The sequence below is a fragment of the Lysinibacillus sp. NPDC095746 genome, from assembly GCF_044763535.1.
Lineage (GTDB): Bacteria > Bacillota > Bacilli > Bacillales_A > Planococcaceae > Lysinibacillus.
In genome coordinates this window covers 57,672-146,287 of sequence record NZ_JBIWGL010000006.1, presented here as the reverse complement: position 1 = coordinate 146,287, position 88,616 = coordinate 57,672, and the positions used below count along the sequence as shown (strand labels likewise).

Below are 88,616 nucleotides of genomic sequence, written 5' to 3'. Positions count from 1 at the left end.
TTTTAATCTGTGCGAAAGCGTAGCGACAGCAACAAATGTTTTAATCTGTGCGAAAGCGTAGCGACAGCAACAAATGTTTTAATCTGTGCGAAAGCGTAGCGACAGCAACAAATGTTTTAATCTGTGCGAAAGCGCAGTGTAACGAAGCGGCAGCAACAACAATCCGGAGTCGGAACGGAAAACACCCCACGTTATGTTGAAAGGTCATAAACTACCCAAAAATAGAAAATTACACCAACATTCTATTAGCAAAAGAACTACTATTCATCTATACTAAATTTACAGTTAATGGCTAAATATTTTGCATCGTAGGTTATAGAAACGAATTACTTACAATAAAGCCTAAAAATAAAGGTGTGTAAAGATGAATACGATTATGGAAATACAGAACATCTCTAAACAGTATAAAGGTAAGAAAATCTTAGAGAACGCTACATTTTCTATTTGTGCCAATCAAATTATAGCCCTAGTAGGAAAGAATGGGTCTGGTAAGAGTACCCTTCTAAAAATTATTGCGGAATTAGTCGATGCTGATAGCGGTTCTATCGTGAAACATCGACAATCTTTAAAAATTGGCTATGTGCCTGAAGTGACCCCTTCACATATTTTGTTTACGCCAGAAGAATATCTTTATCATATGGGCCGTATTCGAGGCATGGCAAGAAAACAACTACAACTAAAAATAAATGAGTTACTTAAATTATTTAATTTACAGGATGCTCGTAACATTCGAATTGTTAATTTTTCTAAGGGAATGAAGCAAAAGGTTATGATAATGCAGGCAATGCTTGAAGACACAGATCTACTAATCTTAGATGAACCGTTATCAGGACTTGATCCTAAAGCCCAAAGTGACCTAGAAGAAACCCTCTCTATTTTAAAGGACAAAGGATTAAGTATCGTTTTAACATGCCACGAAACAAAATTACTGCAGCATCTTGTTGATACAGTACTTGTTATTCAAAATAATAAGATCATTCAAGCTGATTCATTCAATAAAAAAGATATACAGAAAAATAAATTAATTTTTGAAATATCAAATGATAAATTATTGGACAACCTATTACCTTTTCTTGAAATTCAACGTCAAAGTCTATTAAATAATGGTTGTCATGAGGTCATTACCGTTATTAAGACAGAAGATACAGATTTAGTATTACTGGATCTTCTACAGAAAAAAGCCTCTATAAAAAAATTAATCCCAATTAATCAGAAGGAGGAGCAATTTTATACTCATTTTTAAGGAGGAAAAGACGCTGGCATGACAAGTTTATTGCGCTATCAATTTATCAATTATGTAAGAACCTATAAATATGTTCCACCCTTTTCAATTTTTATTTTATGTCTCGTTGTCAACTATACCTTTACCCCAAATCCAATATTGAACAGTTATTCGTTTACAGCTATTATTCTCTTTTTTCTAATGGGCTGGTTTACAGTAACACTATTTCACGCAGAAGATGAAGGACAAAAAGTAATAACTACACTTCACGCCAAAAGTCGCACACAATATAATTTAGGAAATTTTGTAATTTGTGTACTCATTGGTGTATTTTTAAGCTGTGTATCAGTGGTCTACCCTACTCTAATTGGTGCCTTTGGTGAAAAACCAAGATTTATACATCAATTTCTAGGATTCCTCTCTCATTTTAGTTTATCTGTACTAGCTAGCGCACTTTCAGCTATTTTTACGAGAGAACTAGTTAAAAACAAGCAAAATACTTGGTGGGGTGTACTTGCCATTTTAATTGTATCTGTCGTTATCGCTACTTTAAAAGAGACAATTCTACAAATCAAGGGACTCATTTGGCTACTTCCACCTGTCCGTCTTTCATTGGAAATGATGAGTTCAAAAGACTCTATACCGTCAATACCGACCATTTTTTATTGGCAATTTGCTTGGATTTTCATTTATTCGGCCATCGTTATCATATTGTTCTTCCTCCTTTCGAATCGAAAAAGGAGATAAAGTGAAATGATAATTTGTGGGAGCATTCTACATATAGTCGAAGTTTAAAGAAGCGATAAACAATACTAGTTCGATAATTTTTCGCAAATAGGAGAAATTCAAACTTGAAAGTAATACGTTCTTAGCACGTCCAAAAATCGTACGGTGATTGTTGGATTGTCGCTACTAAATTCTCCTTATCCATAAAGGGTGGTCCTTCATATTTAGATCGATCAAAGAGTTGAACAACAGTTGCGTGATCCAACTTTGAAACATTTATTCATAGGAGGAAGTGAAGCTATTGATTGATTACATGACTTTTGACGTGATGTGGATGGATGACATTATTGCACATGTTGAGTTAAAACCGGCTAATGGTGGCACACCATATGTCATTAATTATATTGAGGATTTTAATAAGCAATTTTCACCAACGATGAAGGGGCATATAACCTTAGAAGAATTGGAACGTTGGCTAAAGTGGCGAACCTTCCCCCGTACTCGAGTCAACGCAAGAGAGTTACTGGCTTCACTAGATATGCAAGCCTATAATCGCTGGGGCATCGTACGGAAAACACATGGTGTCATGGCAGATGATGAAATTTGGACTCGATTTAAAGGCGAAACCCTCACACATCGGGATGTCTGCTTACGCAAGGATCTATACTATCCTGAGGAACCAAACTTTATAGAATTTCAATAAGTTACTAAAATGACAAATCTCTTTAACATTTTTTAAGTAAACCCCTAAACAATTAAACGAGCCCTCAGACGTATCGAGTTGATGGGTGATTCCCATTTCTCGACTCGGCTGGGAGCTCTTTAAAAAACTAGGATAAACAGAGCGAAAATTTTTAGCGATAGAACAAACGATTTTAATAGAAAAGTGTATACCATCGCGGAAATCAATTAGTGTCATTCATCAAGCTGTTCCTTTAATTTATTTATCTCATCTAATGTTAATTCAGTAAATTCGGCAATGCTTTCTAGATCCATGTTTTTCTGTAACATTTTTAAGGCAATTTCTTGCTGCTTCTTTTTCTCTCCTTGCTCTATTCCTTGCTCTATCCCCTTAGCTACCCCTTCTTTCTCCGCAAAATATTTTGCATCTTCTAGCTTCGCTTCCTCATCTAATATATATTTTAAACGAGATTCATAGGCATAATATTCTTCTGGAGATTGACTTAATTCTTGCCAAATAGTTAAAGCATCTTTTATTCTTTTGTCATTCATAGCAAGTTCCTCCAATGCCAAATAAAATTCTTTATAGACTTTTTTCTTTCTTACATCAACCGCCCCTAGTAACAATAACCAGATCGCAAGTTCATTATCTAATGGGTTTAATTTATTAGTAAACCATTGCCTAATAAATTTATTCATTTCTATAAAGTGGATTTTTAAAACATCATCAATTCTAAATTTTCCATCATCTTCATAGAGATGATGGAATGAAGTATGATAAGCATCCGTTTGCTTAAACAAACTAAAATTACAAATATTAATAGTAATTGTTGGTTTTAATTTATGATAACCAAAACCTTTTTTAAGCTCTGAAGTGTAAATTTTTGACCAATAATATAGTGTTCGCTTAATCATATCATGTTGATTGCTTAATTGAATCTAAATATTTATCGCTATATTCTCCTGTGTTTTCACTAGAATATCTAAGCGTGATTGCTTATCCTCTTTATGTTCACCACTTAATTCTTGGCTCATAAAGGAAACTTCCTTAATAGCATTACGACCTGTACGGTTTAAAATTGCATTTAGAAGGAAAATCGTTAAATCTTTATTTTTTTCAATTCCGAATAATTGCTTAAAGGCGTAATCGACTTTGAGATCTACAAATTTTTCAAGTGGAATTCTACGCAATGTCTTTTCACTCATACCCATCACTCCAAATGATTTACCTTAATTATATCATTTGAAAGTAAAGTTAAAAGTCAATAATACTTTTATCACCCTTTTAGCTATATAAATATAGTTAATATTATTCAGCGCAATATTGTAAGGTAAAATATTTCTATCAAATTTCCGCTAATAAATTCGAAACATCCTCTTCAGAAAAAACAACAATATTATTTCTTCTTAACAATGCAGTAGTTACGCCTGCGCCAACTAATTTTGTGCCATCGAAATCCCCATTGTAAATCATTGCACTGCCACATGAAGGACTATACTCTTTTAATACGACCATAGTCGCACCTAGTTCGAGTGCTTTCTGTAATGTTGCATATGCGCCCTTTATATAAAGCTCCGTTACATCACGGCCAGACTTTTCCACCACTATCGCTTTCCCATCCAAAACATCTTCACCATCTCCGCCGATTATCTCCGCTGGCTCACGAGGGGTCGAAAAACCTCCCATAAGTTCAGGGCATACAGTTACGGCCTTATTTTCTAATACAAGTTTTTGAATTCTTTCATCTAAACTATCTGTTCCGTTATATCGAACCTTTAATCCTGTTAAGCAAGCACTTATTAAAATCATATATGCACCTCATTTTTTAGTCATGTCGTATATGTAAAACTTTAGCTCATTAAAAGAGTTTGTCAACCGCTCTTACAATGACTAAGTTTCTTCATTGACCCTACTCTTTTCTCTTTTCGTAATATCAATATTTTAAAACAGTTTTTTATGAAGAGGACCATTTCACTTGTTTGTGCTACTATTTTAGTATCTATATTTCTTGTATGAACTCATTCTATCTTTTAACAAGGAGGTACGAGGCTTGGTTGAATTTACAATTTGTTTTCTTAAGAAGGGTGACCAAATATTATTACTAAATAGAGATTTTCCAGAATGGATGGGGGCTTGGAACGGTGTAGGTGGAAAAATTGAAAGAAATGAAACACCACTGGCTGGTGCATTACGAGAAATTAAGGAAGAAACGGGCATTGCACTGCAAGATATTACATATAAAGGAAAAATAACGTGGACTGATGGAACGACCGACTATGGATGTATGTATGCTTTTATTGCTGAATTGCCAGAATCCTATCATTATGTCACACCGATTAAAGTTGCAGAAGGCATTTTAGATTGGAAAGATCTAGCATGGATTTTCCATCCTAAAAATGTAGGAATAGCAGATTTAACCTATTACTTACCGAAAATGTTGGATGAAACAACCAACTATGAATATATATTTACATATAAAGATAATACATTGATTGACGTTACTACTACCCCATTAGCACAAACATTTAGATGACACAAAAACTCGTAAACGCGGCAGAGGCGTTTACGAGGCATTAATTATTTTCTTGCCTGTGCAAATCTCATTTTGCACAGCGACACTTGCATACTACATCCACGGAACAACAAAAACCGCTTTGGCTAGCATCTATCATTTTTGAACTATAGTAAAAAACGTACAGGTTCCTCTAAATAGTCTGCCACACTACGCATAAATGCATTTACTGGCTCGCCATCAATAACACGATGATCAAATGTGCAAGACAGTGTCATTGTATGGCCAATTTGTATTGTATCTTCTACTACGATTGGCTCTTTCACAATTTTATGAGTGCCCAGGATTGCTACTTCAGGATAGTTCGTAATTGGCGTCGCAAATGTTGCCCCGTCCTTTCCTGTACTAGAAATTGTAAAAGTACTACCTGTTAAATCTTCTACCGTTGCTTTTTTAGAAAGAACCTTTGTCAATAAGCTATCTAGCTCTTCTGCAATTTCAAAAATACTTTTTTTATTTGCATGCTTGATCACTGGCACAAGTAGACCGTCTGAAGTTGCAACTGCAACACCAATATGAATATAAGGGAAAATCACCAGTGCTTTTTGATCTTCATCTACCTTGGCATTAAACTGCTCATGTTCCTGTAAAGCTGTCGCAACTGCCTTGATAAAAAAAGGCAAGTAAGTTATTTTTTTGTCCTTCATTTCCGGCAGCTGTTGAGTACTTTTCCTAAAAGCCACTAATTTCGTTACATTTATTTTTTCCATTCCTGTGCATAATACTGCTTTAGAAACGGCTTTTTGCATATTTTCAAAGATTGCTTTGCGCAAGCCGCGAATAGGGATGATTTTATTTTCAATCACTTCATTTTCAATACGTTTTGACTTATTATGCACTAGTGCTATCGTAGACGATGATTGTTTAGCATATCTATTTAAATCACCTCGCAACACCCGTCCGTTTGGTCCACTGCCCTGTACTTCTTCAATATTAATGCCCATGGTGCGCGCTGCTTTTCTAACTGAAGGCGCTGCCATCACCCTTCCTAATACTGAAAATTCAATCTTCTCTTTCAGCAAAGTCTCCTCTTTTTTCTCTCCAAGTGGCTGAGTTCGCTGGGGTGGTGACGAATCTGAGGTTTTACTAAATTGACAAAGCAGACTACCTACCGTAATGGTATTCCCCTCCTCGCCGCCAAGCTTCTCAATCACCCCTGTAATTGGCGCTGTAATTTCTACAACAGCTTTATCAGTTTGAACCTCTACTAACGGCTCATTAATTTCTACTTTTTGCCCTTGCTTTACAAACCAGCCAACAATTTCTGCTTCATGTAAACCTTCCCCTATATCAGGGAGTAAAAAATCATACATTACTATCCCTCCCTATTCTTTCATGACATTTTGTACTGCACTTACAACGCGCGCTACGGTTGGCATCCATTCTGCCTCAATGCTCGATACTGGGAAAGGTGTATCATAGCCTGTGACACGTAAAATCGGTGCATGCATAGCATACATACAGTTTTCGGCAATAACTGCTGCGATCTCCGCCCCTACACCGCCTGTTTTTGCCGCTTCATGAACAACGACTAGTCTGCCAGTTTTATCTACCGACTGAATGATCGTTTCATAGTCAATCGGTGCAATTGTACGTAAATCAATAATTTCCACAGACACACCCTGCTCTTGTAATTGCGCTACTGCCTGTTTAACCGTTACGACACACGGACCATATGTAACGATAGTCACATGCTCCCCTTCTTGAACAATTGCCGCCTTACCAATAGGCAATTCATAGTATTCTTCTTGTACTTCCTCTTTTATCGTTCGATATAGCTTCAATGGCTCTAAGAACAATACTGGGTCTGGATCTTTAATCGCCGCTGCGAGTAACCCTTTAGCATCGGAAGGCGTACTTGGCATAACCACTTTTAAACCTGGTGAGTGTAAAAACAATGCTTCTAAACTATCTGAATGTAATTCAGGTGCATGAATGCCTCCTCCATACGGTGCTCTAACAACTAGCGGCACGGTAACTGTACTTTCCGTTCGAGAACGAAGGCGTGCAGCTTGCCCTACCATTTGATCCATCGCCTCATAAATAAACCCTAAAAACTGTATTTCTGCTATAGGTTTAAGTCCTCTAGTAGCTAAACCTACCGCAGCTCCGATAATTGCAGACTCAGCAATCGGTGTATCAACTACACGCCTTTCTCCAAAACGATCTAAGAGCCCGTCCGTCACACGGAAAACCCCACCATTCTTTCCGATATCCTCACCGAGACAGAGGATTGTTTCATCATTTTCCATTGCTTGAATTAAGCATGTATTGATTGCCTGTACGATTGTCATCTCCATTATTACACCCCTCCTCTTTGTTGCATTTGTCTTACTAAGTTTTGAGGCATTGTTTCATACGTTGCTCTTAGTACTTTTGGGATGGTTGTCTTTTCGATTGTAAGTGCCTTTTCATAGGCTTTTAAAACGATTTCTTCACATTCTTTTAACAGCTCCTCCTCTTGCCTCTCATCCCATAGCCCAGTAGAAACAATAAATTTTTTCATTCTTTCTATAGGGTCATTTGTCAGCCATTGCTCAACTTCAGCTTGGTCTCTATATTTCGTTGGATCGTCTGCAGTTGTATGAGGTCCTTGGCGAAATGTAACAGCTTCAATCAGCACAGGCTCTCCATTTTTAGCTTTTTCTATAGCAAGCTTCGTTGCCTCATAAACTGCTAATACGTCATTGCCGTCTACTCTAATTCCTGTAATCCCATAAGCCAAAGCCTTTTGTGCGATTGTTTGGCTAGCGGTTTGTTTATGAATTGGATTACTAATTGCCCATTGATTGTTTTGAATAAAGAAAACCACTGGTAATTTATATACACCTGCAAAATTTAATGCTTCATGGAAATCGCCCTCAGAGGTACCTCCATCACCCATATAAGCAACCGAAACACTATCTTCCCCTTTATATTGACTAGCCCATGCCCCACCTACTGCATGTAAAAATTGCGCTCCAATAACGATTTGAATAGGAAAAATTGATAAATCAGTTAAATGCTGCCCAGCCACCTTACCCATTGTGTAACAAAAGAACTTATCCATAGGCATCCCGTGAACAAATGAAGCCGCAATATCTCGGTAACTAGGATAAATCCAATCATTCGAAGTCAATGCGTAAGCGCTTCCAACCTGTGCTGCTTCTTGCCCTCTAATTGGTGGATATGTTTTTATTTTACCTTGGCGCTGAAATTTCAATGCAATCCCATCAAAGATTCTTCCTTGTACCATATGTTTGTACATTTCGATACATTGCTCATCTGTGGCAGTTCTTTTAAAGAAAGTTTCCGAAAGCGAACAATCTTCCTCCAAAACTGACGCGGTGTCAATTTTTAAACATGACTGAGTTAACCACATTTCAATTTCTCCCTCTAAACATGACTGGTTTAACCACATTTCAATTCCTCCCTTTATAACGTTATTTCTATTATAAATAAGAAACCGAAGCCGCGTCATTAGCTAATTTTGTTTTTATTTAGCTTTTTTTCACTTTAAGCAGAATTATTTAAACAAACCGAAAGTGTACATTGTTGTCATATCACGTGCAATTTCCTCAATCGGAATGTCTGTTTTGTCCAAAATAATTTTCCATAAATACCGCTCTCCAATGTAATACAATGAACCCGCAATAACCTCCGCATGATAATTTTCATTACGAATAAGCCCCAGCTGTCGAACAATTTCTACGTTGGTAGACACCCTTTTAATAAATTGATCCGTGATTGATTCCCATTTCTCCTCAATTAACGGGGACATCCCCTTTGCCTCATGAATCAATCTAAATATTTCCTTGTTTTCAACTGCCAAGGATAAGTAATTATATGTATTTTTATACGTAAATTTAAAAGCCTCTTGCTTATTTTTAGGCGTATAATTTAGTTCTACAATTTTATAGAATGGGCCCATGACATCCTCAACTAAAGTTGCCAAAACTTCCTCTTTTCCTAAGTTAAAATGAGAATAAATCGTCCCGTAACCTAGTCCTGCTTCCTTGGCAATTAACTTGATCGTCGTTTCCTTATATCCATTTGCTAAAAAAACGTTTTTTGCCGCTACTAATATTTGTGCTCTTGTTCGCTCACGCTTATCCACCAAATATAACCCTCCAAATTTTGTCAATTTCTTTTATAGTCCACTTTTACGTTTAAGAGGCTTTAAATCAGACCGATCAGGTAATCGTGGATGAAATACTGTACTTCGATATATGCGTACAATTCGTTGCTGTTCTTATTATACTATTCACTCATTGCTGTATAGAATCGAAGCATGCCATCTATAAGTAAAAATACAAGCCAGAAATCCCCGATCGAATTTCTGGCTTTTCTAGTTTAAGAACTAGATTGAGTTTTGATGGACAATACATTGTCTACAGTGGCCTGTCGTTTAACAGTAATCCATCTTCCACATAACATAATAATCAATGCAAAAAATACAATGACTCCTGCAAAGACAAGCGCTGCTTTATAGCTACTAAAAACTGCTACAAGCTGTCCCGCGATGATCGGTCCGATAATTTGTCCAAAAGCATAAAATGTTGTTAATAATGATACGACTGGACCACTTTGCGTCGGGAATAGCTGACGTGCATAAGAGGTCGTTAACGTCACAATGCCTACAAATGTTAAGCCGAATAAAAATGACGATAATAATACACTCCATACTGTTTGTGAGAATACTGGTAACAATATACCTAATACTTGCAATACATAGGCGACAACTAAAATTTTGATGGCAGAGAATTTTTCTAATAAAACAGTCCAAACAGGTGCTGACGGGATAGCCGCTACCCCAACAATGACCCAGCTATACGAAGAGTATGCTTGTAGTGAAGGAATATTGTGAATGATATCCACTAAAAATGTACCCGTGATAATATAGCCTAATCCTTCAAAGCCATAGGCGACGATCAACCATGGCATAAAGCCCTTTGTCATTTTTGCATCAGCGGATTTTACGGTTTTCACACTATCTTGTACATGCAGATCTCTCCAAAGTATAAATGTTGTCACTAAAAAAACTGCAGATAAAACCCCTAAACCGATCCATGTACCTTGCCAAGCAAAACGTGCTTCAATAGCAGGGACTAATAAACCTGAAATAGCAATTCCTAATCCGATACCACCAAATAAATAGCCTGACCATCGTGTAAGTGAATGCTTTGCTAAATAATCCATAACTATACTACATGTTAATACAAAAATAAGCCCCCCTGTAATGCCTGCAATCAGACGAAGCACAAGCCATACACTATATATTTCAATGATTCCCATAAGAACAACAGAAAGGACATTTAAGACAACACTTAACAATAAAAAGTTCTTCTTTTGGCGATTGATAAACCCTGCCCACAAAGCGCCAATGAAATAGCCAATATAATTACTCGATGCTAAAAATCCTGCAACCTCAAACGAAAACCCGACATCCTGACGCATAAATGGCAAAATTGGTGTGAATGCAAACCGGCTAATCCCCATAGCCACTACAAGTAATAGCACCCCACCAAATAAAATTCCGATGTGCTGTCGATTCATCATGTCCCCCACCCCCTAAAACTTTTTGTAATTAAAAGGATACAGAGTGAAAATTAATAAATCTAATATATAATTTATATAAAAGAATAAAAATTTTTTATAAGAGGTGGGATACATAATGAATTTACATGCTCTTAGATTATTCACAAAAGTAGCTGAGCTCAAAAGTGTTTCTAAGGCAGCGCAAGCTCTAATGATTAGTCAACCTGCCGTTACTATTCAAATTAGAAATTTGGAAAAAGAACTAGGCTTAACGCTGTTAGAATCAAAAGGTCGAGGAATTACCTTAACACAAAATGGGGAATTTTTATTTAAACAGGCTCAGCGACTATTTGATTTAGAATTGGATATTGAAAACAAACTAGAGCAATTAAAAAACACAGGTAATGAAGAATTACAAATTGCTTCTACCCATGTCCCATCCCATTTTTTATTACCAAAATGGCTTGCAAAATATAAACAAGCCTATCCGACAACGCATATCCATATAAAAACGGCTAACTCCCAGCAGGTTATTGAAGAATTGCTTCACTATAAGGTTGATATGGCTTTTATCGTAAAAGAAGATGGGCATCATCCAGATATTAATTATCAATTTCTCATGAATCTTGATTATTGGTTTATCGTCCCATTTGGTCATCCGCTAGCAGAACAGAAAGTGACATTAGCGGAATTAATGCAGCAGCCATTTGTTTCACGTGAAGATGGTAGTTCTACGAAAGAATATTTAAATGCCTTATGTAAAGTTCATAAAATCCCACCACCAAGAGTAGGGCTTCAATTGGACGGAATCAATGAATCCATTTACGCCATTGCAGCTGGGTATGGGACGATGCTAGCTCCATCCATAGCGGCTTCTAGCTTTATTCAACGCCAGCAAGTAGCGCGAGTTTTTATAAAAGACATCGATATCCAACGTCCTATTTATCTTTGCACAAGGAAAAATGAACAAAATACCTCTTCAACCTTTATTACTTTTAGTAACATCATTAATAATTCCATTTCATAACAATCACTTTTCAAAAGTTTGAACTACACAAAATTTGTGTAATAACGAATTGATGTGTAGTTTTTTATATTTGAAATTTGTCATCTACTCTATTCCATTATCCCATCACCTACAGCTATAGTAGCCATCCTATTAAATAAAATATTACCTAGTGTGAAATAGCTTTTAAACGCAATGCACAATACTCCCGTTAGGAGGTTGTGCATTTTCTTATCTGAAAAATTTTCTGAAATTTCTGTCCTAGTCTCTTTTGTTTTGTTATACTAGAGTAAAAAAGTAGGGATTAAAATGATATACGACGTGATTGTAATTGGTGCAGGGTCGATGGGGATGGCTGCAGGCTATAATTTAACGAAAGCAGGCAAAAATGTCTTGATGCTTGATGCCTTTAATCCACCTCACGATGAAGGTAGTCATCATGGTGAGACAAGAATTATTCGCTTTGCATATGGTGAAGGAGCAAGCTATGTACCTTTCGTCAAAAGGGCAGGTGAATTATGGAGAGAGCTTGAAGCGTTAACAGGTGAAGCATTATTTTTACAAACAGGTGTAATAAATGTCGGTGAAGAGACCCATCCTTTTATTCAAAATGTGAAAACAAGTGCTAGGCTCTATGATTTAGCATTAGAGCAGTATTCTGCGGCTGAGGCAATGAAGAAATGGCCTGGATTATCCTTACCCGAAAACTTCGTTGTTTGCTTTGAGCCTACTGCTGGTGTCCTTCGTGTTGAAGCCTGCATTAACGCTTATAAAAAATTAGCCCTTGAGGCAGGAGCAACCTTACATACAAATGAAAAAGTGCAGAACATCAAAGCTGGTGACATTGTACGTGTTCAAACAGCAAATAATATATACGAGGCTAAACATTTAATTGTGACAGCTGGTGCTTGGGCAACTGAGTTACTACAAACAATGGACACCGCCATCCCTGTAACACCGACCCGAAAAACATTTGCATGGTTTGAGGCGGATGAGCAGCTTTATCGTGATGATATTTTCCCGGCCTATTGTTTTGAATTTGCTGATTCTATGTACTATGGTTTTCCTAGTATTGATGGAGCAGGCTTAAAGCTTGGCAGACATGATGGCGGTGAGGTTATCTATCCAAATGATCCGCTACGCCCATTCGACGAACAGGATACAATAGACTTACAAAACTTTATCAATCGTTTTATGCCTCAGCATGATGCATTGAAATTCGGAAAAACATGCAAATATTCAATGACACCAGATGAAGATTTCATAATTGATTTTTTACCTGAGCATCGAAATATTGTCATTGCAGCGGGCTTCTCAGGACATGGTTTTAAATTTAGTAGTGCTGTTGGTGAAGTACTAGCGGATTTAACGCTTAACGGAAAAAGTAAGCAGGATTTATCACGCTTTAAACTTAGTCGATTTAATACAAACTGATGCTCTTACTTCTGTGTTAGATTACTAGTTAAAGTTGTTAATTTTGATAAATAAAAGAGCTTTGCTACAATTTAGTGTGCAGTAAGGCTCTTTTATGTTTTTAAAGGCATTTTGCATTCAAAAACCTTCAATAAAGTTGTTTAATTCTTATTGGACTAAAGTCTCCATTCGCATTAACTAGCGCTAGAGTAAAAGTATCTTCAACAAAAGTTCCCGATTATTGAAAACTAATTAGACTTCAACAATTTTTGGTATTTCTCCCCGTGTATCCAGATAAAAATCTTCTTCATTATATTAGCTCTGTGTGGTCGACGGTTATGTAAGTATTGCTATAAAGAAGCATATTAATATTTTTTATATTCCACAATTTCCTAAATTCATTAATAGGAACTTTTCGATTATAGCTATTGTTATTATCATTACAATTCACCAGATGCCTTAATGATTCTGAAAGGTAGAAATACTCCTTGTCATATCCTACGACAGGGACAAAATGCAAATTATTACGATCCTTATGTACTTTAACAAAAACAATTACGGGAGTTCCTTTACTAACCTCGTACTTTAATGTATTTATATTTCCTTTATAATAGTTTGTTTTAAATCCCTTTTTTCTTAACACTGTAAGGATTCCCTTTGGATATACATTACCTGACCTCATTTTACTAGGGAAATTAATATATAACTCTTCACCATCAGCCTCCATTCCAAAATGACGCAACACATATGCTGTTGAAAATGCTGCACATTCCCTTTTGCTTTGTATATCTATCCTATTATTTCGTTTAATTAGATAATTAGCCGGATAATCTCTTTTTCGTAAAACAGGTATGGGTAATGTCATTAAATATGCATTAATGATAGTTGATATAATAATCCATAAAATAGCTGTTCTAACTATAAACATACTACTTCCTCCATTGCTTTGCGTCCATATCGCAAAAATTTTCTAAGTCCTTCTCTCACTAACTTGCTCAGTTAGCCATCCATGAAAAGCAAAATTCATCTCTTCACCACAAAAAATGGAAGATTATTAGTAAAATGACATTATCTCTTTTTAGTTCTTTGCTTTCTTGCGGATATTCTTCTTTTTAAAGAATCAATCAACTTGTCTCTCGAACTCTCGCTAAACGTCTGTTTTTTCGTGATAACCTTTAGCTTTTGATTTTGCGTTTTTTCGCTTCATCGATTGGCTGTATATGCTCTTCTTAAGATAGGAGGGTTTATAGGGCAACAAGGAGAGTTAACTCCTTTAAAATGTCTAAAACAGCCTGTTTCTTCATTTTCTTTGTTTTTACGTGCCGTCCTCGCACGCATCTATCCTACATCCTCTTCTAACGATTAAAATATATGTTCTGAAATTTCTGCTCTTAACTTATCATATTTTACCTATTTTTCCCATACGTATGACAAAAAAAAGATAGTAGTGGTAATCTACCTTTACTATCTTTACTCCTAATATTTATATGTCTTTAACATAAAGGTGTCTGCTTCGTACACTTATCATTTCATTATCTTTTTTACGAAATAGACGAAGACATCCAACAAAATACCGTATAATAACCCAAGCCCAATGCGCACGATATAGTGAAAGAACATAAAATCATTAACAACCATATACTCTCGTACTGGGTCGTTATGGAGCAACCACATATAGACAAAATCGATCGTGAAAAGCGACATTAAAAGTTCCTTATCATCTTGACCTATCCAATGTAAGATGCAAAGACCAATCATAATGATAACAATCCACGTAGTGAAATTATTAAATGGCGCTGGAGCATAGCGTCTTCCTGCTAAAATCATCGTAATTGGAAATACAATAATAGCAAGTATACCGAGTACTCCTAATTGATACAGATCAAATAGATTGATGCCAATTACCGCCACTATAAACGCCACAATACATACCATCATTATTTTGACATGCAAAGAACGTAAAAATGTCATTTCATTCCCTCCCGAAGCATAACTCAATCAAGTATGCTTTTTTCGATACCCTTCAAATTTGCCTACGTAACCAAAATAACATCATCAGTGTAATTTTACACTAATGATGTTATAATCCAATCCGTATTCGTTATCCATGCCGATCGTTTTAAATAAGATATGCCTGCTAATTATTTTTGGTTGGGCAGTAGCCATCATCATTAGTTATTTCCCCTCTTGCATCCTTCGAGTTTATTAAACATTAACCCTTTAACTTTTAATTTTTAAGTTATGTAGTAGTATTTTTCATCATATACGCATTACTTAATATTAAAAATTGATATACCCCCAATTCCCAGAGAGAGTAGTGTGAACTACTCTCTATTTTATCATTAAAGTTAGTTGATACTTACCCCAATACGCTAGAACGTTATGTCTATCACCAATATGCTAAAGAACGTTTTTTCATTGCTTCTCGGTATTGCTCTGTGGAAATTGGCAATGCTGTATTTGTTTGATAATCCATAATGACACCATATTTACGAACAACGTCCATTTGATTAATTTCACCTTTGTTATACATCTGCCCAACCTCTATTGGATCTGTTTCCAGCCATCTATGACGATTTTTTCGTATATAATCGCGTTCTTTTAATGTTGCAGTCATATCAATTTCGAAGGCATCTATATCACGGTCAATTTCATGGATGACTACACCATAATCAAGTTTTGCGCGCTCAAGCGAAACATATTCATCTATTACGTCCTCTAAAACAGCGTTTACATCTCGTGTTAATGGGTCACCTAAACCACCGCCTCCTGCTGAGGGACGTGTAAAGGAATCTCCATTCTTTAACTCGACATTGGAGAAAATCGTGCCTAAAAATTCTTCATCCTCTTTGTTTGGATTTAAAATGGCCCCCTGCGCGATAGAGGGTAGGCCGCCCATAATCCCCCATGTAATGGAGCGAGAGCGATCACAACAATAGGACATCACTGTTTGGTTTACATCCGTTAAAACGCCTCCCTTTTCTACACCACAGCCACCACGGTATTTACCTGGACCAGCTGAATTGATTATTATTTTATGCTTCGTTGTAACAACCGGAGACAAACGCTCTTGCCCCTCGCATGGTTGAACACTCAAACCTACCCCGAAAACCGGCGAAGTAGTATTTGCACCATCACGGTCAATACGTCCACCATGGCCACCAGCCATCCAGTCATACCACATAAAATATTCACTGCTATCTCTTCGCTGATCATACCCACCTATTAATAAATACTCTAAATTAAATGAACATGCGATAGCGCGTTCAGGCATAATATTCGACCATAATTCGAAGCAGGCATTCATAATTTTTTCAAACGCACCTGAACAATAGCCAGAAACAGCTACTGGGCTAGGTGCGTTAACGACTGAGTTTTCGGGTAGGAATATTTTCACAACACGATAAAATCCTGAATTCAGTGGAATCTCTGGGAAAAATGTTTTGGTCCCTGCATAAGTACCAGAGAGTGCTGAGCCAAAGCCTGCATTTAAAAAACAGCTAATATAAGGATGTGAATCGCTTAAATCATAAGCTATTTCATTCTCCGTAATGGTCATTTTCACACGAATTGGAATGAGACCATCTCCTAATTGCGGATCCATATCAATATAGTCCACCGTTTCCCACTGTCCTTTTGGTAAAGCTTTAATTTTTGCTCGCATTAATCGCTCTACATAATTTTGAACTTCTTCAAAGGCTACTAGCACCGTGTGAATACCATACTTTTCAATCATTTCTTGGAGCTGCTTCTCTCCAACTTTTGCCGCTTCCACTTGAGACCTTAAATCTCCTAAACGTTCTTCCGGAATGCGCATATTCATGACAATAATCTTCACAACATCTGTTAAATATTGACCTTTACTATAAATACGGACAGGTGGGATACGTAGCCCTTCTCCGTAATGTTCCTTTGCTGTAATATCAAAGGAACCTGGGTTAGAACCACCAACATCTGCCCAGTGTCCATTTGTTTGCATAAGTGCAATCAGTTTATCATTATGGAACACTGGTAAAATTACACGCACATCACTGAAATGTGTTCCACCACGATAAGGATCATTTACTAAAAATACATCACCTGGATGAATATCATCGGCGAAATCCTCTAAAACAGCTTTTGCAGTTAAATGTAATGTCCCTACATGTACGGAAATATCTTGTGTTCCCTGCATAACGGTATTCCCCTGTGCATCGCATAATGCACAACTAAAGTCTCGATTATAAATGACAAACGAGTAACATGTACGTAACATTTGTTCAGCCATTTGATCGACTAAATTCACAAAGCCGTTTTTTAACACTTCAAATGTTACTGGGTCTAGATTTTGGACCTTATGATGTGCCACCATTTTCGTTGTACTCATAGCCAATTCCTCCTTATCGCGTATTAGTTCACCGTAATAATAATATTTTTATAGGCATCTACTTCCGCAGTAAACCCTGGTGGAATAACAGTTGTCGTATCTAGCTGATCGATAATGGCCGGACCAGCAAATTGTGTATAAACGGGTATTTTATCGCGATTATATACGTTTGTTTCAGTAAATTTACCCTCAAAATAAACAGGACGTGTTTCTTTAAAAGCAGCTTCCAACGAGCCTTCAGGAACATATTGTGGAAAATTAGGCTTTGGTACTGTTCCTATAGCCGTTACACGTAAGCCAAATATTTCTACAGCTTGCTCCATATCCGAAAATGCAAATTCTCGTTCATGTTCTTGATGGAACGCTTCCAAAATAGCATCTAGGGAAGTGATTTGATCGGATACGAGAACAGCTAGAGATCTCCATTGTCCTTTATAACGAAGATCTATATAATTCGTTAATGACATTGTGTTTTCTGCTATTCCTTCCTCTTCTAATAATTCTCTTGCCTCTTCTCGCAATTCACTAAATTGATTTGTCAGTTCCTCTACACTTACTTCATCTAGTTTTTTGACATATGTTTTAGAAATATCATGGCGTACATCTACAAGGAGGCACCCCATTGCCGCTGCTACACCTGGATGCGGTGGAATAATGACTTTTGGAATGTTTAAATCTTTTGCCAAATAGGCACCGTGTAATGGACCTGCACCACCAAAAGCTACAAGCGCAAAATCACGGGGATCATATCCTCTCCGTACTGATATTAAGCGAACTGCATCACCCATATTGGCATTTGCAACTTCAATAATGGCACTTGCCGCTTCTTCAACCGTTTGATCGAATGCATTCGCAATCTTTTCCACAGCCTCTCTAGCTGCCTCTTTATTTAACTGCATAGTGCCATCTAACAAATCGACACCAAGACGTCCTAACACTAAATTTGCATCTGAGTTAGTGGGCTCAATGCCTCCTAGGCCATAGCAAGCAGGACCTGGTACTGCCCCTGCACTTTGTGGTCCATTTCGTAAAGAACCGCCTTCATCTTTCCAGGCGAGACTACCCCCACCGGCTCCTATTGTTACTATTTCAATGCTCGGGAAACCGATTGGGTAGCCATATTCAATCGACCAATCCTTTGTAATTCGTATATCTCCCTTATACATCAGTGAAATATCGGTACTTGTACCACCCATATCTAAGCCGATTGCATTGTCAAATCCACATAACTTCGCGATATGCTTACTGGCAATTGCCCCAGCAGCTATCCCAGAACTTGCTAATCTAGCAGCATAGCGGGGCACTGTACTTGAAGTCATAACACCGCCACCAGAATGTAAAACTAATATTTCATCGTCATAGCCCTTTTTCTGCATTTCAGTGCTTAACTTACTAATGTAATTACTCATAATAGGTCCAAGAACAGCATTGATAATAGTTGTACTCATACGCTCATGCTCAAAAATTTCTGGAAGCACCTCGCTGGAAATACAAACATAGACATCCGGTAATTCCTCTTTTAAAATTCCTTTGACTTTCGCCTCATTTTCCCCGTTCACATAGGCATTGATGAAACAGACAGCAATGGATTCTGTTCCTCGGCGTTTTAATTTTTTTGCTAATAAACGAACTTCCTCTTCATCAATGGCTTGAAGAATATTTCCTTCATAATCTATTCGTTCTGTCACTTCAAACCGATCACGCCGTTGAATATAAGGCTTCGCAGTATCTTTGTACGTATCCCAAATATCTTCTTTCGTCCCGCGGCGGATTTCGATGACATCTCTAAAGCCCTTTGTCGTAATAAGTGCTGTTTTTGGTAGCTTGCGTTCAATTAACGCATTTGTTCCAACTGTTGTACCATGAGAAAAAATTTTAATATCCTTCCCATTTAGTTCTGCTTTTGCTACTCCATTAAGTATTCCTTGTTCCGGGTTTGAAGGTGTTGACGACGTTTTTGTGACAAATACTTCTCCCGTCTCTTCATTAAAAACAAATACATCCGTAAACGTTCCACCGACATCAATTGCTAAACGACTTTGTGCCATTGCTCTACCTTCTTTCGTTTATAAATTTAAAAAAGGCTGACACGCCTTTGCGGTTGTTCACATCGCGTTACTTTGCTTTCACCAAAACATATTTTTGAGGATAAAGTTAATGCCTCAAGAGGATGCCCAAGATTTTTTTAATGATATCGCGTTCAATTCAAGAAAAATCTGGGTCATTACACCGAGGCATATGTGACAACTATTTTTTTGTTTGCAATCCTAAATTTTTTTCAACATTAACTTTTTACTCACTTTTTGTGCCAATCGTGATTGTTTTATACGTTGTAAAGAACTCTTTCGCTGCCTGCCCCTGCTCACGAGCACCAGTACTAGAGTTTTTCATTCCTCCAAACGGCGCTTGTGGCTCAGCTCCACCCGTTTCATCGTTAACCTGTACAAGTCCAACCTCACTACGGTTAATAAAATCAAATGCTTTCGGAATGTTATTTGTATAAATAGAAGCACTCAATCCAAAATTAGAATCATTCGATAATCGAATCGCTTCTTCATAATCTTTTACTTTGATGACAGCTAAAACTGGTCCAAAAATCTCTTCATGGGCAATCGACATCTCGTGGGTTACATTTGTAAAGATGGTTGGATCAATATAGTATCCTTCTGCCATACCTTTTGTAGGGCCTCCGCCAAACACTAACTCTGCTCCCTCAGCTTTTGCTTTCTCGATGGCGGATAATATAGAATCATATTGTCCTTTAGATGACACAGGCCCCATCGTGGTACCAACTTTAATTTTTTTAGCTTCTTCAATGAACTGCTCTACAACCTTGTCATAAACCGCTTCCTCAATATAAACGCGACTAGTTGCTGTACAACGCTGTCCAGTCTGTTTCATCGCACCTTCAATCGTTAATTTTGCAGCTTGCTTAATATTGGCATCAGCTAAAATAATTGCTGCATTTTTCCCGCCAAGTTCAAGCTGAATTTTTTTATTAGTCGATCCAGCAGTATCTAAAATACTTTGCCCCACACTATTTGAACCTGTAAATGTAATCGCTTTTACTTCAGATGCCTCCAATAATACTTGCCCAACCTTTGAACCACGGCCTTGCACGATATTTAACACGTTTTTTGGTAAACCTGCTTGTTGAAATAATTCTCCTATTAATTCACCAGTTAAAGCGCTTTCAATAGAAGGCTTCCAAACAACCGTATTGCCGTACACTAATGCCGGTGCAATTTTCCATAGAGGAATAGCGACAGGGAAATTCCAAGGCGTTATGGCAGCAACGACACCAAGTGGTACTCGCATTGTGTACAATAATTTCGCTTCATTGGCAGAAGGTAACACTTCCCCTGTTGCCCGCATCCCTTCCTGTGCAAAATAACGTAAAATGGAAGCGCCACGCTTCACTTCACCAAGCATTTCATGTTTCGTTTTACCCATTTCACTCGAAGCTATTTCAGCTACTCTATTAATATTTTTCTCAAGTAAGTCTGCTGTCACGCGTAAAATTTCTCCACGCGCAACAGAAGACGTATTTTTCCAACCTTCAAATGCTTCCTGAGCTGCAATGACTACATCTTTCGTTTCATCTATTGTCAAAAGTTCAACTTGGCCTATACATTGAGATGGTTTCGCTGGATTAAACTGTTTTCGTATTTCCCTAACGATAGTTGTCATAAAACCCCTCCTTAAAATAATGATCGCTTCATTGACTTAATCTTTTTCAACAATTGTTTTACGTATATGCTCAAATGTCTCGTCTAAAATACGTAACATTTCATCAAGCTCTACTTTTGATAGAATGAGAGGTGGAGAAAAGACAACTGTATCTTGATCATACGTAACTGTTCGTAAAATCAATCCTCGTTTCATCGTTTCTTGTACAAAAATGGGACTAAGAGGAGACTCAAACAATTCACCCGTCTCACGGCTCTTTACTAATTCAATGGCTCCAAGTAATCCAAGCGTTCGCACGCGTCCGATAAAGCTATATTTTTCTTGCAGTGCTCGGAATCCTTTTAACATGGCATCGCCCATGTTTGCAGCATTTTCAACGAGATTTTCGCGCTCAAGAATTTCTATATTTTTTAATCCAACTTGACAAGCGAGTGCATGGCCGCTGTAAGTATATCCGTGCATTAATGTTCCTTTAGAAAGCTCACATAAATCTTGATGAATTGTTTCGGATATTGCCACACCACCAAGTTGAACATAACCACTCGATACTCCTTTAGCGAATGACATCATATCTGGCACTACCCCGTAATGTTCCATACCGAAAAATTTCCCTGTACGACCAAACCCGGTAATAACTTCATCTGCAATGAATAAAATACCGTACTCATCACAAATTTTTCGCACTTCTTTAAAATAATCTTTTTGTGGAATATTAACCCCACCTGCACCTTGTACTGGTTCAGAAATAAATGCTGCCACAGTCTCAGGGCCTAACGCTTCAATCGTTTCACGTAAATTACGTACGGACTCGCTATATACATAGTGGAAATCAGGTGCGTGCGAATTCGTAAAGTCACGAAATGCCTGTAAGCCTGTCGCATTTGTAGCACCCATTGCGACACCATGGTATGAATGGGTACGTGAAATAATTTTTTGACGCTCTGGCTGTCCCTTTAGTAACCAGTAATGACGTGCTAATTTAATCGCTGTATCGTTCGACTCTGAGCCGCCAGAAGTGAAAAATACAGTGTTTAAGTCTCCAGGAGTTAAAGAAGCAATTTTCGTCGCTAACCGAATAGCCGGTTCATTGCTAAAAGAAGCGAAGCAGGAACTAAATGCTAATGTAGATATTTGCTCCTTCGCCACTTCGGCAATCTCTTTACGACCATGCCCAATATTTACATTCCATAAAGAAGACATCCCATCAATGAAGATATTTCCTTCTATATCTTTTAAATAAATGCCATTGCCCTCTGTAAAAATGACTGCTGGCCCTTGTGTTTGTTGTTGCTCAATCGACGTTGTTGGGTGTAGAAAATGTTTTTGATCTAACGTTTTTAACTCTTCTTTTAGTTGAATTGTCATAAATGCCAACCTCTTTTCGTTTAAAATTTCATACACAATTTTAATAGCAATTCTCATGCCAACTGAAAAAAAATTCCTTAAGGCATTGTAATTTTTTTGACTCATTTCTAAAAGAAAAGGAATTGATTTTTATATAAGTCGATTGGAGTGAAATTTGGGCGACTCCTTGGGGATCAGCAATGGAGGAACGCGAGTGAAGCCGCTCATCGGACGCCCCCAGGAAGCTTTGCTCTGTGCGAAAGCGTAGTGTAACGTAGCGACAGCAACAACAAAGCGCCCAATCAGAACGGAAATCAACCCCACGCCATGAAAAAGCAGCATTTTTTTCTATTAGTTACTTCACAACAAATACAACAAATGAAAAAGAGGCGTTTTCTGTTATGAAAATGCCCCTTTTCAATCTATTAAAATATTAATGATGCCTTTCATCATTTTCTTTATATGAATCAGTGCGTATTGCAATATTACAGTTTTTTTGCATGAATGAAATTTTGATGCAAAAATACATCACTAATCTTCATATGAAATTTGTTTCGTTAATTGGAACTTTTGTATTTTACGTACTAATGTTGACTGATCACATCCAAGTGATTTAGCAGCTTGCCTAATACTTGGATAGTTAGATAGAGCTTCTTTAATAATCTGCTTTTCAAACCCAGCTACTTGCTCCTTTAAAGTACCACTAAACCTCGGAGTTACAACCTGTTCCTGAATGCTTTGTATTTCTAGTGGATTTTCTAAATCACGTGTAATAGGTAGGTTACTATCTAGCTCTTGTTGCACAATAAACGCGGTTATTTCTGGCTGCGTTGCTAGTAAGCAAATACGCTCCACCATGTTTTTAAGTTGACGTACATTGCCTGGCCAATCATAAGATTCTAATATTTTCATTGCCGATGACTCAATTGTCCGATGGATCCCATATCTATCTTCAATAATAGCCAAAAAGTGGTTGACTAATGGAATGATATCTTGGCGACGTTGTCTTAAAGGAGGAATTTCAATAGGTATAATATTTAAACGATAATATAAATCCTCACGAAAATCACCTTGCCTCACCATCTCCGCTAGATTGCGATTTGTCGCAGCAATAATGCGTACATCGATCGGAATAGGCTTTCCGCTTCCTAGACGCTGTACCTCTGATTCTTGGAGCACACGTAATAATTTCGCCTGTAGTAGCAAGGGCATCTCTCCAATTTCATCTAAAAACACTGTGCCACTTGACGCAATCTCAAATAACCCTGCCTTACCACCTCTTGACGCTCCCGTAAAGGCTCCAGCTTCATAGCCGAAAAGTTCAGATTCTAATAAATTCTCTGGGATTGCACTACAGTTAATCGTTAAAATTTGCTTATTATGACGGCGGCTATTTGCGTGAATAAGCTTTGTTATCTCTTCTTTACCTACGCCCGATTCACCACCAATTAATACAGTAGAATCTACCTCTGCAACTCTCATAACACGTTCTACAACCTGCATCATTGCTGAAGATACAGCGATTAAACTACTTTTTGTGTTTTCTTTATTATGTAAGGCATGTAGTTTATTTTTAAAGTTCTCGTTTTGAACTTCTAATTTTTTTACTTCTTTCTCTAACAGCTTTAATTGTGTCATATCACGAGTAATTGCAACTACATATTGTAATTCACCGTATTCATCAAATATCGGCTTTCCAGAAACTAAAAAGCATTTGCCATTAATGAACGTCTGCAAAATCGTTACTTTTTCTTTTGATTCAATGACTTTCATCGAAATGGAATCACTCATTAATCCTTCAGCAATGACGTCTTTTGCATATCTCCCCATTAAATCAATGCCCACAATTTCAATATCTATATCATTTTGAAATATAATTTTACCATCGCTATCACAGACTGTAACGCCATCGGATATGGAGTTTAAAACTTTAATTGACAATGGGTTCATAAAGTCTATATAGCTATACTGCATGGATGGTTTGACATGGAATAAGCTACCTTGTGAAGTCTCTATTACATGAATACAATAACCTTCTACATCAAAGGTTTCTATTCCTTTACTATATTTTTTTATTATTTTTTCAAGAAGCTCTATTTGGATATCACTTTTAATCATTACCTCATCATTTTTTACAATAAAAAAATGCTCCTCTTTATGTAATTGAGTTATCGACATCTAGATCACTCCCTCTTGAACGTTAAAGGCTTTTCATACAAAAAAATTCGCTCTTTCTACGGGGCATCTGGAAGCCTAAAAGGTATAAAAGTTTCCTTTGGCTTGATATCTCGCAGGAATAGCGCGAATTTTTTGTATTTTATAGTATTCTACTCTGAGGCTAGCTTTTCCTCTATTTGCTCCGCTGGCCTTGTCGTCAGCTTTCGCATAATCATGAACAACACCACTGAGCCAATTAATACAAATGTACTCAAATAGAATTGTGAACGTAAAGATTCGATGAGCGCTTGGCATAAATAGACGACTGTTAAAATACCAATTGTCACATACGACAAATATGGAAATAACCACATTCTAATCGCTAATGGCTCATCAGAAACTTTATCGTAATAACGTCGGAAACGAATTTGTGAAATCGCAATAAAAATATAAACTGCAATCATTAATCCTCCAACACAATTACCTAAAAAGTAGAAAATAACTTCTGGTGAAATGAAGTATAGCATCGCACAAATATAGGCTACTACTGTACTACCAATAACAGCTGGTACAGGCACACCTCGACGATTTTTAATTTGCGAGAATATTTTTGGTGCATCCCCTTGACGCGACATTTCAAGTAGCATACGTGAGCTTGTATAAAGAGCTGAATTTAACACAGAGATTAGTGAAATAAAAATGACGATTTGAATAAGTTGAGCAGCAATTGGAAGACCTGCCATCGTTAATATATTTGCATAAGGCGCTGCTAATACTTTCGAATCGTTCCAAGGGATGATTAAAACCATAATAGCTACTGAGCCTACAAAAAATAACCCTAATCGAAAGACAACGTTGCGAATGGCGCGGACAATATTTCTCGCTGGATTTTCAGACTCTGCTGCCGCAATGGCTGCAACCTCAGCACCACAAATTGAAAATATAACAAAGACAATGGCCGTAAAAATCGGGACAATACCATTCGGAGCAAATCCACCGAATTCCGTTAATATTCCTAACCCCTTCGGTTCATAATTTGGCCAAATTCCTAAAATCATAGCTATACCAACAACTAAAAATACAATAATTGCAGTAACTTTAACGAAGGATAGCCAATATTCAAATTCACCAAATGATTTTACTGAATAAATATTAACAATTGTCATCAATAATGTTATGCCTACGCTTCCGAGCCATGTTGGTATCATCGGGAACCAATTATGCAGCATTCCCCCTATGAGTGCCGCTTCTAACCCCACAATAAATACCCAGCTTGCCCAATAAAGCCACCCTACTGTAAACCCTGCCCATGGACCAATATACTTCCCTGCATAAGAAGCAAATGAGCCTAGCTCTGCCGAACCACCTGATTTCTTTCCTAATACTATTTCTCCTGATGCCATTTCCCCAACCATTTGCATGATCAGAACTATAAGCATGCATGCAATCGCATAGGAAATCACCGCCGCAGGACCAGTACTTAAAATATTTTTTCCTGTCCCTACGAAGAGCCCTGTACCAATAACCCCTCCAATGGAGATCATTGTAATATGTCGTGTTTTCAATGATTTTTGCAAAGCCCCCATTAAACCACCCCTTTGTGTTATGTAGACATTTACTAGCCTCTTTTCTATACTTCAATGTCTATCGTTTAATGAGCAATTTTGATGCCAAATCCATTAAATTATTAAAAATTTCGAATTTTTTAATCTGTACAGCTATTATTGCTAATATTTTTCTAACTCAGCGATTTTAGCATAGCGTGAAGTTGATTTCCGTTCCGGCTGGGCTTTTTTTGCTGTCGCTTCGCTTTTGCACAAAGCAAAGGTTCCTAGGGGCGTCCGATGAGCCGTTTGGGCCAACAAGATGTTGGTCCGAAGGCGTTATCACAGGACGTGATGGTTTTAGCCTTTGTTCTCCTATGTGCTCGCTCCAGGGTCTTCTGTGACGCTGATCCCCAAGGAGTCGCCCAGCCTTCACTCCATTCAACCCATACAAGATATACGTTTTAACTTTCTTTTTCAGCGACCCTTAATTTGAGTGATAAGGCTTTTTTTAGCGCCAAGTGTTTTCATATGCTATATTACAAATTCGATGCAAAAATACATCATTAACAGTTCATTTACATCATTTAACCATATACACGATTAAATGAACTCATAATATTCATCTCTTCCCTGTACTTCGCTACTGTCCGTCTGGATATTTGGATACCTTCAGCACTTAAAGTATTTGTAAGCTGTTGATCCGTTAATGGCTGTTGTTTATCCTCTGTTTCAATCAACTGCTTGAGCCGCTTTTTAATATACATAATAGAATCCATCTTTCCAGAAATATTCATTACTCCTTTTGTAAATAACGATTGTAAAGCATATACGCCATGGGCAGTTTTTATATATTTTCCACGTACTGCCCGACTAATCGTTGATACATGTAAACTTAAAGTGTCAGCTACATCTTTTAACCGCATAGGCTTTAATGCCTCAATGCCTTTATGAAAAAAATCTTCTTGCAATTCCACTAGCAATCTAGCTAATTCGTACAGTGTTTTATCACGTTGTTCGATCCCTTGTAATAATAAAAGTGCATCTTTCATTGTGGTTTTAAAATAGGTTTTACAGTTAGGATCATTCTTTAGCATTTCAACATAATGTTTATCGATAGTGACGCTTGGTAAATATCCGCGATTTAATTTTATCATCCATTCCTCTCCGAATTTTTCTACTTCGATTTCTGGAATGACATATGGAATCGCTTCAAATTTATCTCCTGTCATCACTGGTTTTAAATTTTTTATATAGTTAACAGTTTTCTTCACGTCATAAAGAGACGTCTTATACTTTTTACTTAATTGTTTAATAGCATGGGCGGCCACTAGCTCTAAATCCTCTTCGATCAAGCGAGAGGCTAATTTCGGTGCTAGCGCATCACTGTCTACCTGAATGAGTAAATACTCCTTATAATTACGTGCCCCTACTCCTATTGGCTCGAAAGTTTGAAGTAAGTCCAATAGCGCCTCTACATGCAAAACATTTGTATTACACTTATTTGCGACGATTTCTACATCAACATCTAAAAATAGACGTTCATCTAATGATTGAATTAAAAACGTTAAGATTTTTAAATCTACAGTAGATAGATTTTTATGCATAGGTACTTGTTCCAATAAAAACTGCTCATAGCTCTCTTTTGCTGCAAACTTCATCTCAATGGGATTAAATAAATGATGTTGCGGTGCATAATATTGCGCAGAATAACTCTTATCAGAATAACTTGCATATTGCATAATTTCCTCATATTGCATTTTCACCGTCGCATCAGTGACAACTAACAGTGGATTTTCGTAAGCCTTATTATAAATATACTGTTCTAATTCATTTGTTGAATATTGCAGTATTTCTAAATGCTGTACTAGCTGAGGTGATAACACTTGCATTATTTTTTGGGAAGTTTTGATAGCTATTTGCATACCCCATACCTCCATCGCGTAATTTTCTACATAGTAACATGTTTATTCTCTCTTTTTCCATTTTTTCTTCAAACATTTTTCTGGATTAAAGCGTAGCCAACATCCTTTTTTGCCGAAGTAACTCATCGGATGCACCTAGGAAGCTTTGCTCTGTGCGAAAGCGAAGCGACATCTCAAAGCGCTCAGGCGTAACGAATATCACCCCCACGTTTTGGTGATAAACTACGAGCCTCCTTACTCTACACATTAAATTTTCTAATAATTCCAAAAAAGTAATTGACTGCAGTTATAAGTCACCTTAAAATACACATATACAATAACAGTTACCACATTACGGTAAAAAATAAGGAGTGATCAAATGTTTCATGTACCAACTGTGCAATTTACACAAGAGCAGGAGCAATTCCGCTTAGATGTGCGAACGTTTCTACAGGATGAATTAGCAAAAGGAACTTTCACGCCTAAATGTGACTCTTGGCTTAGTGGAGATAATCCTGAATTCTCTAAATTAATTGGTCAAAAAGGTTGGATTGGCTTAACTTGGCCTAAAAAATATGGTGGCCAAGAGAGGAGTACTATTGATCGATACATTTTAACGGAAGAATTTTTAGCTGTTGGTGCTCCAGTTGCTGCACATTGGTTTGCTGATCGCCAAACAGGCCCACTTCTTTTACGGTATGGAACAGAAGAGCAGCGAGAATATTTCTTACCGAAAATTGTGAAAGGCGAATGCTACTTCGGCATAGGTTTAAGTGAACCAAATAGTGGATCCGACCTCGCTTCGGTTAGCACACGTGCTGAAAAAGTAGAGGGTGGATGGATTGTCAACGGTCAAAAAATATGGACGAGTAATGCACACCTTTGCCACTATATGGTGACTTTAGTACGGACTAGTCCTTTTGATGGAAAAAGCAAACATGCAGGGCTTAGTCAATTGATTGTTGATTTACATGCGGAAGGTGTAACGGTTGTTCCAATTAAATTTTTAACCGGAGAGCATCATTACAACGAAGTATTCTTTGACAATGTTTTTGTACCTGACAATATGGTTGTAGGGGAAATCGGTAACGGCTGGGCTCAAGGATTAGCAGAGCTTGCCTTTGAGCGCAGTGGTCCAGAACGAATTTTAAGCACTTTCCCATTAATCGATGAACTTATTCAAGAGTTAAAGCGCCAAAAAAATTTAGAAGGGTTACAGCAAGCGTCTAAAATAATAGCTCGTCTTTGGGGCCTCCGTAATTTGTCAATTGGCGTAGCCCAGCTTTTAGAATCTGGTAATGGTGAAGACGTATCTATTCCTGCAGCACTTGTGAAAGCACTCGGTACAAAATTTGAGCAAAGTATTCCTGAAATTACACGCTTAATCGTACAGACTTATCCTACTCTTGACGCACATCGTAAAATTGATCGCTTTATGGCTGAATCCATTTTACATGCACCAGGTTTCACAATCCGAGGAGGAACTTCAGAGGTGCTGTATGGCGTTGTAGCGAAAGGGGTTGTAGCACAATGAGTGAAATGAAAGATATGATTCTTAATGTTGTAGAGCGCATGTTAAAAGAAAAAGTCGATAAAGAGTTAGTCGATACGGTGGAACAAGGTCATTGGGCACCAGAACTATGGGATTTGTTTAAAGAAAACGGTATGACAGCAGTAGCCATTACAGAAGAAAATGGCGGTGCAGGTGGCGATATAGAGGATTTATTGAATATTGTTCGTTTAACTGGAAAATACGCCGCACCAATCCCATTTGCAGAAACAACTTTTGCAAATTATTTATTAGAGTTTACTAGTTTACAAGTAATTGAAGACTTGGCGACGTATATGCTCAACCCTAACCAAGCCTTTACGTTAGAGAATGGCAAATTAACGGGAGAGGCGATCCAAATCCCTTGGGCACGTCATACAAAACGTCTAGTGACACTTGCCTATAGCACGGAAGGTACTCATCTTGTAGAAATCGATTTAAGCCAAGCTGAAATTAAACTAGGATCAAATTTAGCAGGCGAACCACGTGATACCGTGAAATTCCATCATGCTAAAGTTTCACAAGTATCTGCTGTGTTATCTCCTGATCAGATACACGCTATAACAACACTCAATACTGCTTTTCAATTAGCACTGATGACTGGTGCCGTCGATAAAATAAATGATTTAACTGTTCAATATACGAAAGAACGTGAGCAATTCGGTCGACCGATTCATCGCTTCCAGCTCGTTCAGCAGCATATTGTACATTTAGCAGGTGAAACAGCGATTGCTCTAGCTGCATTTAATAATGTAACGGAAGCACTTCTGAAGAACAATCAAAGTAGTGAGGTTGCTTACGCCTGCATTCGTTTCGAAGAAATTATCCAAGCAGTGACAACAATTGCGCATCAAGTACACGCTGCAATTGGTACGACACACGAGCATAGTTTGCATCAATTTACACGCAGACTTTGGTCATGGCGCGACGAAGGGGCTAGCACCTCTTATTGGACTAATTTAGTAGCAACACAGCTACTAAATAGCGGAGATAGTCTATGGGGATATTTAACTTCAAGTAGCGCAAGCTCCCCACTGCTCAAAGTAGAAGGTTAAGGCCAATGACCAACATTAATTTGTGACAAACTACTAATGACATGATAAGGAGTGTTATCAATGACTGATTTACTTTTTGAAGTGCAAGACCATGTTGCTACAATTACATTAAATAGACCTGAGGCGTACAATGCTTTTAGTGAAGAGATGATCGCTAAATGGATTGAAGCCCTTGAAACTGTTCGTGATTCAGCGGATATTCGTGTTGTCATCGTCAAGGGTAATGGAAAATCATTCTGCGCTGGAGGGGATATTAAGGCGATGCAAGCTGGGGAAGGATTTTTCCAAAGCGAGGACGATATCTCTTCTACAGGATTAGCACGAAAAAATTCGCTGTGGAAAAAGATTCAGCGTATTCCCCTTCTTCTTGAAGAAATTGATAAGCCCGTTATTGCACAGGTACATGGATTTGCAATGGGGGCAGGACTTGATATGGCCTTAATGTGCGATATACGGATTGCCGCAAAATCTACGAAGATTTCCGAAAGCTACATTAATGTTGCGATCGTGCCAGGCGACGGTGGTGCTTATTACTTACCAAAATTAATCGGCATCGATCAAGCCTTGGACATGTTCTGGACAGCTCGTGTATTAACTGCTGATGAAGCAAGAGACAAAGGTGTTGTGACATTTGTTGTAGAAGACCATGAGCTTGACGAATACACATTGAATTATGCAAAGGAATTAGCTAGTCGTCCAACTACGACATTGCAATTTATAAAGCGTGCTGTATATCAAAGTCAACGAATGGATTTACGTAGTGCCCTTGATTACATTTCATCCCAAATGGCTATTGTTACAGAGCTAGATGATTTTAAAGAGGGTGTGAACGCAGTTGTAGAAAAACGTAAGCCTATTTATAAATGACGTGTTTAGGAGGACGAACAATGCAACCTCTTGAAAATATTCGAGTATTAGATTTATCTCGCATTTATGCTGCCCCTGCTGGCTCTATGATGTTGGCAGATTTAGGGGCAGAAGTAATTCGTATAGAACATCCAAATGGTTCTGATAGTATGCGGGATTGGGGACCATTTGTAAATGGCCAAAGTACGTATTATTTATGTGCCAATCGCAATAAAAAATCGATCACATTAGATTTAAAGACGATGAAGGACAGAGAAAAATTTAAAGAACTTGTCAAAGATGCTGATGTCGTCCTCGAAAATTTTAAAACGGGTGACATGGAGCGAATGGGTCTCAGCTATGAGGAATTAAGCAAAGTGAATCCTAGAATCATCTATTGTGCAGTTACAGGATTCGGTCAAACGGGTCCTCTCGCACACGAACCAGGCTTCGATCCAGTAATTCAAGCGATGAGTGGTTTAATGCATGTTACAGGCTCACCTGATGGAGAAGCGACAAAAGTTGGTGTTCCTATTGCAGATATTTTAACCTCTAACTATGTCGTCATTAGTATTTTAGCCGCTTTACGAATGCGTGATCAAACAAATAGAGGGCAATTTATTGACTTAGCATTATTAGACGTTCAGATGAGTAGCTTAGCGAATGTAGCGAGTGCTTATTTAAATACAGGTTTTATTTCAGAACGTCTCGGTAATCGTCATAATAATGTTGCGCCCTATCAAGTATTTAACTGTGCGGATGGCCCCTTAATGATTTGCGTTGGCACAGATGGACAATTTAAAAAGTTTTGCACGCTGTTGCAACGTGAGGAATGGGCCAATGATCCACGCTTTTTAACGAATACGATGCGCAAGCAACATGAAGCGGAGCTTGTTCGGAAGATTACTGACATTACTATGACAAAAACACGGGATGAATGGATTACCTTATTACAACAATACAAAATTCCAGGTGGACGTGTGAACACAATTGCTGAGGCACTAGCACAACCGCAATTTATGGCACGAGACATGATAGGTGAAATAGAGCACGAACAATATGGGACAATTAGATTCATCAAAAGCCCGTTAAAGTTCTCTGATTTAGATATTCAATATAAATTAGCACCACCAATACTTGGAGAACACACAAACCAATTCCAAAAGTCCTCTCTACAAAAATAAAATTGCGCTATAATATAGGTAACATATATTTAAGAAGATAAATCCTCCGGCAGATGTCGAAGAAAATTTTATTACGTAGGTGACGGGATGAATCAGGAGATTTTCGAAAAAAACTATACAATGTCATCGCTGCACAAAGCTATTAAAGTGTTAAAAGCTTTCTCAAAAGATGAACCAAGCCTTTCCCTAACTGAGCTAAGTAAAAAAACAGGGATCAGCATTTCGAGTTTACAGCGCTTCGTTTCTACCTTTGTGTACGAAGGCTTTCTTCACAAAGATGAACGTACAAAGCGCTATCAATTAGGTCATTCACTTCTGTATTTAGGCAATTTAGTAAAAGAAGAATCAAGTCTTATTATTGTCGCAGAACCTATTTTAAAAAAGCTAAACGAAGAAATCGGCGAAAGTGTTTCCATGAATATTATTGATGGATTGGAAAGACGATGTATTTTAAACTTTGATTCAACATATCCGCTTTCAACGAAAATGTTTGTAGGTGACACCTCTCCCCTTTATGCAGGTGCATCATCTAAAATATTGCTCGCATTTATGCCGAATGTTGAAGAATATGTAGAGAATATAAGTCTTGAATGTATCACTGATAATACTATACTTTCAAAAGAGCAGCTGTTAACGGAATTAAAGCAGATCCGTTTACAACGGTTTGCGAAAAGTAATAGCGAACGTGTGCGCGGAGCATGCTCTGTATCTGCACCGATTTTAAATGCTTCCAACCAAATCATTGCATCCGTGTCACTTGTTATACCAGAAGTACGCTATAGTGACTATGATGAAAATTTATTAATTGACACTATTCAAGCTGTTGCATTAGAAATCGAAAAACAATTGTATTAATCGAAACAAAGAATAAAGTGATGGTAATATGCATTTGAGCGACTCAAAAAGGAGAGCAGCGTTTATTAACGCACTCTCCTTTTTAACATTTTATCGACTTAGCACCAAAGTCACCGATACTATTTTTTCAAGTAAATATTAGTTGATTGGAGTGGAGACTGGGCGACTCCTTGGGGATCAGCAATAGAGGAACGAAGGCTAAAAGCATCACATCCTGTGATAACGCCTTCGTGACCAACATCGTGTTGGCCCGAGACCCTGCAGCGAAGCGAAGCGGCTCATCGAACGCCCCTAGGAAGCTTTGCTCTGTGCGAAAGCGAAGCGTCAGCACAAAGCGCCCAGTCGGAACGGAAATCAACTACACGTTATGGTGATAAGTTAATTATTTACTAATCCCAAGAAATCCTCCCAATGACTTAAGCGTGGTAGTTCAACATGCTTGTTATAGGATTGATTTTTTAAAATTACTTTTGTCTTCACATCTTGCAGTGTTTCTAATACAGCTGGTTTATCATCTACATAAACATCTAAAGCTAGCTCTTTGATGATCGCCACTTTCTCAGTATCTTGCATTCCGCAGAAAAAATGACCTTCTGTCATTGGAAATCCTTGTGCTTTCATCCATGCTTGTGTTTGCTCACAATATTGCTTAGGACGGGAAGTAATATAATAAATGTCATGCCCCTGCTGTGCCAAAGCTTGAAGCGTTTCTAGTGCTCCCTCGAAAGAAGGACAATCCGTAAAATAAATTTCCTCTAATGAGCTATTCCACATCGCCGCTCCTTCAGCATCTGTTAATCCAAAAGGTTCGTGAATTTCAACTCTTTGCAAAGCTTGAAATACTTCTAGTGCAACATTTTTATCAAGTTTTTTATTATAGAGCTTAAAGGCATGTGCTCGTAAATCTATGAGTGTGTCATCTATATCAAAGCCAAATTTCATGTTGTTTTTCTTCCCTTCAAGAAGCCTTGTTGATGAAGTTAGTCGCGAATGTTTGCTCTTTTTCAATTTGCATCGCTAATACTTCTTCAATGGCTCGCTCGCGCATTTGTTGAAAATCGTGTACGTTAAAATGAACAAGCGTATTTTTATTTAATAATGACGCAAGACAATCTGCATCCTTGAGTGCACTATTGAGCCCGAATGCTCCAGTTGGTGTCATTGTGTGAACAGCATCGCCTAATAGTGCAAGCCCCTCTGTTCCCCAGCAGTCACAATGACTACTGAATACATCAAGCAAGACAAAATCTTGCCAAGATCTAATATGTTCGTTTACAATATCAGATAGTTCTGGGAATTGTTCTAAAAGCTGTTGGATAAATGGAGTAAATGCCTTTTTTCTGAGCTGAGGAAAACTCCCTTGTTCAATATTCCAGCCAATTTGAATGAACCCACCTACCTGCGTAAATAAGGATAGCTGTTTCCCACCTATTAATGCCATTTTAATCGATGGTTCCCATCCATGAGGGGCAGGAATTTTTGCCCACAATAAATCAAAGCCATGCTTATGCTTTTGAATCTCAATGTGCGCTTGCTTTCGAATAGTAGAGTAACGGCCGTCAGCACCGATAATTAACTGACTACTAATTTCAATCTTTTCCCCATTTCTTGATGCAACGACACCGGTATATCTGCCCAAAGAATCAACTAAGAGCTTCATTACCTTCGTATTCAAGAAACAAGAAAAGTGAGGAAAACGCTGTGTTTCTTGTAAAATTCCCTTTAATAGATTTGCTTGCGGTACATGAATTCCTAAATGTCCAACAGCTTCAACAGTGAAAATAGTTTTGATTGCTCTACCGTCTGCGTAATATTCAAGTTTTTCCATACGTAATAAACCGAGCGCTTCGACTGCTTCAAAAAGCTGATGACTTTTTAAAACAGCCTCACCCTCCTCATTTAAATGCTCACCGCGAAATGCCTGCCCAAGTGCTGCGTTTTGTTCCAGTAGAATTACGGAAAGACCTTTTTTCGCTAGTAAGTGCGAAAGAAGTGCTCCACCTGGCCCAGCCCCTACGATACAAACATCTGCTTGATAATTCACTTTCCTTCACCTATCTTTGGATAGGCAATAATACGTAAATCTTGCCCAACCTGCTCAAACGAAGCAAACTCTACATCCCATGCTTCATCCATAGTAGATGGATTTGGACCGGCAATCGGTGTCAATGATAAGCGACCACCGAGAATTTTTGGCGCTATATAAATCACATATTTGTTAATAGCACCTTGCTGTAAAAAGGAAGAGTTGATCGTACTTCCACCCTCTACTAAAATATCCGTAATGCCATATTGATATAGTTTTTCAAGCATATCGTCAACAACAAGGCCCTCAGAGTCATGTCGAACTGGCAATACAGTCACGCCTTTGTCCTCAAATGCTGTTATTTTTTCTTGATCGACATTCTCACTACATACAATAATTGTTTTCGCTTCTTCTACATTCAGAACATTAACATGGGCTGGTGTACGAAGGGAACTATCCATAATAATGCGTACTGGATTTTTTCCGTAAGCTTCTTTTAATCTTGTTGTTAAGGATGGATTGTCAGCTAAAACAGTCCCAACACCAACTAAAATACCATCCACCTCATGTCGAATACGGTGAACATCCTCACGCGCTGCCTCACCAGTTACCCACTTGGAATGTCCTGTATGAGCAGCTATTTTTCCATCTAAAGTCATCGCATATTTTGAAATAATAAATGGTCGTTTTGTTAGCATATTGTGAATAAAACGTTCATTTAAACGGCGAGCTTTAGCTTCTAAAACCCCCACCTCTACCTCAATACCCGCATCTCGTAACAGCTGAATACCACGTCCAGCAACAGCAGGATTTGGATCTTGCATAGCTACAACCACTCGACTAACTGCTGATTCCTTCACTAAATTTGCACAAGGAGGTGTTTTTCCGTAATGCGAGCATGGCTCAAGTGTTACATAAAGTGTCGCACCTTTAGCATGTTCTCCAGCCATACGGAATGCATGCACCTCTGCATGTGGTTCCCCTGCTTTTCTGTGTAAACCTGTTCCAACAATTACACCGTCTTTGACGATTACAGCCCCTACTAGTGGATTAGGGTTTGTATTTCCTTTTGCACTAGCGGCTAAATCAAGAGCTAACTGCATATATTTTTCATCTGTTGTCATCTTCGTTCCTCCACTCAGATCTCTTCGCGCAAATGTCCAGATTTCTCTACTTTCGTGTCTAAATAAAAACGATTTGTCTCCGTTAATCCTCCCCATAATGGTACATGTCCTTCTGCTGCTAAACCATGTGCCTGTAATGCGGCAAGCTTCTTCGGATTATTGGTAATGAGTGTAACTGGTTTCGAACGAAGTGCAGCTAACACAGTAATGGCATCTTCGTAAGAACGAGTATCATCTGGGAAGCCGAGAGCATGGTTTGCTTCGACCGTATCTAACCCCTCTTCTTGTAATAAATAAGCAAGCGATTTCGAGAACAATCCGATGCCACGACCTTCATGATCAGCTAAGTAGAAAATAGCCCCACAACCATGCTTCACAATCATTTTCATCGATTCATGTAATTGATAACCACAGTCACAGCGTTGGCTTCCAAAAATATCACCTGTATGACAAATGCTATGCATGCGAATTAAAGCATCTTCAGCATGTGTAAAATCTCCATAAACAAGCACTGATGACTGTTGTAAAAAAGCTAAATTTGCAGATGCTAACCCATCAATAATTTCCTCTTTTGACTGATTGGCTCCTACTTTTAACCAGTTATACCATTGAAATGTCGCTGAAAATTCACCCTGTTTTACCGGTAATTTTACTGGACCAACTAGGCAAATACTTTCAGTTTGTGATTGCTTTACGATCGTCATTTTGTCTTTCACTATATCTAAAACTTTAGTAGTAATTGTCATATTTTCTCCAACCTTCTAATGTTAACAGCTAGCAAAACAAACTAACTGAGCACTTGTATTTTTATATAGCTTACATAACGTAACTTAGTTTATAATAATAACTAACGGCTGTCAAACTCCAGCTCTTACTCTATTAAAAAACAAAAAACTGCTATATTACGTTTTTATCATATACTACTAGCTTATGGAGATGCTATTTTTTCTGTGCAGGCTAGTCTATAATAAGCTGAGGGAACTGTAATGACGAAAGGAAGTTAAGAATGCAATTAGAAAAAAATGTGCAAGTGAAGCAGCCAAAATATCAACAAATAGCTGTCGACCTAGCCTCAAAAATCGTGGAAAGAAAGTATCGAATTGGCGATAAAATTTACGCAAGATCATCCCTAGCTAGTCAATACAATGTCTCCGCGGAAACTGCTAGAAGAGCAATTGCTGTTTTGCAAGACTTGGAAATTGTGGAGGCCACCAAAGGTAGTGGAGTTATCATCATCTCATATGAAAAGGCTGCACAGTTTGTTCGCCAATTCCATGATGTTCAATCAGTTCATGAGCTACAACATGAGCTTATGTCTAGCATTCAGAAGCAGCACCAAGAATTAATAAATCTACAGGAAAAGACCAAACAACTGATTAGTCGAACTGAACATTTCCGTTCCGTCAATCCGTTTATTCCTTACCAATTAGAGATGACAGCTGAAAGCCCTTGTATCCACCAAACAGTACAGGAATTGAATTTTTGGCAAAATACATCTAGCACGATTGTCGGAATTCGTCGTAAAAATGAATTATTACTATCACCTGGTCCATATGTATCCTTAGAAGAAGAAGATATTATTTACTTTATCGGGAATGATGAAAGTTTCGCTCGAGTTCAGAGCTTTTTATATCCAAATTAAAATCCGCTTAAACGCTGATATAGCAGCGTTTAAGCGGATTTTTTCTATTTTGTCGATTTGACAGAAGTAACAACTTTTTGTTAGGGTTAGGTTGTTACTTGTTTATATTTGGGTATCATTATCCTCAAATAGTATTTATCTTTATTTTAGTGAGTGTCTAAACGCCCACTAAAATAGAGGGACTCAGCCTAAAATGCCTCATCTAGTGGCAATTCATATGTGCGTAGTGAAGTAACATCTATTACGCCAAGGCGAAATTGATCTACGAAAGGAGTGGTTCTAGTGGAAAAAATAAAAGTGGAACATGTTTCTAAAGTTTTCGGGAAACATATTCCCCAAGCCTTAGAACTCGTCAAGCAACAAAAAAGCAAGACTGATATCTTAAAAGAAACAGGTGCAACAGTCGGTGTATACGATGCAAGTTTTACCGTAAATGAAGGTGAAATCTTCGTTATCATGGGATTATCAGGAAGTGGTAAGTCGACACTGATTCGACTTTTAAACCGTCTCATAGAGCCTACAAGCGGAAATATTTACATCGATGGAGAAAATATTTCTAAAATGGGCAAAGAGAGTTTACGTAAAGTAAGAAGAAACAAAATGAGTATGGTCTTTCAAAACTTCGGTTTATTCCCCCATCGTACACTTCTTCAAAACACAGAATACGGCCTTGAAATCAGAGGCATCTCAAAGGAAGAACGGCAAGCAAAAGCAGAGCAAGCTCTCGATAATGCAGGCTTACTTGCTTATAAGGACCAATATCCTAGTCAATTATCAGGCGGTATGCAGCAGCGTGTGGGATTAGCACGGGCACTTGCAAATGACCCTGAAATATTACTAATGGATGAGGCTTTTTCTGCACTCGATCCATTAATTCGAAAAGAAATGCAAGATGAGCTACTCGATTTACAAAGCACATTGAAAAAAACTATTTTATTTATCACCCACGATTTGAATGAAGCATTACGTATTGGTGATCGTATCGCCATTATGAAAGATGGTTCAATCATCCAAATTGGTACTGGGGAAGAAATTTTAACAAATCCTGCAAATGATTATGTTAAAACATTCGTAGAAGACGTCGATCGTTCTAAAGTATTAACTGCCGAAAATGCCATGGTTCGACCTGTATCTGTCAATGTAGATGTAGATGGACCGACCGTAGCACTTAAAAGAATGCGTGAAGAAACGGTTAGTTTATTAATGGCCGTTGACAAAAATCGACATTTAAAAGGCTATATTACTGCTGACGACGCACGGGCTGCAGCTAAAAGACAAGAACAAACGGTACATTCGATTGTTCAATCAGATATGTTAACCGTTCCACCAGATATGCTTTTACAAGATATATTAGGTTTGATTCATAATAGTCCTACTCCTATTGCGGTTGTAAAAGATGAGCGCTTGCTTGGTGTTCTTATCCGGGGCGTTGTCATCGAAGCACTTTCAACTAGCGATGAGGAGGCGATTGCAAATGAATAATTTATTAGACAATATTCCAGCAATACCAGTGGGACCATGGGTAGAATCAGTTATGGACTGGTTGACGAGTAATTTTTCAATGTTTTTTAACTTGATTCAAAAAAATGGAAAACTACTCATGAATCAGGTCACTGATTTATTAGTGAGCATTCCTCCGATTATTCTTATTTTACTTGTTGTCATTTTTGCCTTTTTCGTTACCGGTAAAAAATTCGGGCTCGCAACGTTTTCATTAATTGGTTTGTTATTTATTTACAATCAAGGCTTATGGACGCATCTTATGGAAACAACCACGCTCGTGCTCTTTTCAAGTATTATCTCAATCATATTAGGTATACCTCTTGGCATTCTTATGTCTAAGTCAACTGTAGCAGAAAATGTGATTAAGCCGATACTCGATTTCATGCAAACAATGCCTGGCTTCGTATACTTGATTCCTGCCGTTGCCTTCTTTGGTATCGGGATAGTCCCTGGTGTATTTGCATCCGTTATTTTTGCCTTACCACCAACTGTACGTATGACGAACCTAGGAATTCGCCAAGTACCAAAAGAATTAGTAGAAGCTGCTGATTCATATGGAAGTACCTCAAAGCAAAAGCTATTTAAAGTAGAAATTCCTCTTGCCAAATCAACGATAATGGCAGGGATTAACCAAACAGTTATGCTATCACTGTCAATGGTTGTAACTGCCTCAATGATTGGTGCACCTGGTCTAGGACGTGAAGTATTAACTGCACTGCAACGTACACAGGTTGGTAATGGCTTTGTTGCAGGTTTAGGTCTTGTCATTTTCGCCATTGTTATAGACCGCCTAACGCAAAGTTTTAATAAGAAGAAAGCCGTATAGAAAAAGAGGCAATTTATTGACGAAAATCTTAGTTCTTCACTTTCACCGCTGAGATTTACGATTTGTAGTAGTTTGCTACAAAACTATTAATATAGGAAAGGAAGATTTGATGAAACTAAAAACATTAACTAAATTAGGAATGGCTTTAGGGCTTGGCTTTTTGCTAGCCGCATGTAATGGTGATGATTCAAGTAAAAGTAGTGGTAACGCAAAGGATGTCAATCTAGCCTACGTTGAATGGGATACTGAAATTGCTTCAACGAATGTAGTTGGTCAGGTACTAGAGGATTTAGGCTACAATGTAACATTAACACCACTTGATAATGCAATTATGTGGGAGGCTGTTTCAAAAGGTGAAGCAGATGGTATGGTCGCTGCATGGTTACCAAATACTCATGCCCCACAGTATGAAAAATATAAGAATGACCTTGATGAGCTAGGTGAAAACCTTACTGGTGCCAAAATAGGTCTAGTAGTACCAAGCTATATGAATGTTAACTCGATTGAAGATTTAAAAAATCAAGCAGATCAAACAATTACGGGTATTGAACCTGGTGCTGGGATTACAGCTGCTACTGAAAAGGCCTTAGATGAATATGATAACTTAGCAGGTTGGCAGCTATTAACTTCTTCATCTGGTGCTATGACCACTTCTCTTGCTAAAGCAATAAAAAATAAAGAAGACATTATCGTAACAGGCTGGTCTCCTCACTGGAAATTCGCTAAATATGATCTTAAATATTTAGATGATCCAAAAGGCGTTTATGGTGGCGAAGAAACGATTAACACATTCGCTCGTAAAGGTTTAAAAGAAGATCAACCAGATGTCTATTCTGTACTAGATAACTTCCACTGGACATCAGAAGACTTAGAGAGCGTTATGCTAGAAATTATGGATGGTAAAGACCCAAAACAAGCTGCTAAAGATTGGGTAGAAGCTAATGCAGACAAAGTTGCTGTATGGACGAAGGATGTAAAAAAATAATTTTCAAAAAGTGACGGACAACCGGAGTGGTTGTCTGTCTTTTTTATAGGCTCTTCCCGTCTTATTGAAATTCAGCTCCATCTTGCTAACATTGCCGCAATGGTTTTTTAATAAGAAATTAACGTTCTTTTGCGCTCATAAACAAAAAGTCACCCCGCAACGATTAAACTGTGCAAGATGACTATTTATGTTATTAATTAGGATAATAACTTCAAAAATATCGCAGCTCCTAAAACAAGAGTAATGCAAACAATACGTCTCCAATCCTTAGATTCATTGAAAAACACCATACCGAGTAATGCACCACCCGCCGCTCCAATGCCAGTCCAAATGGCATATGCTGTACCCATCGGCAATGTTTCCATGGCATATGCAAGACCAGCAAAGCTCAAGGTAAATACAAAAATCAATAACACTAAGTTTTTTATACTTTTAGCATCATTATATTTACTAATCATATAAACACCCATCATCTCACATAGCCCCGCTACTACTAATGCAACCCATGCCATTATTCATTCACCACTTTCTCTTTAGGCTCCCCGGTCACTAGCTTTAAACCAACGACCCCTGCAAGTAAAACGACAATACATAAAATTTTGGCTAATTTCCATGGCTCTCCGAACAGTAAGCTATCAGCACACACAGTACCCGCTGTCCCCAAGCCTACGAATACTGCATAAACAGTGCCAACTGGTAAGCTTTCCCCAGCCTTAATTAGTAAATAAAAGCTAACAAAAATTGCAATCGCGGTACCAATCCATTCGAGTGCATTCCCTGCATGCTTTAAGCCAATAACCCAGCCGACTTCAAAAAAAGCAGCAATTACGACACTTAACCATTGTTTGTTCAATGCGAATTCCTCCATTTTATTGTTAAACACATATGGATACTATTATTGGTATTCTGACCTACCCGAGCAGTTCAGCGATCAAATTACAACGTCCCTTCAACAGTAGCCAAATAAAAAAAGCCTAAGGAACACTGTTGTAAACAGTATCTCCCAGGCTTTTATCCTTCCGTGTCACAAAATCAATTGTGGTTTTCTCTCGGACCAGACTAGCTTTGCTACGGAACCCTAGAAAACTAACATATTTGATTGTGCTTCTAGTATAGCAAACTATTCAATCATTTTCTACTCGTACATAACCGACTTTTTCAACTAGTGCTTGCCCCTCATCTGATACAATCCAGTCGATAAACTTCTTGACATTAGGATTAGCTGTTCCTGCTGTTACAGCATAAAATTCAGATACGAGTGGGTATGTGCCTTGACGAATATTTTCCTTTGTGGGCGCAATCCCATCAATGGACAATAATTTAATTTCGTGGTTATTTACCATTTCTGTTGAGTAAAATCTAAACGTGTAGCCAATAGCATTTTTATAATTACGATATTGTGATACCTCATGAATAATACCACCCATACCTGTTGCAACATTTTCAGCAGGTGCTCCCATGATTGGTGTATCTCCCATCATTCTTTCAAGTGCTGTTTGGCTTCCGCTATCTGCTGGGCGCTGAAAAGCACGAATTGCAGCATTTTCACCACCGACTTCATGCCAATTCATAATTTCCCCAGCGTAAATTTGTTTTAACTGCTCCAATGATAAATTTTCTACGCTGTTCTTATGATTGACGAAAAAGACAAAAGCCTCTCGTCCAATGGGGGTCATGTCAAATGTAAGACCTTCCATCTCAGCTTGCCTCTTTTGTGATTCAGATGGCGCCGTTACAAAAATCAAATCAACATCTCCTGAAATCAAATTTTGATAAGCTTCAGGTGTACGACTCACCATTACTCTACTATTATCATATGGATAGTAACCCTTTGGATAGGTCGCTTCTACAAAGGCAGCATACAGTGGATACATCGCCGCCGCCCCATCTAAGCGAGGTAGTACGTCAACTAATTGCAATGAAGCCTTTGTATCTGACTTTACTACTTTATTTTGCTCTATAAATGGTTGATAGACAGACACATCAATTTCTGCATCAACGGTTGGAATACTCATTTTGTAGTAATGTTGAATAGGCTTAATCGAGGCAATTAACAAGGAAATGCTCATTAGTCCCGCTAACCATATTTTCCGTTTTGTCGTTGTCAACCAATCAAAAATTAAACAAATAAATAGGACAAATAAACATATCGGAACGGTTAAGAGTAGTCCACTAAAATGTAGCCCACCACTAATAATTAAATACAGCGCAACTACTCCTGTGAAAAATAATAACCCTATTAGGACAAAAAGAGACTGTAGCACTTTCATAATCAACGGCTCCACCTCCAAAAGAGTAATTTTAAACCATATTTATATAATAGGTTATTTTTGAAAAATAACACAACTATATATTCTGAAAATTATGTTAAAATAAAATGAAGTATTGTAAGGAGGTATTACATATGGCAATTGAAAAAGTACGTGAACATTTAGCACAATGGAATGTGCAGCACAAAATACAGGAGCTAAACGAAAGCTCGGCGACCGTTGAACTAGCAGCACAGGCACTCGGCTGCGAGCCTGAACGCATTGCGAAATCCTTATCGTTTCTCGTGAACGATGGCGCAATACTAATTGTTGCAGCAGGCGATGCCAAAGTCGATAATGCAAAATTTAAAGCTGCCTTTGGTACAAAAGCAAAGATGCTTGGGAAAGATGAAGTTCTTGAAAAGATCGGGCACGATGTAGGTGGTGTTTGTCCTTTCGGTGTGAATGAGGGCGTTGCTATTTATTTAGATGAATCACTCAAACGCTTCACAACGGTATTCCCTGCATGTGGTAGTAGCAACTCCGCCATTGAGCTTACAATTTCTGAATTAGAAACCTATACACCATATCAAGAATGGATTAACGTCTGCAAAGGCTGGAATGAGTAACAGGGCAGAAAAAACGGCGAAACTTTATTAAAAGTCTCGCCGCTTTTTAGTTAAATTTCTTTCTTATATCCAACAGCTAACCAGTGAGAATCCCATTCTGTAATTTGATTACCTACTCTACAAGATAAGCCACATGCACGATTATCAGCGATAAATGAGCCGATTAACCATTTCTTTGTTTGTAATCCATCCTTTAGGTTTATCGTTATAGAGGGCATTTCCACATACTGCTGATAAATAAACAAATTATCATCATAATGGGTATACGCAGAAGCATTTGTTTTCGTACCATCCCCTGCATAGATTTCTACAGTATTCCCTTCCCGAGAATAGACAGGTTTCTTTACAAACGGTAAGTTTTCCTGTACAAATAGTTCTGCCGAAAGGTACGTTGGCAACATATATTTCTGAATAGCCGCTCGTTCTTCTGCATTAAAAAGAAGAGGATCATTTTTGCGTTCCCAAATTAACCATAATAAAATTTTCGATTGCAGTACATATGCAGCGGGTGCATTGATAATAGCAAGCTGTCCATCTTTTACGAGTTCCAGTAAATGTAGACCAATACGATCACCATCGCAAGACATATCATCTATTAAAAACTCTACTGGGTGTGCAGGACGATATAAAATATCAATTTTCTCCATGGCAGGTGTATAAAGGCCTCGAGCTATATGAGCAGTGTTACTAGAAAAAATGATTAGCTCTTGAATAGGAACATACTCCACATCAAAAGGTATACATTTCTTTAAAAACTGTACCTGACAATATTCCTCATAATCTTCCGCGGCCGTTTTCCCTGTAATGACGATTTTAGGTTTTTTCACATCATTTAAATAATGCATAGCCGCAAAGAGTGCACCAGACAAGGTTTTATGTAATGCTGAAACATCATTCGGACTATCAAATCCTAAATGCTGACAAAGCGCTTCATTGATCTCAAAGGTTTCTTGGACAAGAAATGGCGTTTCACCATTTAATTCAAGACATTTTATTTGTCCGTCCTCTGTACAAATAAAATCGAAGCGAGCCAGTATCGATTGTTGCTGTAAATAATCTAATTGAATATATGGTAGCATTTCAGAACGAATGCCTAGTGCTAAAAGTTGTTCATCCGTTAAATGCTTAAATTGTTTCCCAACCTTTAAAAATATTTTCCAAAGTATAGTAGATGCATAGTTAATTTCATCGATTTTCTCTTTGGGTAAATCTAGTACATCATACAAGGCATACTCAAGATCCTCAAAGTCAGGAAAGAAATTAGGAAATTGAGAATAAAATGCTTGGCGTTGTTGAAAATATTTGTCCATATTGATTGCTCCTTTTAAGAAGATGAAGAGCCACCTCGAGAGGCACCACCTGAGCCAAAGCCTGATTTCCCTGTGCTAGAGGATGAGTGATTTGAATAAGAATTAGAACTATTCGTCGATGAACTTGAACTATTTGAGTATGAACGCTTGCCACTCGAATAAGACTTGGAACCGCTTGTATTTGAATTTGAGCTATTAGTTGTTGAGTTATTTGTTGTTGAGTTATTTGAGCTACTAGATGTTGTACCAGACGGATTTTGAGAGCCATTCGTCGTAATTCCATTGGAATTCGCATTTTTACTTTCGCTCGTATTGCTATAATTCGTTCGTGGTACTGCTGAACCACCACCTTTATCCTCTCTGTCTGTCCCATTTCTTAAATTGCGACTTTTATAAATAGCACTTCCTATCATAGCTCCAGTAGTTGCATACATAAGTCCATTGAAGAAATGATGTGCATAATGCGGCGAATTTTCATCTAAACATTCGAACGAACCATCATCACTTTCTTTCCATTTCTTACATGAATTTGCCATGTCACTGTCATAGACACTTTGTAAACCATTCCCTGTTGAAGGATTATTTTCTTCCGTTGTATTATCTGTAGTGGCAGTAGACTCTTTGACGGTCTGAGTTTCTGTGTTCCCGCACGCGGCTAATTGCATAGCCATAAATGACGCTGTTGTGACTGTTATGTATTTTTTCATTTGTTTTGCCATATCCTATTTCTCCTTTATGTCGATACCTATTTTACGGATGTCTACTGCTTTAGGTTTCATTTTTACAAATTCATACATTATCATAGCACTAAAAACTCCCTGGCGGATTGGAATCATTTACCGCAAGGGAGCTTCGCATAAATCGTTTACTTATTCGGCACTGTTTTTCTACCATATGTCATAAAGCGCCATACCTTCTCAAATGGCCCCATTTTAAAGAATTTGAACCAGATGACACTGAAGATAATTTGAATGACAAAAATTAAGATTGCAATGATTACTACATCAGAAGGTGAAACAACTTCAAGCCCCATTAATGACATAATAGCTAAACCAATAAAGCTTTGAGCTAAATAGTTTGTAAATGCCATCTGACCTACTCGCCCAATTGGCTTAAGAAACTTCACGATGCTTTTATTCTCCAACATAATAAATAGACAAGTTAAATAAAAATAAGTAGTCGGAATTACCCCTAAACCAATAATCAATTGTAGATTTGGATCTTCCCCTTGAGCAGCAAACCAAATCCAAAGAGAGATGCCAGCAAAGAGTGGGAATGTCACAAATTGTATCCACTTTATTTGTTTTGAGTATTCACTAATATGACTAATCCAATCAGCTTTTGCTGCTAAAAAACCAGTTAAAAACATGATAAAAATAGTAACGGCATCATTTCCTAATATCCCAAAAACAGTTGATAAGGCTCCTTGATTTGGCATAAATAGTTGTCCAAGAATGCTAAGGACATGAACGGTAACGATAGCAAATAGCCATTTACTAATTGTTGAAACCTTTGCATTATAGAAAGGAATTAGTAAAAAACCTATTACTGCATAGATAGCGAGGATTGAACCCCAAAAAATAAACACATGGACAATACCAATTAATAATAAAGCTAGTAAACGTCTTGCAAAACGCCATCTTGGCTTATCGCCACGCGCTTCTGCACGTGAAGTAAAAATGTAAAAACCTACACCAAAGAGGAATGAAAAAATGGAAAAGAATTTCTTTTCAATAAAAATATCAATGAGCGTATCAATAATGCCGTTAATTCCACTATAGTCAGGCATCGGTCCTCCCTCTACTATCAACTGGTAGGCCGCTACATTTATAAATAGGATGCCAAATAACGCTAGCCCCCGAATAATATCTAAGGAAACGATTCTTTCTTTTTGAGTAACGGATGAATTCATGCTTAAAACTCCTTCTCTTTCATACTTTACTGAACTATGGCTATCATAACCTCTCATCCTTACAGTAGTTTTTTGAAAAGCTTACAGGAACCTTACATTTAGTATAGATTTGTCTCATCAGTTGATACTTTTTCACTTACATTAGTTTTTAATCCCCTTCTAGAAGCGAAAATTTCATATTTTATAGTAATCATTATTTTTTTAATAAAGGAGAATAGATGATGTACAGACACCGCAGATTTGGTTTTTGCTACCCGGGTTATAAATACTGTGGACCTGGGTGTTCAGGACCAGGTAGACCTATCAATGCCGTAGATTCATGCTGCAAATTACATGACGAATGTTATGCTCGATATGGTAGATCAAGATATTGCGATGAAATGTTCCAAAATTGCTTACGACCACAAATGAACGCCAATACTAAAATGGCTAGAGATGCTAAATTGTTTTACAATATCTTCGAAGCGCGTAATCGGTTCTTTTAAACAATATAGAATGCTCATAATGATATTTCTTCATTAAAATAGGCTGAAACGATTTTCACACATTATATGGATTGAAATAAAAAGGAGGATAGAAGAGCTAAATAAAATCGCTCTCTCTATCCTCATTTTTATAAACATATTTACTACAACCTAATTTGTACGTTAATTCAACTCACCAGGTTATACAGTGATGTAAAAACTATTGGAATTAGCTCTATCTCCTCTAATTTTCACCAGATAGAAACTCGATCTTCTGGAGCTACGTACATGCCATCTCCAAGCTTAATTCCATAGGTATCATAGAATTGCTGGAAGTTCACAATCGTGCGGTTTACCCGAATTTTAGCAGCTGAATGTATATCGTTTTTGCTCAGAATCGCTGCAAATTCTTTTGTAGTTGTGGATTTCCATATTTTCGCATTGCTTTCGAAATAGGCTTTATAATCTGGATTATTCATTTGAGATACAACTTGCAGGGAAGCCGCCATCCCACCTAAATCAGCGACATTCTCGCTTAGTGTAAGCTGACCGTCGTTCAACACCCCTGGAATAATCTCAATTCCATTATAGAACTCAATCAGTTTCTGGTTTTTCTCTTTGAATTTCTTAAAGTCCTCTTCCGTCCACCAGTTATTTGCATTTCCATTTTCGTCGTATGCAGATCCGTTGTTATCAAATGCATGGCTGATTTCATGGCCAATGACCATGCCAATGGCCCCATAGTTCGCTTCAGGTTTAGCATTAATATCATAGAAAGGCGCTTGGAGAATACCAGCAGGGAAAGTAATTTCGTTATTAAAAGTATTGTAGAAAGCATTTACGGTATATACACTCGTTGTCCATTTCGTTCTGTCCACCGATTTTCCTAGCTTAGCTTTCATGTCATCTCTGTATGCTTTGTTTACTGTGACGGTATTAGAGAATAGTGAACCGCCTTCGTCATATGTCTTGATAGCTACTTTATCTAATGTCGTATCCCACTTATCTGGATAACCGATCTTAACAATCATCGTATCCAGCTTTTTAATGGCTTTAGCTTTTGTAGTTTCTGACATCCAATCAAGAGATTTGATTCTTTCCTCATACGTAGCAATTAACTTCTCTACCATTTGCTCAACATCTTTTTTAGCTTCTGATGAAAAATGTTTCTCGGCAAACATTTGCTCCAAATATCCGCCCATTGAGCCTGTTGTCTTAGCTACTGCGATTTCTTTAGCTGTTTTTTCACCTGTAACGCCTAATAACGTTGCGTCAAACTCAATAGCAGCTTCTCTGAATTCATCTGACAATGAACCGCTTGTTGCCATAAGCAATTGCACTTTAGAGTAAGCTTTTAGTACGTTAAGATTAGTTTCAGTCAAGAGATCCGCGCCTTTTTGCGCCAGCTTCACATCGGTTACGATCACTTTATCAGCACTGTCGACTTTCATCGATTTCAAGACTTGTTTCATATCAATTGTTTTGAACATGTCATCGAATTGTTCGATTGTATACGGATTATAGTATTTATTGACGTCGCCTATTTCATGTGGTTCAAGTGATACGGAAGCTAAGCTTTTCTCCATATCATATACTTTTTCGGCATGTGCATTGGCAGCTGACTTTTCCTCGCCCGAAGCTACAAGAAGTCTGGATATATATTGAATATAGGCTTCTTTCGCTTTCGAGTCTTCCGTTACAAAGCTGTTCTTATCCAGACCAGTAGTTAATCCAGAATAATACAAAGCGTTTTCACTGCTGTTCTTTGCATCATTCATGATTGAAAAGTTGAATAATGAGGTTAGACCTAATTCTTTTTCCAAGATAAGATCTGCTTGTACGAGTTCATCAAGTGTTTTAGCCCCGTCAATTGCCTTTACATATTTTTGGATGGGTTCAATCCCTTGTTTATTTCTATTTTTTGAATCCAACGCTGTCGTATAGAAGTCGGCAATTTTTTGTTCTTTTGTTCCTTCTGCGAACTGCTTACCAGCGAGCTCATCTATTATTTTTTCAATTTTATCGTTATTTTGCTTGTACAGCTCGGGAAAGACGCCGCCCATGATTTCTCCTGCCGGAATTGTCGATTCATTTAACCATTCCTTATTGATTGCTTCATAAAAATCGTCATTTAAATGGGAGCCTTTAAGCGTCCAAATTCTAGCAATAATATTTTGGAACTCATCGATTGTAATAGTGTCATTTGCGCCTAATGTGCCATCGGGGTTGCCCGTCAGTACGCCTGCTTTCGCCAATTTATCGATATCTTTCTTAGCCCAAGTGGGCACATCTGTGAACTTGACGTCAAATGTTCCACTGCGCAGATCATTTCCTACAGGCTTTGGCAATTCGCCGAACGCCCTGCTCAACATGACTAAAGCCTCAATTTTCTTAGCAGGTTCATTCTCTCTTAAATCTCCGTTTTTAGAGCCTGGTATAATGGCTTCTTTTTTAATTCCTGGTTGATAAGCGTCTGCTGCCATCAACAAGGTTTTAACGATCTCTCCTCTTGTCGCTGGTGGCGACTTTTCATCAGCATACACCGATACGCTAACTGATAGAACCATAATTATGGACATCAGTAAGGATAAAGACTTCTTTTTCATCTTGGAGCTCCTCTATAGTAGAATTGTATAAATAAAGATAAATGGATAAAATTTAGAATTTATACCATTCGTAAATCATTGTAGTCGATTTTTTTCAGTTTGAAAATATGTTAAGAAGCTTTTTCATTTTCACACTTAAACAAACTGCTTTAGTTGAGGAAGATAACCATACTAGAAGTAACAATCAATACATATAATGAATTCACTATTTAAAATAGCTCTAGCCTTGGCTTTTATAAAATATTTTTTCACTGTAAGCATTTTTTATGTATTAAGACTTTATATAAATTACATATTTTTGCGGATTACTAAAGCCAAGCTTAGTTCCTAAATGATAAGAGGCTTGGTTATGACTATCGCAATCCCAACAAGGCTGTATATCATTGAAAATACAATAATCAATAAATTTCTCTGCAATGACGCTTGCTAATCCATTACCTCTATAATTCGAATCCGTAACTATATCAATCTCTGCAAATTGCTGCGATTTAAAAATAGAAACCGCTTCACTAATAATCTTATCCCCATGCTGCAGACAAAAACCAAAGCCGTTTTCAAGAAAATTATTAGTAGAATCCCAGTATTCCTCATAATATTGATTGTCGAATTCTAAACAATGCTCAATTTGAGGTTGCTTGATTTTCATAAACTCGTAGTCAGGCAGCTCTCGTTTTTCTCTATCATTATAAGCATTTACAGCAAAGGTAAACGTGTATCTTTCTAGCTTTTTTACATGACCATTTAAACGTTGTTCAATCTTCGTGTTCCAATCGTCTGCGTAAGAAAATAATGTGAAACGTTTACTTTGTTCAATAGATTTTTGTAGTAAACATTCAAGTTTATTGACGATTTGCTCGCTGGACGAATCGCCATAAACATAGCATATTCCTGATTTGGTTTGAAATAGTAGTGAATGGAAGCTATCATTGTCGGTATAGACAGAGCCTTTTATTACCTGATCTAGTATGCTATAGACAAACGTTGGTGCATTTTTTATTGTTTCTTTAATAATCGAATAATTCTCGGCTGTAACCTTGATCATTATCATTTCCCCTATTCTTTTGATAGATCTACATACATTATAGTATAAGGAAATTATTGGGGTTATTGTTATTGTTATTGTATAATAGGTACATAAAATTTGAAGGGACTGAATTATGCACAGATAGCAATATTTTTCATCCAGACTTTATTAATAACTTGGAGGTAAAAGTATTGATAGAACAAATTTACACAAAAAGATTATATTTAAGAAAAATGAAAATGGCTGATGCTCATCGTTTATTTAAAATTTGGTCAGACCCGGAAGTTACAAAATTTATGAATATCACTAATTTTACGCATGAAGAACAAGCGAATGACATGATTAAGCTTTTTGATGAATTAGCTGAAGAGCGCAAAGCTATTCGCTTTACTATTATCGAGAAGGAATCAAATGAGATAATCGGCTCTTGTGGATTCAATGTATTTGACGAAGCTAACGCCTCAGCAGAAATCGGCTATGATCTTGCTAAAGCTTATTGGGGAAAAGGCTATGCGCCAGAAAGCATTTCGGCTTTAATTGATTATGCTTTCACCACTCTAAACATAAATAGAATTGAAGCAAAAATTGAGCCTGGTAATGTAAATTCGATAAAGGTAGTAGAGAAATTGAATTTTACTTTTGAAGGAACATTTCAGGAAAAAGAAGATTCAAATGAATCTTTTTATGACATTAATGTTTATTCTTTATTAAAATAAATTTCTATTATTTGTACTTCTTAGCCAAAACAGAGTATAGAGACCGTCAGAAAAGACAGACTCTATACTCTATTTAAAATATATTTAATAAATCTATTGGCTTTTCGATAATATAATCATACACCTCTGGCTTACCAAAACCATATGAAGCAAAAACAAAAGGAATCCCTGCAAACTTTGCCGAAAGCATATCTCCCTGTGTATCTCCTACATATACAGCTTTTTTTATGTGGTTTCTTTCCATAACTAATTGAATGTTTTCTCCTTTTGACAAGCCTGTACGCCCCGGATTTTCAAAGTCAAGAAAATATTTCTCTAGCTTATGAAAGGCATAAAATGTTTCTATGTAGCCTTCTTGACAATTGCTTACAATGAATAAGCGAAATTTTTTTGAAAGAGCTAGTAAAGTTTCTTCTAACTGCGGATATAAAATACCACCTTTGCGTAGTAAATCATCTTGCTCTTGCTGACAGCATGCTAATATAAGCTCCATCTGCTTTTCTTCATCAAGATAATCAAATAATACAGCGGCTATTTCTTTAATTTGTAACCCCATCATTTTAGATAAATCTTCTTCGGTTATCTTTCCTTTACCGTAAGGAGACCCCTGAACTACTTGCGACCACGATTGCGCTACTGTTTTGCTTGAATCCCACAGTGTCCCGTCTAAATCGAAAATAATGCTATCTATGTCCATATCCATCCTCCTTCATCAAAATATAGTTGTTTAAAAAGCGAAAGTTTCTCTTAAGGTGTTTATAGTGAACATCCTCACAACAAAAAAGGATTTGGCAACTAATTGTTTACCAAATCCATTTTATCATTATTGAATCGGAATCCAAATTTCAGAGTATGCATCAGGGCTATATGCATCTTCATCAGGGTAAACTTCAAGTTCAGCCGTTCCTGCTGGTTTATATGGATTGGATGGGAACCACTCTGAATAAATTTGTTTCCAAGTATTTTGCATCGCATCTGGCATAGGACCATGCACCTCAAAGACAACCCACTTCGATGCAGGTATCTCCAACGCTAACAGATTTTCTCCCACTTCCCCTACATGATCCGTAGCAATCCAGTAATCAATGAAACCCTTTTGTCCTTGTTCTGTATTTGGTACACAAACACCTAGCGTCCCTTTGATGCTTCCGTTATTTAATTGGATAAGTTGATGATCGAAGTTTTTTGAATTCATCTCATTCCAAAATTGAGGAATGCCCTGTAAGTTCTCACCATTTTGACTATTATATGTTCTTTTTACCCCTACCACTTGAAACTTTTCTTTTTCTACGATTTTATACTTCATTGGTTCTGCTCCCTTCAGGCTTACCTGGATGACCAGGCGATTGTATGATTGTAGTTGTCCTTGCTTCTTTCTTGCTTCACTAGGCGTCAAGTTATGTTGCTTACGAAATGCCTTGGTGAAAGCTTCAGGAGAGTCGTAGCCATATTTGTAGGCAAGATCGATTACTTTTTGCTCTGTATTTATTAACTCCTGTGCGGCTAATGTTAGCCTTCTACGTCTTATATAATCTGCAATAGACATATCGGTTAAAATTGAGAAGGTCCGTTGAAAATGAAAGACCGAAGAATTTACCTCTCGTGCAATTTGCTCTATTGTAATGTCATCTAATAAATGCTCTTCGATATATTTTATTGCTTTTTGAATCGACTCAATCCAACTCAATTGCCCTCACTCCTTGGTTATAGCTTAAAACATCAAAATTAGTTATTCCTGTCTTTTTATGCTAACTTTGGACAGGTAAAAATGAAAGCTTTATTATTTTCTTATCACCATAACGTGTGGTTGATTTCTGTTTCCACTGGGCGCTTTGTTGTTGCTGTCGCTTCGTTACACTGCGCTTTCGTACAGATATCGCACAGAGCAAAGCTTTCTGGGGGGCGTCCATTGTGCCGCTGTAATCTGAGCCCAAGGAGTCGCCCAATCTCTACTCAAAGAAGCTCCAAGCCGAAGGAAGAACTCGCCGAAGTGACGCAAAGAAAGTCCTTAATATTGTGTAAAATTCTATAAAGAGTTTTTCAATCCTAACTTTAGTTTTGTAAAATTGTCCAGCTTATGTGTTTGATTTCGCTGCTAAATGTGTCAGTTGCGCCGCTAAATGTGTGAGTTGCGATGCTAAATGTGTGAGTTGCGACGCCAAATGTGTCAGTTGCGCCGCCAAATGTGTGAGTTGCGACGCTAACCAAGGGAAGAACGCCGCTAAATCCTGTTATTCCGCCGCTAAAAATCGTCAGAGCGATGGATGGAATCATCGAAACGACGGAAATCGACCTATATGTAAAAAAAATAATAAATACAATCCCTATTTTTGGATATTATAGGTTAAGATTTTATTAATAAAAAGTTAGATTGGAGGTATTACTATTGGTTAAATGGCAAGGGGCTGCAGGAATTTGCTTAAATGAAGACAATGAATTATTAATGGTTTTGCAAGGAACTAAAGAAGAAGAAAAAACATGGGCAGTACCATCAGGCGGCAAAGAAGCTACTGAAAATTTTGAGACATGTTGTATCCGCGAAGTGTATGAAGAAACCGGATTCATAGTAGACATCGTCAGAGAAGTGTTACATAAAAATAATGATGTAGTAGAAGTTCGCTATTTCGAAACAATCGTTAAGGGTGGACAAATGATTCTACATGATCCCGACGAATTGATTTATGAAATAGCATGGAAATCAAAAGATGAATTACTAGATTTAACATTAACCTTCCCTGAAGATAGACAATTTCTATTATCATTGTTTCAATAATAGAATTATCATGACTTAGGATGGATGGTGGTAGGAAGACCCTATCGGAATCTTATTACCTACCTAACCTCTCGCATATCTACAACCGCGGGTATTTCCCTTTCACCCGCGGATAACTCTTATATTATGATTATTTCATTTTTACTTTTTCAACGGCCGCTTCATATATCAATTCATCATCAATTTTAATATATTGATTTTTCGCTGCCTTACAATAGCCTTCTTGTTCTAAAAAATGCTTGAGTTTAGATTTCTTCGCAAATATTTTTTCAATAACATTCTTCCCCATTCCAGGTTCATCACCTGTTCTTGTAGCAATTGATACCCAATATATTTTTGACAATTTATTTCCCCCCTCTGGATCTCATTTATAAATAATTAAAGCTGAATGTATAACTGTATGTTCCCCTATATATATCGTATTGTATTTAATATCAACTATTAAATACTCGCTTAAATCAAATAGAGCATTATTAATATCATGTTCAAATTGTACAATATCATTATTTTGGATCGTCACTACTTGAGTTGCTTGCGTCATACAGTTTCACCCTTTTCTTCTAATCATAGATTAAAAGGAAGTATTTGTCACAAATTATTTTCGGTAGTAGCCGGGATCGTAAAAGGCGTAGGCAGTTGAACCCATATTTTAGGATTATGCCACTTGGATTCGAATGGATTGAAAAGATGATAAAGCCGAAGTTATGCTTACTAGCTTTACATATAGTTTGTCTGCAAAGGATGGAAAAATATTATTTACTGATCATTTTGGATGCCTCAAATTATATGATGTGAAAAGTAAAGAAATAACAGAATTTAATAGTTCAGTTCCTAGGGCAAGGCTATTAAATGATCAACAATGGGTTTATCTAACATTTGATTGACCCTTCTGAACCTTCAACTGCTAATGGAAAGCTAATTTTTTATGTTGCTTTGACAAATCATACGCAAGAAGTTGTTTCGGATATTGATAGTGTAAGTGATCTTAACACTGATTTTAAGATAATGGATCATCTATTAGTTGAGGATGGTTGGAAATGTCTATTATTTTTAGATTTTCCGCTGAAAATGGTTTTTATATCTATAACTATGAACTCATTGAAAAAGGCAAATTAATAATTCAAAGTAAGCTCCTAACTAATAAAGGCTACCCCAATTCAAGAAAAATTGGGATGGCCTTCTTCTTTAGTTCAAAAGGGTGTTGGACAGCACTCTCTTCTAATACATTTTCAAATATTCTTCCCGCTCCCAGTTATGAACACGCGTGCGGTATTTATTCCATTCTATTTCTTTAGCAGCTGTGAATTTTTCAAAGATATGATCTCCGAGTGCTTTACGTACGGTATGATCCATTTCTAGTTCAAGGAGTGCATATTCCAATGACGATGGGAGGCTCTCGATATTATTCAATTCACGTTCTGCTCGTGACATTTTATAAATATTGCGATCTACAGCATCTGGTGGTGTAAGATCTTTGCGAATACCATCGAGCCCAGATGCTAAAATAACAGCCATTGCTAAATAAGGATTCGCTGCTGGATCGACAGAACGCAGCTCGATACGTGTTGATAGCCCTCGTGAAGCTGGAATTCGAATAAGTGGTGATCGGTTTTGTGCAGACCATGCTACATAGCAAGGAGCCTCATAGCCCGGCACTAATCGTTTATAAGAATTAACAAGTGGGTTTGTTATAGCTGTGAAACCGTGTACATGTTTTAGTATCCCTGCCATAAAGTTACGCGCAGTTTGGCTTAATTGCAATTGTGCACGTTCATCATAAAACGCATTTTTATCCCCTTCAAATAATGATAAGTTGAAATGCATGCCAGAACCGTTAACACCGTAAAGTGGCTTTGGCATAAAGGTTGCATGCAGTCCATGCTGTGCGGCTATCGTTTTTACAACAAGTTTAAACGTTTGAATATTGTCACATGCTTCAATCGCGCTTGCATATTTAAAGTCAATTTCATGTTGACCAGGTGCAACCTCATGGTGCGATGCCTCAATTTCAAAGCCCATTTCTTCTAACTCTAATACGATATCACGCCGACAGTTCTCTCCTAAGTCAGTCGGGGCTAAGTCGAAGTACCCGCCACTATCATTTAACTCAAGTGTTGGATGCCCCTTTTCATCTACCTTTAATAAGAAAAATTCTGGCTCTGGCCCTAAATTAAATGAGCTAAAACCTAATTCCTCCATCTCCTTTAAAACTCTCTTCAAATTGGAGCGTGGATCACCTTCAAATGGTGTACCATCTGGTCTAACAATATCACAAATAAAACGAGCCACCTTACCTTTTTCAGCCGTCCAAGGAAAAACTACAAAAGTATCACGGTCAGGGCTCAAGTACATATCTGATTCCTCAATGCGTACAAAACCTTCAATTGATGAACCATCGAACATTATTTTATTGTCTAATGCTTTTTCTAATTGGCTAACTGGTACTTCAACGTTTTTTATTGTTCCCAATATATCAGTAAATTGTAGGCGAATAAATTTCACATTTTCTTCCTTGACACGGCATTTAATATCTTCTTTTGTATAACGTTTCATTCTTCACCACTCCAATGTAATTTTAATTAACACAATTCTTTTGTAACTGTTTTTAAAATACATTAAAAAGATGAAAAACACAATATTTATGTAAGGTTTTATTACATGCATTTTATCGAATATATGTATCTTTTTTTCAGATAGATAGAGCCCCTTTGACATATTCTATCCAAAAGCAGGAGACGTCCTGCAGTATGCGTATACATCCCCACCACTTCTGTACCTATCGCTCGCTTTCGAGTCAAAAAACATTTACTAAACGATATTAAAATAGGTTGCATTCCTTCAAACGGAATGCAACCTACTCACTTTAATATTGTAAAAGCATATTGACAAACACAACGATAATCACAAAAGGTACTACTATTAACATCAGTAATCGATACGTTGAATAGAACCCCTGCCCCATTTGACTTCCTATTAATAATTCCTTCTTCACAAATTCTTTATCAACTACATACGCAATAAAGATAGCAATCAATAAGTTACCTAACGGAAGCATTAAATTAGAAACTAAAAAGTCAGTTGCATCAAAAATCGTTTTTCCAAAAATTGATACATCAGCTAATGTACTTGATGAAAGCGCTGCAGGAATCGCCGCAATAAAGACTACTACACCTAGCAGCATCGTCAATGCAGCACGAGACATACGTCCCTTCTCCATAAATGCCGCTACGATAATTTCATACAAACTGAATGAAGAAGTTAACGTTGCGAATAAAAATAATAATAAAAACATCGCTAAAAATATTTCACCAAATGGCATTTGACTAAATGCTGTTGGCAGAACCATAAACAGTAAGCCGGGTCCAGATGCTGGTTCTAAATCAAAAGCAAATACAACAGGGAAAATCGCTAATCCTGCTAAAAACGATACAAGCACAGTGAGAAGAACAACGGAGCCTGCGGAATTAGGTAAGCTCACATCTTTCTTTAAATAGGAGCTGTACGTCACAAGACAAGAAAACCCTACCGCTAAGCCAAAGAAGGATTGTCCTAACGCTTCTAATATAGCCTTTCCAGTGATATTGGAAAAGTCAGGCCATAAGAAGAATTTAACCCCCTCCATTGCTCCATCTAATGTTAAAGCCCTCACAACAAGCACAATAAACATAAGGAATAATAAAGGCATCATCCACTTATTGGCTTTTTCTATACCATTTTGCACACCAAGTGAAATAACTATTACATTTACTAGCGTAAACAGCCCTAAACCTAGTAATGTAATCCAAGGTGTTCCTACAATCTTTGCAAATAGTTCACTAGGATCAACGGAAGAATCAATAACAGCCCCAGTCACACCAAGGCCACTGTATATAAAGATCCAACCCCCTACAACACTGTAAAAACTTAATAATAAAAAACAGCCGAGCACACCCATGCGACCAACCCAAGCCCAACCTGTTTTCGTAGGTGCAATTTTTTTATAGGCAGTTACAGCCTCAGACTGTGTACCACGACCTAAAATATATTCTGATAATAACATCGGTAAACCAATCAACAATGTAAATAGAACAAAAATCAGGAAAAACGCTCCCCCACCACTTTGTCCAGTAACATATGGAAGCTTCCAAATTGCCCCCAGTCCGATTGCTGCTCCAGCCGATGCTAAAATAAAGCCTAGTTTACTAGACCATTGACTCTTTTTTCCACTCATCTCTTCAAACTCCTCTAACTTACTCAACTCTTCCTTATTCTACAATAAAATAATACACTCGACTAGATTAATTCTATATGTTACTTTTGCGTAATATTATCCAACACCTCTACCATTCTACATAAAAAAAACTCGAAATTCTGATACTAGTATTACAACCTATGTATCTGTATATGATTACATAGTTTCTATCATGCGATATAGTGTAATGGGTGCATTTGTAGGCTGGGGGATAGAAGAACCTCTGAGGATAAACAATGAATGAAATCACACATCAATCTGTGGGCTTGTGCGTAAAATTACACACAAGTCCTTTTGTTATGCTTTCTCAATCACTCCAGTAGCCTAACAAAAGACTTTGTAGCTCCCATCAAGCAATCTGTGTCAATGAATTTAGTTAGAAAGGTTCGAGGAGTGTCAAGAAAGGATTTATTAAACATAAAAAAGAAAAGATGACTTTTATAGTCACCTTTTCACTTGTAAGTAGCAATTTAGTTATTGAATATTTGCTCGTAACGGTGGAAGAATGCCACTGCGTGCGCTCTTGTTAGAGAATCATTTGGTTTAAACTCTTCATTTGTTTTAGTAGTTGTTAAACCATTATCACGAAGGAATTTAATAGCTTCTGACTGAGATAAAGTCTTACCATAATGCATTGAAGCCAAGATACGAGCGAAGTTACCCCGTGTGATATCCTTACCTGCAATGGCTTGTTTCGATGCTGTGTTTGCACCTAGAACTGGTAGAGAGTATTTTGTAGCCAGTTGGTAGTTTTTGTCACCATACCATGTAGTATTAGCTTTCGTTGAAGCTAGTTCTGATGGTTTGAAGTAACGGAATAGGATAGTTAACATTTGGTTTTCCGTTAAGTTAGTGTACGGTTTAAGTAAGTTTTCGTACTTGCCTGTTGATGGGTTTTTCACGTTTAGGTATCCACTGATGATACCGATGTTGACTGCCCACTTAAAATCCTCAGCCCAGTATTGGTTTGCATTGTAATCAGCAAACTTTGATACATCAACGTTTCCCGTTGTTGGCGGTGTTACTGGAGGCGTTGGTGTTGAAGCTGAGTAGTTTAAATAACTTGATGCTACATACCCCTTTGTCCCGTCATTTCTTTTCACAGGATACCAAACAAAATGGTTTTTCTTCGTTGATACTTCTTCATATTCAAAAGGTCCCGTAATGGTAACAATTTCGCCTTCACGTAAAGTACCCATAGCAGGACTATCCTTAGTAGGTCTTGTCCTCAATGTTACATTAGTTGTTGTTGCACTAACTTTCTGATTTGTTTTAAAAAAATACTTTGATTTTGTTAATGGTACATCAAATTTATAGTTCATCGCTGAAAATTTAATATTTTCCCTGCTGTTAGAATCATATTGAAAATGTTCGCGTTTAAAAGGCAGCTCTGTTAAGTCTATTAATTCCAATTTCTCAATAATTCGGAGAATTCTTTCTTGATAGGCATTTGCATTTCTTTCATCAGTTGCTTGGACAATTGGACTATTTACTGGTTTAGTACCGTTATAAGCCATGATAGCGAAGTACCAATGTTCCAATACATCTCTTTCCCCACCGTTGATGCTAGGCAAATCCTTCCGCTTAAACATATCATCTAGAGTCTTTACACCAGCTTGAATATTATAGACAATATCGCTTTTTAGTCTATTTAGTCTATCTTGATCGTAGCCAGCTTGATTTGTAATTTGCATAATGCCAATTCCATTATCTGCTGTCACAATCGCTTCACCTTTACTATCGAAATGACGCCAATTTCCACTTTCACCTTCCGCTATTGCCTTCACAATTTCAGGTGGAACATCATAACTCAGTGCTGTTTCGGTTAACAAACAGTTCATTGTGGAATAGTCAGGGTTTACATTCGATGCCGAATCATACTCACATGTATTTGCAATATTATTAGCTAATACATTTTTATCTATGTTTATAGATAGAGAGAGGGTACCAATGGCAATCACACTAATCAAAGGTTTCAATATCTTTTTCATATGTGATTATTACACTTCCTTTCATATTTTTTAAAGATAAAAGATTCAGATATATGTTATCATAAACCCAATATTTGAGATAGGGGTAATAGTCAACATTTCCTTCATTTAACATTTTTGAACAATAAATGATAGCTCAAACATATATTGTTTAATTTTAATTCGGTGTAAATAGCGATTGTTGGATTTTTACTTTTTGGTGAAATAGGTAAGCTTCCTAAAGTCCATTGAAACAAGCCCAAGCAAAATCTATCACGCTCTGTAAGCTTTCTACGATTGTTGTTGTAAGCTGACTCAAAGTTGAAACAATTGAGTTACTTTTGGAATCTAAAAGCAACATACCAAAATGTCACCTTCGTACTTTAGTGGTATATAAAAAGAGGGAGGAGTTTCCTCCCCTTATGTATGATTTTATAGGTATTGCTCTTAGCAAAAGAACCATCTTTCTTCGAAACCTTTCTATCAACCTCAATCAAACCTGCTAGTTCTAAATTCTGAATCAATGCACGAATTCTTCTCTCATTTCACAAACAACGTCAATAATCTCATTGTTGAATACAGTTGCAGGAGCATAACCAAACATCTTGCTACGATATTTCAGATAACTGTAAATCATAAACCAATCAACCCCGATTTCATCACACAATACACTACGAGCAAATTCAAATACACTTATAGGTAATGTATCATCCGTTGAGAACATTTGACCTTCTTTTCCCTCTCGTTGTGTTACCTTAATACCATCTTGTTAGGTCAGTGTATATTGCTTAAATTCTGTAACTCTTTCTCATCTAAAAAATCTGCAATTGCAAATTTAAGCAACAAAAAAACACCTCCTAGACTTTAACAGTCCAGTAAGGTGTCATTACTTGAACACTACCCTAAATCATACTTTATTCTCGAAATTAACTCATATACATGGAACGCTGATGATGAATCCATTTACGCATTGTTGTGAATAGTAATGCCATGATGATAGTAATTAAAATACCTTTCACAATGTTAAATGGCAAAATACCAGCTACGATCATTTTATATAGTGAATCACCTACAACAGGCTCCATACCTAAAAAGTAAGTGTACATAGGTAAAAATACAACATAGTTAAGAATGCTCATTCCTACTGCCATTACAATTGTTCCAGCAGCTAAACCTCCGACAAGGCCTTTAACTGTTTTGGAGCGATTAAATACAAAGCTCACTGGTAGAATAAATAAAATACCTGTTGCAAAGTTCGCGAAATGTCCTACCGGTACTCCCGTTGGCGTGCCTGAGAAAACCCAGTCCAACACATTTTTAAATAATTCTACTAAAATACCGGCTACAGGTCCCATAGTAATCGCCGCTAATAATGCTGGCATATCACTGAAGTCCACTTCCAAAAACGCTGGAAACGGCGGAATCGGGAAATTAAAAAGCATTAATAAAAACGAAATACTGCTCAGCATGCCAATCGTAATATACGATTGAAGTTTAACATTTTTCTTCATTGAAAACTCTCTCCTCTTTGCTGATTCAATCTCGCAAGAAGAAAGGTTACGACCTAATCGATCATCATCATGAAAAAACCCTTATGCAAAAGAGCATAAGGGAGAATAGGCAAGATTAAAAAACGCCATTAATTAACTATTTTCTGAGCATACGCTGTGTGAAATCACATCGAAAAAACGCTCGTACATAGTTAAATTCATAACAATGAATGACGATCGTACCTTCATCTTCTCCCATCCAGACTTTAACTGTCGGCCTTGGAATCGCACCAAGTCAGCCATGCAAAAAATTATTTGCACAGGTCGCGGGCTGAAGAGCCTTTCGTAAATATGCGTGCTAATATGTCTTAAAGGAAACATTAGCGATTTACAACTCTATTACCGCCGGTCGGGATTTTCACCCTGCCCCGAAGATGAATCATTATTTTTTTGTTTCATAGCCTTACTATAATGAATTATTAGAGAAAAGTAAATAGCTTTGCTTAAAAAATTCCGATTAAACTTGTATGCTTTAAGCGCGTGAAAAGTAGCTTAAGTCCATATTCATCTCACCACCTATTGAGGTGAGAGACACTTCTGTACAGGATGCTTTGCTTTCGCTACAAAAAAATGGCAATAACAAGAGCATTCACGCACATATAGCGGCGAGAATGCTCCAAAAATTTCTTTAATTCTATTTTTGTTGTTAGGCTGTTTATGGCATATATCGTTTATTGGCTCCTACAGGCTTTGGCAAGAATGTTTTTAAATCAAATCCTTCCCAGCTTTCCTGTACAACATTGTCTAGACGTATTTGTTGATCAAAACTTGCAGCAGTTAGCATCATAGCTTCTATCATTTGAGTTGCACGAACAGTATCCATGGCCGTTAAATCAAGCGGCTCATCAAATGTAACAATAACACCTTCTGCTACTTCTTTCACACTGTATGTTATATTTTCCGGTACAACTGGAACGTATACATCATCATTTTTATTTCGCATAACGGTAAGCGCTTCTGTTACAGTGGAAAAAGTTTTACGAGTATCTGGTGATAAATATTCAGCTCCATTTTCATCTTTATATAAATAATAATTAAAGTGATTTGCGCTTGTTAAGGTCATAGACTTACTTGGCTCTTCATCCTTAGAAAATTTGTAGGCTGTACCATCAGAATTTTCAAACTCAACATCTTTATACTCTGAATCTGAGAATGTATCCTGTAAGGTATCTAAATATTCATTCGTATCTGCTGAAGCAACATCATAATCATTTTTCTTCGGCAAAACATGAACGAGTTTATCGCCCTTCTCCTTTAATTCTCCTTTATATGGATGATAGTTAGTAAAACCATTTGCTTTCTCATCAATTTGCGGCGCATACTTTTCATACATTTGTAATGTTGTAGGCTTTTTCTTCGGAAAATCAGTAGCAACTCGTTCATTTGGAATGATATACGTCATCGGCACGCTTTTCTTATCACGATTTGCCAAACCAATATGAAACACTACTGCATCTGTTAAATCTTCCTCATAAACAGATGATCGGAGAGACATGATCCTTGAATGTTCTGCTACGATGTTGTTGGATTCCATCATCTTATCGTGGTTGATAGAGCTTTTCGCTACATGATTGTCTGGCGATATTGAATATTGAGAGGTTTCAGGCGCATTAGCCTGGTCTATTTTTGTATCATTATGTTTTAGCAACGTCGAGCCTGTAAATACTGTTAAAGCGAAAACTGCTGCAACACTCATAAAGATTGGCCATTTATGAACTTTCTTCTTTGTTGCTGTCTCTGTATTTTCTTGTTGTGTAGAATTACCGTGTTGTTGCTCTTGTGATGTTATTTCATCATCTATCGGTTGTTGTATAGCTCCTTGAAGATGAGCATTATCCTGCAAGCGAGCATCTGTCAATAATCGATTTAATATTTCTTCTTTTGAACGGCGGTCAGAAAGCTTAGGGGCATTATTTAATAGATGCTCAAGTTGGTCATCATCAAATTGGTTATGTGTCATTGCCATTTCGCCTCCTGTTCTCTAACCTGTTGTAGCTGCTGCCTTAAAAATTTAATAGCACGATGCTGAGTAGTTTTTACCTTCGCTTCTGTCCAATCTAGTATTTGTGCAGTTTCTGCAATCGATAAATCTTGAAAGTAGCGCATAATAATGACCATTTTTTGGTCACCAGTACAGTGTTCAAGTGCTGATTGTACCTGCATAAATTCATCACTGGCCTGCAGCACGTCTTCCGGTGATGGTGTGGTTGAATGTAGCTGTTCCGTTTCCCAATCAAAAAAATCAAGTGAATGTTTTTGGCGTACAGCCTGCTTTCTAAAATGATCAATAGCGACATTTTTAGCAATAGCAAAAAGCCAAGTCTTTTCGCTACTATTTCCTGCGAACTGATCATATGAGCGCAATACGCGAACATAAACCTCATGCGCTAAATCCTCAGCAAGTGTACGGTTTTTTACTAAATAAATAAGAAACTGGAACACATCTTGATGATATGCATCGTATAATCGATGGAACACGGAGTCATTCAAAGCACTCCACCCCCGTTCTCTTTATATTTGTCGTCTAAATGTCCACAGAAGTTACATCCAATTAATACCACTCTTTATTAATATGAATCAAAAGGTAAATAAAAGGTGAAGGTAGTCCCCTCTTTTAGCACACTATCTACCATAATATTGCCTGAATGTGCCTTGACAATATTTCTAGCAATAGCTAAACCTAGGCCAGTTCCGCCTTTAGAACGTGTACGTGCCTTGTCTGCTTTATAGAAACGTTCAAAGACATATGGTAAGTCCTCTTGGGGAATACCATGCCCTGTATCCTGGACAGATATTTTGGCAAAGGTTGGCTCCTGCTCAACCTTCACTGTTACTGACCCTTCATCAGTATGACGGAGAGCATTATCCACTAAATTCGTTAATACTTGTTCAATTCGATCCTCATCTATACTAATCGAAGCTTCGTCATTAAATTCACTGTCAAATATTAGACGAACATGTTTCTCTTTTGCAACCTGTGCAAATTTTTGCGTAATACGTTCAAATGTCGAATTAATTGGAAGCTCATCCTTGTACAGCGTCATATGCCCCGATTCCATACGCGCAAGATCTAATAAATCTGTTACGAGACGTCCCATACGTTTCGATTCATCATAAATAATTTTTGTAATCTCATTACGTTCTTCTTGATCCTGTATAAAATCATCATCCATTAAAGCCTCTGAATAACCTTGGAGCATCGAAATTGGCGTCCGTAGCTCATGAGACACATTGGCAATAAAGTCTGAACGCAGTTTTTCTAAACGATGCTGCTCCGTCATATCACGAATAACCGCAACCGCTCCACGTATCGATTCCTCACTATAAAGTGGGCTAATCGTAAACGTATAGTAACTGCCATCCATTTCAATTTCTTCTTCAAGCTTATCCTCAAACATCAGTACATGATCGAGCATATGATAAAGCTCAGGCGGAATTGGCTTCGCACTTTGTGACCCCTTATTGACAAACCACTTTTGCATTAAACGGTCCGCTGGTGGATTACTTAATAATATTGTACGATCACGATTAAATGTAATCACTGCGTCTGTCATCGATGTTAATATATTGGAAAGCTGTTCATTTTCTTGGTTGATCACTTCTAAATTGTGTTTCAATTGACGGCCCATTTGATTAAAGGCAACTGCAAGCTGACCAATTTCATCATTTTGTGTAGTCGGCATTTTCGCTTCAAAATTCCCTTTAGAAATTTCAAACGCAAGCTCACGCATTTTACGTAATGGTGACGTAATACGTGATGAAAGGAAAAACGCAAAAAATGTCGTCAACACAAAGGCTATGAAAGCTGATAGAAAGACAATTTTCGTCGTCTCTTTCGATGTTTTATGCAGCGCATCAGGACTTTGATAAATAAAGACAGCTCCGTGCACAGCATTTTCCACATTTAGCGGGAAACCGAGCACAACATACGATTCCAATTTTTCTTCGTCCGTGGAAGATGGCATCATCATTTCCTTAATAATCGGTTTATCTGATTGAAAAACTTCTTGGAACGATTTATTGGCTAAAATCATATCCTGTATTTCTTTTTTATTGACACCTTCCTGCATAGCGAAAGAAACTCTATCATGGTTAATAGCAATAAGTGCATTTGTACTTTCAGGTAAAATATCTTTTAATAATTCCGAAGTCGACTCTGCTGTTTCATTATCATCTACTATACTTGCAACTGTTGCTGCAGTTTGACCCAAGGAGCTTTCTGCTTGTTGCATATGGTAATTCTGAAGAAACTCAAGCATTAAAACCGTGAAAACAAACAATACAAATGAAACGAGAAGCAATATGGTTACCCATAGCTTCCCGACAACACTATTCCATATTCTATTCATTGACAACCTCAAATTTGTAACCAACGCCCCATACAGTAACAATCATTTTTGCAGCGTTTTCAGATACACGGTTGAGCTTTTCGCGTAAACGTTTTACATGTGTGTCAACTGTACGTAAGTCGCCAAAGAAATCATAATGCCAAACTTCTTTTAGTAATTGTTCACGGTCAAATACTTTGTCTGGTGATTTAGCTAGGAAATAAAGCAATTCATACTCTTTAGGCGTTAAATTTACTTCAATACCTTCTGCTGTTACACGGTGAGCATCATGATCGATCATTAAATGTTGGAACACAACTAAATCTTTTGAAGAAGAAGCATTTGTCGAAGGTGAGAATGCTTGTGAACGACGTAATATAGCCTTCACACGTAACACAACCTCACGAGGACTAAATGGTTTTACAATATAATCATCTGCTCCTAGCTCAAAGCCTTGTACACGATTCGCTTCCTCGCCTTTTGCAGTTAATAAAATAATTGGTGTTGCTGCTCGTTCACGGATTTCCGCACAAACTTCAAGTCCGTCTTTTTCAGGCATCATAATATCTAATAAAATACAATGATACTCTTTTTCCAAAGATTTTTCGATCGCTTGTTCACCATTTTCTGCCTCGTCAACAAGGTACCCTTCTCGCTCCAAATACATTTTTAATAAGCGTCGAATACGATCCTCGTCATCTACTACTAATACTGAAATATTTTCTGACACTTTCACGATCCCTCTCTTCTAATCTTTCTCTACCTTCTATTGTACATGGTACAGCACATATTGAAAAGAAAAGAAAGCCTTCTTGCCACAGCAAGAAGGCCTCTTCTTTCCAATACTAGCGACGTAAAAAATCTCATATGTGCTCAAAATCAATTATATCTCGGCATAATTGCATCCGGAATTGGCTTTGTACTTATGTCTGCTGGATGCAGGGACTTTCGGTACAAAAGACTTTTGCTGAAAGAAGTTAATTGGTTTAAGCCGAAGCGTATGAGTGTAAACCTGCAAGAATCAAGTTAACAGCAATTAAGTTAAATAATATTATTGCGAAACCAATTAATGCTAACCATGCAGATTTTTGACCTTCCCAGCCTTTCGATAAACGTAAGTGTAGGAATGCTGCATAGAATAACCATGTAATAAGTGCCCACACTTCTTTCGGATCCCATCCCCAGAAACGACTCCACGAAAGTTGTGCCCAAATCATTGCAAAGATTAAAGCACCTAACGTAAATACTGGGAAACCAATTAACACGGAACGATAACCAATTTCATCAACTAATTGTAAATTTACTCGTTTGACAAAAGGTTGGAAAATCGCACTAATTCGACGTCGTGCAATTAATCGAATCAATAAATATAAAACAGATCCTACTAATAATGACCACACAACTGTTGTTAATTTCTTCGCATTAATGAGCGGAGGCATTTCTACTAACGGAGACATGCCATGTTCTTCAATTGCCTTATATTCATTCATACCAAATAGTGGCGGCATTTTGTATTCAATTTGACGTCCATTACCCTCTTTATCAACATAAGTATATGTTGAATCGTAACCCAACAAACTAAAAAAGCATGTAGCAATTACGAAACCAAGGACTACAACAAGGAAGAACATTACCGATTCTAACCAGAAACGTTGTTTAGAAGGTTTCTTTAAATCAACTACTTTCAATAAATAAATTAGTCCTGCTACCGCACTAATTGCTAAAAGTGATTGCCCTAAAGCAGCTGTAATAACATGAATTGTTAACCAGTGACTTTGTAAAGACGGCATTAAAGGAGTTACCTCTTTCGGGAACATCGCCGCATAAGCAATTATTAATAACGCCACAGGTAATGCTACTAAGCCTAGGGCCGTCACGCGATAAATAAAATAAATCAAAACGAATGCCCCAACAATGAACATGCCAAACGCAGTCGTAAATTCAAACATATTACTAACAGGTGCATGCCCTGCATAAATCCAACGAGTGATAAAATAACCAAGCTGCGAAAGTAGACCTATAATCGTGACAACAATTGCAACCTTACCCCATTTTTCAGTATTTTTGCCTGTTGCATTCGATTGTTTTATCGAACCACCAAATAAAAAAGTCGCAACTAGGTAGGCTATGAATGCTACAAATAATAGGTTTCTACTTATGTCAATCAAACTCATAAGTTGTTGTCACCTTCCTTTTCCTTTGTGGATTTCTTGACATCTTCTGACGAATCTAACTGATCTTCATATGGTGGTAGACCAGCAAATGTAGTGACTGTATCTAAATCCTTTTTCATACTGAACATATTTTTATTCACATGGGCAGCCATCAACACTCGGCCATCAGGCTCCACCTGTAACCATAAACGTCGGTGGTTCCAATACGAGCCAACTACTACACCAATCATAAAAATAATACCGCCGACAAATAACATTGGTATCGTACTATCCTTACGAATTGTAAAGTTTGATGAATTACGCGTCTCTACTCCTGTGAATTTCATTCTATATTTGTTTTCACCAAGTGGTTCAAAAGGTGGCTTCCTAATTTCTACAAAGCTTACTTCACCTTTTGGCGTTTCTGGTGTTGTCATTTTAAATATAAATGCTGGATTATTTGGTATTGATGTTTGTGTTTGTGGTTCACCATCTTTAAAACCAGAAAAATCTGGTGTATACACAAGAATCTGTACTGAAGAACCATTTCCTAAATCATATTCCTTTTTAGGATTCGTTAAATCAATTTCAATTTGTCCTAGTGACTCTTCTTCATTTGCTTTATTCACTAATTTAAAATTCATCTGTCTCAACTCATTGAGGCGATAATTCATTTGATACAGTGCAAAACTGTTTTCTTTTAACGGATGATTGACACGAATAGAGTAATCTCTCAATTTTTTAAGATTGTCTGTATCTCCAGGAAGAGCTCCGTCAGGTTGTTTGTATAATGTGATGTCTGTTTGATAGTTTTTCGCCATAGCATTGACACCTTGGTTTGATTGCTCGTCCTGTGGCTTATTGTCATGGGTTTCCAAAATAAATTTATTATTTTTAATAAAATAGCCGTCCATCCCTGGTATAGCTCGTGTCTCACCTTCACGGATCCAAATCGTCTCATCCACATAAAAACCAGGTACTAAGCGCAGCATAACACCTGCTAAAAAGATAATGAGACCGACATGATTTATGTATGGGCCATATCGAGCAAAACGGCCGCGCTCTGCTAGCAATGCACTTCCATCACGACGAACGCGATATTTTAAGTCAGTCATTTTTTGCTCAACTTTATCTAGCGTTTCTTCAGGGTTTGGCACTTGTCCTTCCGCAACGATACGTTGGCGCTTCATGAAACTTTCATGACGTTTAACGCGTTGATTTTTTAGAGACTTGTGTAATGGTAAACCACGGTCTAAACTCGCAACAATAATAGAAATCGCAAGCATGCCCACTAAAATTTGGAACCACCAAGTGCTATACAAATTAGAAAGTCCTAAATTATTATAGAGTTTGCCCAACAAACCATACACTTTCTCATAATACTCTGCTTTACTAGGTTCAGGGACATTAACATAAATCGCTTGCGGTAGTATTGTTCCAATTGACGCTGCGACTAACGTTATAATAATAAGGGCAATCCCGACTTTTACATTCGAGAAGAAATTCCAAATTTTATCGACAATTGTTGTGTTATACGTTTTTGAGCGAATCGCCATTCCGTCGTAGCGCATATCAACAACTTTTGTTTGTTTACCTTCCTCAGTTAAAGGACGACCACATTTCTCACAAAGCTTCGTGCCATATGGGTTACTATGACCACAAGCACAAATAATGTTTTCCATAGTCATTTACTCCTTATTTTGGCTTCACTAATTCCATGTACGAAGCAATTTTTCCTTCCTCTAATTCACCAGTAATAATTTTGACCACTTTACCATCTGGATCAATGACAAGAGTTGCAGGTAAATTACCTACATTGTAGGTAGTACTAACGCTTTTCGTTTTGTCAATAACTACTGGGAACGTTAATTCATGTCTATCGACAAAATTCTGTACTTCAAAATCTGTTTGCGCAAGATTGACCGACAATGTTTGTACACCCTGATCTTTAAAGACTTGATACTGACGATTTATTGCAGGCATTTCTCTCTCACACGGCCCACAAAAAGTTGCCCAGAAGTTCAAAAATACTCCCTGCCCTTTATAATCAGACAGCTTATGTTTTTCACCGTTTAAATCTACTAACGTGAAGTCTGGTGCTATAGAGCCCACTGCTATTAACTCTACTTTATCCTTTGTTGCTGTTCCGTATACCGTGTAACCAATTGCTAAGACTAAGACTGCCAAAATAATGGTACGAATGACGAGACGTTTTTTCTTTTTCTCCAAGTTAATAAACCCCCTATCAATTTACGGCTTAGAGTAACTACAACTAACGCTAAGCTTTTCATACAAACATCCATAGATTTTACCGTCTAATTTTCAGCATTTACATGTTCACTCGTGCGTCAAACGCCACCTCACAAAAAGTGGAAACGATTTCATCAGGATGCAATTAATCTAGGTTAGCTATTCTCACCTATTATAGCAAAATGAAGCAGAAACGCTTAGCTAATAATTATGAATGATTTATGAACGATTTCACTAATAAGAAAGTGAATACATTGCTATTACACATAGAAGTATCACTTTCTCATAGAAAATGCGGATTTATCCGATTTTTCCTGTCTCCGCTAACACACGCAATTGCTTCACTTCATGCTTTGTTAATTCACGATATTCTCCCGGAGCTAGTCCAAATAAATCTAAAAAGGCAAAGCGTTCACGTTTTAGTTTAACTACTGGAGTACCGATCGCCTCGAACATGCGACGCACTTGACGATTTCGCCCTTCGTGAATCGTAATTTCACAGATTGCCTTACCTGCTTTTTCATCAAACGAAGTCATACTAACCATTGCAGGAGCTGTTTTGCCATCTTCTAACTTAATTCCTCGTTGCAGCTTTTTTAAACCTTCAATCGTTGGAACACCTTTAACACGAGCAATATATGTTTTGTCGATTTTAAATTTCGGATGCGTCAGCATATAAGAAAATTCCCCATCATTTGTCAATAACAATAAGCCAGATGTATCATAGTCGAGACGGCCAACTGGGAAAATTCGTTGTGGGATATGCTTAAACAAATCTGTGACAGTTTTGCGTCCTTTGTCGTCTGTTACAGCTGAAATCGTTCCACGTGGTTTATATAGTAAATAATAAACCTTATCCTCTTTCTCAAGCTTCACGCCTTCTACTTCTATCGTATCTGAGTTGGATACCTTTGTACCTAGCTCACGCACTACGACTCCGTTCACCTTAACTTTACCTTCTACAATCAATTGTTCTGCCTTACGTCTAGACGCCACACCAGCATATGCAATGACCTTTTGTAATCTTTCCATTCTTTCACCTCTAATTTTCTTTCACCTTGGTTTGACACCAAGCATTAAACCTCATTCGCATATTATGAATAAGGTTATTTTTCCCGCTAATCTGTGAAAATTATGTCATACTTTTATACATTATTAAAGAAAAACTAATTATGGATAAATAATTAAATGATTTGAAATAGTTTTTATCAACTAGTTTCTGGATAATTTGTACATAGCTTGAGTTGTTTTCCGTTTCGGTTTGGCGCTTTTCTGGCGGGCGTACGATGAGCCGCTTGGGCCAGCAGATGTTTCTTGCTTTCGTCACAGAAAAATTGCCACAGGACGTGGCGTTCTTAGACTGAGTCCTCTATTTCAGCCAATGACACCCGCTAAAAAGTGACTTAAAACAGCATCATCCCACCACCTAAAGAGATGGGAGATACTTCTGTAGTTGACGCTTTGCGTTCGCTTTCAAAACACTTGCTGAAAGAAAAAACAAAAAAGCCACCATTTTAGGCAGCATGTCAAAACTATTCATTTTCACTATATTTGTTTTCGATTTTAAGTCCATAGTTACTTAATTCTTTATTAATAAATTGCTTCGCGCTTGATAACTTTTCGGTTAATGATTGTTCAATTATTGAACCATCCTGTAAGGTGAAAATCAATTTTTCTGGTATACTGACACCGTTTTTTGCCACAATAGTCTGTTCAACCTTCACAATATCTTCCCAACTTGTATAATCTTCTTGTAAACTAAAAAAATGATTCATATGAATTCCTATCAATATATTGATAGTTATTAATACATAAAAATATCAATGCGCTAGCAAGTACAAACGATGACCCCACGATCCCTCGTTGAATATTCTTCCCTTTTTTTGTTTTAGGAGTCACTAAAAAATTGATGAATAACATGACCGTTAACATGATTAATACTACCATTAATACAATATAGGCTGTAAAAAAAGGGTCAAAAAAATAATATTCCTTAGGTCGATAGAACAACTCTTGAATAGGATATAAAAAAATAAAAGGAGCGATAAAGCTTGACAAGAATAAAATAATTATTACCCCTATTTGATATTGCTTATTGTGTGATTCACTGGTCATAAACAATTTCTCCCCTCTATCAATATCCAAAAATCTAATTAATTACTATTCTAATTAATTTTGATCATCACCAAAACGTGTGGTTGATTTCCGTTCCGACTGGCCGCTTTGTTGCTGCCGCTTCGCTTTCGCACAGAGCAAAGCTTCCTGGGGCGCCTAGTCTCCAATTCAATCAACTTATTTACATAGTAGACATTTTAACAAAAGTCATCCACAACTTTTAGTAATGAACCTTAATTTTACTAAACTGCCCACACATTGTTAAATAATTCCGAATTCATTACGCACTGTCGCCCACAAACGTTATCCCGATGTGGGTCATAAACAAAAAAACAGCGAATCGCTTTTAACGATCCACTGATTCAACTTTTACTGGTACTGCATAGATACGCTCTTCACCTAGAAAGATGGACAGTACACCTTCCTTACGTTTTCTAGAAACATGCAAAACTTGCCTTACACTATCTTTTTCTTCTTTATTCAGCTGTAAAAGAATTGGTTCCTCTAAACGAATGGAGAGGTTTTTATTGACTTTATATTTACCTTTTTTCACCACTGTTTCAAGGCTGTAATCTTGCCAAACCTTGCTGGCTAAACCTCGATGTACATTCCAGTCATCGGATTCATTCAAAGTGACGACAATACATGTTTGCCCGTCCTTTTGGAAGGCAGTTGCAAGGGTTCGACCAGCTACCTTTGTAAAGCCTGTTTTTCCGGCAAATGCTGAACCTTTAGCTGATTTTAATGCATTAACAGGTTGTTGTGTCTCATCGCCTATTTCAACGGCAACCCCTGACCCTTCTCGTAATAAACGGTGCTTATTTTCCCATAACATCCCGTTTTCAGTATTGGCACGATATAGAACTGTGGAGGCAATCTTCTTGAACGTTTTATTTTGAAGAGCAATCCTTAACATTTCAGCAGTATCTCTCGCTGACGATAAGTGCTCATCATGGTGCAAACCGGACGGGTTCATAAATACTGTATTTGTGAGTCCAGCAACAACAGCCCGCTCATTCATTAACTTTACAAACCCTTCTACCGAACCGCCGGCATGCTCTGCTAAAGCAGTTGCTGCGTCATTTCCTGAGCGAAGCATCAAACCATATAACAGTGTTTCTACCGTAACCTTTTCACCTGCTTGCAAGTAAATGGACGAGCCCTCAGCCGTTGCAGCCCTCGGTGAAATAACTACTTCATCTTGAAGATTGCTATTTTCAATAGCAACAAGTGCTGTCCAAATTTTTGTTAAGCTAGCGATTGGTAACCGTGCATCACTATTTGATTTAAATAAAACACGGCCCGTATCACCATCTAAAACAGCATATCCGCTACCCCCCCGTGCTAAACTGGTTTCTGGAAGCATTAACATTACCACGACTATCATGAACAATATTAAACGTACTAACCGAAGCAACGAGCCACTCCTTATTAAAAGTAATAGGAAAATATAGATTAAATTTATGTTTCAAGCTAAGTATTATACCAATCAATTATGCCCCAACATAATTGCCGCTGTCGCGCAGATTAACAATGCGTTCTGAATCGGCCTTTGTACTAAGGCCAGCAAATGTTTTTTTACGCGAAAGCACGAAATTGGTCACTGAGTCGTTGCCAGGACGTGGCGCTCTTAGACTTAGTTCCTCTATTTCTGCTAATGTTTGGACATATGTACCTGTCGCTACTCTTCCGGTACAAGATATTTGCTGCAAGAAGTTCAATTATGCCTTCATTTACTTTACTCCACTAAAGGTTTCTTGGAATTTCGTCATAAATAGATCTGTTTCTTGCTCTTGTTCAACTAACTCTTCTTCAGGTAAAGGCGGCATTTCATCCATACTATTTAATCCAAAGTAGTTTAAAAATTCTTTTGTTGTACCATATAAGATTGCACGTCCTGTCCCTTCCGAGCGACCAACTTCCTTTATTAGCCCTCTAGAAACGAGCGTTTGAATTGGTCTTTCACATTTCACACCACGTAAATCTTCAATTGCTACACGTGTAATTGGTTGTTTATATGCGACAATAGCCAATACCTCAAGTGAGGCTTGCGATAATGATTGAGCAGTTGGATTTTCTACTAATCTTTGAATGGTATCTGCTAAATCAGATTTTGTTATTAGTTGATAAACTCCGGCCATTTCTTTTATAGTAACGCCTCTTGCTAAATCTTCTTCATAGGTTGCTTTCAATACTTCCATTGTTTGTACGACTAACTCTTCCGGTTCGCCTAAAAGTTGTGACAATTGTTTGATAGTTAAACCGTCGTCTCCAATAACAAATAATAAGGCTTCTATTCTACTCTGTAGCATCATTGTTTTCGTCATCATCCCATTCCTCCTTCTGTAATGTAACTGTTAATTCTTCAAAGTTACCGTCTTGCTCTACGATGACGACCTGACGTTTCATCAGTTCAAGAATAGATAAAAACGTCAGAATAAGCGTTGGCTTATCTTCATAGGGAAAAAGCTCGAAAAATGATGCACGTCCACCTGTAGTTCGTAATGAATCGACAACTGAACGCATTTGGTCTTTCACTGAGCGTTCTTGCCTCGCTACAGTTGTTTTTAGTGGTTTCTTTAATTTTTTTCGACGCATTAGTTTTTGAAAGGCTCCAAGCATATCATAGATGTTGACGTTCAAATCAAATAACGCCATTTGTTCATCTGATGCTAACTCTGATAAATCTGCTGGAGGCCGTGTAAATACCTGTGCACGATCTGTTTCAAGCTCTTGCAGGCTACTCGCTGCTTCTTTATATTTCTTATACTCTATTAAACGTTGCACCAGTTCTTCACGTGGGTCTGGGCCGTCGACTTCTAATTCGGCATCTTCAAGCTCACCTTCATGAATTGGCAAGAGCATACGACTTTTAATAGCTAATAATGTTGCAGCCATCACTAAATATTCACTAGCCTCATTTAACTCAAGTACTTGCATAGCATGTATATGGTCGATATATTGTTGAGTAATTTCAGCCATTGGGATATCATAAATATCAATTTCCAATCTGTGAATTAAATGCAATAATAAATCAAGAGGCCCTGAAAAGGCTTCTAATTTTACTTCATAAGACATTGTTTTACCACCCTGAGATTCTATGTTCTTTTAGTATAGTAGAAAGGAGTCCAAAATGCATCCACAGCATCACACTTTATTTATCGACTATTGTGCTTTTTTCAATGGAAATCAAGATTTTTTTGAATGCCATGAAGTCCTTGAGGAATACTGGAAGGATATTGCTCCAGGTGATAAAAAGCATCCTCTCGTTGGATACGTACAACTCGCAACAGGTTTATATCATTGGCGACGAGATAATTTTATTGGTGCTGCGCGAATTTTAGAAAAAGCACTTCATAATTTTCAACATAATAAAGGCCACATCTTTTTTGACGAAATTGATTACGAAATACTATTAACACAACTAACAGATTCACTTTCTGCTACCCAAAAGGGCAAGTCCTTTCAAGCATTTCAACTTCCTCTTTCAGCCATACTAGAGGAATTAGTTTTTACTCGCATACAGATTTTACCACCAAGTAATACTAACTATCTTCTTCATAAACATATGCTTCGAGATCGCTCACATATTCTTGCAGAGCGTCAAGAAAGCAAACAAAGAAAAAGCAGACGTCAATGATCGTCTGCTTCTTCATCGATACAATTTATACATTTTTGAACAATATAACGCGTTTCCTCTGTTGCACGCACACATTCATACTGGCCAAGGTCTGCCACTTCCTGTAGCATTTCCTTTGCAACACCTTCACCTCTATAAGAAGGGACAACGGAAACATGTTGAATCATAGCTATATTATTACTGTCTGTTACAAGTCCAACAATGCCTACATACTCATCGTTCTTTTTCCATAAATATAAAACCCAATTATCATCATTTTCATAGGAGTGGATTGTCTCTTTGAGCTTTTTTATGTCTTTTTCGTTAGGCATAAACGAGAGTAGCCCCATTGCTATTTTCTCGAAAGCTTTTTTATATCGAATTAACATATTTGTCTATTCCCTCATTTTCTAGCTGTACATAATCTTTGACTATCCTACACGATTTGTACTTTTACCGCAAGTCAATTTCTGTCTTACGAACCAGGTCCGAGAATACCTTTAGACGCCAATACCCAATAGACAACGCCCCACAACAAAATAAAAGTTGAAATGGACGCTAGTAATACCCATTTGTTTTTTCTCATATTTACTCACCCTTTTTTAACGTTAGCGGGAGATCGTTTTGAACAATATCTTCATAACTTTCGCGTCGAATTGCTAATTGATGCTTGCCATTTTCTACAAATACAACTGCTGGTCGTGGCACACGATTATAGTTACTCGCCATAGAATATCCATACGCACCAGTACAGAAGATTGCTAACACATCACCAGAAGCTGCTTCCTGAAGCTTAGCATCAATAATTAATTTATCGCCAGATTCACAAAGTTTACCAGCCACTGTATATGTTTCACTTTTCGATTCATTTGCTTTACTTGCAATGACCGCCTCGTACTTCGCATCATATAATGCTGGACGGATATTATCACTCATACCACCATCAACAGCAATATACTTACGAACATTAGGTACTGTTTTTTGTGAACCAATTGTATAAAGTGATGTTCCTGCATCGCCTACAAGTGAACGCCCTGGTTCAATCCAAATTTCCGGCATAGTTAGACCAAGTACAGTCGCTTTGTTTTTTACAACTGTAATCATATCCTCTACATATACTTGTGGCTCAAGCGGTGCATCTTCCTCAGTATAACGAATTCCGAAGCCCCCTCCTAAGTTTAACACAGTACATGTAAAATCGTGAGTTTTCTTCCAATCAGAAATCTTATCAATTAGTTTTTCTCCTGCTAAGCCAAAGCCCGCTGTATCAAAAATTTGTGAGCCGATATGGCAGTGTAATCCTAGAAGCTCTAAGTATTCATGGTTAAAAGTTTGTTGGAAAGCTTCATCTGCTTGACCATTATTTAAGTCGAAGCCAAATTTAGAATCCGCTTGACCTGTCGTAATAAAATCATGCGTATGTGCCTCAACACCTGGTGTGACACGTAGTAAAATACGCATTTTTTGTTGACGGCGCTCTGAGATTTCTTGTAAAAGTTGAATTTCATAGAAATTATCCACGACTATACAACCGATTTTCGAGTCAAAGGCTAATTCTAATTCCGCAATGCTCTTATTATTACCATGGAAATGAATGCGCTCTGCAGGGAAACCAGCTTTTAAAGCTGTAAATAATTCTCCACCAGAGACCACATCTAAAGATAGACTTTCTTCTGCCGCTAATTGGTACACAGCTACACATGCAAATGCTTTTGAAGCATAAGCTACTTCTGCTTTTACACCTAGTTTTTTAAACGTATCAATAAAGCCGCGTGCACGCTTCCGAATAAGCGCTGTATCATACACAAATAAAGGTGTACCATACTCTTTTGCAAGCTCTAATGTATCTACCTGTCCAATCGTTAAATGACCATCTTCAGAAATCGCTTGTGTTCCATAAAAATGCATGTGCATCTCTCCCTTTTCACATCGTTCCATCTTGTGATTTTTAGTAAGGATATAATCTTAGCCTACAATCCTTATTTACAGATGTAATGCTTCATTCAAGAAGGGTTCTAACAGTACACGGGAGCTAATATCACATATGCCTACACCTTGTCGTGGTGAACCTTTCGATGATTGAAGACAATTTTCGCAAAAATCACAAAATACTATATTGAACTTTATCATATGAAAAAAACGAGTGCAACGGCTCCTATGATCTTTTTCGCTGTGGAGAATCGACAACATATGGTCTCAATGCATCTGCAGTCATTGGGAAACGAACAAGTACGCGAAGCATCGCACTTGGGAAGAACGGAATAAGTGGCCATAAATATGGCGCTTGCATCGGACGTAATGAACATAAATACGTAAATAATATAAATAACCCGATAAATAACCCATTAACTCCCCATATGCCAGTCATTATTAACAACACTAATCTAAAGAGTTTAATGGAGATACCTAGCTCATATGTCGGAATAATAAAGGTTAGAATAGCTGAAACGGCTGTATATAACACTACTTCTGGTGAGAAAACCCCAACATCAATAGCAATCTGACCAATAATTACACCGGCAACTAACCCCATCGCAGTGGACAAAGGTGATGGGGTATGAATGGCGGCCATCCTCAAAAATTCTATCCCAACATCTCCAATTAATACTTGCAGTAAAAGTGGGATATGTGATTTTTTCTTTTCCCCTAAAAAGGATAACTCATCCGGTAAATGGATCCCGTGCGTTGCACATAAATACCACAAAGGCAATAATAATAAACCCATAATTGCTCCAAAATAGCGCATAAAACGGACGAAGGTTCCGACTGTTGGTGCCTGCCTATACTCCTCAGCATGTTGCAATAAATGAAAGGCCGTTGCTGGCACGATAATGACGGAAGGTGACGTATCGACAATAATGGCTATATGCCCCTCAAGTAAATGCGCCGCGGTAATATCTGGTCGTTCCGTATATCGTACAAAAGGAACTGGATGAAACTTCTGTTTAAACAGCCATTCCTCTAGTGATTTATCAGTCATCGTCAAGCCATCATGATTAATTTGTTCCATGCGCTGTCGTAATTTATCGAGCGTTTCATCACTCGCAATACCCTTTATAAACGCTAGCGCGACATCGGTTTGACCGATTTCGGATATTTTATGTAGCTCGAAACGTAAATTACTATTGCGAATTCTTCGGCGAATCAAAGCAGCATTTTGTGAAATACCTTCTACAAAGCCGTCCCTAGATCCACGAATAACCTTTTCATTATCAGGCTCCGCAGGGGTACGTCCTGGATAACTTCGAATCTCAGCAACATAGCCATAACCACTTTTCGTTATAAAGGCTACTTGTCCACTTAATATGGATAATAAAATGGCTTCACGCTCGGTTTCCTCTGAACGGCCTTGGTAATTGAAATAGGCTTCAAAATACTCCTTTTCATCCTCAATATCAATGTCCTCATCAGGCAGCATATTGGAGAGTAATTGTGTTAACACTATGCCATCCACAAGTCCGCTTATATATGCACAAAGAACCGGCAAATCTTTGACAAATACATGCTTAATACTAATGTCAAATGATTCGCCGTCACCAAATTGTTCTTTAAGAAAATTTTCGGCTTCTTCTAAGCTGTTAAAAAGTTTATCTTTTTCTGTCATGCTGTCACCATTTTCTTAGATGTCTTTTTTTACTTCTTCCTCTTCAACTGTGGCACTTGTAGCCATCCAATTTTTTAATTGGGCAAGAATTTTTTTCTCTAATCGCGATACTTGAACTTGAGATATCCCGAGCCTATTAGCAATTTCAGTTTGGGTACAATCTGAGAAATACCGTAAATAAATAATGGACTGCTCTCTAGGCTCAAGTCTTGTGAGTACCTCTTTTAGTGGTATATAGTCAAATGGCTGCTCAGATTTTTCGTCCTTCATCTGATCCATTAATGTAATAGAATCCCCTTCGCTCTCATACAATTGTTCATGCAAGGAAGCGGGATCTCTTAACGCATCGGAAGCCGTTACAATTTCCTCAGATGTGACGCCAAGAACCTGTGCTAATTCATGAATGGTTGGTGGATGCTCATTTTTTTTAATGAATTCATCAGTTGCATGACGAATTTTAAAATTAAGCTCACGAATAGATCGGCTAACCTTCACCATACCATCGTCCCTTAAAAAGCGCTGAATTTCTCCGATGATCATTGGTACAGCATATGTCGAAAATTTAACATCATACGTTAGATCGAATTTATCTACAGACTTCATGAGCCCTATGCAGCCAATTTGAAATAAATCCTCGAGCTCCACGCCCCTGCTTGTAAAACGTTGGACGATAGACCACACAAGCCTCGTATTCCCTTCAATCATTCGTTTACGAGCCTCATGATCGCCCTGCTGTGCACGTGCAATTAAATCTCGCATTTCTCCCTGTGACAATAGCTTATCGGACGACTGTTCTAGCGGCTTCACAATCGTAGCCTCACATTACCGGTGTGCGAACCGAGTAAAATTTCTTCGTAAACGTGACAGTTGTACCTTGTTGCCACTTAGACATTACTGTCAACTGATCTGAAAAACTATCCATAATAGTAAAGCCCATACCTGAACGTTCCATCGCACTTTTAGTCGTAAATAACGGCTCCATCGCTTGGCTTACATCCTCAATACCAATACCTTTATCCATAACAGACACAGTTACAATATCATCCTCACGTTTTGCATGAACTGTAACAACGCCCTTACCATCTTCATCATAACCGTGAATAATAGCATTAGAAACAGCCTCTGAGACAACCGTTTTAAATTCGGATAGCTCATCAATTGTTGGATCTAATTGTGCGATAAAACCTGTCACAGCTACTCGCGCTAAGGCTTCATTTTCACTAATTGCTAAAAAAGTTAATGTCATTTCGTTATCCATTTACAATCCCCCTAACTCGATCAATCGCTTCTTCCTCAGTTGCATCCATCATCCACTGCCCTAAACCTGAAAATTGAAACACTTTTCGCATTGTAGGCGATGGATTCAATAAAATTGTTCGTCCAGCGACTGCTTCTAACTCACGCATTCGACCAAGCACTAAACCTACTCCTGAACTATCCATAAAAGAAAGCCCCTCTAAGTTCCAAATGATAGTCGATACAGCGCCTTGAAAAATTGCTGTAGAAATTTTAGCTCGAATTTGCTCTACTGCATGGTGATCGAGCTCCCCAAATAAACGTATAACTACTGTCTCTCTTGTTACCATCTCTAATTGAAAATGCATGAACATCGCCTCCTCCTCGTGCAATTCCACATTTAATGCGGTGATTCCTTGCGACTGACAGAACTAGTGCAAAGTCTTCCGAAATAGTGGCAAATCGACATACTTATAGCTTTTTAGGTTAAATGCAGTATGGGATAAATCAACATTTTTTAAACGTGGCAACCATTTTTCACAAGAATTATTAAGATGATCAATTTTGCCTCGGCATAATTGCATCCCGATCGGCTTTGTGCTTATGCATGCAAATGTTTTTTTTGCGGAAGCGGGGCGGAGTGCTGTCGTAGTGGCAGCGGATGGTTTTTTTGCGGAAGCGAGCGACAGTGTAGTACTATCTTAGCAGCAGCAATAGATGGTTTTTGTGCTGAAGCGTAGCGACTGCGCAGCGAAGGCGCAGCGATAGCAACTGATGTGTTTGTGCGAAAGTGCAACGACAGTGCAGTGCTAACGGAGCCGCTGCAACAGATCTTTTTTGTGCGACAGCAGAGCGACAGCGCAGCGCTAACACGGCGGCTGCAACAGATCTTTTTTGTGCGACAGCGGCACTATGCAGTTCAATTAGCTGTTATCGCACGGATGCGATGATTTTAGGCTAACATCCTTTATTTAACTCCTTTAAGATTCCATGATATTCGCATGAGACTTTAACTTCTTGGATGTTTGGACACCTGCTGAAAGAAGTCAAAAGCAACAAAACTTTTTCTCTTCGTTCCGTCGCTTTGTCGGTTCTATCCACGGCTTTAGCTGTTCTATCCATTATTTTGTCAGTTCTATCCACGACTTTAGCTGTTCTATCCATTATTTTGTCAGTTCTATCCACGACTTTAGCTGTTCTATCCATCATTTTGTCGGTTCTACCCACGACTTTAGCAGTTCTACCGTCTCTCTGGCTTTTCTTTCCATCGCTCAGACCCTTCCTTCCGTCACTCCGACTCTTCTTTCCGTCGCTCTGGCCTTTCTTTCCGTCACTCTAACTCTTCTTTCCGTCGCTCAGACCATTCCTTCCGTCATCGACTTTTCTTTCCGTCGCCATGACCTCTTTACGTATCTCTAGCCTTTTTTTCCGTCACTCTGACTTTTCTTTCCATCGCTCAGACCCCTCCTTCCGTCACTCCGACTCTTCTTTCCATCGCCCAGACCCTTCATTCCGCCGCTTCAACTCTCCGCCGTTCCATAAAACAAAAAAAGCGAGAACCCCTTTTATAAAAGAGAGTTCTCGCTTCGTATTTTTTATGCAATTGTATAAGCGTTTAGTACTTTTTCGATTGTTTCCTCATCGATTTGACTGTTCGAATATAAATAAGCAATCGTTTCGCCAGTACGAACATGGTCGCCTTTTTTGGCCATCAATTGAATACCAGCATCATAATCAAGCTCAGATTCCTTAGTTAATCGACCTGCACCAAGACCAACACTAGCTTCGCCGATTAATAATGCATTAATCGTCCCTACAGTGCCTTCAGTAGGTGCTTTGATAGCTACTTTATTTGCTGTGTCTTTTTGCACGATATCTGCTAAATCGCCACCCTGTGCTACGATAAATTCTTCAAATTTTGAAGCTGCTGAACCATCCTCTAACACTCGTTTAACAGCAGCTGTTGCTTCAGTCTCATTTACACCTGCTGCAACTTGGTACATAAGCGAAGAAATAATAATACATTCCTCAAGCAGATCCTCATGCGTTTCGTCCATACGTCCACTTAATAAAGCAAATGCTTCTACTACTTCAAGCTTATTACCAATCATTTTACCTAGTGGATTATCCATATCACTAATATGTGCAACTACTTTACGGCCTAGCTTTTCACCGATGGCAGTCATCGTATCAGCTAAAACCTGTGCTTCTTCTTGTGTTTTCATAAATGCACCTGAGCCACATTTGACATCGAGTACAATGCCGTCTGCACCACTTGCTATTTTCTTACTCATGATAGATGCGGCAATTAGTGGAGTGGAATCGACAGTACCCGTCACATCTCGCAATGCATATAATTTTTTGTCAGCCGGTACAAGATTACCTGTTTGACCAGCCACTGCAATTTTATGTTTATTAACATTGTCGATAAATTCTTGTGATGAAAGCTCTGTTTTAACGCCACGAATTGATTCTAATTTATCGATTGTACCACCTGTAATGCCTAGACCCTTACCACTAAATTTCGCTACTGGAATATCTAATGCAGCAATTATTGGCGTAACAATTAGTGTGACTTTATCGCCTACACCGCCTGTCGAGTGTTTATCAATTTTAAAACCTTCAATAGATGATAAATCAATAATGTCTCCAGATTCTATCATTGCTTTTGTTAAATAAAATGTTTCATCATATGTCATACCTAATAAACGGATTGCCATTAGAAGGGAGCTTGCTTGATAATCAGGAATTACACCCGTAGTGTAACCCTCTACAAAATATTGAATTTCAGCCTGTGATAGCTCCTTGCCTTGCTTTTTCTTTTCAAATAGTTGTGCCATATTCATATCGAAAATCCCCCTTACTTCAGATTATTTAAGAAGCTTTTACCAAATTCCGGTGCTTCTACTTTGAAGTTTTCAGCAACCGTTGCAGCAATGTCTGCAAAAGTTTCACGTAGTGCTAGCTCACTACCACCATTAAAGCGTGGAGAATAGACAATTAACGGTACATATTCACGTGTATGATCTGTCCCATGGAATGTTGGATCATTACCGTGGTCCGCTGTAATGATTAGTAGATCATCTTCTGTCATTGCCTCCGTAATTTCAGGTATACGTGCATCAAATTCTTGGAGTGCGTTACCATAGCCTAGTGGGTCACGACGATGGCCAAAATTCGCATCAAAGTCCACTAAGTTTAAGAAGCTTATACCATGGAAATTACGACGTACTACCTCAGCAAACTTATCCATACCATCCTTATTATTTTTCGTACGTACTGCATCAGTAACACCTTCACCGTTGAAGATATCTGAAATTTTTCCGATGGCTATAACATCGAAACCTGCATCCTTTAAGACATTCATCGTTGTGCGACCAAATGGCTTTAACGCATAATCATGACGATTAGATGTACGCGTGAAGTTTCCTGGTGTACCAACAAATGGACGCGCAATAACACGGCCAACTAAATATTCAGGTTGTAATGTTAACTCACGAGCAATTTCACAAATTTTGTATAATTCCTCTAATGGAATAATTTCTTCATGTGCAGCAATTTGCAAAACAGGGTCAGCAGATGTATAGACAATAATTGCTCCTGTCTCCATATGCTCCTTGCCGAAGTCCTCGATTACTTGTGTTCCGCTTGCAGGTTTATTGCAAAGGACTTTGCGGCCTGTACGTTTTTCTAGCTCTGCAATAAGTTCAGCCGGGAATCCCTCTGGATATACTTTAAACGGTTTATCGATATTTAACCCCATAATTTCCCAATGGCCTGTCATCGTATCTTTACCAACAGATGCTTCTTGCATTTTTCCGTAATATGCTTTTGGTTTGTCGGTAGCTTGCATACCTTGTAATGGTTCAATATTTGCTAAGCCGAAAGACTCCATATGTGGCATTGTAAGCCCATTCATTTTTTCAGCGATATGCCCTAGAGTATGTGAACCTACATCTCCAAAATTTGCTGCGTCTGGAGCTTCACCAATTCCAACCGAGTCCAATACTACTACATGGATTTTTTTAAATGGTCTATTCATAATTTTGCCTCCTAATCTCATGTCTCTATTTTACCAAAAAACAGCGAAAAATAAAGGTCAGACCTCCGACTGATAAATTTCTCACTAAGCGCGTGGATGAAATTGTTTATAAACCTCTGACAGTCGGGACTTACTAATATGTGTATAAATTTGTGTTGTGGAAATATCAGCATGTCCAAGCATCTCTTGCACTGCTCGTAAATCCGCACCATTCTCCACTAAATGTGTTGCAAAGGAGTGACGTAATGTATGTGGCGTTAATTCATGTTGAATGCCTGCTTTTAAAGCATGCTCCTTCATTAATTTCCAACAACCTTGCCTTGTTAAACGTTTTCCTCTTTGATTAATAAAAAAAGCTTCTGTTTTTGGAGATTTCCCTTGTAATTGACTTCGTGCGCCATCTAAATAAGTGCTTAATGCAGAAAGAGCGCTTTTTCCAAGGGGAATGATACGCTCCTTGCCTCCCTTACCAAAAACGCGCACGAAGCCCATTGTTAAGTGAATATCTGCTAAATCCAATGCAATCAGCTCACTAATGCGCATCCCTGACCCATATAATAGCTCTAGCATTGCCACATCGCGAATGCCCTGCGGTTTGCTGCGATTTGGTGCCATTAATAGTGCTTCTATTTCTTCTAGAGAGAGGACATTTGGTAGCTTTTGCTCAATAGTCGGCATTTCTAAATGGACTGTCGGATCTGTTTCTGCTCGCTTTTCTCGGAGTAAAAATTGATGGAAACTGCGAATGGAGGAAATATGGCGGGCAACAGTACGACTTGTCTTTCCTTGCATACGCAACTGCTCTAAATGACGCAAAATGGTCGTTCTTTCCACTTTACGAAAATTAGACATCCCCTCCACTTCCCGTAAAAAATTCACGTAATTTTCTAAATCTCGGCGATAGGATGCTAATGTATTATCAGATAATTGTCGTTCTACTTGGATAAAATGGATATAATCCTCTATTGCATATTGAAATTCATTCATCACAGCGCCCCCTTAACAATCTATTATCTTTCATATTAACATGTTCAATAAACCAAATGCTTTCTCTACAAAAAAAAACCTCCCTTCACTTCAAAACATTAGGAGGCAGTATATTTATTTTTCAATTGATACGGTTGCAAAAACACCAAACAGAAGATGGCACTTGGTCCTACCAGTGCAGTTATCAAATGATACATTACAGATTACAAAAAACAATAAAAAAAGATGTCCCAAAAAGTCATAAATCTTTTTGGAACATCTTTTTTACTTTTCTTCTGATACCTCGTCGTTTTTATCATGACAGCGCCAGCAAATGCCGTGGAAAGTTAGTCGGTGATCCTTTATGATAAAGTTCCAACGTTTTTCAACAACGGCTTCCACATCTTCAAGTAAATCTTCCTGAATTTCATCAACCGCACCACATTCGATACAAACTAGATGATGGTGGAAATGCGCAGCTCCCTCTTGGCGTAGATCATAGCGCGAAACGCCATCGCCAAAGTTGATTTTGTCGACAATTTTGAGCTCAGTTAGTAATTCTAACGTTCTATAGACAGTCGCAAGACCAATTTCCGGTGCCTTTTCTTTTACTAAAAGGTAAACATCTTCTGCACTTAGGTGATCTTCCTCATGCTCAAGCAGTACAGCAACTGTTGCTTCTCGCTGCGGCGTCAGCTTATAACTAGCACTATGCAACTGTTTTTTTATACGATCAATTCGGCTCTCCATGTGACGCCCCCCTAAACTCATTCCATTATACCAAAGGAGTAAATCCTATTACAAGATAATGAATAGATTTCGAATATGCTTTTGTATGTTTTTACCTAATGCTAAATTTCTATAGCTCATCACCATAACATGTGGTTGATTTCCATTTTGACTGGGCGCTTTCTTGGGGGCGTCCAGTCTTCACTCCAATCAACGTTTTAACAAATGCCATCCACAACCTTTGGTGATGAGCCATTTTCATGTTGTATTTATCAATTTAATACATAAGAAATAACAATAAACTCTGCAACTATTATGATGAAAAATGCGATAAAATTCAACAAAATTGTCCGACCATGTATCATTTTCCCGATTTTTCTCTTTGACCATGCTGGTACAAGT

Annotated in this window: 81 protein-coding genes, 1 pseudogene and 2 riboswitches (1 of these 84 only partly in view); of the genes and pseudogenes, 21 read left to right on the top strand and 61 right to left on the bottom strand. The window is 37.8% G+C overall.

The window, feature by feature from the left end; genetic code table 11:
* Positions 1–364 precede the first annotated feature (364 nt).
* The 3 genes from ACIQ7N_RS06705 to ACIQ7N_RS06695 all read left to right on the top strand — a co-directional run bounded on the left by ACIQ7N_RS06705 (position 365) and on the right by ACIQ7N_RS06695 (position 2,651).
* Positions 365–1,243, top strand: coding sequence for an ABC transporter ATP-binding protein (locus ACIQ7N_RS06705; protein WP_402931030.1), 879 nt, complete (start codon positions 365–367; stop codon positions 1,241–1,243).
* A gap of 18 nt (positions 1,244–1,261) precedes the next feature.
* Positions 1,262–1,969: an ABC transporter permease gene (locus tag ACIQ7N_RS06700; protein WP_402931028.1), complete on the top strand. Its 708-nt coding sequence runs from the start codon at positions 1,262–1,264 to the stop codon at positions 1,967–1,969.
* Positions 1,970–2,249: 280 nt separating this feature from the next.
* On the top strand, positions 2,250–2,651 hold the full coding sequence (locus ACIQ7N_RS06695; RefSeq protein ID WP_402931026.1) for a hypothetical protein: 402 nt from the start codon (positions 2,250–2,252) through the stop codon (positions 2,649–2,651).
* Positions 2,652–2,863: 212 nt separating this feature from the next.
* Here ACIQ7N_RS06695 and ACIQ7N_RS06690 read toward each other — a convergent pair.
* Both ACIQ7N_RS06690 and ACIQ7N_RS06685 read right to left on the bottom strand, forming a co-directional pair.
* Positions 2,864–3,835, bottom strand: a pseudogene (locus tag ACIQ7N_RS06690) (Rpn family recombination-promoting nuclease/putative transposase).
* Positions 3,836–3,974: 139 nt separating this feature from the next.
* Positions 3,975–4,439, bottom strand: coding sequence for a 2-thiouracil desulfurase family protein (locus ACIQ7N_RS06685; protein WP_402931024.1), 465 nt, complete (start codon positions 4,437–4,439; stop codon positions 3,975–3,977).
* A gap of 241 nt (positions 4,440–4,680) precedes the next feature.
* Between ACIQ7N_RS06685 and ACIQ7N_RS06680 the strand changes: the two genes are divergently transcribed.
* A complete protein-coding gene (locus ACIQ7N_RS06680) occupies positions 4,681–5,163 on the top strand; it encodes an NUDIX hydrolase (RefSeq protein ID WP_402931022.1) in 483 nt (160 codons plus the stop codon).
* Positions 5,164–5,309: 146 nt separating this feature from the next.
* Here the strand turns inward: ACIQ7N_RS06680 and ACIQ7N_RS06675 are convergent, their stop codons facing one another.
* The 5 genes from ACIQ7N_RS06675 to ACIQ7N_RS06655 form a co-directional block, all read right to left on the bottom strand.
* Positions 5,310–6,515, bottom strand: coding sequence for a dihydrolipoamide acetyltransferase family protein (locus tag ACIQ7N_RS06675; protein WP_402931020.1), 1,206 nt, complete (start codon positions 6,513–6,515; stop codon positions 5,310–5,312).
* A gap of 12 nt (positions 6,516–6,527) precedes the next feature.
* Entirely contained in the window at positions 6,528–7,505 is a 978-nt protein-coding gene (locus tag ACIQ7N_RS06670) for an alpha-ketoacid dehydrogenase subunit beta (RefSeq protein WP_248719157.1), read from the bottom strand.
* A complete protein-coding gene (gene pdhA, locus ACIQ7N_RS06665; protein ID WP_402931018.1) occupies positions 7,505–8,602 on the bottom strand; it encodes a pyruvate dehydrogenase (acetyl-transferring) E1 component subunit alpha in 1,098 nt (365 codons plus the stop codon). Before pdhA ends, ACIQ7N_RS06670 begins: the two co-directional genes overlap by 1 nt.
* 105 nt (positions 8,603–8,707) lie before the next feature.
* Positions 8,708–9,298, bottom strand: coding sequence for a TetR/AcrR family transcriptional regulator (locus tag ACIQ7N_RS06660; RefSeq protein WP_402931091.1), 591 nt, complete (start codon positions 9,296–9,298; stop codon positions 8,708–8,710).
* A gap of 236 nt (positions 9,299–9,534) precedes the next feature.
* Positions 9,535–10,737: a YbfB/YjiJ family MFS transporter gene (locus ACIQ7N_RS06655; RefSeq protein ID WP_402931089.1), complete on the bottom strand. Its 1,203-nt coding sequence runs from the start codon at positions 10,735–10,737 to the stop codon at positions 9,535–9,537.
* A 118-nt stretch (positions 10,738–10,855) separates the two neighbouring features.
* On the opposite strand from ACIQ7N_RS06655, the gene ACIQ7N_RS06650 reads away from it, so the two are divergent.
* Entirely contained in the window at positions 10,856–11,746 is an 891-nt protein-coding gene (locus tag ACIQ7N_RS06650; RefSeq protein WP_402931016.1) for a LysR family transcriptional regulator, read from the top strand.
* Between the two features lie 288 nt (positions 11,747–12,034).
* Positions 12,035–13,159, top strand: coding sequence for an N-methyl-L-tryptophan oxidase (gene solA, locus ACIQ7N_RS06645; protein WP_402931014.1), 1,125 nt, complete (start codon positions 12,035–12,037; stop codon positions 13,157–13,159).
* Positions 13,160–13,448: 289 nt separating this feature from the next.
* Here solA and ACIQ7N_RS06640 read toward each other — a convergent pair whose 3' ends face one another.
* The 9 genes from ACIQ7N_RS06640 to rpoN form a co-directional block, all read right to left on the bottom strand.
* The gene (locus ACIQ7N_RS06640) at positions 13,449–14,066 is read right to left on the bottom strand and encodes a cysteine peptidase family C39 domain-containing protein (RefSeq protein ID WP_402931012.1); all 618 of its coding nucleotides are present in this window, start codon (positions 14,064–14,066) and stop codon (positions 13,449–13,451) included.
* A gap of 596 nt (positions 14,067–14,662) precedes the next feature.
* Positions 14,663–15,109 (bottom strand): hypothetical protein, encoded by a 447-nt coding sequence (locus ACIQ7N_RS06635; protein WP_402931011.1) that lies wholly within the window; start codon positions 15,107–15,109, stop codon positions 14,663–14,665.
* Positions 15,110–15,527: 418 nt separating this feature from the next.
* Entirely contained in the window at positions 15,528–17,504 is a 1,977-nt protein-coding gene (locus tag ACIQ7N_RS06630; protein WP_402931009.1) for a hydantoinase B/oxoprolinase family protein, read from the bottom strand.
* A gap of 23 nt (positions 17,505–17,527) precedes the next feature.
* Positions 17,528–19,552, bottom strand: coding sequence for a hydantoinase/oxoprolinase family protein (locus tag ACIQ7N_RS06625; RefSeq protein ID WP_402931007.1), 2,025 nt, complete (start codon positions 19,550–19,552; stop codon positions 17,528–17,530).
* 244 nt (positions 19,553–19,796) lie between these two features.
* Positions 19,797–21,194 (bottom strand): aldehyde dehydrogenase family protein, encoded by a 1,398-nt coding sequence (locus tag ACIQ7N_RS06620; RefSeq protein ID WP_402931005.1) that lies wholly within the window; start codon positions 21,192–21,194, stop codon positions 19,797–19,799.
* Positions 21,195–21,230: 36 nt separating this feature from the next.
* On the bottom strand, positions 21,231–22,559 hold the full coding sequence (locus ACIQ7N_RS06615; protein ID WP_402931003.1) for an aminotransferase family protein: 1,329 nt from the start codon (positions 22,557–22,559) through the stop codon (positions 21,231–21,233).
* A 510-nt stretch (positions 22,560–23,069) separates the two neighbouring features.
* Entirely contained in the window at positions 23,070–24,716 is a 1,647-nt protein-coding gene (locus ACIQ7N_RS06610; RefSeq protein WP_402931001.1) for a sigma-54 interaction domain-containing protein, read from the bottom strand.
* Between the two features lie 149 nt (positions 24,717–24,865).
* Positions 24,866–26,281 carry an amino acid permease gene (locus tag ACIQ7N_RS06605; protein WP_402931000.1) on the bottom strand — a complete coding sequence of 472 codons (1,416 nt, stop codon included), beginning with the start codon at positions 26,279–26,281 and terminating at the stop codon, positions 24,866–24,868.
* Between the two features lie 545 nt (positions 26,282–26,826).
* Positions 26,827–28,164, bottom strand: coding sequence for an RNA polymerase factor sigma-54 (gene rpoN, locus ACIQ7N_RS06600; protein WP_402930998.1), 1,338 nt, complete (start codon positions 28,162–28,164; stop codon positions 26,827–26,829).
* A gap of 358 nt (positions 28,165–28,522) precedes the next feature.
* On the opposite strand from rpoN, the gene ACIQ7N_RS06595 reads away from it, so the two are divergent.
* From ACIQ7N_RS06595 to ACIQ7N_RS06575, 5 genes are all read left to right on the top strand, one after another.
* Positions 28,523–29,677, top strand: coding sequence for an acyl-CoA dehydrogenase family protein (locus tag ACIQ7N_RS06595; protein WP_402930997.1), 1,155 nt, complete (start codon positions 28,523–28,525; stop codon positions 29,675–29,677).
* Positions 29,674–30,747 carry an acyl-CoA dehydrogenase family protein gene (locus ACIQ7N_RS06590; protein WP_402930995.1) on the top strand — a complete coding sequence of 358 codons (1,074 nt, stop codon included), beginning with the start codon at positions 29,674–29,676 and terminating at the stop codon, positions 30,745–30,747. Before ACIQ7N_RS06595 ends, ACIQ7N_RS06590 begins: the two co-directional genes overlap by 4 nt.
* Before the next feature lie 60 nt (positions 30,748–30,807).
* The gene (locus ACIQ7N_RS06585; RefSeq protein WP_402930993.1) at positions 30,808–31,614 is read left to right on the top strand and encodes an enoyl-CoA hydratase/isomerase family protein; all 807 of its coding nucleotides are present in this window, start codon (positions 30,808–30,810) and stop codon (positions 31,612–31,614) included.
* Positions 31,615–31,634: 20 nt separating this feature from the next.
* Positions 31,635–32,777, top strand: coding sequence for a CaiB/BaiF CoA transferase family protein (locus tag ACIQ7N_RS06580; protein ID WP_402930992.1), 1,143 nt, complete (start codon positions 31,635–31,637; stop codon positions 32,775–32,777).
* An 87-nt stretch (positions 32,778–32,864) separates the two neighbouring features.
* Positions 32,865–33,632 (top strand): IclR family transcriptional regulator, encoded by a 768-nt coding sequence (locus ACIQ7N_RS06575; RefSeq protein WP_402930991.1) that lies wholly within the window; start codon positions 32,865–32,867, stop codon positions 33,630–33,632.
* Positions 33,633–34,010: 378 nt separating this feature from the next.
* Here the strand turns inward: ACIQ7N_RS06575 and ACIQ7N_RS06570 are convergent, their stop codons facing one another.
* Genes ACIQ7N_RS06570 through ACIQ7N_RS06555 form a run of 4 tightly spaced genes read right to left on the bottom strand, consistent with a single transcriptional unit; the run spans position 34,011 to position 37,528 of the window.
* Complete coding sequence (locus ACIQ7N_RS06570; protein WP_402930989.1) at positions 34,011–34,574, bottom strand: 5' nucleotidase, NT5C type; 564 nt, start codon at positions 34,572–34,574, stop codon at positions 34,011–34,013.
* A gap of 16 nt (positions 34,575–34,590) precedes the next feature.
* Entirely contained in the window at positions 34,591–35,676 is a 1,086-nt protein-coding gene (locus ACIQ7N_RS06565; RefSeq protein ID WP_402930987.1) for an FAD-dependent monooxygenase, read from the bottom strand.
* Complete coding sequence (gene ribD / locus ACIQ7N_RS06560; RefSeq protein WP_402930985.1) at positions 35,673–36,782, bottom strand: bifunctional diaminohydroxyphosphoribosylaminopyrimidine deaminase/5-amino-6-(5-phosphoribosylamino)uracil reductase RibD; 1,110 nt, start codon at positions 36,780–36,782, stop codon at positions 35,673–35,675. Before ribD ends, ACIQ7N_RS06565 begins: the two co-directional genes overlap by 4 nt.
* Before the next feature lie 14 nt (positions 36,783–36,796).
* A complete protein-coding gene (locus tag ACIQ7N_RS06555; RefSeq protein ID WP_402930984.1) occupies positions 36,797–37,528 on the bottom strand; it encodes a GTP cyclohydrolase II in 732 nt (243 codons plus the stop codon).
* A 260-nt stretch (positions 37,529–37,788) separates the two neighbouring features.
* Between ACIQ7N_RS06555 and ACIQ7N_RS06550 the strand changes: the two genes are divergently transcribed.
* From ACIQ7N_RS06550 to ACIQ7N_RS06535, 4 genes are all read left to right on the top strand, one after another.
* Positions 37,789–38,424: a GntR family transcriptional regulator gene (locus ACIQ7N_RS06550; protein ID WP_132363081.1), complete on the top strand. Its 636-nt coding sequence runs from the start codon at positions 37,789–37,791 to the stop codon at positions 38,422–38,424.
* 282 nt (positions 38,425–38,706) lie between these two features.
* A complete protein-coding gene (locus ACIQ7N_RS06545) occupies positions 38,707–39,906 on the top strand; it encodes a quaternary amine ABC transporter ATP-binding protein (RefSeq protein WP_132363083.1) in 1,200 nt (399 codons plus the stop codon).
* On the top strand, positions 39,899–40,753 hold the full coding sequence (locus ACIQ7N_RS06540) for an ABC transporter permease (RefSeq protein WP_248718344.1): 855 nt from the start codon (positions 39,899–39,901) through the stop codon (positions 40,751–40,753). Before ACIQ7N_RS06545 ends, ACIQ7N_RS06540 begins: the two co-directional genes overlap by 8 nt.
* A 109-nt stretch (positions 40,754–40,862) precedes the next feature.
* Positions 40,863–41,738: a glycine betaine ABC transporter substrate-binding protein gene (locus ACIQ7N_RS06535; protein WP_402931087.1), complete on the top strand. Its 876-nt coding sequence runs from the start codon at positions 40,863–40,865 to the stop codon at positions 41,736–41,738.
* A 197-nt stretch (positions 41,739–41,935) separates the two neighbouring features.
* Here ACIQ7N_RS06535 and ACIQ7N_RS06530 read toward each other — a convergent pair whose 3' ends face one another.
* The 3 genes from ACIQ7N_RS06530 to ACIQ7N_RS06520 all read right to left on the bottom strand — a co-directional run bounded on the left by ACIQ7N_RS06530 (position 41,936) and on the right by ACIQ7N_RS06520 (position 44,008).
* Positions 41,936–42,250 carry a DMT family transporter gene (locus ACIQ7N_RS06530; RefSeq protein WP_402930981.1) on the bottom strand — a complete coding sequence of 105 codons (315 nt, stop codon included), beginning with the start codon at positions 42,248–42,250 and terminating at the stop codon, positions 41,936–41,938.
* A complete protein-coding gene (locus ACIQ7N_RS06525; RefSeq protein ID WP_248718341.1) occupies positions 42,250–42,591 on the bottom strand; it encodes a DMT family transporter in 342 nt (113 codons plus the stop codon). The genes ACIQ7N_RS06530 and ACIQ7N_RS06525 overlap by 1 nt, the downstream gene beginning before the upstream one ends.
* Positions 42,592–42,736: 145 nt before the next feature.
* A riboswitch (guanidine-I (ykkC/yxkD leader) is annotated at positions 42,737–42,831 on the bottom strand.
* Between the two features lie 31 nt (positions 42,832–42,862).
* Positions 42,863–44,008: a PstS family phosphate ABC transporter substrate-binding protein gene (locus ACIQ7N_RS06520; protein ID WP_402931085.1), complete on the bottom strand. Its 1,146-nt coding sequence runs from the start codon at positions 44,006–44,008 to the stop codon at positions 42,863–42,865.
* A gap of 134 nt (positions 44,009–44,142) precedes the next feature.
* Between ACIQ7N_RS06520 and ACIQ7N_RS06515 the strand changes: the two genes are divergently transcribed.
* Positions 44,143–44,616: a YbaK/EbsC family protein gene (locus ACIQ7N_RS06515; protein ID WP_132363093.1), complete on the top strand. Its 474-nt coding sequence runs from the start codon at positions 44,143–44,145 to the stop codon at positions 44,614–44,616.
* A 50-nt stretch (positions 44,617–44,666) separates the two neighbouring features.
* Here ACIQ7N_RS06515 and ACIQ7N_RS06510 read toward each other — a convergent pair whose 3' ends face one another.
* The 3 genes from ACIQ7N_RS06510 to ACIQ7N_RS06500 all read right to left on the bottom strand — a co-directional run bounded on the left by ACIQ7N_RS06510 (position 44,667) and on the right by ACIQ7N_RS06500 (position 47,838).
* A complete protein-coding gene (locus tag ACIQ7N_RS06510) occupies positions 44,667–45,926 on the bottom strand; it encodes a glutathionylspermidine synthase family protein (RefSeq protein WP_402930978.1) in 1,260 nt (419 codons plus the stop codon).
* Positions 45,927–45,940: 14 nt separating this feature from the next.
* Complete coding sequence (locus ACIQ7N_RS06505) at positions 45,941–46,645, bottom strand: hypothetical protein (protein WP_402930976.1); 705 nt, start codon at positions 46,643–46,645, stop codon at positions 45,941–45,943.
* A 146-nt stretch (positions 46,646–46,791) separates the two neighbouring features.
* Positions 46,792–47,838, bottom strand: a complete 1,047-nt coding sequence (locus ACIQ7N_RS06500; protein WP_402930974.1) for a DUF418 domain-containing protein — start codon at positions 47,836–47,838, stop codon at positions 46,792–46,794.
* A 218-nt stretch (positions 47,839–48,056) separates the two neighbouring features.
* Here ACIQ7N_RS06500 and ACIQ7N_RS06495 point away from each other — a divergent pair, with 218 nt between their 5' ends.
* Complete coding sequence (locus tag ACIQ7N_RS06495) at positions 48,057–48,323, top strand: Parvovirus coat protein VP1-like protein (RefSeq protein ID WP_402930972.1); 267 nt, start codon at positions 48,057–48,059, stop codon at positions 48,321–48,323.
* 230 nt (positions 48,324–48,553) lie between these two features.
* Here ACIQ7N_RS06495 and ACIQ7N_RS06490 read toward each other — a convergent pair whose 3' ends face one another.
* Positions 48,554–50,908 carry a M13-type metalloendopeptidase gene (locus ACIQ7N_RS06490; protein ID WP_402930970.1) on the bottom strand — a complete coding sequence of 785 codons (2,355 nt, stop codon included), beginning with the start codon at positions 50,906–50,908 and terminating at the stop codon, positions 48,554–48,556.
* Positions 50,909–51,179: 271 nt separating this feature from the next.
* Entirely contained in the window at positions 51,180–51,950 is a 771-nt protein-coding gene (locus ACIQ7N_RS06485; RefSeq protein ID WP_402930968.1) for a GNAT family N-acetyltransferase, read from the bottom strand.
* Positions 51,951–52,123: 173 nt separating this feature from the next.
* Between ACIQ7N_RS06485 and ACIQ7N_RS06480 the strand changes: the two genes are divergently transcribed.
* The gene (locus tag ACIQ7N_RS06480; protein ID WP_402930966.1) at positions 52,124–52,648 is read left to right on the top strand and encodes a GNAT family N-acetyltransferase; all 525 of its coding nucleotides are present in this window, start codon (positions 52,124–52,126) and stop codon (positions 52,646–52,648) included.
* Positions 52,649–52,721: 73 nt separating this feature from the next.
* Here the strand turns inward: ACIQ7N_RS06480 and ACIQ7N_RS06475 are convergent, their stop codons facing one another.
* Positions 52,722–53,345 (bottom strand): HAD family hydrolase, encoded by a 624-nt coding sequence (locus ACIQ7N_RS06475; RefSeq protein WP_402930964.1) that lies wholly within the window; start codon positions 53,343–53,345, stop codon positions 52,722–52,724.
* 126 nt (positions 53,346–53,471) lie between these two features.
* Positions 53,472–54,335 carry an AraC family transcriptional regulator gene (locus tag ACIQ7N_RS06470; protein WP_402930963.1) on the bottom strand — a complete coding sequence of 288 codons (864 nt, stop codon included), beginning with the start codon at positions 54,333–54,335 and terminating at the stop codon, positions 53,472–53,474.
* Positions 54,336–55,091: 756 nt separating this feature from the next.
* Here ACIQ7N_RS06470 and ACIQ7N_RS06465 point away from each other — a divergent pair.
* Complete coding sequence (locus tag ACIQ7N_RS06465) at positions 55,092–55,421, top strand: NUDIX hydrolase (RefSeq protein WP_402931083.1); 330 nt, start codon at positions 55,092–55,094, stop codon at positions 55,419–55,421.
* Between the two features lie 130 nt (positions 55,422–55,551).
* On the opposite strand, the gene ACIQ7N_RS06460 is transcribed toward ACIQ7N_RS06465, so the two are convergent.
* From ACIQ7N_RS06460 to ACIQ7N_RS06365, 20 genes are all read right to left on the bottom strand, one after another.
* Positions 55,552–55,764 carry a hypothetical protein gene (locus ACIQ7N_RS06460; protein WP_402930961.1) on the bottom strand — a complete coding sequence of 71 codons (213 nt, stop codon included), beginning with the start codon at positions 55,762–55,764 and terminating at the stop codon, positions 55,552–55,554.
* A 21-nt stretch (positions 55,765–55,785) separates the two neighbouring features.
* Positions 55,786–55,962, bottom strand: a complete 177-nt coding sequence (locus ACIQ7N_RS06455; protein ID WP_402930959.1) for a sporulation protein Cse60 — start codon at positions 55,960–55,962, stop codon at positions 55,786–55,788.
* 677 nt (positions 55,963–56,639) lie between these two features.
* On the bottom strand, positions 56,640–57,974 hold the full coding sequence (gene glnA, locus ACIQ7N_RS06450) for a type I glutamate--ammonia ligase (RefSeq protein ID WP_402930957.1): 1,335 nt from the start codon (positions 57,972–57,974) through the stop codon (positions 56,640–56,642).
* 310 nt (positions 57,975–58,284) lie between these two features.
* On the bottom strand, positions 58,285–59,631 hold the full coding sequence (locus ACIQ7N_RS06445) for a sodium-dependent transporter (protein WP_402930956.1): 1,347 nt from the start codon (positions 59,629–59,631) through the stop codon (positions 58,285–58,287).
* Positions 59,632–60,122: 491 nt separating this feature from the next.
* A complete protein-coding gene (locus ACIQ7N_RS06440; protein ID WP_402930955.1) occupies positions 60,123–61,643 on the bottom strand; it encodes an SH3 domain-containing protein in 1,521 nt (506 codons plus the stop codon).
* A 499-nt stretch (positions 61,644–62,142) separates the two neighbouring features.
* Entirely contained in the window at positions 62,143–62,346 is a 204-nt protein-coding gene (locus ACIQ7N_RS06435; protein ID WP_402930953.1) for a hypothetical protein, read from the bottom strand.
* 202 nt (positions 62,347–62,548) lie between these two features.
* On the bottom strand, positions 62,549–63,133 hold the full coding sequence (locus ACIQ7N_RS06430) for an ECF transporter S component (protein WP_402930952.1): 585 nt from the start codon (positions 63,131–63,133) through the stop codon (positions 62,549–62,551).
* Positions 63,134–63,355: 222 nt separating this feature from the next.
* Positions 63,356–63,552: riboswitch (FMN riboswitch) on the bottom strand.
* A gap of 275 nt (positions 63,553–63,827) precedes the next feature.
* Positions 63,828–65,132 (bottom strand): RNA polymerase subunit sigma, encoded by a 1,305-nt coding sequence (locus ACIQ7N_RS06425; RefSeq protein WP_402930951.1) that lies wholly within the window; start codon positions 65,130–65,132, stop codon positions 63,828–63,830.
* Positions 65,129–65,662 (bottom strand): RNA polymerase sigma factor SigX, encoded by a 534-nt coding sequence (gene sigX / locus ACIQ7N_RS06420; protein WP_132363127.1) that lies wholly within the window; start codon positions 65,660–65,662, stop codon positions 65,129–65,131. Before sigX ends, ACIQ7N_RS06425 begins: the two co-directional genes overlap by 4 nt.
* 77 nt (positions 65,663–65,739) lie before the next feature.
* Entirely contained in the window at positions 65,740–67,521 is a 1,782-nt protein-coding gene (locus ACIQ7N_RS06415; RefSeq protein ID WP_402930949.1) for an ATP-binding protein, read from the bottom strand.
* Positions 67,514–68,230: a response regulator transcription factor gene (locus ACIQ7N_RS06410; RefSeq protein ID WP_049668637.1), complete on the bottom strand. Its 717-nt coding sequence runs from the start codon at positions 68,228–68,230 to the stop codon at positions 67,514–67,516. Before ACIQ7N_RS06410 ends, ACIQ7N_RS06415 begins: the two co-directional genes overlap by 8 nt.
* Positions 68,231–68,486: 256 nt before the next feature.
* Entirely contained in the window at positions 68,487–69,674 is a 1,188-nt protein-coding gene (gene ccsB, locus ACIQ7N_RS06405; protein ID WP_132363131.1) for a c-type cytochrome biogenesis protein CcsB, read from the bottom strand.
* Positions 69,671–71,335, bottom strand: coding sequence for a cytochrome c biogenesis protein ResB (gene resB / locus ACIQ7N_RS06400; protein WP_402930946.1), 1,665 nt, complete (start codon positions 71,333–71,335; stop codon positions 69,671–69,673). Before resB ends, ccsB begins: the two co-directional genes overlap by 4 nt.
* Positions 71,336–71,348: 13 nt before the next feature.
* Entirely contained in the window at positions 71,349–71,882 is a 534-nt protein-coding gene (resA, locus tag ACIQ7N_RS06395) for a thiol-disulfide oxidoreductase ResA (protein WP_402930945.1), read from the bottom strand.
* Between the two features lie 321 nt (positions 71,883–72,203).
* Positions 72,204–72,935 carry a pseudouridine synthase gene (locus ACIQ7N_RS06390; RefSeq protein WP_132363137.1) on the bottom strand — a complete coding sequence of 244 codons (732 nt, stop codon included), beginning with the start codon at positions 72,933–72,935 and terminating at the stop codon, positions 72,204–72,206.
* Positions 72,936–73,435: 500 nt separating this feature from the next.
* Positions 73,436–73,678 carry a hypothetical protein gene (locus ACIQ7N_RS06385; protein ID WP_402930943.1) on the bottom strand — a complete coding sequence of 81 codons (243 nt, stop codon included), beginning with the start codon at positions 73,676–73,678 and terminating at the stop codon, positions 73,436–73,438.
* Positions 73,662–74,018: an Asp23/Gls24 family envelope stress response protein gene (locus ACIQ7N_RS06380; protein ID WP_402930941.1), complete on the bottom strand. Its 357-nt coding sequence runs from the start codon at positions 74,016–74,018 to the stop codon at positions 73,662–73,664. The genes ACIQ7N_RS06385 and ACIQ7N_RS06380 overlap by 17 nt, the downstream gene beginning before the upstream one ends.
* A 346-nt stretch (positions 74,019–74,364) precedes the next feature.
* Complete coding sequence (locus ACIQ7N_RS06375) at positions 74,365–75,435, bottom strand: D-alanyl-D-alanine carboxypeptidase family protein (RefSeq protein ID WP_402930940.1); 1,071 nt, start codon at positions 75,433–75,435, stop codon at positions 74,365–74,367.
* Positions 75,436–75,751: 316 nt separating this feature from the next.
* Complete coding sequence (gene scpB / locus ACIQ7N_RS06370) at positions 75,752–76,345, bottom strand: SMC-Scp complex subunit ScpB (RefSeq protein ID WP_402931082.1); 594 nt, start codon at positions 76,343–76,345, stop codon at positions 75,752–75,754.
* Positions 76,317–77,096 carry a segregation/condensation protein A gene (locus ACIQ7N_RS06365; protein WP_132363143.1) on the bottom strand — a complete coding sequence of 260 codons (780 nt, stop codon included), beginning with the start codon at positions 77,094–77,096 and terminating at the stop codon, positions 76,317–76,319. The genes scpB and ACIQ7N_RS06365 overlap by 29 nt, the downstream gene beginning before the upstream one ends.
* A gap of 55 nt (positions 77,097–77,151) precedes the next feature.
* Between ACIQ7N_RS06365 and ACIQ7N_RS06360 the strand changes: the two genes are divergently transcribed.
* The gene (locus tag ACIQ7N_RS06360; RefSeq protein WP_248718322.1) at positions 77,152–77,658 is read left to right on the top strand and encodes a DUF309 domain-containing protein; all 507 of its coding nucleotides are present in this window, start codon (positions 77,152–77,154) and stop codon (positions 77,656–77,658) included.
* Here ACIQ7N_RS06360 and ACIQ7N_RS06355 read toward each other — a convergent pair.
* From ACIQ7N_RS06355 to spoIIAA, 6 genes are all read right to left on the bottom strand, one after another.
* Positions 77,652–78,026 (bottom strand): GNAT family N-acetyltransferase, encoded by a 375-nt coding sequence (locus tag ACIQ7N_RS06355; protein WP_402930937.1) that lies wholly within the window; start codon positions 78,024–78,026, stop codon positions 77,652–77,654. The genes ACIQ7N_RS06360 and ACIQ7N_RS06355 overlap by 7 nt on opposite strands.
* Before the next feature lie 199 nt (positions 78,027–78,225).
* The gene (gene lysA, locus ACIQ7N_RS06350) at positions 78,226–79,545 is read right to left on the bottom strand and encodes a diaminopimelate decarboxylase (protein ID WP_132363149.1); all 1,320 of its coding nucleotides are present in this window, start codon (positions 79,543–79,545) and stop codon (positions 78,226–78,228) included.
* A gap of 247 nt (positions 79,546–79,792) precedes the next feature.
* Positions 79,793–81,241: a spore germination protein gene (locus ACIQ7N_RS06345; RefSeq protein WP_402930935.1), complete on the bottom strand. Its 1,449-nt coding sequence runs from the start codon at positions 81,239–81,241 to the stop codon at positions 79,793–79,795.
* Between the two features lie 15 nt (positions 81,242–81,256).
* Complete coding sequence (sigF, locus tag ACIQ7N_RS06340) at positions 81,257–82,048, bottom strand: RNA polymerase sporulation sigma factor SigF (RefSeq protein WP_053483127.1); 792 nt, start codon at positions 82,046–82,048, stop codon at positions 81,257–81,259.
* 10 nt (positions 82,049–82,058) lie between these two features.
* Positions 82,059–82,499, bottom strand: a complete 441-nt coding sequence (gene spoIIAB, locus ACIQ7N_RS06335) for an anti-sigma F factor (protein WP_132363153.1) — start codon at positions 82,497–82,499, stop codon at positions 82,059–82,061.
* A complete protein-coding gene (spoIIAA, locus tag ACIQ7N_RS06330) occupies positions 82,492–82,845 on the bottom strand; it encodes an anti-sigma F factor antagonist (protein WP_132363155.1) in 354 nt (117 codons plus the stop codon). The genes spoIIAB and spoIIAA overlap by 8 nt, the downstream gene beginning before the upstream one ends.
* A 649-nt stretch (positions 82,846–83,494) precedes the next feature.
* Here spoIIAA and ACIQ7N_RS06325 point away from each other — a divergent pair.
* Positions 83,495–83,896 carry a hypothetical protein gene (locus ACIQ7N_RS06325; RefSeq protein ID WP_402930934.1) on the top strand — a complete coding sequence of 134 codons (402 nt, stop codon included), beginning with the start codon at positions 83,495–83,497 and terminating at the stop codon, positions 83,894–83,896.
* 176 nt (positions 83,897–84,072) lie between these two features.
* Here the strand turns inward: ACIQ7N_RS06325 and ACIQ7N_RS06320 are convergent, their stop codons facing one another.
* The 5 genes from ACIQ7N_RS06320 to ACIQ7N_RS06300 all read right to left on the bottom strand — a co-directional run.
* Positions 84,073–85,323: a thymidine phosphorylase gene (locus ACIQ7N_RS06320; protein ID WP_132363157.1), complete on the bottom strand. Its 1,251-nt coding sequence runs from the start codon at positions 85,321–85,323 to the stop codon at positions 84,073–84,075.
* Between the two features lie 14 nt (positions 85,324–85,337).
* A complete protein-coding gene (gene deoB / locus ACIQ7N_RS06315; RefSeq protein ID WP_402930932.1) occupies positions 85,338–86,519 on the bottom strand; it encodes a phosphopentomutase in 1,182 nt (393 codons plus the stop codon).
* Between the two features lie 84 nt (positions 86,520–86,603).
* A complete protein-coding gene (gene xerD / locus ACIQ7N_RS06310) occupies positions 86,604–87,506 on the bottom strand; it encodes a site-specific tyrosine recombinase XerD (protein ID WP_132363161.1) in 903 nt (300 codons plus the stop codon).
* A 264-nt stretch (positions 87,507–87,770) separates the two neighbouring features.
* Positions 87,771–88,235 carry a ferric iron uptake transcriptional regulator gene (fur, locus tag ACIQ7N_RS06305; protein ID WP_132363163.1) on the bottom strand — a complete coding sequence of 155 codons (465 nt, stop codon included), beginning with the start codon at positions 88,233–88,235 and terminating at the stop codon, positions 87,771–87,773.
* 251 nt (positions 88,236–88,486) lie between these two features.
* Positions 88,487–88,616: the end of a hypothetical protein gene (locus tag ACIQ7N_RS06300; protein WP_132363165.1), read on the bottom strand. Its footprint extends 383 nt past the window's final position; only the last 130 of its 513 coding nucleotides appear in the window; its start codon lies beyond the right edge, outside the window — the gene reads right to left on this strand; it ends in the stop codon at positions 88,487–88,489.

Bases quoted from the DNA above. Each gene is read 5' to 3' on its own strand.
- ACIQ7N_RS06705 (WP_402931030.1), top strand. From the start codon at position 365: ATGAATACGATTATGGAAATACAGAACATCTCTAAACAGTATAAAGGT.
- ACIQ7N_RS06700 (WP_402931028.1), top strand. From the start codon at position 1,262: ATGACAAGTTTATTGCGCTATCAATTTATCAATTATGTAAGAACCTAT.
- ACIQ7N_RS06685 (WP_402931024.1), bottom strand. From the start codon at position 4,439: ATGATTTTAATAAGTGCTTGCTTAACAGGATTAAAGGTTCGATATAAC.
- ACIQ7N_RS06675 (WP_402931020.1), bottom strand. From the start codon at position 6,515: ATGTATGATTTTTTACTCCCTGATATAGGGGAAGGTTTACATGAAGCA.
- pdhA (WP_402931018.1), bottom strand. From the start codon at position 8,602: ATGTGGTTAAACCAGTCATGTTTAGAGGGAGAAATTGAAATGTGGTTA.
- ACIQ7N_RS06655 (WP_402931089.1), bottom strand. From the start codon at position 10,737: ATGAATCGACAGCACATCGGAATTTTATTTGGTGGGGTGCTATTACTT.
- ACIQ7N_RS06650 (WP_402931016.1), top strand. From the start codon at position 10,856: ATGAATTTACATGCTCTTAGATTATTCACAAAAGTAGCTGAGCTCAAA.
- solA (WP_402931014.1), top strand. From the start codon at position 12,035: ATGATATACGACGTGATTGTAATTGGTGCAGGGTCGATGGGGATGGCT.
- ACIQ7N_RS06640 (WP_402931012.1), bottom strand. From the start codon at position 14,066: ATGTTTATAGTTAGAACAGCTATTTTATGGATTATTATATCAACTATC.
- ACIQ7N_RS06635 (WP_402931011.1), bottom strand. From the start codon at position 15,109: ATGACATTTTTACGTTCTTTGCATGTCAAAATAATGATGGTATGTATT.
- ACIQ7N_RS06630 (WP_402931009.1), bottom strand. From the start codon at position 17,504: ATGAGTACAACGAAAATGGTGGCACATCATAAGGTCCAAAATCTAGAC.
- ACIQ7N_RS06625 (WP_402931007.1), bottom strand. From the start codon at position 19,552: ATGGCACAAAGTCGTTTAGCAATTGATGTCGGTGGAACGTTTACGGAT.
- ACIQ7N_RS06620 (WP_402931005.1), bottom strand. From the start codon at position 21,194: ATGACAACTATCGTTAGGGAAATACGAAAACAGTTTAATCCAGCGAAA.
- ACIQ7N_RS06615 (WP_402931003.1), bottom strand. From the start codon at position 22,559: ATGACAATTCAACTAAAAGAAGAGTTAAAAACGTTAGATCAAAAACAT.
- ACIQ7N_RS06610 (WP_402931001.1), bottom strand. From the start codon at position 24,716: ATGTCGATAACTCAATTACATAAAGAGGAGCATTTTTTTATTGTAAAA.
- ACIQ7N_RS06605 (WP_402931000.1), bottom strand. From the start codon at position 26,281: ATGGGGGCTTTGCAAAAATCATTGAAAACACGACATATTACAATGATC.
- rpoN (WP_402930998.1), bottom strand. From the start codon at position 28,164: ATGCAAATAGCTATCAAAACTTCCCAAAAAATAATGCAAGTGTTATCA.
- ACIQ7N_RS06595 (WP_402930997.1), top strand. From the start codon at position 28,523: ATGTTTCATGTACCAACTGTGCAATTTACACAAGAGCAGGAGCAATTC.
- ACIQ7N_RS06590 (WP_402930995.1), top strand. From the start codon at position 29,674: ATGAGTGAAATGAAAGATATGATTCTTAATGTTGTAGAGCGCATGTTA.
- ACIQ7N_RS06585 (WP_402930993.1), top strand. From the start codon at position 30,808: ATGACTGATTTACTTTTTGAAGTGCAAGACCATGTTGCTACAATTACA.
- ACIQ7N_RS06580 (WP_402930992.1), top strand. From the start codon at position 31,635: ATGCAACCTCTTGAAAATATTCGAGTATTAGATTTATCTCGCATTTAT.
- ACIQ7N_RS06575 (WP_402930991.1), top strand. From the start codon at position 32,865: ATGAATCAGGAGATTTTCGAAAAAAACTATACAATGTCATCGCTGCAC.
- ACIQ7N_RS06570 (WP_402930989.1), bottom strand. From the start codon at position 34,574: ATGAAATTTGGCTTTGATATAGATGACACACTCATAGATTTACGAGCA.
- ribD (WP_402930985.1), bottom strand. From the start codon at position 36,782: ATGACAACAGATGAAAAATATATGCAGTTAGCTCTTGATTTAGCCGCT.
- ACIQ7N_RS06555 (WP_402930984.1), bottom strand. From the start codon at position 37,528: ATGACAATTACTACTAAAGTTTTAGATATAGTGAAAGACAAAATGACG.
- ACIQ7N_RS06550 (WP_132363081.1), top strand. From the start codon at position 37,789: ATGCAATTAGAAAAAAATGTGCAAGTGAAGCAGCCAAAATATCAACAA.
- ACIQ7N_RS06540 (WP_248718344.1), top strand. From the start codon at position 39,899: ATGAATAATTTATTAGACAATATTCCAGCAATACCAGTGGGACCATGG.
- ACIQ7N_RS06535 (WP_402931087.1), top strand. From the start codon at position 40,863: ATGAAACTAAAAACATTAACTAAATTAGGAATGGCTTTAGGGCTTGGC.
- ACIQ7N_RS06530 (WP_402930981.1), bottom strand. From the start codon at position 42,250: ATGGCATGGGTTGCATTAGTAGTAGCGGGGCTATGTGAGATGATGGGT.
- ACIQ7N_RS06520 (WP_402931085.1), bottom strand. From the start codon at position 44,008: ATGAAAGTGCTACAGTCTCTTTTTGTCCTAATAGGGTTATTATTTTTC.
- ACIQ7N_RS06515 (WP_132363093.1), top strand. From the start codon at position 44,143: ATGGCAATTGAAAAAGTACGTGAACATTTAGCACAATGGAATGTGCAG.
- ACIQ7N_RS06510 (WP_402930978.1), bottom strand. From the start codon at position 45,926: ATGGACAAATATTTTCAACAACGCCAAGCATTTTATTCTCAATTTCCT.
- ACIQ7N_RS06505 (WP_402930976.1), bottom strand. From the start codon at position 46,645: ATGGCAAAACAAATGAAAAAATACATAACAGTCACAACAGCGTCATTT.
- ACIQ7N_RS06500 (WP_402930974.1), bottom strand. From the start codon at position 47,838: ATGAATTCATCCGTTACTCAAAAAGAAAGAATCGTTTCCTTAGATATT.
- ACIQ7N_RS06495 (WP_402930972.1), top strand. From the start codon at position 48,057: ATGATGTACAGACACCGCAGATTTGGTTTTTGCTACCCGGGTTATAAA.
- ACIQ7N_RS06490 (WP_402930970.1), bottom strand. From the start codon at position 50,908: ATGAAAAAGAAGTCTTTATCCTTACTGATGTCCATAATTATGGTTCTA.
- ACIQ7N_RS06485 (WP_402930968.1), bottom strand. From the start codon at position 51,950: ATGATCAAGGTTACAGCCGAGAATTATTCGATTATTAAAGAAACAATA.
- ACIQ7N_RS06475 (WP_402930964.1), bottom strand. From the start codon at position 53,345: ATGGACATAGATAGCATTATTTTCGATTTAGACGGGACACTGTGGGAT.
- ACIQ7N_RS06465 (WP_402931083.1), top strand. From the start codon at position 55,092: ATGGTTTTGCAAGGAACTAAAGAAGAAGAAAAAACATGGGCAGTACCA.
- ACIQ7N_RS06455 (WP_402930959.1), bottom strand. From the start codon at position 55,962: ATGACGCAAGCAACTCAAGTAGTGACGATCCAAAATAATGATATTGTA.
- glnA (WP_402930957.1), bottom strand. From the start codon at position 57,974: ATGAAACGTTATACAAAAGAAGATATTAAATGCCGTGTCAAGGAAGAA.
- ACIQ7N_RS06445 (WP_402930956.1), bottom strand. From the start codon at position 59,631: ATGAGTGGAAAAAAGAGTCAATGGTCTAGTAAACTAGGCTTTATTTTA.
- ACIQ7N_RS06440 (WP_402930955.1), bottom strand. From the start codon at position 61,643: ATGAAAAAGATATTGAAACCTTTGATTAGTGTGATTGCCATTGGTACC.
- ACIQ7N_RS06435 (WP_402930953.1), bottom strand. From the start codon at position 62,346: ATGTTCTCAACGGATGATACATTACCTATAAGTGTATTTGAATTTGCT.
- ACIQ7N_RS06430 (WP_402930952.1), bottom strand. From the start codon at position 63,133: ATGAAGAAAAATGTTAAACTTCAATCGTATATTACGATTGGCATGCTG.
- ACIQ7N_RS06425 (WP_402930951.1), bottom strand. From the start codon at position 65,132: ATGACACATAACCAATTTGATGATGACCAACTTGAGCATCTATTAAAT.
- ACIQ7N_RS06415 (WP_402930949.1), bottom strand. From the start codon at position 67,521: ATGAATAGAATATGGAATAGTGTTGTCGGGAAGCTATGGGTAACCATA.
- ccsB (WP_132363131.1), bottom strand. From the start codon at position 69,674: ATGAGTTTGATTGACATAAGTAGAAACCTATTATTTGTAGCATTCATA.
- resB (WP_402930946.1), bottom strand. From the start codon at position 71,335: ATGGAAAACATTATTTGTGCTTGTGGTCATAGTAACCCATATGGCACG.
- ACIQ7N_RS06390 (WP_132363137.1), bottom strand. From the start codon at position 72,935: ATGGAAAGATTACAAAAGGTCATTGCATATGCTGGTGTGGCGTCTAGA.
- ACIQ7N_RS06385 (WP_402930943.1), bottom strand. From the start codon at position 73,678: ATGAATCATTTTTTTAGTTTACAAGAAGATTATACAAGTTGGGAAGAT.
- ACIQ7N_RS06380 (WP_402930941.1), bottom strand. From the start codon at position 74,018: ATGACCAGTGAATCACACAATAAGCAATATCAAATAGGGGTAATAATT.
- scpB (WP_402931082.1), bottom strand. From the start codon at position 76,345: ATGACGAAAACAATGATGCTACAGAGTAGAATAGAAGCCTTATTATTT.
- ACIQ7N_RS06365 (WP_132363143.1), bottom strand. From the start codon at position 77,096: ATGTCTTATGAAGTAAAATTAGAAGCCTTTTCAGGGCCTCTTGATTTA.
- ACIQ7N_RS06360 (WP_248718322.1), top strand. From the start codon at position 77,152: ATGCATCCACAGCATCACACTTTATTTATCGACTATTGTGCTTTTTTC.
- ACIQ7N_RS06355 (WP_402930937.1), bottom strand. From the start codon at position 78,026: ATGTTAATTCGATATAAAAAAGCTTTCGAGAAAATAGCAATGGGGCTA.
- lysA (WP_132363149.1), bottom strand. From the start codon at position 79,545: ATGCATTTTTATGGAACACAAGCGATTTCTGAAGATGGTCATTTAACG.
- ACIQ7N_RS06345 (WP_402930935.1), bottom strand. From the start codon at position 81,241: ATGACAGAAAAAGATAAACTTTTTAACAGCTTAGAAGAAGCCGAAAAT.
- spoIIAB (WP_132363153.1), bottom strand. From the start codon at position 82,499: ATGGATAACGAAATGACATTAACTTTTTTAGCAATTAGTGAAAATGAA.
- spoIIAA (WP_132363155.1), bottom strand. From the start codon at position 82,845: ATGCATTTTCAATTAGAGATGGTAACAAGAGAGACAGTAGTTATACGT.
- ACIQ7N_RS06320 (WP_132363157.1), bottom strand. From the start codon at position 85,323: ATGAATATGGCACAACTATTTGAAAAGAAAAAGCAAGGCAAGGAGCTA.
- deoB (WP_402930932.1), bottom strand. From the start codon at position 86,519: ATGAATAGACCATTTAAAAAAATCCATGTAGTAGTATTGGACTCGGTT.
- xerD (WP_132363161.1), bottom strand. From the start codon at position 87,506: ATGAATGAATTTCAATATGCAATAGAGGATTATATCCATTTTATCCAA.
- fur (WP_132363163.1), bottom strand. From the start codon at position 88,235: ATGGAGAGCCGAATTGATCGTATAAAAAAACAGTTGCATAGTGCTAGT.